We start from the raw sequence: 115,343 nt of genomic DNA, 5'->3' as shown, positions 1-115,343 counted from the left end.
GAATGATATTGTAACTGCTTCGAAAGCCAAATTGGTGCTGTTTTGCAATCCCAATAAGAGCAGGCAATACATGGAACTACTTGCAAAAAAAAGAACAATCTCGCCCAGAGGAATGAATTTAAAACCTGATAATAATAACGATTTCAATCCTTTTGATTCCATCAGCTCTGCCACATCCTTTACCAAATATAAAAACAGAATGCACACCTATCAGGGGGCAATCTCGAATCCGGTTGCCTGCGAACTTCTTCAAATCAAACCCAAAAGATTAAAACAGATTTTAGAGACAAAAAAGATGAAAAAAACAGAACAGAGAATTTGTAAATTCACTTTTAACTTTGATCTAAAATACAAGGAATTAAGCACTGAAAATGTGTTCGCCTTTTTGCCTGGTACCAATAAAAAAGAAGAAGTTTTAGTTATTTCTGCTCATTACGATCATGTTGGAAAAAATGATGGTGAAATATTCAATGGAGCGAATGATAATGCATCAGGAACTGCCGCAATCATAGAAATTGCACGAAAATTTCAGGAAGCCAGCGATGAGGGGCATAAAACAAAACGCAGCATCCTTTTTGCTGCATTTACAGGAGAAGAAAAAGGTTTGTGCGGATCGAAATATTTTGTAGACAACCCGCCGTTTCCCTTATCAGATATTGTTGGAAATTTAAATTTGGATATGCTGGGCCGACACGATGAATTTAATGATACCACAGATTATGTTTACCTTTTGGGAACCAATCATCTCAAACCTAAATTGAAAGTCATATCCGATAGCATAAATCAGATCAGTACAAAATTACGCCTTGATTACAAATACGATATGCCTGATAATTTTCTGTATCAGGCTTCGGATCAGGCATCCTTTGTGAAGCATGGCATTCCTGCTGTTTTTTATTTTAATGGCTTACATGCCGACTACCACAAAGCAAGCGACACTGCTGAAAAAATTGATTTCCAAGCCATAAACAGAGTATCCCAATTGGTATTTTTAACCGCCTGGGAGATGGCAAATGAAGAATAGGCACAACTTTTAATTCTTGTATTTGGGATGGAAAAAATCTTAATATGATTATTTAATTTTAAACAAGACAAAACATAAAATCTTTTTTTACGTATGTTTGTACTGTTACTATTGATTTACCTAATTACACCACTATGAGACGTCATTATTTTTTCATTATATTTTTTATTATTGGAAGTTTTTCATGCGCAAAAGACAACAAATATTCCGGTTATATTGATGAAAACCAAGCACTACTGGAAAATTTAAATGAAGTTGATGGAAGACAACACACCTACAACTATGATTTTGAATTATTAGAATTCCGCGAAAAAGTGGACTATTATGCTCCGGTGAGTTTTTCGGAAGCTCTGTCGAGCATTCCTTCAGTCATGAGAGATAAAATTAACCTGATATCGCAAAGTGATTTGCCATTTGCTGTTGCTCAGCAAGATGCAAATATTGTGACTTCATGGAATGCCTTCAATAAATTGGTATTTCAGGTTCAATTTTCTTATTTGGAGAATGTTTCGGGCTACCAAACCAATTTTAAAGATTTCTTTATCATCTCTATTACTCAATATCCTGAAGATCCCTTTGCAGATGAACAAGCCACATTAGCAATGGAAGAAAATATTACAGGTTATGAAAAATTAGTTTTGGAAGGAACCCATCCTTTGTATTACAAAGCAGCATCAGGAAGATGGCCCAGAATGTTTGACTATTACAAATATATTGCCGACGATAAGCTTATGGACAAGGAATCAACGGGCTCGTCGCAGTATTACACCTGGTACAATGGCTTGATTTATAAAATAGGATTTAATATGGATGTAAGCACTACCGATCATGAAGCCTTAATTCGAAAAATAATATTAGGAAGTTAACATACAAAAGGACAGCCACCGCTGTCCTTTCTTATTTATTCAAATCCCTTTTACAGCTTGCGGCCAGTGCCGGATCAGATAATGCCTTTTCCAATTTTAACTGATCTTTGGAAGATTCGTACAACAAATTGTACACTTCTCTTATCGATAAGCTTTCCTCTCGCCTTTCCAGCAAAATTAACTCATCCCCTTTCCTTACTTCTCCTTCCTCAATCACACGAATATATATGCCTGGAAAACCAGCATCAATAAACTGGCGAACCATACTGTTGCAATCAAACCGATAATTTAGTTTGTAGCATGGTTGCCGGGGCTGGGTAACCTGAACTCTGGCATTTCCTATTTGAAAAACATCACCAATTTTAATGTCTCCTTCATCCAAATCAGAAATGGTTAAATTTTCGCCAAACATTCCATAATTCCAATCCAAATTTGGGAATTTATCTTTCCAAAAAGCGTAATGTTTTTCAGAATACCAGTAACAGGCTTTATCTGCACCTCCATGATACCTTCTGTCAATTACCGCATCCTTAACAACATCTTCTTTACCAAGAAAAATTGCCTGATCAACTGCATATTTATAAATGCCGGTTTTTTCAATTTGTCCGTGATAATTGATTTCTACACTTTTACCAATATTTGTGGAAACGACTTTCATTGTTTGATTTTAAATATGATTGTGCAACAATTACTTCTTATGCGATTTCAATACAGCATGCACTCCAATCTGCCTCATCCGACAAGCTATTGTCGTAAAAAGTAAACCTTTTATTTATAGCTATTCAAATTAAAGAACTGCTGTATTTAAACCCGCATTTATTATTATTCATATTGTTCCGGTTTCACCGAGATGGTAAATAAATAAACACCCGACTTGTCCTTATAGTAATAATTCACTTTCACTTTATTATCTCTCATACCCTTCATGTCGGGATTCGTTTTTATGGAATTAATTATGGTCGGCTCCAGATAAGATTTTAGTTCTTCAATATTTACTGAATCCTTATTCATACCAATAAGAGTGTAATTGTATTGAAAAACATTGTCGGGCAATGCAACTGCATTGTCAAGCCTGGTGGCATTATCGACCATAATCGGGCACGATTTATTAAGTTCACCTGCCATTTCCATTAATACTTTATCGAATGTTGTTTTCCGAAATAATCCGGCTAAACTTTCACCTCCAATTTGTCCAATGGCATAAAAAATTGCAAATGCTACAGCAAATGCGATCCAATATTTAAGCCCTTTCCGCTGTTTCGCCTTTGGTATTTCCTTCAACGATTCAATGGCTTCGGTAGTGCATACGGCTTGTTTGTATTCATCAAATGATTGATCTGAATTACGAATTTTCCAATCGGAATAATTGTTTTCGAGCTTTTTGCTGCACTTTGTACAAAAAGTCATGTATTCCGATTTAAGCTCGTTTAAGTGTCCGCAATTGTTACATTTCAAATAATGCATGGCATTTTAATTTAATTATACTTCCTGAATATTTTTTTAGTCATCACCATATCAAAACAATCTACCGGTACAAATAGGCCTAATTGAAGCCATTATAATTTCTTAATCTGCACCTTACGAAAATCAATCGGATAACCTTCATATTGCAATAAAATACGACCTTTCGAAACCGAAGATTCGACTCCCTCGTTTACCAGTTTACCATTCAGCTCCTGTTTAATTTTACCATTTACTACTGTAATAACTGCAGTATTCCATTCTCCAATTGCATTGCTTGCATCTGTAAAACGTTTGGCAACCACACTTCGTCCAGGTTCTGTTTGCACTCCATTAATTCGTAGTGTAACATTCTGAATAAAAATAAAATCTCCTGTCGCACCTTCTTTTACCTGAAACTGCACTCCCTTAGGCCACAAGGTATCGTGGCTTTCTTTTGGAACCAAATAAGTAATTCCGCTGTTTTTTTTGTTGCTTTTTCTTACAAATGTTGAATCGGTATTCCACCGGAATTCTACGCATAATTGAAAATTATCAAATGATTGCTCAGACATTAGGTAGCCTGCCTTGTTACCATACAAACGAATCATCTGCTGATCGACAGCAAAGAGCTCTAAAGCATTCTCATGTTTTCCCGATTCAGGTTCATAGGCATACCATCCCGATAAATCCTTTTGGTTAAAAAGTTCGATATTTGATTGTGCTTTGGTAAGATTTGGAATCAGTACTAAACTGAAAATTAATAGTCGATAAATACAGGTCATTAAAATAAATTTATAGTCTGTTAAAAATATTTGTTTTTTGGGATATTCTTTGATATTTCCGGAATTAATTGCTGCATGGTCTTTTTACTGTTTTTTAATCAATCCCCCCATTTTCTATCCGATAAATTTTGCCCCGGCAATTCCAATTCCCGCACCCAATAGCAACGAAAACAATATCATTGGAACAATTGCTTTTTTGTCTTTGGGATAAACAACAATCATAACCGGTATGGCGGTCAGTAAAGCGATAATCATTCCTGTCATCCACGGAGCCAATCCCCAATTCACAAATGGAATAATTAATCCGAGTGCGAAATAGTGTACAAAAGCTGAGATAGTATCCCGCTTATCAAGTTTCTGAATTGTCATTGGAATAATGTCGATCAAACCGGCTGTAAGACCAATACCTATTGCTATCAAAAAATCATTCATTTCGTTATTTGTTTGGTTTTACTGTTTTTAATTCCCTAAATAAATTACTGTCCAATTTTGCTTTTTAATTTCAAGTTTAATTTTTAAAAATTGTTCTGCAAACTTTTTTGACTCCAAACGCCTGTCAATTATTGATATAGTTTCATCATTATATTGGGCTTTATTAGTCCAATTGTACGAACCATAAATCACTTTTTCAAAATCAATTATGCAAAACTTATTCTGCATTAATTTACTGAACTTATATCAATAGGTTCCAACTAGCGCTATCTGCCAAATGCACTATATCCTTTGTTAACAAAGGAAATTTTATACTTTAATCAAATTGTTTATAAACAATAAATTGTTATAATAATTCTCAATCTCTTCAGTTTCATACTTTTTCAGTACCATATTTTTAAGTTTAATCTTAATTTCTCTTCCGTTAGAATTTACATTAAAAACTAAGAACTTATTATTCAAAAATAAATCTTGAACATTCGAGTTTGTAAATATTGAATTTACAATGTTCGGATTATTGCTCCTGACTGAAAACGTTTTATTAAAAATTGGGTTTCCTGAATTAATTCTGTCTTTTGAAAATATCCGATCCATTAATTCACGTTGCCAAAAGTGAAGATAAAAATCTGACCGAACAGTTTTCTTAATAGTTAAGATTAATCCAGTTTGAGCTACTAATTCCTCTGGCTGGCTAAACAGATATGAAAATGTTTGATTAATAACAATTTTACTATTATCAAGTTCTTTCTCAATATTTATTGTAAGATACTGTAATGCTCCACCAGAGTCAATATCCAATTTAGTTGGAATTTTTAGGCTAGCACCAACCCCACTTGAAAAATCCTTGAAATTATTTAGTGTTTCTGTTTTTATAACCTCTCTCATATTTTGTATTGATTCTTCATCCTTCTAATGTTTGCTAAACATATGTTGGCATGAAACGTTGCGCATTTTCAAACACAAATTCACCATCCAGATACTCTATTGATTAAATGTTATTTCGTTCAAGCACACCACTATCTTCGCAATGTTTTATGTCAGCTTGTTAGCAACTGGTTTTTTAGTCCAATTTATCAAATAATCTAGTTTTCATACTTCCTGCTAATACTGAATATGGATAATTTGATGAATTTAAATTGTATCCAATAATCAAGTATCCTTTTACATTTTCCTCTTCTTCAATTTGACCTACAATGTCATTTATAATTCCATCTCTTGTTTCTTTATCTGTATCTTTATATGGGTAGCCAACAAGTATATATTTTCTTCTTTCAGGTCCAAAATGCATAAATAAATAATTGTGTTTTTTTTCACACTCATCATTTATGACCATGCCCATTAATTGCTTTAGTTTCTTTTCATATTCAATTTGGTCTTCTTTTGGCTGATTCAATAAAATAAATGAGGAAACTAACCAGTTTTTAGAACTCGACTCAATTTTCGTTAAAAGGTCAGACCAATATTCTGTTTTTTGTAAAGTTGGTTTCTCAACTTTAACATTTCTATGTTTTCCAATAAAATATGGGTCTAGTTCTTTTGATTTTAAAGTCAAATCTATGTGAAAATTCTCATCAAACTCAGTTTCCCCAATATTGAAACCATTATCCAAGTAGAAACCAAATAAATCCATTTCATCACCTTGAAAATTAACATGAACTTCAAATTCTCTTCTGCGTAATAGATAATGTATTTTTTCAGCTTGTGTGGTCAAAATCTCAAAAATAATTTCTAGGTCTGTATAGCTTATTGATGGTGCAAGTTCGCTTAGTTTATGAGATATGATGTTAGCAGATATCAGTTTCTTTAAATTACAACCAATAGAACCTAGATTTGAAAGAGTTACCCCTAATGGAACATAAAATCTAATTTTTGAGCTATCAATATTATTTACGGTTCCTGATTTAGTTTTTAATTTATGAAGTTTTGGATTCTCCTTTAAAAAATTCTGAAAACGAATTGCTTGCTCTGAAGGCTCAACAACTAATTCCTTCATAGTTTTAAAAAGACGTTCTGGAGCACCTCTCTTAGCTGGAGGAGATATCGTACCAGACTTACACTCAATAATTATAGCAAACTCTTCAATTAGTACTATTAAATCATTCTCATATAATTTATTATCATCATTCCGTTGCCATAAACTTCCCTTGAATATTTGTGCTTTTGGGAATGATTTTCTCATTAAACTTTCGACCTTTTCTTCCAAATATTTACCTTTAGCTGAAAGATACTGCTTTTTTATTTTTGAATTTTCTGCTACAAAAGATTCAAGGATATCTAACGCTATATGACTAAACATATGCGGTATTACAGAAAAATATTTTTCTTCGTCTGTCTTAATAAACGGTTTTGAATGAACAGGATTATCTAAAAATATAAAATCTCTGTTTTTCCCAGACAACTCACCAAACTGATAACTTAGTTTATCTAAAATGTTTGAAATCTCGATTTCCGATATTTTATCTGATAAATAATTTGACACCTCTGTAATACTATGAGAATAGACATCAGATAAAAAATAATCTGAATGTGCTAAAAACATAGCTTTAAGATTTTTAATATTCTTGCCTACGCGAGTCCAAATTTCTTCTCTTTGAGTAGCATTTGTTTTAGCGACATGTGGAAATGCTTCCTCATATTTAGCAAAAACATCATCATATTTTTTAGGTATTATAAAACTACGAGTTTTTTTAAAGTGATTATTTAATTTATTTTCATTCAATTCAACAATTCCTGATAATAAATCTAAGAGATGACTTGGCATAAAGCCAATACTATCTTTAAATACTGACTCTACAAGATTTGATAATTCTAAGGTTATTTCATCCATTTGATGAACATACGCCCAGTTTCTAACTGCTAATGTATGTACCATCATTTCAGTTCTAAGCATTATTGCGCTTATATCCTCTTGATTTGAAGCATTCTCAGCTAATTTAAAATAACTTGCAGACTGAGATTTATTAAGATTCTTTATAGTTGATTCAAAATCAGTTATCTTTTCGTTCAGTGGTTTTGCAGAGATAACTTGCTCCGTCATCAATGCAACACATTGTAATATTTCTAGATAGAAAGGTGGGAAATCAAGAAAACCGTCTATTGCTTCTCTATCAATTCCTTCTTGATGTTTTCCAAAATAATATGCACAAAATGAGCAAAGGTAAATCGAATCGTATTCCTTAAAATATCCAATTAGGTTTTCATATTCCTTTTCATATTCTTCCTTTGATTTATTCCCAATTTCAATAATTATTTTTAACCTCTGTTCAAAGGGAATGTCTTCAGGAAATGGATTTTCAAACCGCACGAATTCTTGTTTTACAACTTCATATGGTTTGTAATTCTTCTTCTTAATCTTGTTGTTTTTCTTCTTTTTTTTCCTTTTCCTACTAACAGGCATTTCATTTTTTTTATGATTAGGAGATTTCCTTACTTGTTTCTTCTAAATAAAGCCATGGGCTTTATTTCATCTACATCTAGATGAATAAGGTGTAATTACCACCCCTTATAGAGCAATAATGACCACTTATTATATTTACTCCCCGAATCTACGAAACTCAAACTAGCGAACAAAACATTTATACCGCAAAACTTACAACTACTTTTCAAGCAACATAAAAAACATGTATTCGCATAAATAAAAAACCCGGCTCTTTAAAAGAGTCGGGTAAACTTTACATCTAGTTTTGTTACATCTGCTTTATGCAGATATTTAATTCTTAAGCTACTTTCTTACCTTTAAAATATTCAGAAATAATATAATCTGATATTTCATTCCCCCGATAATCCCAGCCATAAATTCGGTTGTCGGTCATATGATGAGACAATATACATATCAGATAACCTTTTTCTACATCAAAAAAATATTCAAATCCCCAGGGAGAGAATTTATAATACTCATTGTTATACGGCTTGCTTGTTTTAAAACGCCCTTTTGTTTCTGATGATTGATGAGTTTCACCACACAAATTATAAAAATATTGTTTTTGTATTTCAGATAAGTTTGTATACATCTCATTGTTATTTAAAATGTTAGCGGTGAATGGTTCTACGAAATACTTTAAGTAAAGTTTCCAATTTTACAGAAACACTACTAATTATTTCGTTTCCTTCTCTTGTATTATTTTTTCGTTTTCTCGATCAGCCCATGGAATTAAAGGCGATTGGTAATAGTTGATGTTCATGTACTTAAAACGTTCTTTCTGTTTTCCCAAACGAATTCTATACCCGTCCCAGCTTTTGTTGGTGTTCTTCGACCATCCTAATTCGGCGTAACCCGGCAATCGTGGGAAAACAAGGTATTCAATGTCATCCATTGTTTCAATCGTTTCTCCCCATAATGGTGCTTCAATTCCCACAATATTTTCTTTACTGATGCCTTCCGTAAAGTTTTCAATGCTCCACTGGTAAGCCTTTTTCACATCCACATAACCCGCCCAATGCAAGCCCAAGGGACAAATGGAATCGTATTGCATGTCGAGGTAGGCACGGTTGGCCGGCGACATAATGATTTTTACATTTTGATTTACGGCCTTTATTGCATTGTCAGGCTTGGTTTGCCAAAATTGAGCCAGAGAGTTTTCTTCCAATTCGGCTGCAGCCACATCGGCCCATCCAATCATTTTTTTCTTGTGACTGCTTACAATTTTCTGCACCCTATTCACAAAACTGATGTAATCTTTCTTTTTGGTTGCATTCGACTCGTCGCCGCCAATGTGGATGTATTCACCCGGTGTAAGGGCTGCTAATTCGCCAATCACATCATCAATAAATTTATAGGTAATCTCCTTATCGGTGTCCAACGTACTAAAACCAACATTGGTGCCGGTGTACAATTCGGTAACTTTGTTATTGGCATTTAAACAGGCATAGGAAGCCAAAGCGGCATTGGTGTGCCCTGGCATATCAATCTCGGGGATAACAGTTATGAATCTTTCCTGCGCATAGTTTACAATTTCGCTGTACTGATTCTGAGTATAAAACCCACCTTTTTCGCCGCCTACCTGTGTACTTCCGCCATGAGTTGTTAAATTGGGCCACGACTTGATTTCGATTCTCCAACCCTGATCATCTGTAAGGTGCAGGTGAAGCACATTCATTTTGTATGCTGCAATCAAATCAATAAACCGCTTTACATCTTCCACTCCAAAAAAGTGACGTGCCACATCCAGCATTGCTCCACGATACTGGTAATTTGGTGCATCCTTAATAATACCGCTGGCCAGTTCCCAAGGACCCTTTTGTACGCTATCCAATTCTATTTTTGCCGGCAGCAGTTGTCTGATGGTTTGCACTCCCCGAAACAATCCGGCTGGCTGATTCGCTTCCAGAACAACTCTTTTTTCAGTAATCTTTAATGTGTACGCTTCATCACCGGAAATAGTATCATCCGACAGAATCAGAGCAATTCCTTTTTTATCGGCCGGATTTGTTACTCGTTTCACTTCAGGAGTAAATCCCGTTGACGGAGCAATCAGCTTTGCCAAATAATTTGCCACTTGTTGACTGCCCTCCTGCTTTTCCTGCACATAAATTTTTGTTTTTGCAGTCCAGTCGAAAGAGCTGCCCGTTGCAACAAGACTGTCAGGCTGAGGAATTAAATTTTCTTTTGCTAAATCTTTAGGTGTTGGCTTTTTGCATGAAAAAAGCAAGAGTGAAACAAGCAATGCTTGTATCAGGAGAATTCGTTTGTTCATAAAATATGATGCTTAAAGGTTTGTTTCGCTTGTGAAAATAAGCAAATATCAAATTAACATCAAAACTTATCATTTAAAATATATTTGAAATTTAATTGATTTTAAATTGGCAATGCATTCTATTCCTCGGTATTATTTTTTGCAAAATCTTCGCGGGCATCTTCTACATTATCCATTTCGGGTCCTTGTTCAATCTTTCTCCAGTCGATGGTTTTATGGTATTTCTTCATCGACAGTTCGGCATCATAAATCCGGTTATCATGAAGTTCCAATGTATAGGGCGTAAAATCGGGTTTATCCGTAAAAAAATCCTGTAATAACGAACCCGTTAGGTCGAAATGATTCACATAAGGTACATTTAAAATATTGTATATGGTTTTCAATATGGCTCCGAAATTGGCATGAGTATGCGAAACATATCCATGCTTTACATACGGACCTGCCATCATCAAAACAGAACGGTGAGCATCAATATGATCGACTCCTCCCTGAGGATCATCTTCGGTGATAATTACGAGCATATCTTTCCAGTATTTTGTCCGCGATAAAAAGTGCAGTACACGTCCAACAGCCAAATCATTGTCGGCCATATACGACTGGCGGTACGGATATCCTTGTTCGGCATTGGGACTTGCACCATGATCATTGGGAATCATCATAGTGATGAAAGGAGGCATTTCGTCGTTGCTGTTTATCCATTTCTTCGTGAATTCCAATTCGAACTGATCCATTCGGTATTGATCGGGAATGGACGTGTTGTAACCGGCATAATTATGACTGGTTCTTGTGAACAAGGCATTTTGCATGGGAATCATTACGCCATGAGCAGCACCCGTATTGGTGTCGTACCATGCCTCGCGTTCGTGCCCGCTTTCGTTGGCCTGTCCGAAATTGTAGAATTCTATCTGCTGTCGTTCCAAGGCCTCCCAAAGTCCGCCTGTTTCTGCATAATCTTCCGGATCCACACTTCCGATTGTTTTGGGAAAGCGCCGTCCTTCGGCTTTCGAAAAAGGCATAGCTGTTTTGTCTGTACTGGCATTGGATTCAACCCATTCATTGGGAATTACCCCCACCAACCAATGATGACCATGTACGGATGCATCGCTGTCGCAATAGTAATTGTCTGAAAAAGAAAATTGTTTGGCCGCTTTTATGTGATTGGGTGAAATACGCAGATTGGGAAACTGATTTTGAAGAGAGTCGGGCAATGTGTAGGTGTTGTTAGTACCATACCGTGCCAATGTACTGTCGCCGGCAGCATCCTTCAACTGCCCGAAAATTTCATCGTAAGTTCTGTTTTCCTTGGTGATATACACCACATGTTTAATCGGGCTTTGGCGCAATCCGGGCAATTCTGGCAGAGGATTTTTTTCATCCTCTTCAATCGTTGTTTCAATAAATGTATTATCGATCGATTGTTTGGTATAGCGGGCCAGCTCATCAGCGCCGGGCACCTGCACTTTTTGAAAACTCCCCAACTGAATTTCACTCACCGAACTGCCCTGAACAGGCGGTACAAAACCAACCCCGCCATTGGGACCTGCTCCCCAACCCCGGCAGGTAATGATGTAAATATTTTTTTCGTCATTCGATAATTCCACTCTGGTTGGTCCCCAGCCTGAAGGAATCAAACCTTTGGTTGTTCTGTCTTGCACATCGATTACTGCAACGGCATTAAATCCCAAAAGGGCAACATACAGGGTTTTTTCATCTTTGGTCATTGTAATTCCAAAGGGCAGCAAACCTCTAAGTTTATCAATACGTTCATCCACCTGAATAGGAATATGTCCGACTATCTTTTGGCTTGTATGATCTATTATTGTAATGTTATCGTTGGTGGCATTGGTTACATAGGCAAATTGTTTTCCCACAGCAATTGAGTTCGGACTTGCACCACCAACAACTTCGGCATCTTCTACTGTTTCCCCAATTAAATATCCGGTTTTGAATTTACTGATTACCTTATTGTTATCAAGGTCAATCGTAAACACACTCATGGCATCGGGATGATTCGGACTGCCCAAACCTGGAATCTGTTTGCCTTCTACCAATGTTCCATGAACCGATTCGGGTGTATTATTTCCGTAAGGATGATGCGAAATCAAAAGGTTTTGAATGTTTTCGGGTGTTGCTCCTGTAATAAGAGGGTAAGAATACATCCCCACATTGGCAACCAAAGCTTGTTTTTTGTCGGGACTTAAAGCAATGCCGAAAGGTTGTCGTCCAACCTTAACCGAAGCAGTTACCTTTTTAGTGGCCAAATCGACACGAACCATTCTGAAATTAGCTCTGTCCAATACCAGCAATTCGTTTTTATCGGGATTCATCATCAAATCGGATGTAAAACTATCCTGATAATCTGTGCCATTCACTTTCCCATTCAATGAAATATCATCTGTCTTTTTCAGTTTATCAACATCATAAATAACGACATCGCCTTTGTCTCCTCCGCTTAAATAAACATATTTTGAATCGAGGGAAAAAGCAACTCCTAAAAATGAACCTTTGGATAAAGGAGAAGGTATTTTTCCTTCGTAATCAGGTATTCGCTGTGCTGTTACCTGCGTTAAATCGATAATAGTAATTACACCATTGTGCAGTGTTACTGCTTTTTTTCCATCAGGCGAGATTGCCATTCCATACGGATCGTTGGTGATGGGGATAACTTCACCTGCAGGAGTCACATAACGACCACTTGGAAGCACCGACACTCCTTTTTTGTCGATCTTACAAAATTGATCTTTCCCCGGTACTTGTAATATTTTTACTGTTTTTACAGAATTTTTGCACCCAATAAACAGTACGATAAGAATTGCAGCCGTAAAAAATTTAAAATTCATGGAATTGTATTGAATGATGAAAAATGTTAGAAGTAGATTCAGCTATAAACCTATAGAATATATGCCTCACAATTCAAAAAACAAGATTAAATTCTGATCAATTTTACATTAACTTTTTCCCATGACATTACTTTTTGTGTAAGGCTATTTTAGGACGAGACATTACAGCAAAAAAAAGAGCGCTGAAAAAAAATCAACGCTCCTTATTGTGATTATACCAATTTAATTTCAAAACAGACTTTAATTAAAATGAATTAATTTTAGCTGTATCAAGTCAAAAAAGTAAAGCACATCCATGTCACGATGCATCTTTTTAAACGAGGATATAGCTGAAAAGAAACATTTTACAAGGCCTGTTTTGATGTTAATTTGGCATTAGTACCCCTATCGATACTAAACTTATCTCCGTTTTTTATTTGTACTCCTCTTTTTTCTTTTTGTAATAGTTCTGCATAATATAGAAAGCTTTTTTCTTGGCTCCCGATTCCGAAACCAATCCTTTTCGGTTCCAGCCATCCTGCACATCGGGCAATTGACGAAGCGGTGTCATAAAATCGACCAAAATCCATGGTGTTAATCCAACTACGCCGTCAATTTTATCGAACATGGCCAAATTCTCCTGATACATATACTCCTGATATTCTTCACTCCAGCGTGTTTCCTTATCGGCATGAAATCCTTCTATTGCACCACCGCCAAACTCACTAATAATTACCGGTTTATTGTATTCTATTGTGAAGCGCTTGTTCCGGCAGGTTTCAGGCGATCCGCCGTACCATCCCTGATATTCATTAAAACTTACAATATCAAAAACTTCGGCAATCGGATCACTCACTTTGTAATTATCACCGGCCAATCCATCTTCCCAACCATCTTTTTTGCAGGCCGCACTCAACAAGCGGGTGCTGTCCAACGAACGCACCTGTGAAGCTACTTCTCTTAAAAAGTGATTTCGCGCTTCGCCGGGTACCGTTTCATTTGCAATGGACCAAATTATGGTGGCGGCTCTGTTTTTGTCTCTTCTAACTAATTCGGAATATTGCGCTTTCGCCTTTTTCAAAACGTCTTCATTCTTCCAGTCAATTCCCCAATACAATGGCAATTCTTCCCAAAGTAAAATTCCCATTTCATCGGCCAAACGAACAATATTTTCCTGATGCGGGTAATGTGCCAGGCGGGCAAAATTACAACCCATTTCCTTTGCCCAACCCAACAACAGCTTTGCATCATCCATTGAATGCGCTCTGTCTCTTCGAACCGGATTTTCATCATGAATGGAAACGCCGCGAAGAAAAACCGGCTTCCCATTTAACAGGATTTCTTTTCCCTCTGTCTCTACAGTTCTAAAACCAATTCTATCAGTAAGCTCATCTTCTCCCGCAATCAGTTTTACATCGTAAAGCTTAGGATTTTCGGGCGACCACAAGCTCATCTTTTTTGAGCTAAATGCAAACTCACCTCTTCCCTCTTTGTTTATGGAAACTTCGGCAGCAACTCCCAATTCCTTAATTTCAACCTTTGCCTTGTCAGGATAATCGCTGCCGGCAAGCTGAACAGAACCTTTTACCACACGCGTTTTTTTATTCAACGACTCCTTTTGTAAAACCAGTGTGTAATCATCAATATAGGTTTGAGGAACCTCTACAATTTTCACATCGCGGGTAATTCCTCCATGATTGTACCAATCGGTTACCATGGCAGGAATATAATCCTTCTCACGTCGGTTACTAACTCCTAAAATCAAAAAATTATCCTGCTTTTTTAGTAAATCGGTTACCTCAAAACTAAATGGAGTAAATCCACCTTCGTGCACACCCAATTTTTTCCCATTAAATGAAAAAGTAGTTTTATAGTTTGCAGCCCCCACATATATAAATATTCTGGAGTTTTTATGCTTGGGCTGGTAATCGAAGGTTTTTCGGAACCAAATGCTTCCTTCGTAATAATACAACTCTTCTTTTTGCGAATTCCAGGAACCGGGAACCCATAAGGTTTGAGCATTATCGAAACTATACTCTACCCTATCGCTCTTCGATTTTGCTTTGCTGTTTTTATACAAAGGACTAAAACCGATCTGCCCGGTTTCATACTGATCCAAAATATACTTCCACTTGCCGTTCAGGCTTTGATGGGTGCGACCATTAACATTCGTAATAAAATTGCCTTGTGCAAATAAATTACCTGCACCAAACAACAGGCAAATAACTAATACCGATATAAATTTTGTGATTCTCATTATTGTATCGTTTAATGATTTCTAATCTAGAAAATATTTAATTCTGCTTTTAAAATTTGTGTAATGAATGTACTTCTCGTTTTCCATCCACAACACAACTGTTTTATCGCCTTTTTTCATGTTTTTAGGAACAATAGGACGAACATTGTCATATTTTGAATGCTGCGTAATTGGAGTTACTTCCCATGTTTTACCAAAATCTGAAGTCACTCTTTTCTCAATTTCAAAAACTCCGTTCACATTTCTCGATAAATAAATTGTATTAGGCTTTAATGGATGAAAAGTTAAACCCGCAGAATAATGCGGTTCCCGTTCCGTTTTTCCCTCAGGTGTTTGAGGAAACCATTTCCCCGAATTACAAATCTCATTATCGATCCATTCCCCTTTTATATATTGAGCGTAGTGATATAAATGTTCCGTTTCTTTCGGATAACGAGCATATAAGATAACCGGATTCCCTTTTTTATCAGCTGTAACATCGTAAACCCAAGCTCTTCCAGTTTCTTTTGTTGCCTTATAAACTACTGTTGCTTCTTTAGGCTCAAAAGGAATCTGATTTAAATCACAAATTTTTGTTCCATCAGCTCTCCAGAATGCACCCTTTTCGTAACAGGCGTAATAAACAGAATTGGTTGGTTCTTTTCGCGGATGTCCATCGGTAAAAATGATGTGTATTTTAGATTTTCCATCGGAATAGTACCGAACATAGGGGCGATTGTCATCGTTAAATGGTTGATTCGTTATAAAAACCTGAGCCGGATTAAAAGTTTCGCCATTGTCATCCGACCACATCATGTTGGGTTTAAAACCTGTCCACCGGCCAAAACAAAACAACCTGTTTTTTTCCTTTTTTAAAGCGATCGGATTTGCATAAGTAACACACTTTCGCGGATACAATTTAAATTGCTCCTCGCTAAACACCTCTTTAAAGGAAGTTGCACCAAAATCCTTGGAATCTCCTGCTGCGGACAATTTATTCATACGCACAGCCTGATCAAAATGCTTGGTATAAAACATCAGCACATCTTTGTTGTTCAACTCAATAAAAGAAGGATTCGCATGATCGTCTTTATCCAACTTCGGACTTACCGTTTGAATGTAACTCGTTTTAGCTTCCAGATTCAAAGTCGCAGCTTCAATCGATCCGTCGGAAGTGACCCAACCAGTTACAACTTCAGCCTTTCCATTGTGTTTGTAAATTGCTCCAGGTGCAGAAAACCAACACCATGCTCCATCATTTGTCAATGTGTTTTGTTGTCCTAAAACTACTGTTGACATAAATAAGAAGCAGATGACCGCGAAAACTTTATTTTTCATCATTCTATTAACTATTTTAATTTGAAAATCATTTATTCTTCCACTTTGAAAAACTCAAATTATTTGTGCTTTCAATAATCCTTTTACAAATGAAACGATTCCAAGCATTTTGTCTATCTTTAACATTGCTTTAACGGTACTTATAACGGTTAACACTAAACCCAAAGCATTGTAAAACCAACCATTACAAACCAAACCCGAAAACTGAAAATTCTTCTTTAATGAATATCTCTTTAGATAACAAGCGGCTTATTATTGCGAAAATCAGGAATAGCAAAACATTTTCCAAGGCTCCGACAAGCAGTTCTTTACTTTCCTATCTATTCGAAGAAACAATTAAAGGAACCGATCTTAAAGAAAAATTAATTGAAATAGAATTTTTTGGAGAATCAAAAAACGCAGAAAAAAGCAGTCCCAGAGTGCGGGTTAATGTTTATAATCTGAGGAAAAAAATTGCCCGGTATTACGAAACCGAAGGCAAAGAAGATGCCTGCAGACTGCACATTGAAAAAGGTCAGTATCAATTGATGTTTTCGATGAAAAAAAACAAAGAAAGCGCAGTTAAAAAAATAAAATTATCCTTATACATACCTTACGTAGTACTATTTGTTGTTTTATTGCTGTTTGCCCTTAGTAAAATACCTCAAAAAGCACCTGCCATCTGGAACTCCTTTGTTGCGGATGAAACCAAACCGAAGCTAATTATTGGTGACGCTTTTGGTGTTATGGGCAATACGGCAACCGGTGCCTTTGGATGGAACCGCGATTATACAATCAACAGCATTGAGGAATTTTATCAGTTCTGCGATAACAACCCAAAGCTTAAAAACGAGCTTTCTCCTGCCAATTACACGTACATGACCGGTATGGGGGCCATTACCAGCCAAAAAATTACTTCCCTGTTCGACAAATACAATACTGATTTTAACATTCATTTTTCAAGCCAAACCTCCATTGCTGATTTAAAAGATGGAAATACAATTTATGCCGGCCCAATTAAAAATAACAATTCGTTCATCCATTTTTTTAATGAAGCAAATCAATACTACAAAATTAAAGATTCCAAACTGTATTTCTCGAAACACCCAAGTATAAAGGACACCACATTTAATTTATTCACCGAAGGACTTGTCTCTGAATATTCAATTGTATCTAAATACAAAGGTCCGAATAATCACGATCAATTCGTTTTCTTTTCGGATCACGACATAGGCGTCTGTTCAACAGTAGAATATTTCACAAATACCGACTCCCTGCAAAAATTCACTGCTTCTTATTTGGGCAATTCGACCTATTTTACTGCCGTTTTTATGGCGAAAGGCAAAAGCAGAACCAATACCGATTTAAAACTGCTGCTGGTTACCACAGAATAAAATCACCTGCCCGTTTAAACATCGTATTACATCTGCAATTCATCGAATAATCGTAAATTTATTTTCCAAAATCAATAAAATATAAATCATGAAAAAAACAGGTCTTCTCTTGTTACTAATTAGTGTGTATTCGTTCAATATATTTGGTCAGAATAACATTATTCCTCTATGGCCGAATGAGATGCCAAACCACCAAGTTTCAAATGAAACAGAAGTTATAAATGCAACAGATGTTGTTCGGATTTCGAAAGTACAAACGCCGACAATAGAGGTATTCACTCCTGCCAAAAAAAATTCAAACGGTCAGGCTGTTCTTATTTGCCCTGGCGGCGGGTATCGAATTTTAGCATACGATTCGGAAGGTACCGATATAGCCAAATGGTTAAATTCAAAAGGAATTACAGCCTTTGTTCTAAAATACCGCTTACCGGATTCTCAGTCGGTTATTGAAAGTTACAAAGCCCCCTTACAAGATGCAATGAGAGCTTTAAGAACCATCCGGTTTAATGCTGAAAAATACAACATCAATAAAAATGAAATAGGCGTAATGGGCTTTTCGGCCGGCGGACATCTGGCTTCAACCCTTGGCACACATTACAATGAATTGATGTATCCTGCAGCTGACGATATTGATTTAGAAAGTGCCCGTCCCGATTTTATGGCACTCATCTATCCTGTAATCAGCATGAAAGAGGGCATTACACATCAAGGATCGAAGCGAAGTTTATTGGGAGAAAATCCAACTGAAAAATTAGTTGATAAATTCTCCAACGACCTACAGGTTACCAGCGATACACCGCCTGCTTTTCTTATTCACGCATCCGATGACAATGGGGTGCCGGTAAAAAACAGCTTGTTGATGTACGAAAGCTTAATCAGCAATGGAGTTTCTGCTGAAATGCATATTTTCTCGACCGGAGGCCACGGCTTTTCTTTTGGTTTTAACAAAGGGCACGTCAGCTCCTGGACCGATTTATTTTACACCTGGAGCAAATCAATCAAAAAGTAAGTGGACTAATTTTCACAGCAAAGCTCTGTCTGAAATTTCCACTTCAGACAGAGCTTTGTTCTTTATTGGCAATTGCATAAAAAAAGCAATGCCATATTCTTACGAATACAACATTGCTCACACTAGCCGATATAAAAATATACTAATTCACAATTTTCACAAAATTGGTTTCAGTAAAAAATACTTATTTAATGCTTACAACAACAGGCGAACTCAATTCATCAGCCTGACTTTTCATCAGATTTTCAAAATTTTCCTGTTCTGCCCACTTTTTATTTTCCAACTCCCAGACGGCAAAAAAGTAGTGCGTTACACTGTTGTTATTATTAATTTTTTGAGTTACAAAGTGTGTTAAACCAACAGCTTGGTTCCAACGGCTTCCATTGCTTACCGCTTCGCTCAAAACAGGAGCATCACCAATTCTTACTTTACTATCCGATGGAAATAAAACTCCCATTGCCAGGCAGTCATTATTCATCGATTGAATATCGTGGGTTGCAATTGCCTCGAATTGATTGTTTGCCACAAACGAAAATGGTTTCTTTTCTTTTAAGTAGCTGGTTACAATCCCAACAGCCAATTCCGACTCTTCATCCAATCCGCCTACGGTAACATCACTCTGAAACCAATATTTGCCGGCCCAAACAGTAATTTTCTCTTGCGCACTCAGGCTTTTGCCATCCACATTCCATCCGCCGTAATTCAATTCAAAAACAGAACGAACCGGTCCTTTTGTTACCAGTTGAAATTCGAACTTATCGGTTGATCCCAAACGGTATAAAGAATCTTGATGAAACAAGGCCAAACCACCGGCACCTAAGGATGGACCAACATGTAAAACATCCATTCCCCAACTGCTTAGTTCATGGTAACTAGTACTTTCTTTGGTTCCAATTTTATCCATAATCATTTCAGGCTGAAGCTTTCCAAATAAATCCTTAGCATTTCTGCAGTCGAAATAATCACGAAAGCCCATCAAATCGTTTTCCCAACTCACACTTTCGGCCTGATAAATAACCGGAATCCCGGTGTATCCTTTCGGGGAAACTGCATGATTAACACCTTCAAATCCTTTTTCGATGGAACCAACTCCCAAACGCACATTGGTACGTACGGTATATTCAGGAATCTTGTCATACGACACAAAATTAACATTCAATTTTTTCACCTCGTTTGCTTCAAAATCGCAAACCAAAGCCAATTCATCCCATTTTCCATCTCTGTCTAAATCATCAACCTGCGAAGGGATTGTAGTTCCTTTTTCATCAGTAACAACCGGGAATTTCTCATTAGGAATATCTCCTGTTAATTTCTGAATTTCCATCCTGCTAATTACAACAGGTGCATCTTTTCGGGCCTTAGCCGTATTGTTCTTTAACTGAAGAACAGGAGACGAAGTACATGCACTTAAAAAAATTGCTAAAACGGCAATAGCAAAACAATATCTCTTCATTTTACAAAAATTTAGATCTTAAAAACCAATGGACTGGATGAAAAAAAAGAATAAGAGGAGTTTTGATTCACTTCTCAGCGACATTCAAATTCCCCCTCTTACTCTTTCACACAACTAACTAATAATCTAACTTATCTCACTATTATTTTTCGTTTGATGGTTTACCGATGGTTGCCAAAATACCTCCATCAACATAAACAACATGTCCGTTTACAAAATCGGATGCTTTTGATGCAAGGAATACAGCTGTTCCGCCCAAATCTTCAGGATCTCCCCAACGTGCTGCAGGCGTTCTGTTAATAATGAAATCATTAAAAGGATGACCGTCTTCGCGGATAGGGGCAGTTTGTGATGTTGCAAAATATCCCGGTCCGATTCCATTGGTTTGAATATTATACTTACCCCACTCTGTAGCCATGTTTTTTGTTAACATTTTCAAGCCTCCTTTGGCAGCAGCATAAGCACTAACACTATTACGCCCCAACTCACTCATCATCGAACAGATATTGATGATTTTTCCTTCGCGGCGCTCAATCATTTTACGTCCAACATATTTTCCCATAATAAACGGACCAACCAAATCGACATCAATCACCTGACGATAATCACTTACCTCCATGTCCTGCATAGCAACTCGTTTGATGATTCCGGCATTGTTTACCAAAATATTAATAGGACCAACTTCTGCTTCTATTTTTGCAACATTAGCAATTACACCAGCTTCGTCAGTTACATCAAAAACATATCCTTTCGCATCAATTCCCCGACTTGCATACTCGGCAATTGCTTTATCCATATTGCCACGTGAACTACCATTTATCACCAAATTCGCTCCTGCTTCGGCCAAAGCTACAGCCATAGCCATTCCTAAGCCATGCGTTGCTCCAGTTACCAAAGCAACTTTACCATCTAACTTAAATAAATCTAAAATCATATCTTAGTTGTACTAATTGAACATTACTATTTCATTAACGCAATTCATCCGGCTGACAAATATCCATATCGCCGTAATTCAGGTTTTCGCCGCCCATTCCCCAAATAAATGTGTAGTTACTTGTTCCTGCTGCCGAGTGAATCGACCATGTAGGCGAGAAAACAGCTTCTTCATTTGCCATCCAAATGTGGCGGGTTTCTTTCGGATCACCCATAAAATGACAAATAGCCTGTCCTTTTGGTACTTCAAAATAGAAGTAAGCTTCCATTCTTCTGCTGTGAGTATGTGCCGGCATTGTGTTCCAAACACTTCCGGGATGCAACTCAGTCATTCCCATTTGCAGCTGATTTGTTTTAATTGTATCCGAAACAATTAATTTGCGCAATGTTCTGCGGTTTGAATTTTCAGACTCGCCCAACTCAACAACAATAGCATCTTCGTGTCCGATTTTCACATTTGGAAAAATCTCGTGTGCCGGAGCAGAGTTTAAATAAAAATGAGCAGGAGAAGCCGCATCTACACTCGCAAAAACGATTTCCTTATTTCCTTTTCCCACATAAAGAGCCTCTTTGTAGTCCAGCTCATAAACTGCACCGTCAACACTTACGCTTCCCTTTCCGCCAACATTCACAATACCCAACTCTCTTCTTTCCAAAAAATAGTCAGCTTTTAAAGGATCGATTGCTTCCAGTGTCAATGCTTCTTTTACCGGAACTGCACCACCTACAATAATTCTATCGTACTGAGAGTAAGTCAAATTAATACTTCCTTCTTCCATTAAATTCTGAACCAAATACTCATCTCTTAATCGAGTAGTATCGTAACTCTTCGCATCAGCAGGATGAGTTGCATATCTTTCTTCGTATTTCAAACCCATGGTCTTTATTTTATAAATTAGTACAATCTTTTTGATATTTATTCCCGGCAGGATATTACCTGTCTGCCTCATGCAAAGTAATAAAATGTAATTGATTGGTGCAATCGATTGTCTGTTTTTATTTTTTTTTAACTAAAAACACAATCAGCACCAAAGCATCAAACCACCAATAAACACTGATTACCAACACTATTTTAATCAATAAAAAAAATAACGAATCAAATTAAATTGTGCAATCGATTACCCTTTGTTGCGCTTTTATTACACGAATGTAAAAATAATATGCATCTTTGTATTGGATTACAAGCTACATAACCGGAACATGAAAAAAGAGAGTCACACAACAATACACGATATCGCAAGAGCTTTAAATATATCTGGTTCTACCGTATCCAGAGCTCTCAACGACAATTCCAGAATTAGCGAAAAAACAAAAAAAGCCGTTCGCGACATGGCCAGGCAACTGGGCTACCAACCCAATGCTCTGGCATCTAATTTGCGCACCAGTTGCACAAACACAATTGGTGTTATTATTCCCCGAATCAGCAGGTACTTCTTTTCTTCGGCCATTACCGGTATCGAGGAATTGGCCCGAACCAGAGGCTACAATGTTATTATTTGTCAATCGAACGATCAGGAAGCCAGAGAAGCCGATTGTGTGCAAACTCTTTTTGCCAGCAGGGTTGATGGTGTAATTTCATCGATAGCCATCAACACCGAAAACTTTGAGCATTACAAAACCTTCACCAACAGAAACATCCCCTTGGTGTTTTTCGACCGGGTTTGCGACGAGCTGGAAACCAGCCAGGTGGTGGTTGATGACTTTAAGGGCGGCTTTATTGCTGCCGAACACCTAATTTCGAAAGGATGCAAACGAATTGCCCACATTGGCGGGCCACAGCATTTAAACATTTACATTAACCGTTTGCAGGGATACTTAAAAGCACTGCGCAAGCACAATTTCGAAGTTGAAGAAGAACTGATTATTGAAAGCCTGTTAACCCGCGAAGACGGCGAAGCGTGCGCAAAAAAATTACTGGACTCGCCCAGACGTCCGGATGCCATATTTGCTGCCAACGATATTTCGGCACTCAGCATTATTCTTTACGCCAAAGAAATAGGACTTCGAATTCCTGAAGATCTGGCTGTTGTGGGATTCAGCAACGAACCCTTCTCCGAATATGTCAGCCCTTCGCTAACCACCATTGAGCAATCGGGTTTTGATGTTGGCACCAAAGCAACCGAATTGCTGCTCGACATTATCACCAACAAAACCGGAAATCATCAGGAAACCATTGTATTGCCGGTAAAACTGATTGAGAGAGAATCGAGCAACCGGTAAAGATTTTCAAACTTAAAAAAAAGCATTGATACAACTGATTTAAAACCAATATTGTCCTAATTGATTTTAACAATTGGGCTTTCCGCCCAAACCCGACATCATTTCTTGTCTTGAAACAAGAAACGAAGCAAAGAAATTCAAGGCTGCTTTTTAAAAAACTTCCTTATTTAATTCAAACCTAAGTGCGTACGGGCGATCTTCGAACAAGTTCTCAGCTTCCCGGTCTTACTAAAGGTTTGAACTAAAACGAAAGCTCTTTAAAAAAGATGCCAATCAAATACCTAACTTAAATTGTACCCCTTAAGATTATCACGAACTGTAAGTTTTTATAAAAGAAGTAATTAATACTTATTCTCAAAAAACGTTTAGGACGCAATTGATTTAAGGCATAAAAAATACCGGAAACAAATGAATGCCTCCGGTACTAACCCCAGATACCAAAATGGTATCTAACCCATAAAACAAAAAAAAACTATTCGCCTGCGCTGATTTCTTCAACAACATCCTTAGCCGACCGCCCTGCACGCTGCAGTAAAAGTGCATTGGTTTCTTCCGATACAATGTTTATTTCTTTCACCAATTTCCCATAAGCAGCATCCGTATTTAAATCACACATCACATCTAAATATTTAAAGAAAGTCTCAAACTCTTTTCTGATTTCTTTACACATTTCACCGCCAATTTCCTCGTTCCGATCCAATTTCGCATTCCCTCTTGCCTCAACCGCTTCGGTAAATTCCTGTTCCGATTTTTCAAGCTCTTCCAACCATGGCTCTCCAAGCATGTTTTGCAAACAGCCGCTTAAAAACGGACTGTTCTTTATTTTTGCAAACAAAGCAGTAAGAATAGCCGATTCCTCTAACATCGGACGACGGGTAATGCCACTGCCATAACTTTCTATTTCATTCAGAATTGCTTTGCCCGCCTCGCTAACAACAGGATTTAAACGCTTCGAACATGCTTCGGCAAAAGTTGCAAAGGCAATCATTGCCTGATCTCTCCTGCTGTCGCATTCGGTCACATTTACAGTTAACAACTGCGTGTTCACTTTTTTGCCCGATTCCTCAAGTCTGCCTTTCGATTTCTCGATTCTGCTTTTAAATGGCTCCAAAGTAACACTGTCTGTAGCAGCATTTGTTATTAAACTGTAAACACGAGCCGTAAAAGTTAGGTATTCCGCTATGCGCATGCGGTAAAACAAAGGATACTTAATCATGAAGTATATATATTACGTTAATATTACAGCTATCTAAATTATCATTTTATCACTCAATAAAAAAGCCTGTAAGTAAATTTATTTTGTTTCACACACAAAATAACTTAACAATCAGGTCAAGCCCACCACCCAAGCCTTTCGAAACATCAGTAAAACATAAGCATACACAACTACCAATTTCTTATTTATACTAAAAATAAACAGTAAAAACTCCCATTTCCCTTTGCGGATATCCAAATTAAGCCCAAAACGAAACAGCCCTGCATTGCCTGGAGCCCTACCGGCACTTTTGCTTTCAGGCCCTGCATTAGTACAGGCCCTCAACAAAACAGATAAATTGCATCTCACGGCATTGCCAGCCTACTTACCAAGTTTGCTTTGCCCCCCGGCAAACCTGCAAGCCTCCCCCATACTTTTACGAAGTGCTCCTGCACCACTGCCAGCCTCAATACCAACATTGCGATGCAGGCTCACACTTGTGCGGGCACCGCTCCAAAAATTGCCGGCAGGGCAAACAGCAGGTTAAGATGCCCACCAAAACAGTACGAATTGGGTTTTTAATCCGTTAACTACGCCACCCCAATTTTACGGGCAGGGCTTTGGGGTGGTGAAGATAGTGTTCGTGAGTGTTTGGTGGGGACTTTGAATGTCTGGTGGACAATATCCTATTCCTATTGATTACGCTTTTCAGGATTAAATTGAACGTTCTTGTTTTGATGGGAAGTCTTGGGTGTTTCAAAACCGTAAAATATTTAACAGTGGACTATTTCAATGCAAAAGCTAAAATGATTTACTTTAATTTTGGTACTGTGAGGTAGAGATGTTAGTTTTGTTCCTTCTAAACAATATTAATCTTAACTCAAATGAAAAAACTGATATTTATTCTACTTGTAGCAATTACCTACAGTACTACAGCTAAACCAATTAAACAAGAAAAGAGTAAAATCGACAGCCTAATTAATGTTTTAAACACAAAAATTGAAACGATTAGTAAAACTCAAAGCAAACTTGAAGCAACTAATAAGGAGTTACAAAAATACAATCAGAATTTACTTGAACACAACAAGAAACTGGACGGTCAACTAGTGATCCATAAAATCGAGGAAAAATTTTTTAATAGTTATCTGGGATCACAAACTGGTCTATTTTCATTAATTGTTGTTGGATTATTATCACTTGCTGGACTTATTTCTTTAAATATAATTAAAAACTTACAGCGTAAATTCGAGTCAAAAATAGAAGAATCAAGAAATGAATTCAACTCAAAAATAGAAGAATTTAGAAATGAATTTGATGTTATAAAAATAGAAAATAGGAAAATGAATAAAGTATTATACATAACTGCAGCTAACTTATTCAGTAGTCTTAGTCATGGTTTTCGAGAAAAAATTATAAATAACGTCTCTCTCCTATTCTCCATTCGAAGTGCTTACTTCCACTTCAAAGGCACACAATACGCAAAAGAACCAAAATTCACCGCTATTATTGCCAGTCTGAAGTATTCGTTAGAAGATTGTGAGATCATCAAAAATAAACCAGAACAAATTAAGATTTTAGAAACAAAACGAAAAAATGCATTAAACGACCTTAATAAAATTAGCGAATGTACTGATGAAGAGGTGAAAAATAAATGTGCACATTTAAGAACATCACTTATCGCTTTACTTGACAAGAAAAAATAAAACAATATGCTTTACATCTAAATTAAAATAAAATCCAATATTTAGTAGAATACACTTTAAATAAGATCACTACGCATTTGTCTACAACGGGGAAAACAAACTCAATGCAGATAGAGGCATTGACACAGCTAGAGGTCTAACTTTTTAATACAACAAAAGCCTAACAATCCAAATTGTTAGGCTTTTGTAAACTCCGTAGATCCTTGTCTGTTTAAGGATTGTACAAATCGGGATTGAAAAAATTCATAATGGATTGGATCATCTCTATTTTTACGTTTGCTTTTTTATGATCTGGCAGCAGATCGGTAACCCGAATATAGGCGCTTAGGGCTTTTGGCAACTCGCCCAACTGGTGGTGCATTTCGCCTACCTTAAAATGAGCTTCTGCATTGTCTTTATCCAATTCCGTAATCTCTTTGTATTTCTCCAGGGCAGAACGAAAATCCCCTTCACTTTCGAACTTTTGCGCGTCTACCAGTATATTTTCAATATCCTTGTTCATGGTTTTTGTTGTTTCGGCAAAGCAATCGGCCTGCCTGTGTTTGTGAGCAACAAATGTAAGGAAATTTGAATTTGTTTGGATTAATTGTGTGCATCTTATCGGTAAAGAAACAGTTATTTGTAATTTTGCGTCACTAAAACGCTACAAGTATGACAAAACAACACTGGAAACCCGGAACCATGGTTTACCCATTGCCTGCTGTAATGGTAAGCTGTGGCAGTACGCCCGAAAATTACAACATCATCACCATTGCCTGGACAGGAACTATTTGCTCCGATCCGGCCATGTGTTACATATCTGTTCGCAAGAACCGTCACTCCTACAACATCATTAAAGAAAGCGGCGAATTTGTGATCAACCTTACCACAAAAGATTTGGCTTATGCCACCGATTGGTGCGGTGTAAAATCGGGCAAGGATTTCGACAAATTCAAGGAAATGAAACTAACACCCGGTAAATCGAAAGAAATTTCTGCTCCCATTATCGAGGAATCGCCGTTGAGCATTGAGTGCAAGGTGACTAAAATAGTAGAATTGGGTTCGCACGACATGTTTATGGCCGAGGTGGTAAACGTTCAAGCCGACGAGCGGTACATCAACGAAAAAGGGGAATTCTCGCTGGCCAAATCAGGACCATTGGTTTACTCGCACGGCCACTACTTCGAATTGGGAGAGCTAATCGGTCGTTTTGGCTACTCGGTAATGAAAAAGAAAACCAAGGAGAAAATTAAAAAGTCGAAAGGTTAGGAAAAGTCTTGAAAGGGTCTGGAAAGGTCTTGAAGGGTCTTGAAGGGTCTAAAAGTCGAAGGTCAAAAAGTCAAAGGTCAAAAAGTCAAAGGTCGAAAAGTCAAAGGTCGAAAAGTATGACTGGTAGAAATCCATCAATCAGCGCACCAACTGGTATTCAGTTCGACGAGACAAAAACACCCCTCTCCCTGTCGGGATCTCCCCTGAAAAAAAGTCTGGAAAGGTCTTGAAGGGTCTAAAAGTCCAAAGGTCAAAAAGTATGACTGGTAGAAATCCATCAATCAGCGCACCAACTGGCATTCAGTTCGACGAATTGAGATAGGGACAGAAACACCCCTCTCCCTGTCGGGATCTCCCCTGAAAGGGAGAAATTCACCAAATTAAGATTTACTGATAACTGTTCACTGAATAAACAAACAAAACCGGCTCAAAAGCCGGTTTTGTTTGTTTATTTTTGGGTCGCTTACCGTATCCGATCCATCGAGCGGATTAAAGCTTCATCTTTACCAATTTCGCGTATTGCCAAATAACTTAGCACCAATGCAATCAATGGGAATGCATTAATAAGACTATAACTTGTAATGGCATTTAGTTCTTTTGCCTGACTGCTTATGCTGTAATAGATCAATCCCATTGCACCAATCATGCAAATCATATTGAACACAGTTAAACGAATCTGCAGCATTCTTTTCTTGAATAAGAAAATAGTAACGAAACTAATTAAGGCAATAATGCTTAGCAAGATAGCAACCGGCATGGCATTAAAAACTGCAGGCTCTCCTTCCTGCAAAGCAGGAATTCCACGGTATAAAAATTGGTATACTGCACCCGATGCATCTACCAATTCCGCTAAGGGGAAAAAGAACATCACTGCAATTAAAATAAAACTCCCAAACAGGTATAAAGACTGAATTCTTTGTATCATCGTATTTCTATTTTTTTTGTACAAATTTAAACTTAAATACAAAAGCAGCAAACTTTCGTTTACTGCTTTTTACCATCATTACTTACAACTAACTAATCACACTAGTAAAAAATACTCTTGCCCTGCAGAAATCCCCTTAATCACAAAGCAAATTTTCTATCAGCTTTTGCAGCAAGTTACATCTGCAAAATTTAAGCAGGCTATTAACCTTTTCGTTTTAACGACATGTAGTCGATATAATAAATCACTTTAACAGACAGACTGTTAAACTGTGTTTCATCAAATGTATCCTTCAGATTATTCACAAAACGATGGGCAATTTTATCATCTTCGCTAAATATTGTGTTCTTCCAGACTACTGCTAATTCACTTCCCGGAGCAAATCTCCACGAGTACACCATGTCAATAGTAAAGCTGTTAAAATTGATGTCGTTGTTCTCATTGTAATCTGTGGAATTTAAGCCCCCATCAGATCGCAAAGTATGAAAGCTGTTGTATTCAGCTTTTGCCCAGTAATGCCTTACCTTCATACTTAACGAGCTTTTATTGTTGAAAATAAAACTTCCGGTGAGCTTATTCTCCAAATAAGAATTAGTTCTGTCTCCGATGTAAACTGTTGTTTTGCCATTAATTTCTTCATCATCAACATAACCTAAATCATTCAAATTCCTTCCCCACTCCAACTGATAACTCATCACAAAACGATCACTAAAACGATAACGTGGTTCAATCTCAAATTCAAACACCTGTAAATTATCGTTTGACAATCTTTTTCCGTATTCACCCCGAATATCAATGGCGAATGCCTTTCTGTAATCCGTTGAAATCCAAGCTCCTGCAAATGCCGACGATCCTTTTCGCAGCTTTAATCCATCAACTCTTGGTTCATCCCAGTCGTACTGATGCAATGGCCGGAAATTACCATAAATACCCACATCGGTATAACTTTTAAATTTCACATGTGCATCATAAAAAATTGTAAAGCGCGAAAACCTTGCAGGTGCATATCTTGCCTCATGATTAAATCGTAAATTCCAATTTCGTGCCAGAATACTGCCTTTCGGTTCTGAATTATTATAATAAAACCCCAGGTTATTATTGATTAGATTGTTTCGGCTTAAATACCCCATATCGTTAGGATTGTATTTATCCGAAATCATTCTGTGGTAAAAATCCCAGGTAAATTTCCCCTTAATTCTACCAAACTCCAGCTCATGATAATGACCGATTTCATCCGATTCCCCTTTGCCGAACCGTGCAGAAACAATCCCCGTGCCCTTTAAACAATACGAGCGTTCTTTATTCCTAAATTCAAACTCTGTACCACTTACATTCGCCACATAATCCAACTCAGGCATGTACACATTCGTATTAAACAAACTGATATACGACTCATTTTTTAAACTCTGATCGAACACCAACATATTGTAATTCGAAAATGGCTGCGTTTTAACCTTTCTGCTATCTCCCGTAAGGGTATCGGTAACTTCGGCATAGGTATTTTTAGTCATCGCATTAAAAACACCAATTCCCAATCCCTTTGTATTGCGGCCCGAAATTTTTGTTGCATTAATAATTTTTGCCTCAATAGGATTTTCTGTGATGTCCTCATTCTCATTTAGCTGATCTTCTACATCATCCATATAAACAGGACGACCACCAATTCTTCGCGAATAGAAAATCTCTCCCCGGTCAAATAACTCCGTGGCCTCGGTAAAGAACTGTCTGTTCTCATCAAATTTAACCTCAAAGGGCGATAAATTCAGAATTTCGTCATCCGACTGCACCTGCCCAAAATCGGGAATCAGCATCATATCCAAGGTGTAACTTTCGTTGATTCCATACTTTAAATCCATTCCTCCCCGGTAATTCACATCAACTGCCGATTTATCGGAAGATTTGTCGAAATAAGTGGAAAAATAAGGTGTAAATGACAGGCGAACCGGAGGATGCACATTCTCAATTCCTTTCAGAACACCACTCTGACTTACCCAGCCATCTTCTTCTTTATCAATAAAATTCCATGTAACTTTTTCACGTACACTCTGAATGTTTCGAACAATATTAATTCCCCACTCCTGAATTTCTTTGGCAGGAAAGCGCAATGCGGAGTAAGGTATCTCCATTTCGGTACTCCAGCCTTTTTCATTAATAATGACAGCACTATTCCAAACAGCATTCCAGCTTGAATCTTCGTTCCCCTTAACAACTTTAGCGTCCCACTGCACTCCTGCCGGAGTTACAATAAATTCAAAAGCATCCAGTCCAGTATTAAAAGGGTCAATTACCAAAGATAAAAAGTCAGTATTATTCAGATCATCCCGCTTACTTAATTCTTTAAGAATTCCATCAGGATTGTTATCGTACATCATCACACCAACAATAATGGAATGATCGGTATAGATAAATTTCGCTTCAGTTTTAAAATTGGAAGGTTTACCATTCGATGGCTCAAACTGAATAAAATTAGTGGCAATCGGAATGCCTTTCCAAACTTCATCAGTAAGATTTCCATCAATCACAGGTTTAGTTGTAACTCGAACAGCAGTAAGTTCTTTTTTGGGTGCTAAGCCGTGTGCGGGCAAAGCGAATACGATTGTAATCAGGCAAAACAGTAACAGCACTCTCTTCATGGTGGTAGTAAACATATAGGGGTTTAGCAAAAAAATGTGGTTAATTCCCCACCCTACCATCACATTTTATGCCAACAGAACAATATTAACTAACTTACAGACACTTAATGTTTTTCGAACGAAAATAAACTGAACGTTTACGGAACAATGCTGTTCGCATACGAACAACAAAAAAACCGCTTGACGAATCAAGCGGTTATGAATATCTTAATTAAATACCTTAGTTATTTCCTAGAATTAATGGCATTCCATTTTTTCCACTTCCAATAACTACCACTTTAGCATTTGGAGATTCAGAAAGTTTAATGGTAGCTTCTATACCACGCATTTTCAAAAGGGCATCAGTTAAACTACTGTTGATAATCTTATTGGCAACAGCTTCACCATCTGCGGCGATACGTTTTCTTTCCGCCTCACTTTTTTCTTTATCCAATCTAAACTGATAGGCTAAAGCCTCTTGCTCCTGCTGCAATTTACTTTCAATAGCCGTTTTTATTTTTGCCGGAAGATTTATGGAACGAATCAACAAGGCTTTCATTTGAATGTTATTCTTATGCAGAATTAATGAAGTTTCCTGAATAATTGCATCTTCCACCTCTTTTCTTCTTGTAGAATAAATTTCTTCTGCATTGTACCTTCCTGCAACCTGTCTAACCGAAGAACGAACCTCTGGAATTACAAGTTGATTAATATAGTCCTTTCCAAAAACCTCATGCAAATATCCAATTTTCTCGTACTCAGGATTAAATCGAACAGACACATCAATATTCAGCGACAAACCACTTTTATCCAAAACATCCATGGTTTCTTCACTTTTCTGTTCACGAACTACATAAACATTCATTTTATTCCAAGGAGCAATAATATGGAAACCAGGCTGAGCAACATGCTCTTTATCTAATCCCCCGGAAAATTTACGGAAAATAACTCCACGCTCACCCGGTTGCAATGTAACAAACATACTTGATCCTGATAGGATCAAAATAACGGCCAATATACCTAGAACAATTAAAAAATAAGGTTGCTTCTTCATGATTTTGTATTTCAATTATATTTCTAATTCCCGTTAAATGTACTACAATTATGTCAGATTTAGAAGAATATTGCAATCGTAATTTTGAAAATCACATCTCTTATCAAAAGAAACTATTTAGTTAGTTTGCAGATTGAATTTTTTTACATATTTTCGGCTCTTTACTCTTGTAAATTTTAAAAATCATGGAAAAAATAAAATCATCAGAATTAATAATAAATCCTGACGGAAGTGTTTTTCACTTACACCTTAAACCGGAACATCTTGCTGACACAGTAATTCTCGTTGGAGATCCCGGACGTGTTGAGTTAGTTGCAAGTTATTTTGACAGTGTGGAATGTACGATATCAAACCGCGAGTTTGTAACAAAAACCGGAAGCTATAAAGGAAAAAGGTTTTCTGTTCTTTCAACAGGAATTGGTACCGACAACATAGATATCGTAGTGAACGAATTAGATGCTTTGGTAAATATCGATTTGGAAACACGAACACCTAAAAAAGAACATTCCACTTTAAATTTGGTTAGAATTGGAACTTCCGGAGCTTTACAGGGAAATATTCCTGTTGATTCCTTTCTGCTGTCAAACAAATCGATAGGTTTTGACGGGATGCTGAATTTTTATGCCGACAGAGATTCTGTATCCGAATTGGATTTCGAAGATGCATTTAAGAAGTATGTGAATTGGGATCAAAAACTAGCTTCTCCCTATGTTGTTCCTGCCTCAAAAAGTCTGTTGGACATTATAGATGGTGACGACATGACAAGAGGTGTTACTATTTCAGCAAACGGATTTTACGGACCTCAAGGCAGAGTTCTTCGCCTTCAGACTTTGGATCCTGATTTGAATGATAAAATCGAAAAATTCGAATACAAAGGAGAGAAGATCACCAATTACGAAATGGAAAGTTCTGCAATATTCGGGCTTTCTGCAATGTTAGGGCATGAGTCGGTTGCCGTTTGTGCAATAATTGCGAATAGAATTACTAAGGATGCCAGTAAAGATTATCATCCAACGATAAAAAAACTAATTCAGACCGTTTTAGATCGACTAAGTAAATAGCTTTTTCCCTTACTATCAAAGATTTAACCCGCAGGATTGCTTTTCCTTGCGGGTTTTACTATATTTAGTGAGGACAAAACCTGTTATCATGAATAAGAATAAGTTAGAAGCTCTATTATCCTTACTAGACGATCCAGATAAAGAAATTCATAAAAGTGTCGAAAAAGAACTGATAGAGTTACCGGTTAGTACGATCCCACAACTGGAAGATTTCTGGCTGGAATCTAAGAATCCTATCTTTCAGGAAAGACTGGAAATGGTAATCAACAAAATTCAGTTTAAGACCGTTAAGAGAGAGCTTATTGAATGGAGTTCAAATGAAAACCCGAATTTAATAGATGGTGCTATTCTTGTAAATAAGAGTTACAATCCAAACCTGTTAATAGATCCTATCCGAAAAAGTATCCAGAAAATAAAAGACGATGTAAGCTTAGAAATAAACGATAATCTTACCGCACTGGAAAAAATTAAGATTCTAAATCATTTTTTCTACAACATATATAACTATCAGGCTCTCTCTCCAAATCAACCCACAAACTGGGATGGTGATATCAGTACTGTATTATCACAAAAGCATGGTAATTATATAATAATTGCAATTATTTATGCCGGTATTGCTCAGGAACTAAACATTCCCGTATATGGAATAAATCTTCCGGGCAGTGTTTTTCTGTGTTATAAAGACGAATCATCTGCCAAATCAAATACAGAAAATACCAATTCAATTCTTTTTTACATCAATCCTATTGATAAAGGAACCGTTTTTGGACGGAAGGATCTACAATATATTATCAAAGCTAAAAACATTGTAAACAAAGCCCAGTTCTATAAATTAGCATCCAACACAAGTATGATTAAAAGATTGGTTCAACATGAAATTAATGTGTACAAAAAACTGAACCTAAATAGTTTCATACCCAATTTCAAAGAATTATTTCGCTCCATATAAAAAAAGCCCGTTTCATTAAGAAACAGGCTTTTTCACTATTTTATACTTTATTACTTCGCGTAATTAATCGCTCTTGTTTCTCTAATTACAGTAATCTTCACCTGACCCGGATAGGTCATTTCATCCTGAATTTTCTGGGCAATATCCAAAGACAATGTTTCAGCTTCTTTGTCAGAAACTTTATCGCTGCCAACAATTACTCTCAATTCTCTACCTGCCTGAATAGCATATGTTTTAAGCACACCAGGATGCGACAATGCCAAATTCTCAAGATCCTTCAATCTCTTGATATATGACTCTACAATTTCCCGTCTTGCTCCAGGACGTGCACCTGAAATAGCATCACAAGCTTGAATAATCGGAGAGATCATCGATGTCATTTCAATTTCGTCGTGGTGAGCACCGATAGCATTACAGATATCCGGCTTCTCTTTGTATTTTTCGGCCAATTTCATACCCAAAATTGCATGTGGCAATTCAGGCTCTTCATCCGGCACCTTTCCAATATCATGCAACAGACCGGCACGTTTTGCTCTTTTTGCATTCAATCCAAGCTCAGTTGCCATGATTGCACAAAGATTAGCTGTTTCTCTGGAGTGCTGCAGTAAATTTTGTCCGTAAGATGAACGATACTTCATTTTACCAACCAAACGAATCAATTCAGGATGCAATCCATGAACACCCAAATCAATTGCAGTACGTTTTCCAGTTTCGATAATTTCTTCTTCAATCTGCTTACGAACCTTATTAACAACTTCTTCAATTCTTGCCGGGTGAATACGGCCATCGGTTACCAATTGGTGTAAAGCCAGTCTGGCAATCTCACGTCGTACAGGATCAAAACCAGAAAGAACAATGGCTTCAGGAGTATCATCAACAATTATTTCAATACCGGTAGCCGCTTCCAAGGCACGAATGTTCCGACCTTCCCGACCAATAATTCTACCTTTTATTTCATCCGATTCGATATGGAAAATTGTAACTGAATTTTCAATCGCAGTTTCAGTAGCTACCCGCTGAATCGTTTTCACAACCACTTTTTTAGCCTCCATATTAGCTGTCATCTTAGCCTCTTCCATGATTTCGTTCACGTAAGACATGGCCTCGGTTTTCGCTACATCACGCATAGAATCGATCAACTGAGTTTTAGCTTCTTCGCCGGACAAGCCTGAAATCTTTTCCAACTGCTCGATTTGCTGCTTTTTTGCCTTCTCCAACTCATCAGATTTTCGTTCTACCAAATCAATTTGAACGGTCAAATTCTCACGAACGATATCAACCTCTTTCTTTTTGCGCTGAAATTCATCTATTCGTTGATTTAAAGCATTTTCCCTTTGTTTGTATTTCGTCTCAGCTGCAAGTAATTTATTATTTCTTGAGTTGATTTGTTTCTCATGCTCTGTTTTTAATTGGAAAAATTTCTCTTTTGCCTGAAGAATCTTATCTTTTTTGATCACTTCTGCTTCCGATTGTGCATCCCTAATTATTGAGCTGCTCCTGGCTTTAAGTGTCTTTTGCAAAACAAAGTAAGAAACGATGCCACCACCAACAAAAGCAATGGACCCTATTATTATTTCAATCATATCATAGAATATTAAGTCAGTATTATTATATATATAAAATGCAACCCGCACTATCACTCAGGCTTACAATAATAACATTCAATAGTCCTCCCCCGTCTCACCATAAGATACAGGAAAAATGACTACAAAACATTAAAATTGCGATCAGCTTAAGAAATAATGCGGGTTACAACTTTCCTACTAAGAATGTAAACTACTCTTTATCTAAAAATTCTCTTAACTCCTGCTCCATTGCCTTGACCTCTTCAAGAACCGGGGAAACATCAGTTTTATTTTCAGCTTCAATAACCTTAATCACATACTGTAACGAAGCCATTGCTAAAAAATCCTGAGTATCTTTATCTTTATATCGTTGTTTGTATTGCAATACTTTTTCATTAATCATTTTTGCAGCTTTTCGGATAACCTCTTCCTGATTACGATCTATCTTCAAAGGATAAAACCGATCCGCTACATTAACTCTTATTGAAAGTTTTTCGTCCATAAACAAATTCTACCTGTTTAAAAGAGCAATACATTTATCAATCTCCCGCACAATTCGGTTAATTTTAACCTTAGCTTCCTGCGAATCGCCGCTATTCGCAGCAAATGTTTTGGCTAACTTTAATGTATTGTATTGATGGTCGAGTTCTTCCCTTTCCCTTTTCAGGATTTCAACCTTTTCCATAAGCTCCAGTTTCTCATGAATTAAAGATTCTTTCTCCTGTTTAGATTTCCGGTACAACAAAATAAGTTCCGAAATTTGTCCTTTTAAACTATTCAGTACTTCGTTTGGCTCTTGATCCATCATTAAAATTTTTCTTTTACAAAATTAACATTGCTGAGAAGATTATCAAATATATTAGTTTGTATTTTGTAAATCATTTCAGAAAAAATAGGTTTTTTTGTAGTTTTGATAATCCTTTCACAAAACCAGCATTTATAATATGAAGATAACCAGAACATACACCATTCTCACACTATTATCACTACTATTTTTATTTTCTAAACAAATATACTCTCAGAGTATAATATTCCCTCAAAATTATTTTCGCTCACCCGTTGATTTTGACATAACATTATCAGGTAACTTTGCAGAACTCCGTAACAATCACTTTCATTCCGGTATCGATATCAGAACATTTACAACTGGTAAAAAAGTATATGCGGTTGCTGATGGTTTCGTGAGCAGAATCAAAATATCCTCAGGAGGTTATGGAAAAGCAATTTATATCGATCATCCAAATGGTTACACCTCTGTTTTCGCACATCTCGATCACTTCAACAAGGATATTGAAGAATTTGTCAAGTCATACCAATATCAAAACAACACTTTCGAATTTGATTTAAATCTCAAGAATAATGAAATACAGATTAAAAAAGGTACTGTAATTGCATTTTCAGGAAATACAGGTTCATCTGCCGGTCCGCATTTGCATTTCGAAATAAGAGATACGAAATCTGAACATCCGCTTAATCCGTTACTTTTTGGTTTCAAAATAAAGGATACTACTCCTCCAAAAATATTCAATTTTTATGCCTACCCTCTCGATTCTGCAAGCAATGTAAATGGTTTAAACAGCAGACAAAGTTTTCCGGTTACTTTTTACAACAAAGCATTTCATTTAAAAGGCGATCCTAAACTTAAATTATTAGGAAATATTGGTTTTGCTCTTGAAACAAATGACTATATGGATAATACATGGGGAAAGTGCGGCATTTTCGACATGAAAATGAAAATAAATGACACATTAATCTCAAGTTATTCTTTTGAAGAGTTCTCTTTTGACGAATCAACTTATATCAACAGTCACCTTGATTACGAACTAAATGTATCTTATAACAAACGCATTCATAAAACTTTTAAAGAGCCGAATAATCAACTTAGCATTTATTCGAAAATGAAAGACAATGGGATCTTTCAATTTAAAAAGGGTACTGGTTACAAAATTGACTTTTTTGTTTCCGATGCAAATCTAAATAAAAGCAGTCTTCGGGTTTATGCAACGGGAAACGAAATTGAAAAGATTTTTCCGAAAGGTGATTTTGATGAGCTAATGAACTATGAAAAAGAGAACACTTTCAAAAAAGAAAATATAGAAGTGAAATTTCCAAAGAATAGTTTCTATTCAAACATTCCTTTTACCTATTCATACGAACAGAATTCAAACTATCTTTCGGATATTCATTACATCTGCAATGAAAACATTCCCGTACACAATTATTATACGATATCAATAAAGCCAAAATCAATTCCTAAAGGAAAATCCGATAAGCTTCTTATAGTCCGAATAGATAAAAAAGGAGAAATAATCAACGAAGGGGGAATTTATTTCGATTCTTCAGTAAAAACGAAATCGAGATATTTTGGAGAATTTGCGGTGAGCGCAGACACCATTTCTCCTACGATTAAACCAATTACCAATTTTAACCTTAAATCCCTTAAGGGACAGAAATCAATCAGATTTACTATCAAAGATGAGCTTTCAGGGATAAAATCATACGAAGGATCAATTGATGGTAAATGGGTGCTATTTGAATATGACGCTAAAAATGATCTTTTATTTTATGTTTTTGATCACAAAAGATTAGCTCCGAATAAAAACCATCAATTACAAATAAAGGTGACAGATCAAGTTCAAAACCAGAAAATATTCACAAGTAATTTCATCTGGTAATTCAATTTATATATTTCATAAAACTTCAGCATATAACATATCCATTTCAAACACGATCAAAAGACCGATAAATCAGGACTTTTATCATTTTTATCTACTGATTTTTTTCTATTTTTGTACGACCGAAAACGGTTTAATTCAGTATTGAATACATTTAAAATAGTTAAACATGAAAAAGATTTTTGTAGTTGCTGCTCTTCTAATGTTGGTGTCTGCTTTTTCAACTCCAAGTGCCAGAGCATGTACTAATTACCTAATAACCCGTGGAGCTTCCACTGATGGTTCTAATATGATTTCATATGCAGCGGATTCGCATGTATTATACGGAGAACTATATTTTCGTCCGGCTGCAGATTGGCCGGAAGGAACAATGATTGACGTTTACGAATGGGATACAGGAAAATTACTTGGTAAAATTCCACAAATCCCTCATACATATTCTGTAGTTGGTAACATGAATGAATTTCAGGTGGCCATTGGAGAAACTACTTACGGAGGTCGCTCAGAATTAGGATCTCAAGAGGGAGCTGTAATTGATTACGGAAGTCTTATCTACCTGTCTCTTCAGAGATCAAAAAGCGCGCGTGAAGCGATTAAAGTAATGACCGAGTTGGTTGAAACCTACGGATATTACAGTTCAGGAGAGTCTTTCTCAATTTCTGATGCTAACGAAGTTTGGATTTTAGAGTTGATTGGCAAAGGTAATGGCGAAAAAGGTGCAGTTTGGGTAGCTCGTATGATTCCTGACGGATATGTTAGTGGTCACGCTAATCAAGCAAGAATCACTACTTTCCCATTAGAAGGTAAAACGTCTATCTCTTCTGATAAAATGGATAAGATTTTCAATCCTGAAGTTCAAAATGTTTATGCAAAAGATGTTATTTCATTTGCAAAAGAAAAAGGATACTATCCTAAAGAAGGAAAAAATAAAGATTTCAGTTTTTCTGACACTTATGCTCCTGTTGATTTTGGTGGTGCCAGATTTTGTGAAATTAGAGTATGGTCTTTCTTTAACGATGTAAAAGAAGGAATGGATCAATATTTTGACTACTGCAAAGGCAAAATTGAACACGACGATAAAGGTTATGCTACCAATAGAATGCCTTTATGGATTAAACCGGATCACAAAATCAATGTACTTGAAGTAATGGATTTCATGAGAAATCATTTAGAAGGTACAGATTTAGATATGTCAAAAGATATGGGTGCTGGTCCTTACGGAAATCCATACAGATGGAGACCTTTAACCTGGAAAGTAGATGGTGTTACATATTGTAATGAACGTGCTACCGCTACTCAACAAACAGGTTTCTCATTTGTTGCTCAAAGCAGAAACTGGTTACCTGATGCTGTTGGTGGAATTAACTGGTTTGGTGTTGATGATGCATCTTCATCAGTTTATTTCCCGGTATATTGTGGAATTACAAGAGTTCCAGAAACATTTGCCGTTGGAAATGGAAAAATAATGGATTTCACAAGTAAATCTGCATTTTGGATATTCAATCAGGTTAGTAATTTTGCCTATACCCGATACAATGTAATACATCCCGAAATTGCAGCTAAACAAAAGGCTTTAGAAACTAAATACCTTGCTTTCACCAATATCATTGATCTTGCTGCTGAAGGAATGTTTAAGAAGAACAAAGCAACAGCAATTGAATTTTTAACAGATTTCTCTTGTAACCAAGGAAATAATCTTGTTGCAGAATGGAAAGATTTTTATGGCTGCCTTTTTGCTAAATTTATGGATGGAAACATCAAAGAAAAAGATGGGGACAATCAAAATCCAAAAGTTAATCAACCAGGTTACAGTGAAGAGTTTTACAAGACAATTGTAAAAACAACTGGTGACAAGCTTAAAGTTGTTGGTAATGCTCATTAGTATCAACAAATAAACACCACAAAAAAAGGAACCTAAAAGGTTCCTTTTTTTGTGCATGAACAACTATTTAAAATCCATTATAACTTACAGATTCAATCAGTATTTGATTTCTTTTATGAATCAGGAATCAGGAAGAAAAAATAACTTTATTAGGATGTTTTTATAGATTTTTTTATTAATTTCGCGTCGAATTCGTGCGTAATCTCTGACATGGTAATAGATGAATATGTTTACATTGCGTTCGTGAACTTTAACAAATTAAGACAATGGATTTAATTAAAATTGCAGAAGAAGCTTTCGCTACAGGTGTTCAAAATCCTGAATTCAAAGCAGGGGATACTATTAGTGTTTCTTACAAAATTAAAGAGGGAAACAAAGAAAGAATCCAGGTTTTTAGAGGTGTTGTTATTCAGATTAAAGGTACTGGCACAACTAAAACTTTCACAATCAGAAAAATGTCTGGTAACGTAGGTGTTGAAAGAATTATTCCACTTTGTTCTCCATTCATCGATAAAATTGAAGTGAACAAAAGAGGTCGTGTTAGAAGAGCAAGAATTTTCTATCTACGTGCACTTACAGGTAAAAAAGCAAGAATCAAAGAAAGAAGATTCTAATTTACCTCTTTCCAAAAAATATAAAAGCTTTCCAAAATTGGAAAGCTTTTTTTATGTCGGTATGCTTTAAAAATCAAACTCTATTTAAATTTTAATACTCTAAGGATTGTACAAATCAGGCATCTCTCCATTAGAGATGATCTTTTCCCGGTTGCTTCCATCCGGATCCATAATCCAAATACTCTTTGTTCCTTTATCAGTATTTAAAACATTCATAAATACAATCTTCCCTCCAGTATCAGTATATCTAGCCTGAAGATCATTTGTCCCCGCAGGTTTGTCATCACCTGATAAATCCACAAAATTAGTTCCATCAATATTTACAGAATAAATTTTGGCATTTAATTGCCTGCCATTATCATATTCATTCAATGAATCCAAAGAAAAAATTACTTTTGTGCCATCCGGCGAAAAGTGCGGACTCGAAATTGTTCCTTCCAAATTGTCTACCAATAAAAACAAATTAGATCCATTCGGATCCATTAGATAAATTTCATTATCATACGGCATCTCTCCTTGCGTAAGAACTGCAATTTTCTCCTTTGTATGATGATCAAATTGATCTGTCCAGTCACAATCTGTAAAATGGCGATTTACCGGAGCATTATCAATTTTAGTACTTTCTCCCGTACCATTAAAATTAACAGTATACAAACCTCCTTTATTTCCATAAAGGATTTTCTCTCCATCAGGAGACCAGACAAAACCATTTCCTTTATTGTTATTTCCTTCAACAGGAAAATTATTGGTTACCTGAAAAACATTCTTGCCTTTAGTATCCATGGTGTAAATATGATACTTTCCATCTTCCGAATTCGACGAATATGCAATCATCTTTAAATTGGGTGAAATCCTAGGATTAATCTCATCACCACCATCCTTAGTTAACCGAACCAGATGATTTTCTGCTAAATCCCACGAGTAAATATCCCTACTTCCAAGAGTATCTTTAACAAACAAATACCCATTATTAGGATAATCTTCTATTGTAAATCGCCATTTCTTCCCTTCAACTTCATCCAATTGTTTATTTCTGGCCACAACTTTCCAAAGGTAAGTTGTTTCAAACTTTAAGTTTTTTACCATGTAAGTTGTATCTAAAATATTCGACACAACTTTTGTTCCTTCCGCATCATCTGCACCTTCATATAAAATCACATCAAAACGTAAAGTATCACCCTTTTCCGTTTCCCCATTCCTCCAAACTAGATTTACTTTGTTTGGAAGTTTAGTTTCATCATCCTGTATATCCAATGGTGAAACATATGTTATATCATCAGGAATTTTTGAATCAAGGGGAGCAATTCCCATAATCACCTGCATAACCAATTCTTTTCCTTCCTGAACCTTAACGGGTATACTTACGGCAGTATAGCCTTCTTTTTTAGCATTGACAGTTACATCACCTACATTAACCTCACTCAGATTGAAAGATCCATCTGAGTTAGTTGTCACGGATGTAGTTCCAGGATTAGTTGTAATAGTAACTCCTTCCATTGGCAAACTCCCAGCTTCTTCAGAAGTTTTAACAGTACCACTTATCGAACCAAACAATTCCGGATCAACAGTACTTTCATTACAAGAAAAAATAATTAAAGGCAGACACAGTAAAATAAAATGCCTGAAGAGTAGGTAGAATTGTCGCATATATATTGTCAATTTTATTTTTTTTAAATTAATAATTATCTCCTTGTAAAACAACCGAATCTTGAGCAACAATCAGATTATCCTGATAAATTAACAATTTAGCTATTAACTTATCAGCTTTGCTAAGATTTATTCTTGATTCAGAAAGAGTAGAAATGCTCTTATCTAAAATGGTAAAGATTCCTTTCTGGATGGTTTTGGTGTCTCCTGCATGACCTTTTTTTGTCACCTCAAAAATATATCTTAATGTTAAAGAACTATGCCCAACATTTTGAACATTTGCCTTTAACAAGTAACTCTGAACCTCACTTTCCATTACAATCAAGGCTTTAACAGGCAATTGTCCCATAACCCCTACAGTATTTAAAACAAAGCACATAACAACCGAAACAGTGAGTCTTGCATACATTCCTAATTAGCTTTGATATTGTAAATCTAAATTTATTTAATATTTAGCAACGAACCAATACGGAGTCCGTTAAATTACTATAATAACTTCAAAAAAAAGTACCTATTCCCTAAATTATCTTAAAAAAAAGGGATGCCCGTAGAAGGACATCCCATCAAATTAAACCTGCTCTGTATTCACAAACCACTTTTTATTATTACATTCATACCAGTTCCAACCTGATTTACGATCATTCCGTTATTTGCCAATCCTGAATCAATCTCTAATTGGTTGTCATTACCAGCCTGAGTAATTTCAAAGCTCTTATTATTCCCAATAACTTCTTGTTGCAATGAATTGTTATCACCATATTGATGAACGCTAGTGGAAATGTTTTCCCCTTGAAGTAAGGATTCAACAAGGTTTCTATCACCTGATTGTAATATTTTCAAGAGATTAGATTCTCCTTTTTGTATTGCCTTAATCAAGTTCTCCATTCCTACTTGCTGAATAATGACCAACTGTTTCTGACTAAATTGATGAAGTATCAATTCGTTCTCATTTCCTGATTGGATTGCCAAAACTTTGGTTTCAGCATTTATAGCATCAACAGCACCGTAATTTAATTGGTTTAGAATCTGATCTTCAACATTATAATTTTGTCCTACTAGATTACCGAAGCAAAATACGAACAGAGCAAACCATAAATATTTTCGAATAATTACAGACATAGAAAGGTTTGTGAAAACTATTGGAGGAAAAAAATCCCGCCGAAGCGGGAATTTTTTTCTATTAAATATTTTGTAATTATGGAGTTACAAAGATAGTTCCTGCATTTCCTTGCTGAGTTACAGCGAAGTTATCATTACCATCCTGAATAACTAAACCAAAATGACTATTACCAACCTGCTCAAGGAATGAAGTATTATCGTCACCAAACTGATAGGTTAAACCTGTGTTATCATCACCAGTTTGAATAATTGTTGCACTATTTCTAGCTCCATCAATCTGACCGATTACTGCAACGTTACGATCACCTTCCTGAAGGATATCTGCTAAACTTTCTTCCTGATCAACCTGGAAAACCCATCCACGGTTATTATCACCTCTTTGCTCAACAGCTGCGTCAGAACCAGATCCGCCAAATTGTCCAACAAATGCAAAGTTATGCTCACCTTTTTGAAATACATCAGCACTATTCATTGTTCCACCAATTTGGTCAACGATCGCAGTATTACCATGATCTTTCTGAACAACTTTTGCTTTATTCTTAGTACCCCACAATTGAGAAACATAAGCTGTTTGATGATCACCAAATTGCTTCACTGTAGCTTTGTCTTTACTACCAAACTTCTGAGTTACATCAGCAAAGTTTCTGTAACCATCCTGCAGTACATTTACTTTACCTTTAGACTCACCAATCTGCTCAACAAATGCCCAGTTACGTGCTCCCATTTGAGTTGTTTTAGCATCATTATGATCGCCGCCAACTTGAACAGTTCTTGCGCCATTAGCCCAACCGTTTTGATCTATAGAAGCATCATTATCCACTCCACCTCTTTGGAAAGTTGAAGCTCTGTTAAAATAACCATTCTGATGAATCATAGCATTATTGGAATAACCACCTATTTGTGTAGCAGTAGCTCTATTAAATGCTCTCAACTGAGTAATAGCCGCATTATTGAAACGACCGCCTAATTGTAGAGTAGAAGCTAAATTACGATATCCCCACTGATTAATGTAAGCAGAATTGAAAGCTCCACCTCTTTGCATTGTACTTGCTCTATTTGCTCTACCTACTTGTAGAATTTCTGCAGTTGACATATAAGTGTACATTTGAGAAATAGAAGCAGAATTATACATGCCAAATTGACTTACCATTGCACTACTGTGAGCACCCATTTGATATACATCACTGTTATTAAATGCACCCCACTGAAGCACACTTGCAGTATTTGCATGATTCCCTTGCAAAACAGAAGAATAGTTTGCTAATCCCAATTGAGTTACACCTGCCGAATTTAAAAATCCATACTGCAAAACATTAGACATATTGAAAAGACCATACTGACTTACAGCAGCAGAATTAAACATTCCCATCTGCATAATTCCTGACATGTTACCAAGTCCCATTTGATCAACAACAGCAGAATTAAAAAAGCCTACCTGATCAACGTAAGAACCATTAAAAGCACCATCCTGAGTTACATCAGCACTGTTTCCAACAAGAAACTGATCGATGCTTGAGTAATTAGCAAGCCCTGTTTGATCAACAGTTGCACCATTCCATAGTCCAAGTTGATCCACATCACTGCTATTAAACCAGCCAACCTGAGTTACGCCAGCAGTGTTCAGCCAACCTGTCTGGTTGACATTCGAATTGTTTACCTGTGCAAATGCAGAAGATACTGCAAAAACAACAGCTACAAATAAAAATAAAAATTTTTTCATGGTTGAATTTTTTAAAGGTTTAAAGTGAATTAATTTTAAAAATCAATTTTAAAGGTTTAAGAGCTCTGACTGATCTAATTATGCACTTATAGCATCCTTCGATCTTTTTATCTAAATTAAGCAAAAGCCTTTCCAACCACTTATGTTTTTACACAAACGTCATTGATTTAGTGATTAAACCAAGCCTCTTTTATGCTAATCTTTATTCATTCTAAAAAAGAATAAGAAAACTTAAACAAAAGTTTAAGGAGTCTTAAATGCAGGAAATTAAAAAACCGTCAAAATCGAATAAAAATCCAATTTTGACGGTCTTAAATACTATAAATCAATCAAATATTCTGACTACTAATTAGAAACCATTATATTGACTAACAGTGGCTGAATTTCCATTCCCATATTGAGAAACAAATGAAGAGTGACCATTACCATTTTGGTAAACATTTACGAAGTTGTTACTTCCCACTTGTTCTGTATAAGATACATTTTCAGCACCAACCTGGGTTGTGAATGCAACATTATTTTCACCATATGCCTGAATAGAAACAGCTTCGTTGTCATCACCATACTGCTGAATTAAAGCATAACTGTTATCCACTTCATATTGACCAATTCCTGCTGCGTTACCATTCCCAACCTGAATAATACCTGCAAAAGTATTACTTGTTGCAAATTGTTCAATATATGCATAGTTTTCGTTACCTATTTGGGCAACACCTGCATAACTTCCTGAGTTTTCTACCTGAAGAATTTCAGCTTCATTGAATTTACCATCTTGTCCAATATATGCATTATTAAATGAACCGTCAATCTGAGTAATTACAGCATCATTTCCTTTTCCATACTGCTCAACTTCAGCGACATTTAACCAACCACCCAATTGATATACGGAAGCTTCATTCATCCTACCTCTTTGTGTTACTACAGCGGTATTAAACAAACCTCCATCTTGAAATATTTCAGCATTATTTCTTCTTCCTTTCTGAGAAATCAAACCTTTATTAAAAGCCCCATCAAGCTGTGTAACAACAGCTTCATTTCCACGTCCTCTTTGATTAATGGTTGCAGAGTTTAAAAAACCACCATCTTGCTCAGTTACTGCAACATTCTTTTTCCCATGTTGCTTAACAGCAGACTTATTAAAAACTCCTCCATTCTGAAAAGCATATGCCTCATTGGACTTGCCGTCCTGATTCACATCAATTTTATTTAAAATCCCACCTACTTGTTTTGTCCATGCAAGGTTATTTTTACCTTTTTGCATAACAACAGAACTATTTCCTGCTCCAAAAAACTGATCAACATATGCGTAATTTTTAGATCCAACCTGAGAAATTTCAGCATTATTGCTACGTCCCATGAATTGATTAACAAGACCATAATTAGCAAATCCCCGTTGAGCCACAAGTGCTGAATTTCTAGTTGTAAATGTTTGATAAATATTCGCATTATTCAAAACACCCCATTGACTTATGGTTGCCTTATCATATTGGCCACCTGTTTGCATTACATTAGCCGAATTTAAAAATCCAAACTGGAACACATCAGCAGTTTCATGATAACTTAAAAATTGACTGATAACAGACATGTTGAAAAATCCGAATTGATCTACATCTGCCTTATTGTAACTTCCCCAAAGTTGAGAAATATAAGATGCATTAAATCCTAATTGGTTAACCTCTGCAAGGTTGTAATTTCCAACTTGTAAAGCTTTTGAGAAATTAGTCATGGACTGAGCAGCATAATACTCATTTCCTTCACCATACTGATCTAAAAATGACATATTTAGAAACCCATACTGATTAACTTCAGCAATGTTACCTTCCCCATTTTGGTAAATGTCATTAATATTTAGAACACCCACTTGCTCTACTGTGGATAAATTGTCATTCCCAACTTGGTTCACGTTGGAATGGTTAACTTGGGCAAATGAAACTACCCCAGTACATAGTACTACTAAAAAGATGAATAAAATCTTTTTCATGGTTTATAAATTTTTAAGGTTTAAAGTGAATAGATCAGGTCTCCCTGATTTAAAAGTTTTACAAATTTGGTTGTTGGTTGATTTTTACTTGATAATTTATGTTTTATCGTTTTAAATTCAATTTAAATGTAAAGAGATCTATTGAGTTTATATTATTAGATTACATCAAACAGCAAATTAATATGATGAATATGATCAAGAATTTGATAAAGGCAACTCAAAGTTTTAAATTCAATACAAATAATTAATTTAAATTAAACAACAACACATAAACTGCTGTTTTGCAAACCATTAAAGACAATAATCTGAAAAATACACAAATAAAAAAAAGGGCCGAATGTATATTCGACCCTGTTAATAACTTGTTAATATTTTATTCAGCAGAAATAAACTGACTCACTGCTTTTTTTGTACTTTTTCCTTTCTGTTTTTCTTCTTCTTATTTCTATCCCAGATCTTATCAAAATAGAAGTTTAAGCCGATTTTCCCTTCCCAAAAATAATCATTAAAATTTCCTTGTTTTAATCCATCTATATTATCATTAAATATGTAATGATTCAACACAGAGAAATTCAAACCAATACGATCATTAAATAAAAATTCTACACCTGCTCCATATAATGCCTGAGTATATATTGAGTTTGAAAGATCAATAGTATATATAGACTTTTCATGTTCTGAAAAAACACCTAAGCCACCTTCAATATAAGGAGTCCAATCTTTATAAGGCAATAAACGATATTTAGCCGTTAAATCAAGAGAATTATAAGTTTTTTGAAAATAATTTGTAGTTGCAAGATCTCCCCGGCTAAAATTAAGTCCAAACTGCAATGCTGTTTGAGTATCGTATAATAAAGATACTCCAGCCATAGCTTTCATCTCCGTATGCTTATAATCTCCCATATACAACCATGATCCGCCATTAAAGCCTAAACCAAATTTACGGCGGCGTGGAGTAATTAACTGATCAAAGAAATCTGCCCCCTGATTATCTTCTTTTCCTTCAACATATTTTGTTATTACATCTGAATTAACATCTTCCGGATTCTTCAAATCCCAGAGTCCTTCAATAACACCTTCTATAATCAATGACTCAACAGCTTTCTCTATCGCTTCTTTCACAGCCATTTCAGACGGTTCATTATAGGTGAAACCAACCTCTGCCTCAAGCAGACGTTTAAACTTAACATATCGGAAGATACTAGCGTCCAATTTTTGAGAAAGAATCATTTTAGAAGTGTACACTGTTTTTAGAATTCGACCATTACTTGTAGAAATAGCACGAAGATAAACAGTTACCCTGTCTTGCCGGTACTGACCTGAAGCTCCAGCACCAAAATACTTTAATCCAGCACCACCAGTCAAAACATTGGCATCGTAACTAATAACACCACCTTCCAATACCAAACCGGCAAACAAAAGAGGAGGCAATAATTGAGAACTTTCATTTTGACCTGCGTAATTTGCACGACTTGATCGTATAATTTTTCGCTCATTCAGTAAATTAGATAAGCCTTCTCTTTCAATAGGAATAAACCAACCTGATTCTTCAATTGCTTTTAAGAGTATTGATGTGGTTCCCTGCGTAACCGCTGTCGACCAATTGGCTCCATTATCCGAAGGCTTATATTGTCCGGTCTGATCACGAAATTTATACACTGCCGCAACTATCTTTTCTTTTGGCTCAGGCAAACTAACCAAACTTTTCCTTGCAGGTGTTTCAGCTCCAATTTCGGCTCTTTGCTCACTTAAAGGCTGATTAAAATATGGAACACATCCATTTAAGAGAGGTAGTAAAATTAAAACACTATAGTAGTGGCGTATACATTTAAACATATATAGGGAATTAGCGAATAACTATTTATTAATAACTGGGAATAACAATATTTGTAAAATTTCCATTTGTAATATCACTGACATTCACAGTAACACCACTTGCATCTTCAGAAATATCAACCTTATAATTCCCTAGATTATACGAACCGGTTTCAAGCTGATTATTATCTCCAAAAATAGAATTAACCAATTTACTTGATAGTTGATTCAATATTTGTCGGTTCAGGTTATCCTGAAAATCATCCAACGGATCTTTATTTAATGCACTATCAGCATTTGGATCTTCAATTCTATTTTGCTGGGTCGCAGAATTCAATAACCAATTGTAATTGTACTGATCACCGCCAAAAGATGAATTTATTGGTTTATACACAAAATCCTGAGCCATAGATTCGGTTGGCAATAATAAACTCAGAAAAGACAAGACAAATACTATTTTTATAATATTCATGATTTACGGTTTAAAGTTCAAAACATTCCCGTTCCCTGTTGATCTTCATCTTCAAGTTGGGCATTCATTTTTTCATAATTATTTAAAAATTGCATCGCCATTTGGTTTGCATATTGGGACATTTGTTCCAATACTTCATAGCGTGGCTGCACTCTTTGTTTAAATACTTCATTATCATTTACCAAAACAACAATTTGAGTTGCTAAGCCCGGCAAAACCATTTCTTTAATAGTAATGGTGAAATTCTTTGCTTTTTGAGGTGCAACCCAGATGGAAAAAAACATATCGTAGAAATCACGTCCTACTTTGGTCATTGTTTCATCCATAACCAAACCATCAACTTCCATCTCGGAACCTACATTTTCATAGGCTGTATTTTTTTCAACAATATCATCAAGTGTTTGTTGAAGAATCTTTAATGTTTTTATTGAGTCACTTACATCTTCGGTTTCCTGTCCCTTCATTTCCGGAAGTGAAACAAAAAACATAAAAAAAAAGATTAATAATAAAACTCTATAAAAATTTCTCATTTGAATTTCAATAAAATCAATGATTATCACAACATAAATATATCATTTCTAAATTTAATATCATAGCAATACCAAATTCAATAGACTTCTCTTAAGGAATCTTAACTTTTGTTAACCGGTTAATAATAATTAAACTTCAACACTCTATAATTCAATAACATTCAATCTATTTATTTTAAAATTTCGGACATCGAATTGCACGTATCCTTCTTTTCTTTCTTAAAAAATAAGTTCCGGAACAAGAAGATTTTGCCTTTCCCAATAAATAGCTAAGCGATATCTCGTGAGCTCCTGAATTTGTTTTCACCAAATTAGACACCACATAATCATAGGAATAGCCAATTCTAACTTTATCAGTCTGGTAACCAATCAAAATAATGAATGCATCAAAATCGAAGGAAAGATTATGACGAAACCAAGCACCAACAACCCAGTTATTTCTGGATAAATACATTCCATAATTTATTTGCTCAAAATCCAATTGTCGTTGATACAATATATTTGGGGAAATGGTAAAATTGCTTTTCATTAATCCACGAGAATATCCCATTGGAATATTTGCACCTGCATGCACTGTATATTTACGAGGTAAAACCGCTATATTCTGCTCTGAATTGAATGCCTCATTGGGTTCTGAGAGATGATCAATTACACCTCCAAAATAAAGACTTTTATAATTTACGATGATCCCCATGGAAAAGTCCCAGTACGATTTACTTAAATTATTTGGCTGAACTTCTCTGGAAGGATAAATCACTCCATACAATGGATCTATCATATCTGAAAACACAAATGAACTCCAATCCAATTTTCTTTGAATATAACCAGCCTTAAATCCAACATTCATTGATAAATTTCGATTAATATCCAAGGAGTACGAATACATTCCCGAGGCAGTTGTTGTTTTAATTGCTCCTTGTCCCTGATTATCCTGAAGAATTAATATTCCCAGTCCACCATTCATCAAATCAACGAATTGATCGTAAGAAGCACTATAAGTGACAAAAGGACGATTATTCTGAGGCCACTGATTTCGATAAGACATTCCTAAAGTCGGAACGTACTCTGATCCGGCAAACGCAGGATTAAGATAAAGCCGGTTTGCGTAAAACTGAGAGAACTCAACGTCCTGAGCCTTGACCAATGAAGTCCAAAGCAAACAACAGACAATACAAATAAATCTCCATTTTACCATTTTATCGAATTAAAGAAACATTGCCATCCTGGCGGGCTTTCCCATTAACAATCAGGATCCAAACATATACTCCCACATTTGCTTTCTTCCCTTTATAGGTACCATCCCAGCCCTGCCCCAAATCAGTAAATGTATAGATTAGTTCACCCCAACGGTTATATATATACATCTCAATATCTTCACCTGCAATATCACCTGTGATTGATGGTCCAAAAGTATCATTAACACCATTTCCGTCAGGGGTAAAAGCATTTGGAACAAATATCCGATACCTATCGACATAAACCAGAATGGAATCCATCCCAACACAACCGTTCATATCTGTATATTCCAAAAAGTACTTTCCTTCTTCAGTAACCGTATAGGTTGAAGCCGTTGTACCGTCCTGCCACAGATAATTGCCTGGTAAAAACCGAATATCTATTGAAGGAGATAATATTTTTGATTCGGTGTAAAATATTGTTGTATCCATTCCTAAATCAAAAAATGGCCTATCATGAACGGTAAAATCAATCACCGAGGAATTAACACATCCATTTTCTATTTTAGCGAAATAACTTTCACCGGAACGAAGTGAAATTTTAAGCGGATTCAATACAGGAATGAGTAAATCAACATCTTCATACCAACCCACTGTAACAGAGGCATCAGGTGTTACCTGATTATTAAGCGCAGTCAGGTCATAATTCACAACCTCTCCTGTTCCCAAAACATCCTCACACAATTCTATACTTAGATCATTTGCTTCCGGCAGTGGGTCGACTAAGAAATTTAATCGTCCGGTATTTTCACAAGAACTCGCATTAGTGGCAAGGGCATAATATGAGCTTTGATTAAAGACAGTTACACCCGCAGGATTCGCTACAGGAATATTCAATTGGTCATCTTCGAACCATTGCACATTTGCAGCAGGATCGTTACTCACCTGCAAATTATAATCGGTAAGGTTTATTCCTGACAATGAGGACGATCCAAAGCTCTCTTCACAAACTACCTCGTTTACTGTTGAGGTTTGAGGTAATGATAAAATATCAAATGACAGCTCTGCAAAATTCTCGCAGACACCATCCCAAACTCTGGCGTAATATACATCTCCGTCTGAAACAAGAACATTTCGTGTATTTAAAACAGGATTGGAATAAGTTGCTTCATAATACCAAATAATAGTACTGGATACTGATGTTGTAATATCAGAATAGTAATTATTCAAATTTTCACCTCTTACCTGCCCGGAATTGAAACCATCCTCGCATAACAAGACCTGATGGTTTTGAGCATCAGGCAAGGAGTTGATTGTAAAATCAATTCTTCCAACATTACTCTCCGCGCCAAAACTTACGCGAACAAAAAAACTATCTCCGTTAGAAATGGCTGCATTCATAGGATTTGGAACCGGCAAACTCAAGGCCATATCAAAAAACCATTCTTTAACTGTTCCCGGATCATTGTTTACTGCCGGCTCTAATTTTGAAAGATCGTAGGATGTCAATGAACCACTTCCCGATAGATCTTCACATAACTCAACCAGCAAATCATTTGCTTCGGGCAGATTTCGAACAGTAAATGTTAAAACTGCAGAGTTTTGACAACTGCCATCATCTACCAAGGCATAATAATTGTCTCCTGTTGTTACACTTACATTATCAGGAGTTAATACAGAAATTGTATGCAAAGCATCTTCATACCACGATATTGAATTGCTTGAAATAATTGAAGTATAAGCCAATAAATTTATCCCTGTTGCCAGACCTGTTCCAAAAGTATCTTCCCAAACCTCAACAGTTTGATTGACAGCTCCGGGTAATGAATTAACGGTATAAGTAACGGCGGCAACATTCGTATTAAAGGCATCGCTTACTGATGCAAAAAAACGATCGCCATTTGCAGCAATTACATTTGCCGGGTCAGGAATTGCATTCGTGGGTAATCCGTTAGGTTCTGTTGGCCAATCACTATACCATGCAAAAGCATCTCCATTCCCTTCATTAATCTGATTTTCAAGCAAACTTAAATCAACCAAGGCATTGCCTGTTCCCGCAACATCTTCACAAACAACAGGAAATACATCCCTTGCAATTGGTGTGTTAACCACTGAAAAATCAACAGTTGCAACATTCGAACAAACTCCGTTTGATACAAGGACATAAAAAACATCACCATCCGCAACATCTTGATTTGTTGGATCAGGAACCAAATTTGTAAGACCAGCATCCAAGTACCAATCAATTGAGTTTGATTGCCCGCCAAGTATCATATTATTGTAAAAACTTAAATCTACACCAAGAGAAGTCATAGATCCGGACACATCTTCAAATTCAACAACACTTTGGTTATTTGCAATTGGTGAGGAAAGAACCTTATAGATAACTGTGGCCGTATTCGACTCGCCGGCACTTTGAACCAAAACATAAAACACCTGTCCGTTGGTTACACTTACATTTGAAGGGGTTGCCACAGGAGTTAAAAATGCTGCATCAGTAAACCAACTGACACTACTGGTTGTTCCCCCATTAATGGCACCATTAAGCAACAATAAATCAATATCAGATGCTATTCCACCTCCAAACACATCCTCGCACACGTCTATATTTAAATCATTTGCAATTGGCGATGATCGTAATGTGAACTTGATACTTCCACGATTTAAACATGATCCATTGTCAATATATGCGTAAAAAACATCCTGATCATTCACAACAAGGTTAGTTGTATTTACAATTGGATTTGTTAATGCTGCATCAAAATACCATACGATATTATTTGATCCCGCAACCTGTATATTATAGGATGTTAAATCAACACCCGAAGCTGTTCCTGAACCAAAACTATCCTCCCAGATTTGAACTGAAATATCATTCCCCACAGGAAGTGTTTCGATGGTGTAAGTAACAGTAGCAACACTTGTCTCGGTACCTGTTGATACCTGAGCATAAAACACTTCTCCATTGGAAACTATCCTATTGTTAGGATTTATTACCGGTTGTGTTAAAGCAAGATCGTGGAACCATGTTACTGTGAAACCATTATTATTTGTGATTGCTGCTTCGAGCAATGTTAAGTCGATATTGGAAACAATACCCGTATTATAATTGTCCTCACATAGAGTAATATTTTGATCCAAAGCTTTCGGCAAAGTGTTCACCGTATAAGTTACCACAGCAACATTACTGCAAAAACCATCATTCACCTCAACCCAGAATTGTTGTCCGTTGGTAACTGTTACATTGGTGGCATCAGTCACTACCGATGTTAGAGTGGCATCAGAATACCATGTAAAAGTTGATCCTGCCGTACTATTTACAGCAGCTTCCAAAATAGTCAAATCTACACCTGTTGCTATTCCCGTGCCTTGAACATCTTCCCAAACAGATTGCGATTGATCATTAACTATTGGCAAAGAACGTATTGTTACAGCTTGAGTAACATTATCTGTTCCTCCTGAAATCAAACTAACTTCTAAATTAACATTGTAGATGTTTGCTGTTCCGTAAATATGATTTACTGTGAAAGGACTGGTATTAGAAGTTAATACAGTTCCATCACCAAAATTCCAGGTTGCACTTGAAATATTTGCCAGATCGGAACTGATTGTAAACTCAGTATTGTCTCCCGTGCAGTCAAACTGATAGGCAAACTCAAGAGTGAAAATACTAGTCACAAAATTTGGTAAACCTAACCGACATCTTCTTCCAGATAAATTTTTCGAATCAGCAACGAAATTAGCTCCAGCCCCAGCTACATCCGGATTATTAATCACATCAAGATTAAGACTTCCGGTTGTTCCGTCCGTATTGGTTTTGGCCATGTAAATTCTATTATCCGGAGCTAATTGCAATGCCCCGTACAACCACGATCCGTTTCCGATAATTTGAGCAGATCCATTTATAGTAGTCTGATTATTAGATGAAATATTAAACTGATACAAATTGCCACCTAAAAATGAACTTAGATATAAAAATTCCCCCGAAGGAGAAAATTCAATACCATAGGGAGTGCTGTAATTATTCAGCTGAATTGGATTTGAAACAACTCCTGAGGCAGTATTAAAATCGAATAACTCAGCCCGATCCTGAGTATAAATAGCAACAGCCAATTTCGATCCGCCCGGAGAAGTTTTCATATATCCAATAGCAGATTTCCGATCACTATTATGCCGTACTCCAACCGTGCTGATTACAGGAGTTGAAATACCTGTAGCTGTAAATTGATAAGCATAAAAATCCCGACTGTCCCATGGATGCATAAGAACCCAAAAATCAGTACCATTAGCATGTTTCACCGCGGTTACTTTTTCACAAACTTCACTTCCATACAATACCGTATTTTTAACTGTTACAGCTCCAAGTCCTCCATTTTGTGACAAATCAACAATCGAGTAATTTAAACCATTTCGAAGAGCATTTTGATGAGCATCAACAGTAAAAATATAATAGAGTATCGCACTTCCCGGCTGCTGTACAATTATTGAAGATTGGGTTGCTGAAGAATTGCCATCCAAACCTGTTCCATTAGCCATTACTGCATGGTTTTTATTATACACAGTAACTCCATCTGTATAAAATAACAGGTCTCCTTGCACTGTACAAACAGTTGAACAACCTTCCTCTGTATTTAAACTACCATCAGTTAACGCAACGGAAGGGGTTACATTAAAATCCAAACCTGCATTCTCACCAAAATACCATATCCCAGCCTGCCCCTGACCAAATGCTAAATTTGAAGACAAAAAGAGATAAAAAAGTACTATTCGAAATACAGATTTCATACTTGACACATATTAAAAAATGGAAAGCAAATAAGCTGTTTAAGATTGATTAAACCTTGACCTTCTACCACTTACATGTAATTTACAAAATATATCCAATCAATTAATCAGATGCTGATTGTAATTAAATAAAAATCAGGTAATCCTTCCATGAGTCATGAATAATTACCTGATTATTAATATTAGTTAAACGGCATTGGTCAAAAAAATTAACTAAGGCCTAAGTAATCAAAGAGTTTTGACTTAACTGTTGTAGTCAATGGTCGTTTTCCATTAAGAATATAAGACAAATACACATCTGTTACACCAATAATCTTGGCAACTTTCTTCTTCTTGTCATCAAGGATTCTGAGTCTGTCTTTAATTCTAACTAAATCATCCTGAACTTCCTGCTTCATAACTTCAGTTTTATAATTTAACAATTGAGATTAAGGTTTCTTTTTTTAATTTGAACCGGAAACAAATGATTGTTTCATTTGCTTCCGAGATTCAAATTCAATTTTTGTAAATTTTTAATCAATCTACATGGTTGGTTGAAAAGTGAATAGAGCAAAACATCAGTTCGGACTATAATCAAGACCGGAACCAATAGCTTTTTTTAAGTCGAATAAACGAAGTTGCTTCTGCAGCAGTTCGTAATTCATATAGAGTGCTTTTCGGTTTTCCAATTTGGAATTCTGTTCCTCACGGTCAACCGTAATCACAACTTTGGTTTCCTTAAAATTATCATTAATGTATTTTAGCATATCTAAATTGGATAAAGCCTTCAATGGCAAAATCACCAAATCAATTGTCGTCTGATTTAAAATAATTTCCATCTCGACCGGATCATCAGCAAAATATGCTCTGGCGTCTAAGCTCTGAATGTATTCTTTCAGCTCATCAATAAGTGATCTATTTTCTTTAACAAACAGGATATTCATAGGTTCATCTGATGAAGGAATAATTTTCAATAAGTTGCCTTCCAATATTAACAAATCCATACACTAATAATTGATAATAACATACTTCCTATATCAATCGACATACCACAAAACATATATGTCTGTAATGCAGTCAGTTAAAGCAATTACAACTATTGATCTGTATTGAAAAAATTATCCGTTTACGGATATGTATGTTTAAGGAAACTAAAACCATAACCTTAACTGCCTGATCTACTTACAAACAAGTCATTTTTCAATGTTTTATCCATTATCGGATACAATAAAAAACGGATACAATGGGAAACTTGGAAAATCTTGATTCTATATGCTTTTACTAAAAATAGAGCTAATCGTAAATGCAATTCACCAATTTTGGAGAAAAAAATATCTGATCGGAACCAGATATTAAACTTCAATTTTATATTTTTTTATTCGCCTATCGAGAGATTGCCAGGTAATATTTAGGAGGTCGGCAGCTTTAGATTTATTATTATTGGACCTTTCCAGTGCTTTACGAATACAATCCATTTCAACCAATTCCAGATCCAGATTTTCATCAGTAGAAAAATCAATTCTTCGTTTTTCTTCTTTCGGGTGGGTAAGTTGGAAATGCGATAAGCTTAATCGATTCACATCACAAATAATAACAGCTCGTTCCACCATGTTTTTTAACTCCCGCACGTTGCCGGGAAATTCATAAGTCAGTAATCGCCTAATAACGGCACCATCAATCTCACTAATGTTTTTCCCCATTACACGATTAAAGTATTTCACAAAATAATCCAGAAGTAAGGGAATATCTTCTTTTCTGTTTCGCAAAGGCTCCAAATGGATAATAAAAGAACTGATTCGGTGATATAGATCCAAACGAAATCCTTTTTCGGAATGAAGTCCTTCAATGTTTTGATTCGTGGCAGCAATAATTCTTGTATCAAATGGAATTTCGATATTAGAACCAACTTTCATGATTTTCCGATCTTCTAAAACCCTTAAAAATTTGGTTTGAAGATTAAGTTGCAAATCACCAATTTCATCCAAAAAAAGAGTTCCTTTATTAGCCGCTTCAAACCATCCTACTTTAGATGCGGAAGCTCCGGTAAATGCTCCTTTGGTGTGCCCGAAAAATTCACTTTCAAAAAGTGACTCTGGAATAGCACTGCAGTTTACGGCATAAAAATAATTTTCCTTTCTACTGCTCAGATAATGAATAGCTCTGGCAACCAACTCCTTACCCGTTCCACTTTCACCTGTTATGAGCACCGAAGTATTCTCAGTTTTAGCAACTTTTCCAATAAGATTAATCAAATTCTTCATTTGAGGACTATCCCCGATGATTTCATACCCCATTGCTTTTTGAAACTCTTCTGAAATTATAGAGTAGTTTCGTTTAACTTCTATTAAACTTTTCTTTAGGTGAACAAACTTTTTGGTTCGTTCGATTGCACTTTCGACATCACGAAGGCGAAAAGGTTTTGTGAAAAAATCTGAGGCTCCCAAACGCATCGAATGAATAACAGAATCCATCTCACTGTATCCGCTAATCATAATCACTTCAATTTCAGGAAAATCGTGCTTCACTTTCTCCAGAACATCCAAGCCATTCATCTCAGGCAAATTAACATCAATAATGGCTATATGGATCTCGTTCTTATCCATAATATCGAAAGCTTCAGAAGGGCTTCCTGCTTTAAATATTCTAAAATTGGGATCAATTAAAAATTCTTCCAATTCATCACGAACCAGCTTCTCATCATCTAAAATCAATATTCTTAAATTACTTATAGACACCATATTAAGCAGACTTTACTGATGATTAATTATTTTCAAATTTGATTGCTTTTTTTGAATTATCGAATTCAAAAGGCAATATCAATTTCATTTCCGTGAATTCGTTCTTTTCACTACTAACTGTAATTTGCCCATTCATCTTCTGCACAATTCCTTTACTAATATACAACCCTAGTCCTGAGCCAATACCTGATTGTTTGGTCGTAAAAAATGGTTCAAAAATATACTTGAGGTTATCCGGATCAATTCCACTGCCATTATCTTTAATTGCTATTACTACATTTTCATCCACTAATTCAGCAGTAATTTTTATCCATTCAACTTTTTTCTTTGCATCTGAAGATTGTTGTCTGTACTCAATAGATTCGTAAGCATTGTTTAATATATCCACAATAACCTTCTGAAACTTATACTTGTTACCTGTTACGTATAAATCATCAGAACATGCATCAAACGAAACCTCAACAGTTCGTGTCTTATACTGTTTATTAATCAGGTTTAAAGAATCATGAACAAGACTTTTCACATCAATTAGCTCCTGCATATTTTCCTTTTGAGAAGAGTTATAAATGCCAATTTGAGACAAGTACTTCTTGATGCGGTCGATGTCGGCAAATACCTGCAAACATTTTTCCCGGATGTAGTCCTCGTCAATATTATTCGTCGATAAACGCAAAAGAATGTTATCCATAATCATCGAAATTCCAGTTAAGGGCTGATTGATCTCATTCACCATTGAGCCTGCCATTTTCCCAAGGGATTCAAGCTCCGATTTCTTCAATAATAACTGACGATGAAAATCATTGATTCTAAGTTCTTGTTCAACTTTCTCTTTTAGCTTGTTGGTTTTATCTTCAAATTCCTGCTCCTGCCGCTTCAAACCGGTTATAATATCCTTATACTCAACAGAATTATTTTCAACTTCACCATTCGTAACTATTTCCATCATTATGCCACGCACACCTTTTTCATTATTTACCAAGGTTGAATGGGCTGCTAAAACAATTCGTTTCAGTGCATGTTTTTTGGTAACAATCGACAATAATTCAAACACAAAGCCTTTTTTAGAACTGGACAGATTCAATATCTTCTTAATTTTCTTAGTGTCCTCGCCCTTAAAAAACTGTATAAATTCCATTCCCTTAGAGTCTTTTAGCGATTTACACTCCAGAAATTTACATGCGTAATCATTCAAATAGCTGATTTGATTTTTTGCATTCAACTCAAAAATGGCCTTGTCACTGTACGCATCATTTTCAAGACTTAAACTCTCTTTAAATGTCAACTCCAAAGCTTTCTTCTGAGAAATATCCGAAACAAGACCATACAGATGAAATATGTCCTCTGCTTCACGGTACTCACTGTACATCTCAATTTTGAAATGTTTAACCTCTCCGCTGTTATAAATATATCGATGTTCAAATTCAATTTTTTGATTTTTTTCAGGAAGATTTAAAAGCATGCGTTCAATTGCCTCCTTATCATCAATATGGGTTTTCAACTTAATTTCCTCAAAAATATTTTCTTTATCAATTGAAGAAATATCATAGAGTCGTAAAAATTCATCTGAACCACGAATAATCTTAGAATAGGAATCCCATTCAAAACTTCCTATTTTGGCTTTCTTTTGAAGCTTTCTTAAAACACTTTCTTTTTTAACTAATGTATCTTTTAATTGTTTCCGTTCCGAAACATCACGGCCAATTGCCAAATAGTGGGTATCATCGAATTCTATCTCCTTAAAAACAGTCCATTCCAAACAAACATTATTTCTAGCAGAATTGATGATATGACCTTCAAAAGTTGTGAATTTATTCTTGCCATTCAGCTTCTCAATTCCCTGAATCAATTGTTCCTGCAAAACTAAATTAACAGAAGCCAAAGAATCTCTGGAAATACCATCTAAAATATAATTGAAAAAATCTGTAAATGCCTTGTTCGCAAATTCCACCCTATGGAGACTGTCCATTTTCAAAATGAGTTCCGATTGTCCCTCCAAAATAGATCGGTAATTGGATGCAAGATTTCGTAAACGTCCCTCCAATAAATCCTTCTCGTTAAGAGCGGTAGTTAACTTCTTGTTCTGAGATTCAATCAATCTCCGGTTTTTATATAGTTCCAAAAAGATATTGATCTTATTAATTAAGATCGTATTATCAAATGGTTTCATAATAAAATCAACACCACCGCATTCATATGCCTTTGATTCACTTTGTTTATCCAAAAATATTGCTGTTAAAAAAATAATCGGAGTTGATTTATTCACGTAACCACTTCTAATTTTTTGAGCAAGTAAAAACCCATCCATCTGTGGCATTTGAACGTCGAGAATGATAAGAGCATACTCCTTATTCTCGATATCCTGTAAAGCTTTTATTGGTGATTGAATTAACTCTAAACCAACATGTAACTTCCCTAACAAGGCTTTTAGTAATTCCAAGTTTTCAGCGCGGTCATCAACAATCAATAATTGGGGAGTAAAATCCAATTTCATAGGTTTTGAGTTAGTGGTTTACACACTTTAAAAGAAAAAAAATACCCTTACAGGGCACTAATTATTTCATACTAAGGTTGTTTAATCAAAATTAAAACTAATGCATCACAAAATCAACCCCTTTATGATTAAAGGTAACTTAATTTCCTTAGGAATACATATAACAGCGACTAACTATCCGAAAACGGCTATTAAGAATTTGATAATTTATGACTTGAAAATGAATTAAGAGTCGCACGTAAAGTTGGAAAGCCGAACAGAAACCCAGAATTTAAAAGACGTTCAGGCACAACTCGCTGGCCCGAAAGAAGAACATTTGCACCTTCCCCAAAAAGGACTCTGAGAATTAATGCAGGAACATGGAAAAATGCAGGTCTATTTAAAAAAGAACTAAGTGCTTTGGTATAGTCCCGATTCGTAATTAATTCAGGTGCAATTAGATTGTAAGTCCCTTCCATTTCCTTATTTAAAATAACATAAGAATAGGCATTAATAAGATCTTTTATATGAATAAACGGAAATGCCTGACTTCCATTTCCCAATTTACCGCCTAAGGCATAGCGAAAAACGGGCAGAGCTTTTGCCAAAGCTCCTCCTTTGTCACTCAAAACAACACCTAATCTAAAAATAACAGTTCGAACACCTTGCCTTTTTATCTCATTAGCAGCATTTTCCCAATCAATACAAAGTTCACCCAAGAAATCATCCGAAAAATTTTTACTATACTCGTTGTGTGTATGTTTGTTGTCGTAAATACCAACTGCTGAAGTTGAAATGAATAGCTTTGGTTTAATCTCCATCAAAGCAATAGCACTATTAAGATTTTTAGTTGTAGTAATCCGGCTATTGCGCAGAACCTGTTTATTTTTGGAATTCCACCTGCAAATTACAGAGGCGCCCGAAAGGTGAATTATGACTTCACAATACTTAATAAATTCTGAAAGATCCTGAACATTACCATAAAGAAGTTTTCTTGGAATCAAAAGAATATCAGCATTTAGATCTCCTGCCAATTTTTCTGTTAGATGAGAACCAATCAAACCAGATCCTCCGGTAATTCCAATTTTCATTTCTTTGGATTTAAATGATAAAACTTGAAAAATCTCCTTCCAAAAATGTTCGTAATTCGTTTGCGGTAATCCTCACCTTAATATTTCCTCCCATAACATAGGAAATATTTCCAGTTTCCTCAGAAACAGTAATTACATGAGAATCGGTCGCCTGAGTCATTCCAATCGCCGCCCTATGTCTTAATCCGAGGCTGCCCGGAATATTCGTATCATCTGTAACAGGCAATATACAGCGAGCTGCTAGTATTCTACTATTTGACCAAATCACAGCACCATCGTGAAGAGGTGAATTCTTAAAAAATATGGTTTCCAAGAGGTTTTTAGATACTCTTGCTTTTATAATTTGTCCTGTATCCGCATAATTTTGTAAATCCATGTTTTTTGCGATTACAATGAGAGCTCCCGTTTTCGTTTTTGACATGTGTTCGCATGCGCTAACGACCGATCTGATTTCGATATCCGGAATTCCTCTTTCATCAAGAGCAAACCAATTATTCAATGTGAATTTTTGACTTAAGTTGTATTTAGTTCCAAGCAAAAGAAAAAATCTCCTGATTTCGGGTTGAAATACAACAATTAATGCAATTACACCAACCCCCATAAACTGACCAAGAATACCACTTAGCAATTCCATATTAAGTGCCCGAACCAACAACCACATTAGGTAAAAAAGAGACAACCCAACAAATATGTTGATGGCAACAGTCCCCTTAATTAACATGTAAATCTGGTAAAGCAGAAAGGCTACAAGTAATATATCAAGAATATCAAAAAGTCCAAGTGTAATAAATGCTGTGATCATTCTTTTCTATTAAATTCAGTATGTTAACAAAATTACAATTTTATTGGACATATTACTGCAATGAGGATTTGATCTTTGAATACAGCTTTACGCATTCAACAGCTTCTTTTACATCGTGTACTCTCAGAATATCCGCTCCCTGATCCAATGCCATCATATTCAACGCGGTAGTGCCATTCAAACTCGTAGACGGATCCCCACCTAAAAATTTATAAATCATCGACTTACGCGACACTCCAATCAATATCGGCAAGTTCAGCTGATTAAATTCCTGTAAATTAGCTATAATTTCATAATTGTGATCCAATGTTTTCCCAAATCCAAATCCGGGATCAATAATAATGTCTTTGGCTCCAAATTCATTCAGGCTTTTAATCTGCGATCGAAAAAAAGCAAGCATGTCATTCACTAAATGATGATAAACCGGATTTTGCTGCATTGTTTGGGGCGTTCCCTTGATATGCATCATGATATATGGAACTTTTAGTTCTCCAATAACAGAGAACATTTTATCATCCATGGTTCCTCCTGAGATATCATTAATAATGCAGGCTCCAAAATCGGTGACAGTTCTTTTAGCTACTTCTGCTCTAAATGTATCGATAGATAATATCACATTGGGGAATTCCTTTCGAATACATTCTACTGCCGGAATCATTCTGAGAATTTCCTCCTCAGCTGAAACCTCTGCAGCACCAGGACGAGTAGAGTAAGCCCCAAGATCAATAATTTCAGCTCCTTCGGACAGAATTTGCTCGCTTCGTTTCAAAATGGCTGTTTTGTTAAGATAAGAACCTCCATCATAAAATGAGTCGGGAGTGAGATTCAGAATCCCCATAACCAAAGGCTTTTCAAAATTTATTGACCGATCCCCGCACTTAATAGAAAGATTATCGCTGTTAAAACAATTTGTTTTGTAATTTTGCATCACCGTTTTTTTTGAACAAATTTCGAAGCAAAAGTAAAATAAAATACCATGTCTTAAGCTATTTTCTTACTTTTACAAAGGAAATTTCTAACACTAATTATGAATAAAACAGACCAACAGTACAATTCGATTATTAAAATCTGTACGGATATCTTCACAAAAAAAATGCACGATTACGGAACCGCTTGGAGAATTCTTCGTCCAAGTTCCATAACCGATCAAATATACATTAAAGCACAGCGAATAAGAAGTCTTGAGACCAAAGGAGTGAGCAAAATCGAGGATAACATTCGGGATGAGTTTATCGGAATTGTAAACTATGCCGTTATGGGTATTATACAGCTGGAACTTGGCCCCTCTGAAAATGAGCTCCCTAATGAAAAAGCTCTTGAGTTGTATTCAAAATATTTTGCTGAGGCTAAAGAATTAATGGAAGCCAAAAATCACGATTATGATGAAGCATGGCGAAGTATGAGGGTGAGCTCTTATACCGACTTAATTCTGATGAAAATTAACAGAACCAAACAAATTGAAGATCTGCAGGGAAAAACATTAATATCGGAAGGTATTGATGCCAACTATTTTGATATGATTAACTACGCAGTTTTTGGTTTAATTAAAATTGAGTTCGAAAACGCCTGATAAGATTCGCTGAATTATGAGAATATTACAATTTGTAAGTCGCCTTTTTGTTGGTCTTATTTTTATCTTTTCCGGATTTGTAAAAGCTGTTGACCCAATGGGATCAACCTTCAAATTCACAGATTATTTTCTGGCCTTTGGTATGGATGCTTTAAAGGAGACTGCCTTTCCTCTTGCAATTCTATTATCTACTCTCGAATTTACCGTTGGAATGGCATTGATTTTCAACAGCAGAAAAAATATTACTGCTTGGTTGGCTCTCCTGTTTATGCTTTTTTTCACACCTCTTACATTCGTTTTAGCAATTAGTAATCCGGTAACCGACTGCGGATGTTTTGGAGATGCATTGGTTCTTAGCAATTGGGAAACTTTCTGGAAAAACATTGTAATTCTTGCTTTCACTTTAGTGATCTTTTCGAGGAGAAAAAAAGATAAAAATCAGCATCCGGTTTGGGAACAAAATTTACTGGTTGGATTCGCCCTTGTTGTTTCTATATGGATCTCAACCTACTCATATCGTCATTTGCCTCTTATCGATTTTAGACCGTACCATATCGGCGCCAATATTTCTGATGGAATGAAAATTCCGGATGGAGCACCTGCTGATGAATACCGAAGTCTTTTTAAGTATCAAAAAGATGGCGTGGTAAAAGAATTTGACGAAACCAATTATCCCTGGCAGGATACAACCTGGAAATATGTAGATTCGGAACAAATAAAAATAAAAGAAGGATACACTCCTCCGATTCATGATTTTTCAATCTCGAATGAGACAGAAGGAGACATTACCAATATGGTTTTATCCGACAATGGATATACTTTCCTTTTGGTTTCGAAAAATCTTAGTGAAATCAACGAAAGTGCTTTACTAAAAATTAAAGAACTTGCATTTTACTCTCTTGAAAACAACATACAGTTTATTGGACTGACTGCTTCGGGTGAAGATGCTATGCAAAGTTTTAAAACTACTAATGAATTGCCTTTTGAATTTTACAATACCGATGAAATTCAATTAAAAACAATCATTCGTTCGAATCCAGGTTTGCTTTTACTAAAAAAAGGAACTATTCTTGACAAATGGCATTTTAGAGATTTTCCCGAAGCAAATCAACTTCAAGGCGATCTTGTGGCCTACTCTATTACAAAACATCAAACACTAAATATCAATCTATTAATTATTAGTATTACATCAACTTTGCTATTGCTTCTTGTTCTTTTCAGTTTGATAAGAATTCAATTTGCAGAAGCAAAAAACAGATTACGATTATGAGAAAGAAAATTGTTGCAGGAAACTGGAAAATGAACAATACACTTGAAGAAGGTATTGTATTGGCGGGACAAATCAATGATTTAGTTGAAAAGACTGAGCTTAATGGTGTAGATGTTGTTATTGGTACTCCTTTTATTCACCTGACTGAAGTAAATAAACTTGTTGGCGGTAAAATTGGTGTTGCTGCTCAAAACTGTGCAGATGAAGTTAGCGGAGCTTATACCGGAGAGATTTCGGCTTCGATGATTAAATCAACCGGCAGCAAATACGTAATTCTAGGTCACTCGGAACGCAGAGAATACTATGGCGAAACCAGTGAGAAGTTAGTTAAAAAAGTAGCACTAAGTCTTGCTAACGGTTTAACTCCAATTTTCTGTTTTGGTGAGGTTTTGGAAGAACGTCAGTCAGAAAAGCATTTTGATGTTGTAAAAAGCCAGATTGCAGAAGGATTATTCCATTTATCGGCAGAAGAATTTGGAAAAATTGTTTTGGCTTACGAACCAGTTTGGGCTATTGGAACTGGTGTAACTGCTTCTTCAGCTCAGGCACAGGAAATGCATGCATTTATCCGTAAGACTTTGGTTACTCAATACGGACAAGAAGTTGCAGACAATACATCTATCCTTTACGGAGGAAGTTGTAAACCTTCCAATGCTAAAGAATTATTCGAAAACCCTGATGTAGACGGAGGTTTAATTGGCGGAGCTTCTCTTAATGCAGAAGATTTCATGGGAATTATTACCGCTTTTTAATAGCGTAAACACATATAATTAAAGCCGATACACTTGTGTCGGCTTTTGTTTTTTGATCAGGATTAAATTAACTTGTTGCCTTATATTATTAGACAAATAAAATGGATTATATCGAACTGAAATGTCAGATCCAACCTTTCTCGGAAGAAATCGCAGAAATATTAATTGCAGAACTTGGCGAGTTGGATTACGAGAGTTTTACACAAAGTGAAGATGCTGTTGAAGCATACATACAGGCGCCTCTGTTTGATATGAAAGAGGTAGAGCAACTTAGCATTAATCAGTTGCCGAATGCTCCTTTTAAATTGAGCTACTCGAACAAAACAATTGCATCTCAGGATTGGAACGCGCTTTGGGAATCCAATTTCAGTCCGGTTATCATCTCAGATCAGGTAGTGATCAGAGCCTCTTTCCATACCGACACTCCAAAAGTTCCTTACGATATCGTAATTGATCCAAAAATGTCGTTTGGAACAGGACACCACTCTACCACTTCGTTAATGGTTCAGAGCATTCTTGAATTGGATCTGGAAGGGAAATCAGTCTTGGATATGGGCTGTGGCACCAGTCTGCTTGCAATTTTGGCATCGAAACGAAACGCTGAAAAAGTAGATGCGATTGATATTGACGAATGGCCTTATACCAACTCACTGGAAAATATCAAAAACAATAAGGCTGATAATGTATCCGTTTTTTTGGGTGATGCTGCTTTATTGGAAGGAAAACAATATGATGTTGTTTTGGCCAACATCAACAGAAACATATTGCTTAATGACATGAAACATTACGTTACCTGTCTTCCGCAAAACGGAGAATTGGTGATGAGTGGATTTTATACTGAAGATTTAAAGCACATTAAAGAGGAAGCTGAAAAAAACAATTTAGAATACATCAGCCACAAAGTTGATTTAAATTGGGTTGCTGTTCGTTTCTCAAAAAAGTAAAATGCAATATTTTGCCGGTATCTGTTATTCTATAAAGAAGACAGAGAACCGGCGTTTTACTTTTCAGATCCCATCAAATTTGTTAAATTGCCTTTGCAAATATATCCATACCCGAAACTTCATTTACAATGAATAAGCTTCTCTTCTCCGCTATTCTTTTTTTGGGAATAATAATTTCAACCCAATCCGTTTTAGCACAAAGTATCAATTCATTTTCCCATGACTCAATCATCTTTCAAGATGAATTTTTGAAATTCATGGATCATCCAACCAAAAAAAAAGAAAGCAAAGAGTTTAAAGAGCAATTCCCCACCTTCTGGTTTTCGCCGGAAATGACAAAAGACAGACGACAGAACATCTACCAGATATGTGATATTTTCCTGTCGAGAAAAGCAAGATCGTTTCCTGATTTTTACAACTATTTCGAAACACTGATGTTGTTTCAGCAACAAAATCGTGACAAAAAGGATTATTCCAATTGGGAGAAGGGTTTAATCCATCAGATCAGTGATAAAAAGAATAAGTTAAGTGCAACACAAGACTTTCTAATTCAAACACAAAACCTTTTAAAGGATACAATAATAAATGAATCGTACGCTGCCAAATGGAAATGTGAGAATGCAAAATTCAAGTTTCTCTTCGATAAAGTACTAAGTATCCAGTTCGATCAGGCCGACCTATATTGCATCGCACAACGCGACAGTTCCTGCATATACAATACAAGCGGAATATATCATCCGTTTGAAAAAATCTGGAATGGAAACAAAGGAAAAGTAACATGGGCCAGAGCCGGGAAAAGCGATACAGAAGAATACGCTGTATTTGATTCTTACACTGTTGACACCCAAAAAACATCTTTCCAGGTTGATACTGTCAGCTATTACAACAAAGAACTTTTTAATGATAAAATTGAGGGCAGTCTCTCTGAGAAGATGAACTCAGTGAAAGATCCATCTTTGGCAATCTACCCTCGTTTTGAATCCTTCGAAAAAGAAATCGAAATTAAAAATCTATTCGAAAATCTTAATTACAAGGGAGGTGTTGCCATTCACGGGGCAAAATTTTTGGGAAAAGGAAGTCCCGAAATCCCATCTGTAATAGAGTTATCCAGACATGATACCTTATTTTTACGGGCACGATCGGAACACTTCTCATTTAACAACAATCGTGTTGTTGGAAAAGATACCGAAATTGAAATCCTGATCGACACCTGTCAAATTTATCACCCCGGACTGTTGTTTCAATACTACCCAGACAAAAAAGAAGTTAATTTAATCCGAGAAGGAGAAGGAATTGCCTTGAGTCCCTACTTCAACACCTATCACAATCTGATTATGGATTTTGGAATGTTGGTATGGAATATGGATGAAAATTTAATGCACTTTGGAAGTATGAAAGGCGCTACCAGTCGTCAGGCTCATTTCGAGTCGATGAATTATTTTAGTCTCAACCGATTCATGAAAATTCAGGGCATGGATCAGGAGAATCCGCTGGTTTTACTGCGTAAATATGCCAATTATTCTTACGTAGAAACATTTACTGCAATGGAATACGCCAACTTCATTAAAAAACCGGTTAACCATGTGCGCCAGCAAATTATTGGCTTATCGTTTCAAGGCTTCGTAATCTACAATAGAAACACCGATGAAATTACATTACAACAACGACTTACCGATTACATTAAATCGGGAATGGGACGACAGGATTATGACGTAATTCGTTTCACTACGCAAACAGAAAATAATGAAGATGATGCTACTCTTCGAATGGGAAGTTACAATTTGGATATTAACGGTGTTAAACACATTGCTGTAAGTGATTCTCAAAATGTGGTGATCTTTCCGAAGCATCAGAAAATAACCCTTAAAAAGAATCGTGATTTCCAGTTCGATGGAAAAATAATGGCCGGATTACTGGATATGTACGGGAAGGATTTTAATTTCTCTTACGAAAAGTTCAAAATTGACCTCGACCTGATTGACTCTCTGCAAATAAACATTGTAACTGATTCACTTTCTAACTATGGCAGAAGATACACAACACAATTGGGAAGTGTATTGGAAAAAATAACAGGAAATTTATTAATTGATGATCCCAATAACAAGTCGGGATTAAAAAACTACGCGGAATATCCGATTTTTAATAGTTCTGATTCTTGTTTTGTTTACTACGACAGCAAAAAAATACAGGATGGAGCTTATAAAAAGGAAGAATTCTATTTCAAGGTTGATCCCTACACAATCAACAATATAAACGACTTTAAAAAGGAAGACATTTCGTTAAAAGGAACTTTTGTTTCCGACAGCATATTCCCAACATTTAGAGAAACTCTAAGTATTAATGATGATAATTCGCTGGGATTCTACCACGTAACGCCTAAAGAAGGATTGCCTGTTTACGGGAAAGGAACTTTTACTGATAGCATACACCTTTCTAACGAAGGATTAATTGGTGATGGAACACTAAACTACCTTACCTCTATTACAAAATCTGAAAAATTAGTATTCAGACCGGAAATTATGACCACTCAGGCCGAAAGTTTCGAATTAAAGGAACTGGCTTCGCATATGAACAATCCTGAGGTAAACGGCGAGAAAATTTTTGCAACATGGTATCCGTACAAAGAAGAACTTTACGTGAAGAGTACGGCCTTACCTATCGACATGTATAAAAAGCTGGCAACCCTTGCCGGAACGCTGAAAATTACTCCAACAGAAATTACAGGAGTTGGTGACATGGAATTGGTTAATGCCGAACTTCAATCGGATTATTTTACCTACACACATAAAACCATTGTTGCAGATACAGCTGTTTTTAAGCTGAAAAATACAGATTCGGAAGGATATGCCTTCGAAAGTAAAGATGTTAGAGCACATATCGACTTTATCAACAGAACAGGTCAATTTACAAGCACAACAGGAGGAAGCAACAGTGAGTTTCCATCGAACAAATACATGGCCTACATCAATAGTTTTGGTTGGGAAATGGATCAACAGGAGCTTTTATTCGGAAACGAGGATGAAAATACACTGGCCTCTTTGTGGGATCAGGATAAAATGGAAAGCTTACCTAAAACAGCCTATAACGAATTTATTTCGACAAGTTTAAAACAGGATTCCCTGAGCTTTCTCACCCCATTGGCCAAATACAGTTCTATAGACCATACAATTAAAGCAAAATTTGTAAGAGATCTGGCTGTTGCTGATGCAAAAATATATCCCGACATGGGAGATGTAAACATTGAAAAAGAAGGACTAATGCAAACACTTCGAAACTCGAAAATACTTGCCGACACCCTGAATTCATATCACAATATTTTTAATGCTACCATAAATGTTCACAGCAAAACTTCCTATTCCGGATCGGGTAGTTACACTTATTTAGATGCCGAAGAAAATGAGCAGGAACTGTTTTTTGATGTGATAGATGTGGACAGTCTCGGACAAACCATTGCCATGGGGAATTTGCCGGAAGAAAAATCGTTTAGCTTAAGTCCCGATTTTGATTACAAAGGAAAAGTTAGGTTAGAAGCACGCGAGAAATCACTTTTCTTTCATGGTCAGACCAAAATTCATAACAAATGCGAAAGTATTGGCGACAAATGGCTTGATTTCAATTCACAGATTGATCCGAAAGAAATTTACATCCCTGTTGATTTGCACGTAACCGATGATGAAAGCCTGATGCTTTACAATAGTTTTTTCTTAACGAATGATTCCATTCATATCTATTCTTCGTTTTTATCACGCAGAATATTTTACACGGATAACGTGCTATTGGAAGCCAGAGGATTTCTTACCTATAAGCCGAATTTGCAGGCCTATCAAATTGCACCGAAAGACAAATTACAAGATATGGACGCAACCGGAAATATCCTTTCTTTCTATCCAGGCAATTGTAATATGAGAGGAGAAGGTTTAATTAATTTAGGTGCCGAATTAGGACAAATAAAACAGATTTCAGCCGGAGCTATCGAACACGATTTATCGAGTGATCTTGTGACTCTGGACTTGATATTTGGTGTTGATTTCTTTATGAATGATCAGGCCATGAAGATTATGGAAACAGCATTTACGCAGGCAAATTTAAAACGCACAAACATCAACAAACAGAACTACACCAGAAAACTGGCTGAAATAATGGGGCGCAAAAGAGCCGAATTAGCCGTGCGGGAAATGGATCTCAACGGCACTTTTAAAACCTTGCCCAATGAACTTTTGCATACCCTGTATTTCAATAATCTCGATTTTATCTGGGACAAAGAAGCCAAGGCATATCAATCAATTGGAGAGATTGGAATTGGAAATATTAACGGCAAACAAATCAATAAAAGCATAAAAGGTAAAATTGAACTGGACAAAAAACGAAGTGGTAACCGTCTTACTATGTATCTTGAAATTGATAAATCTACATGGTTCTTTTTCGAATATCACCATGGAGTGATGTTTGTAAGATCATCGGACGAGGAATTTAATACCATATTGCACGAAACCAAAGAAGATAAACGTGAATTTAAAGATCCGTTAAAGAAAAATCCTTATTCATATATTATCTGTCCGCGATCTCAGAAAACCAAGTTCCTGAAACGATTTAATTTGTAGAACTTAAATTCATTAGAGGTACAGCATGCTGCACCTCTAATATTATAATATTGCTATTCTATTATTTCCTTTACACGACCAACCTGTCCATCTTCAAGCATTACCTTTATGCCATGCGGATGTAAATGCGAATTGGTTAATAACTTTTTTACAACCCCCTCTGTCAACTTTCCTGATCGCTGATCTGCTTTCAGCACAATTCGAACCTCAAGTCCTGGATGAATATCTGCCCTCTTTGTTCCGTCTTTCATTTCTTTTTTTTTTGATTTATCCTTACTACAAATATACAGGCTTTTGGGGATTTTGTATTCTTAATTAAGTAAATCATTGGTTAGACAAACAAGACCTGTTTTATTTAAGTATCATTCCAATCAAAATTCAACACCATTATTACAATCAACCTAAAGAGGATCCCTCACTCTTCTCCACAAAATTTAGTTTTAGAAAGCCTACAAAAAAAATGTATTTTCTAACAATCAGACATTTCGCGTGTAATATTAAAAAAACCAAACAATCAGAAATAAATACAAAACTAAATATAACTAATTCCATATTGTAAAATTTTCATATATTTACATGAACATAACACAAAAATCAAATACGTTTCATAATTAGGCAAAAGAATGAACACCACTAATTATCAGTCCGTAAAAGCAAAGTTTTCATTTAACGGTCATATTTTTTTCTCTTACACCAAACTAAGTTTCCAAAAGAATCTTTTTAGTTTTGCTGTACCTGTTATTCTTATTCCAATATTAATTGTATCAAATTCGCTAAATCTTTACAGTGCATACAGAGATGAAGCAAATTACGAAATGATTTTTTTCTTATCGATCCTAATAATCAGCCTAGGTCTTACGATTGTCACAATTTTCAAATATAAAGAGCTTAAAACAATGGATGGTAAGGAGTTCACATTCCGAGAGATAAAAATGATCCGCATTAGAGAATCGAGAACGAATGCCAAATTAGCCTTTGAATTTACAAATGGTGTAAAGCATAAAATGTCGATTAAAAAGGACGATGCCTATTCCGATTTCTTCAAGAACCTAAGCTATGCCAACGTAAAAATTTCAACAACTAAAAGTTAGTAACCCTGAACTACCTTTAGCTTACAAAAAGCACCTAATTCTCCAAAATCTCCTTGTATTAGCTGAGATTGATTGCTGTGGAAACAAAAAATTGATTAATTTTATCTTACTAGTTAAACAGTCCATAGTCAATCATCATATGCAAAAATATCAGTTCTTAAATAGAGATTTAAGTTGGTTATCCTTCAATAAAAGAGTACTGCAAGAGGCTTCGAATACAAGATTGCCACTATACGAGAGAATTAAATTTTTAGCTATATATTCTTCAAACCTCGATGAATTTTATAGGGTACGCTTGGGCACCTACAAACGGTTTACCGAATTGCCTGCCGAAGATAAAGGTATTTTGAGAGAGAATCCTGATGCAATATTAAAAAATATCAATGCTGAAGTTGATCGTCAGCAGAATGAATTTGGGAACATTTTTACGCAGGAAATTATTCCGGCATTGGAAGAGGAGGATATTATTCTGATTCGGGACCAATCTCTATGCGAAGAACATCATCAGTTCGTGAAAGATTTTTTTCTTGATAATTTGTTGCCTCACGTTCAACCCATACTATTATTAAAAAAGCAGATTCAGCCTTTTCTTCAAAATAACGTGATTTATATTGCGGTTAAATTGTTTAAAAAAAGAAAAAAAGAAGAGGAAGAAGGTGCTCCCAAATCTCGTCGCTCCAGATATGCGATTATAAAAGTTCCGAGTCATCGTTTCCCTCGCTTTATTGAATTGCCTGATAGGGATGACAAGCACTTCATCATGTTTTTAGACGACATCATTAAATTGCGGATGAAACTGTTGTTTCCCGGTTACAAGATCGATTCCAGCTACAGTTTTAAGCTTAGCCGCGATGCGGATTTACTGATTGAAGATGAGTATTCGGGCGATTTAATTAAAATGATCGAGAACAGTTTAAAAAAACGGGAAACAGGTTCTCCTTCGCGTTTTTTATATGATGCATCGATTCCTAAGGATTTTCTGAAATTTTTAAAAGACTCTTTTAACCTGCAAAACAATGACATGGTGAAAGGAGCCCGATATCATAATTTTCAGGATTTTTTCTGTTTTCCAAATCCAAAATATCCTGAACTGGAACCGGAATCGTTTCACCCCTTAAAGGTGGATGATTTGCAGGGTAATAAATCTGTTTTTAAAACCATTCGGCTAAAAGATCAGATTCTTCATTTTCCTTATCAGTCGTACGAATATGTAATTCGCTTTTTAAACGAAGCAGCAGTTGACCCGAAAGTTGTAGAAATTAAAGCGACTCAATATCGGGTTGCTGATAATTCGGCCGTTGTAAATGCATTAATTAACGCAGCATTAAACGGTAAAAAAGTGACTGTATTTGTTGAAGTAAAAGCGCGCTTTGATGAAGAAGCCAATCTTAGATCGGCAAATGAAATGCGAAAAGCCGGCGTAAAGATTATTGACAGTATTCCCGGTCTAAAAGTTCATGCAAAACTAGCTTTGGTATTGCGTAAAGGAGATAAAAAAGATTATGCCTTTTTAAGTACTGGAAATTTCAATGAGAAAACAGCCAAAATTTATTCCGACCATGGTTTACTAACTTCAAATGAAGTAATTATTACTGAGTTGAAACAACTCTTCGATTATCTTGAAAACCAAACTGAAGGATATGAGTTCAGAAAACTTTTGGTTGGACGATTTAATTTGAGAAGAAGCTTAATTGAATTAATTGATCAGGAAATTCAGAATGTAAAGAATGGACACAAAGGCTATATTATTCTGAAAATGAATGGCCTCCAGGAACGTGACATGATCACTAAATTATATGAAGCCAGTGAAAAAGGGGTGAAAATTGACCTTATTATTCGCGGAATTTGTTGTCTGAAACCAAACAAAACATACGCAAAAAACATTCGGATTATTCGTATTGTCGATCAATTTCTGGAGCACGGAAGAATCTTTTATTTTCACAATTTAGGAGAAGAACTTCTGTACCTGTCTTCGGCCGATTGGATGAATCGGAATTTGCACCGACGAATTGAATGTGCTTTCCCGATTCAGGATAAGAAAATAAAAAAAGAATTGATTGATATCTTAAACATACAGCTTAATGATAATGTTAGTGCCCGAATATTAGACGGAAAGTTGAATAACCTGCCCATTCCAATCAATGGAAAAGTAAAGAAAATTCAATCGCAAAAGGAAATTTTCGCTTATTTAAACAAAAAAGAAACAGCGAGTAAATTAAGAAAAAACCGAACAGCAAAAGATTCCGTGTAAATTTGTATTGTTTTAACCCAAACTAAAGCCCAATGAAACGACTTATTCTTGTAAGACATGCTAAAACAGAAGTTATTCGATACGACATTTCAGACTATCAGCGCAGCTTGGTTAACAGAGGAATAAATGATTCCAAATTGATTGCCAACAAGCTGTTTTTAAAGAATATCATTCCTGATTTGATGATTTCGAGTCCGGCTAACAGGGCTATTGAGACTACTTTGCTGTTTGCAGATGTGCTGCAATACCCAATTGATAAAATTGAACAGAATGACGATTTATACGATGGTTTCACCACTCACGAATTTCTAGGCTTACTCGATAAATTGGGAAAAGAAAATGAAACAGTTATGGTGGTTGGACACAACCCCAGCATTGAATATTTAGCCTTTAACCTAACCGAAGAGTTTTATAAGGCTGTTCCAACATGCACAGTTATCGGTATCGATTTTCAGGTTGATGAGTGGGCTGACATTGAAGTAAGAACAGGAAAACTGGCTTTTTACGAGTATCCAAAGAAATATAAGGAGGTAAAGTAGGAATAAATCTTAAGCTCAAATAGTATATGAACAATTTTGCTCTAACCTTATGGTTTCAAAACTTAACTATTTAGAATTTAAAAATAGATTAAAAGCCAATACACAGAATGGAAATCCGAAAAGCTTTGGAACACCATTTAGCATTCTATCAATATTCTCAAAATCCAGAAAAAAATATATTGGAGAGATTAATTCGGTAAGTTTTAATTTAACAGAAAATACAACACTATTGCCAATACCATACATAATTGATGGAACTTATAAATCCAAAAGCAAATCAACAACAGAAATTTCTTTCAAAATCAAGATCATTTGGTTTGGATATTTGTGGATAAGGATTTTACCAGTCTTAGCTTTAGGATTAATTAACAGCCTTTTACTAATGCAAGGAAATAATATCAAAACAGAGATTTTTGTTATTGTGAATTTATTTCTCCTACTAATGTTTCTACCTGTTTTGATTGTATCCCGTAAGAAGAAAAAAATGATTGGTGACTTCTGTAAGCTATTTGAAATATAATTTTTAAATGATTCTAATTAACTAATCATTATTTATTAATTCTCCAATTAGCAAAAACAACCACCTATAACTCATTTAATATTACTGCTTCCCAAAAATAATCTGTCCCTGATTATCCAAGATTAATTTGCCATCAACAGTTTCCTGCGATTGTGGATCTTTAAAACCTTTAATTAATGATGTTTTTCCTTTAGTAGCCAACGATTTTATTTGGGCTTCGCTCAATTTTTTCTCCATAAAAACAAAAGGAACAATAAACTTGCAGCCATTTCGGTAATTGGAGCAACCATAGGCAGCATTCCCCTTTAAGAGTGTGCCCGTTTTGCAAAGCGGGCAAGTCCATGCTTCTGCTTCCTCGGCTATAAATTCAATACTAAAATCGGGTGTTAAGCCTAATTGTCCATTTTGCTTTTTCCCATCAATTTCGAATCCTTTAATTTTGGGCGTTATTTTTTTCAGCACCAATGCCTCAACCTGCTTATCGGTTAATTTCTTTCCTTCAAATTCAAAAGGAATAAGAATTTTACATCCATTTCCCCAATTGGAGCATCCCCAGGCATTATTGCCTTTTAAAATCTTCCCTTCTCCGCATTTAGGGCAAGTTAATTCCTTCTTGGTTGCTGGTTTTGCCTTTGCTTTTTTCTTTTCTTTTTCCTTCTCCTCATCAATCACTTCAATTTGACTGATATTTTTCCGCGATTTTACGTCCCAAACAATTCCTACAACCATATTCTTCAATTCGGCCATAAACTGATTTACTTCGTAGTTGCCCAGCTCAATTTCCCGAAGCTTTTTTTCCCATTGTCCGGTAAGTTCTGCCGATTTTAACAGTTCATTTTGTATGGTATCAATTAGCTGAGTGCCCGTAACTGTTGCCTCAAGTCGTTTCTTGTCTCTTTTAATGTACTTTCTTTTAAATAGAGTCTCAATAATATTCGCCCGGGTGGAAGGACGGCCAATTCCGTTCTCTTTCATTAAATCCCTTAACTCATCATCATCGACCTGTTTGCCGGCGGTTTCCATGGCACGAAGCAAAGTTGCTTCCGAATAATATTTAGGAGCCTGCGTCTGTTTCTCGGCCAAATCGGGCGTATGTTCTCCACTCTCCCCTTTCACAAAATCAGGAAGAATAACTCCATCGCCAATATTACCGTCTTTAGCATATAAAACACGCCATCCTGGTTCCAAAATCTGTTTCCCTGTTGCTTTAAAATCTATGGTGGTCACCTTTCCCAAAACGGTGGTATTACTCACTTTACAATCCGGATAGAATACCGAAATAAACCGTCGGGTTACAATATCGTAAACCTGTTTCTCATCATACGACAAAGTCCCAGGCACAACACCTGTTGGAATAATGGCATGGTGATCGGTCACCTTTTTATCATCAAAAACCTTCTTCGATTTTTTAATTTTTGCTTTTAAAAGCGGCTCGGTAAATTCACTAAATGATGTTAGCTTTTGAAGAATCCCCGGGATCTTTTTATACAAATCATCGGTAAGGTAAGTCGTATCAACTCTTGGGTAAGTGGTTAATTTCTTCTCGTATAAACTTTGAATCATTCGCAGTGTATCTTCTGCCGAAAAACCCAGTTTCCGGTTACAATCTACCTGCAGCGAAGTTAAATCATATAATCTGGGAGGTAATTCTGTTCCACTCTTTTTCTCAACAGAAACAATTTCGAATGGCTCCGAATTAATTTTATCAAGAAACTCAATTCCTTGCTCTTTTTGTTCAAACCGCCCATGAGTTGCAGCAAAACTCACATCACGATAAGTGGTTTTTAATTCCCAATAAGTTTGAGGAATAAAATTATCAATCTCTTTTTGACGATTTACAATTAAAGCCAAAGTAGGCGTTTGCACCCGACCTATGGAAAGTACCGACTTACCGTTTGCGTATTTTAGTGTGTAAAGTCGTGTTGCATTAATTCCCAACAGCCAGTCTCCAATCGATCTTGATGATCCTGCAGCATATAATTTATCAAACTCCTTACTATCACGTAAATTATTAAAGCCGTCACGAATAGCCTCTTCCGTTAGAGATGAAATCCAAAGTCGTTTAACGGGAACCTTACACTTAGCTTTGTGCAAAACCCATCGTTGAATCACTTCCCCTTCTATTCCGGCATCACCGCAGTTTATCACTTCGGTGGCATTGGCAATTAGCTTTTCAAGAATATCAAATTGTTTCTGAACTCCTTTATCGGGAATTACCCGAATTCCAAAACGCGGAGGAATAATTGGCAAATCATTTAAATGCCAGTATTTCCAATTAAGATCGTATTCATGAGGTTCTTTCAAGCCGCACAGATGACCAAAAGTCCACGATATTTGATATCCGTTTCCTTCGTAATATCCATCTTTTTTACTTTTGGCACCTAGTATCAGGGCAATTTCACGTGCTACACTTGGTTTCTCAGCTATACAAACTATCATGCTTTACTCCTCTTGTTTTTAAGGCAATATATTTTTGAATATTTCACAAAAAATCAGATTCCTGATGCTAAGGAACCAAACCTTTTATTCTGTAATATAATTTTTATTTCTTTCTTTCCCGCTTCATCCACTTTTCAACCATCATGAACAATTCCATTTTTGAAACTGGTTTCATAATAAAATCGTCCATACCTGCTTCAGCAGATTTCACATGGTCATCCGAAAAAGCATTTGCTGTCATAGCAATAATCGGTCTGTCAAATCCATTCTCCCGCAATGCTGCGGTTGCCTGATAACCATCTACAATAGGCATTTGCAAATCCATAAACACCATCAAAACAGATTCTTTATTTTTCTGATAAAAATCGAGAGCTTCCCTGCCATTTTTCACCCAATGGGTAGGAATATTATCCATTTCCAACAGACGGGATATAATTTTCCCATTCACAAAATCGTCCTCTGCCAACAGTATTCTCCCATTCCCAAACACAGGCTTTTCTTCGTCCATTATTTTGATTTTTTAATTTTCAATGTAAAATATGTATTGTTTTATCCAATTATCATATTCAATCGCTAAAACAAGTATTTAAATTCGATAGAAAGAATATCATCTTCTATTGAATGGCTAAAATTAGCAGTAATTACCATTAATTTATAAGGTGCGAGCCAAATTCCGCCTCCATATCCATGGTGCCATTTGCTAGAACTCTCATTATCAACCCAGACCTTGCCGAAATCATTAAAACCCAAAATACCCACTTCTCCCCCCAAAAAATAAGATTTAAAACGAGCAATCCTAAGTCTCAAATCAGTATTTTGAAATACAATATCATCTCCTGCGAATCGATCCTGACGATATCCTCTTAAATTTGATTTTAAACCTAATTTATTCGCTTGAAAAAATGAATATCCACTGCTGTTATGACTGGCACCCGCACGCAATGCCAATATTGTTCTTTGAGGTCTGCCAAAACTAAGATACATTCGCATATCAGTTTCCATTTTATGAAAATTATTATCATTCCTCTCCAATCCCTTATAGTACTTCCAACTAGATGACCAATAAATTCCTCTTGAAGGGAGTACCGTATTATCCCGTGAATCCCACAAGTAATTAATACTAAGTCCTAAATATCTTCTGGTATTAAAATCGGTTAAAGGATTTAAATCATTGTCAGGATTGGTAAAATCGGTTACAAAACGATCCGGTGTAGCTTTCAACTCCAGCTGCTGATAAAATGAACCAATTGAAATAAAATGTTTCTCCCCAACTTGTTGTCTTAATTGCGGATGAATAAAAAACTGAGCCATTCGAATCCTGTTGTAAGCATCATCATCGATTTTTGAATTTTCTGTTTCATTTCCCAATCCGTAAAAGTAGCCCTGAAAATTAGGTGTATTGTAATGAATATCTGTTAGAAAATCAGTTTTTCGAAACACCTGCTTGAACTCACCGGAATATTTTAACTCTACCGATGGATATGCAAATGCATAATTAACAATGAATTTATGAAATGATCCGTATGGTTCTTTCCTAAATCCTTGGGTTTTAACATTTACACCTGCACCTAAAATCAGACCATCATCACTAACAAAATTAAGGTTCGCACCAGGGCTTACAACATTATACTTAAATGCTTTTCTATCGTATGAATTTACTTCAGAACTTTTCCCAAATCTCTTTTTGTAAGCTCCATCGCCCTTAATTCTGGTTTTCGATTTATCGTAAATAAGCAGATTTTGTTTCCCTGTATCTGCCAGTTTAAACTTATCTTTTCCTTTTCCTCCAATAATTCGAAGCTTTATTCCATTTTTGCTATTTCCATTTACCTCAAACTTATCTTTTCCATCCAGTCCAAAAATTCTCACCTCATTGGTTTCATCCTTACTAAAAGTTCTGCGATACAATAGTTCTTTTTTATTCGCTTTACTGCTTAACCGATGGCTTTCAACAATTAATTTTCCATTTTCAATCCAGTTGATATCGAAACTCTCGTTATCATTCGTGCCTACAACATCAACTTCTTTCGCCAAAAATTCATAAAACTCCTCTGCCAATGCTGGTAGCTGATCTCTTCGAGCCTTTAGTTTTTGTGTAATTTCGTCACCCGAAATTGCATAGACTTCCCTTGGCAAAGCTTTCACTGATTCTTGAATAATACTATCGCTTAACTTGCTTTGAAGTTCCTTTGCCATTTCAATCCAATCATTTCTGTCCTTGGATTGTAAAAAGTTTCGATCAAAATAACGGGCATTAAAACCAAGTCCTACTACATTTTCGACAATTGAATCGAATGATTGAAATTTAGGCATAGCCCATTTTCTTCGAATCAACCAGGGAATTGCTCCATCGCTAAAGAAAAAAGCCTGATCGCGGTCTCTTGGAATCGGCCTCGCAATTGTTTTGCCATCTTTTTTGAAGGTTGCCCACCTCCACTGATCATCGTGCCGATCCCAGTCATTTAAGAAAATATCGAATAAACGGGCACGCAGCACAGCAGTTTCATCAATCTGAAGGTCTGAATTTTTGAATCTCTTTTTAAGCAACTTATCTGTTCCTAAAATATCATGGGAATTCCCAAAATTATCCATATCAGATACATCGCCGTTGGGACGCTCTTCGAAAAGAAACAATTCATTCTTAAAACCATCCTGATAAATTCCAAAGCGAGGATCATCGGGAACGTAAACAATTTTTGGATTGGTATGATAAATACCCACTGCTTTTGCCATTTTGGGAATGGCTAAAGCGGCATACGGGTGGGATTCTGAAATTCCATCCTGTACAATTTTGGCAGCAAAGCTTCCTTCCAACCCTGGAGGAATTGCTTTTTCAGTATACTTTTCTACCGACCGCAACACATATTGTTTTCCATCTTTGGCCTCTAGCCGCAATGATCTGGTTTGCTGTCCTCCTCCTCTTTTCAGAATTTTTAGTCCGCCTTTTTCCGTTGCGATATCAAAAACCGGAACTGTGATAGGAGTAGCCCAATCTTTTCGGTAGTTCTGCCCTAAAATTTTCGTTTTTAATTTTCCATCTGTTTCATAAAATGTGCTTGCAGCAACTGAAATGGTACTATCCGAATAATTGATCTCTTTGTATTTGCTAATTAAATCTTCCTTAGAAGGAACTTGCTTAGTATAAAGTTTTTCCCGAAATGCCAAATGAGGCTCATCCACTCCTTCAGCTCCCACCGACCAAAATTCGAGCCAAACCTCATCATTCGAGTAAAAATTGATTCTCGAGAAACCAACCTCACGCATAGCAACATCCATTTTATTTTTTGACACATAGTCGCTCTTGCTCCCCGATCCCGAAACAACAAAAAATGAATTATCCTTTTTAGTAAACTGTAAGCTATTATCGTGAGCCGCAACAACAATAATGTTATCGTATCCCACTCCTACTTTTCGGGACATATACCTCATTTGCTTGTAAAAAGGGTAAGCGAAATCCTGCGGTGTGCCAAAAAGTTTCCGATACAACTCTACAGGACCCGGAAAAGCAAAATTTCCGCCATGCTTTCCTGCACTATAAATAGGATGATGTGTGGCAAAAACAATTTTCTTATTCTTATTCCTCTTTATGGCATCATTTAATAGAATTAAAAAATCATCATTGCTTTCCAGATCACATTCCGTTTCCGGTTTATCTCCCAAATGAAGCCACCATTGTGAATCTGCAATCAGTAAAACCACTTCATCCGTTAAGTCTATCTCAACTGGGCCGGGACAACCTCCCGAAGGAAGAAAAACATCTCCCCGATCCAAATAATCCTCTATAAATGTCTCAGTATTCAGTAAAGTTTCCCATCCATGACGTCGCCCCTCGTTCCATTCTTTTTCGCCAGGAATAAAAATAAGTTCACCCTTAAAATCCTTTATCGAATGTAAAAGTTTCATTAAATCAGGATTCTCTGCGTCTATATCCTCTAATTCATCCTCTAAATATCCTTTCGGGAAAGTGTTGCCTAAAAATACGAGTGTCCCTTTCTGCCCAACTTCATTCATTTGACCTTTTAGCATGTCGATATTTGAATCAACAATTGCCGATTCACCAATATCACCAATAAAAAAAATGGAATGATCGAGCAATGTTGATGCAGGAGCTTCCGGCAACTTTGTATTTTGAGCAAATACAGTATTTATTGAAATAAAAACACCGATATATAGTAAAATCCCCTTCATCGTATTATCAAAATTAAAATACAATAACATTCGTCAATTTCAATTTATTTGTGGTAGCTGAACTTGTAAATATTAGCAGCTCTTCCTTTTCCTTCATTAGAAATATACATAGTCCCGTCAGGAGAAAAACAGATTCCCTCCGGCTGTCTGAACATCTTTCGTTTCAATTTCACAATAGCCAAAACATCGCCTTCCGGATTGAGCACCAGTAATAATTTACCAACGGATCCTAATACATATAAGTTATTAGTAATAGGATGCATTGCCACCGCCGATGGTTGAAATGTAAAATCTCCTTGTGATGGATTAATGCTTTCCACCAAGGTCACAGAAAAACTTGTATATCCGTCAAAATCAAGAATTCTCCTTATTTGTTCCTGATCGATTAAAAAAGCAGGAGAATCAGACAATTTATTCGTTTTGAGAGAATACTTATAAATTGCTCTTTTCCCTTTAAAATTATTATTAATGCCCGGATTTCCTTTGCATGCAACAAGAAGACTATTGCTTTGGAAATCATAACCTAAACCTTCCGTATTGTTTCCTGCATTCAATTGTGTTTTGGTTTTCACAGATAAAATATCCTCATTTTTCATATGATCAACTGCAAAAATATTTCCATCTGACCGGAGTACAAAAACCTGATCACCTACTACTTCAATGCCTTCATAATCTCCCGATTTATCAAACACATATTTTTTTGTAATCTCTTTCTTCTTTAAACTGAATTTGTAAATAATTCCTTTCTCATCGTTCACACAAAGCAAACTGTGATCATTATAATAAGATAATCCGGAAATCTCTCTTAACTCATCTTTCAAATTATATTTTTCATCAGCCTCCAATATGGAGTAAGGAAATTGGTAGGTAGAATCCAATTCATATACCAACTTGGTATCAGATGATTTCTGCTTACACGATTCAAAAAAGACAAGAAAACTTAGAAGAACAATATAGGAAATTAAAAATCTGTTCATTATATGAAGTATCTTTTGCGAATTTAATTAGGAATTTAAAATTACATAAATAAGGCTCAATTCCCAACAAAAAAGAGGGAGCCAAGGCATTATTATGGAATTTTCAAATCGTTTTCCACTATAATGACTATATTTATTCATTACAATTTCATTTAGTCAACATTAGAAAAAAAAAGAGAAATGAATATCATCCATGAAGCGGAAACATTTGTTACTAATTTAATCGAAAGTACCCACCAGCCAATCTTTACCTATCACAATTTGGAACACACTCAAAATGTGGTTAAACAAGCAAAAAAAATTGGTTTGGAAACAGGATTGTCTCCCGACGAAATGGAAAATCTCATTCTGGCAGCCTGGTTTCATGACACCGGTTACTATGAAAACTTTGCTAAACATGAAGAAATAAGTGCCGCACATGCCAGAAAATTTCTCGAAGAAAAAAATTACCCTGAGGAAAAAATACAACAAATAACTGAAGCCATTCTACACACAAAGATGCCACACCTTCCTTGTGATGAAAAAGTATGTAATGTGCTATGCGATGCAGATCTGCACCACTTATCAACAAAGGATTACATAAAAATATCCGAAAAGCTGAGAGAAGAAAGAAGTGGAATTCTTCATCATGACATTCACCCCAAATTGTATTGGGAAGAAACCTTGCGTTTTTTAAAAGATCATCATTACCATACCAATTACGGTAAAAAAACTTTGGCTAAAAAGAAAGAGGTGAATTATCAAAAAGTAGTTGATAAAGTGGCTGGTTTTCAGACTAAAGAAATAAAGAAACTTACCGAAATGGTAAGTAAACTGGAGCAACAAAACACAAAGCTAAAAACTCCGCAGCGTGGCATTGAAACCATGTTTAAAGTAACTTCAAGGAATCAGATTAATTTAAGTTCCATTGCCGATAAAAAAGCCAACTTAATGATCTCTGTCAATTCAATCATCATCTCGGCCATCTTCTTTATTTTCAAAAATATAATGGATGTTCCTCATTTCATTATCCCTTGTGTTATTCTTTTGATAGTCTGTTTGTTCACCATTACGTATTCCGTATTGGCAACCCGGCCTATTGTTACGTCAGGAACATTCTCGCAGGAAGACATCAAAAAGAAGAGAGTAAATTTAATGTTTTTCGGAAATTTCCATAAAATGGCTCTTGCCGATTATTCAGACGCATTAAAAGGAATGATGTCGGACTACGATGAATTGTATGACAGTTTAATTAGAGATCAGTATTTTCTTGGAAAAGTTCTGGGTAGAAAATATCGATTTTTACGAATTTCTTATACTATATTTATGTTTGGCCTCATCTTTTCAGTTCTAACATTTATTCTGGCTGCAATTTACCAGCCTATGGTTTGGTGAAATTTTTATTTCAAATTAATCCCTGAAAAGAAATACATAAGCTAACTTTGCAACATCATGTTTTTTTTACTTGTGAAAGCTTATGAACTTATTTTATACACCAGATATCCAGAATCAATTTTATCAATTAAATGAGATTGAATCAAAACATTGCATTAGAGTACTTCGCTTAAAAGAGGAAGATATTATTCATCTGATTGATGGTAAAGGCTCTCTTTACAAAGCAAAAATAATTGACGCTCATCCTAAAAGATGCACTGTTGAGTGTATCGAGACTCAAACGGAATTTGGGAAACTGAATTACAAGTTACACATTGCTCTGGCTCCTACAAAAAATATGGATAGAACAGAATGGTTCATGGAAAAATGTACTGAAATTGGTATTCATGAATTCACTCCTCTTCTATGTCAGCACTCCGAGAGGAAAGTAGTAAAACATGAGCGTTTGTTTAAAGTAATTACCTCTGCAGTTAAACAATCTCTTAAAGCTTACCATCCAATTTTAAATGAACAAACCAAATTTTCCGATTTGGTAACTTCCCCATTCGATGGAGAAAAATACATAGCTCATTGCAACGAAGGTGAAAAAACGCATCTGAAAAATCTTTATCAGGCAAAACAAAATGCATTAATATTGATTGGCCCTGAAGGAGATTTTAGTATTGAAGAAGTAAATCTGGCTAAAGAAAATGGCTTTAAAGAAATTAGTCTGGGAGAAAGCCGTTTGAGAACAGAAACAGCCGGAGTTGTTGCATGTAATATCATTAGTTTAGAAAACCAATAATCATTTGATGAGTAAAATAATTCATATCGCGCTTTTTTTGCTCATTAGTTTGTGCTCCTTTTCACAAAACACAACGGTTCGAATCGGTTTACTTAAATACAATGGCGGTGGTGACTGGTATGCAAATCCAGGATCATTACCCAATCTCATCGAATTTTGCAATCGCAACAACATTGCAAACATCTATAAAGATGCCAATATTGTTGAAGTGGGAAGTCCTGAGCTATTCTCCTATCCATTTGTTCACCTAACCGGGCACGGAAATATTGTTTTGAACAATCAGGAAGTTACAAATTTAAGGAAGTATCTTGAAGGTGGTGGCTTTCTTCATGTTGATGACAATTATGGTTTGAATGCCTATTTCAGACGCGAGATAAAAAAAGTGTTTCCGAACGAAGAACTGATTGAGTTACCCTTTTCTCATCCAATTTATCATCAAGTGTACGAATTCCCAAACGGACTTCCTAAAATACATGAACACGATGGGAAACCTCCTCAGGGCTTTGGTATTTTTCACAAAGGAAGATTGGTTTGTTTTTACACTTACGAAACGGATTTGGGCGATGGCTGGGAAGATACTTCTGTTCACAACGATACAGAAATTAATCATCAAAAAGCACTAAAGATGGGTGCAAATATTATTTCTTACTCGTTCAGTAATTAGAATTATTCTTAATTACCTTATTCTCTTCCCATAAATGAATCTTCATCTTATTTTGGCTTGAATTTCCCTTAACAAAATGATATCTTAAACTGATATTACATTGTTTTCAGTTACTTAAGATATTTACTATGGCAAAATCGACGAAAGGAATTATTGGAATTCTAACTGGTGGTGGTGATGTTCCCGGGTTAAATCCCGCTATTCGTGCTGTCACAATTAGAGCAATAAGGGAAGGTTATCAAGTAATCGGCATTCGCAAAGGCTGGAGAGGTTTAATTGATATTATCCGTGATAAAAAAGCAGATAACAGCGAGAACTATATTTCATTAAGTGAAGAACTGGTAAACAAAGTTGGTAGAACCGGCGGCACATTTCTTCACACTTCCAGAGTAAATCCTTCAAAAACCTCAAAAGATAGAATTCCAACTCATCTAAAAGAAAAATACAATGAAGAGGTTAATGATTTAACGGAAGAGGTTCTTGCCAATCTGGCTTTTCTGAACATTGACTATTTAATTCCGATTGGAGGTGACGACACTCTTAGCTATGGTGTGCGATTGTACAAAGAAGGATTTAAAGTTATTGCCATACCTAAAACCATGGATAACGATGTTCCCGGAACTGACTACTGTATCGGATTTAGTACATGTATCACACGTACCATTTCATTAACACACAGCCTAAGAACATCAGCTGGTTCGCATGAAAGATTACTGGTATTGGAAGTTTTTGGTCGTTATGCGGGATTTACAGCAATTTTACCAACGCTGGCCGGTGCAGCAAATAGATGTGTAATTCCAGAATACAATTTTGACATAGAACGCTTAACCGAGCTAATGATACAAGATCGATTCTCAAATCCCAGTCATTATTCCGTTGTGCTAATTTCTGAAGGTGCTAGTTTCTCGGGAGAGGATATGATTTTTCAGGATGATGTCAGAGATGATTACGGACATAGAAAATTAGGTGGCATTGGTGACCGCGTATCTGAACATCTGAAACAATTATCTCCAAAATACAACAATTCAAAACCTATTAATGTTATCAATCAAAAGTTAGGTTATATGGTTCGTTGCGGCGATCCGGATGCTATTGATTCCATAGTTCCTATGGCATTTGGAAATCTGGCATTGGATTTAATCATTAAAGGAGTTCATGGCAGATTAATAACACTCCGAAATGGAAGATATGATAATGCTCCGATAGATATTGTTACCAGCTCTAAAAAATTGGTGGATGTTGACCGATATTATAATACCGATCGGTTAAGACCAAAATACAACAGCTTCGAAATGCAGCCATTATTTTTAATGACCGGATTGTAAGAAAAAAATGTTTAGTATATTTGAGAAACCTTTCGGTAACGAAAGGTTTCTGCTTTTATCAGAATATCCAAACCATTTTTGAACCCTCTTCAGAATTTATTTTTTCACTATTAAATTTATTATGCTGGAATATAACATCTTAGGCATTCAATTACTTGAATGGATTGGCTATGCAGCCTCGGTATTGGTTTTGATTTCTTTAACAATGACTTCAATTGTAAAATTAAGATGGTACAATTTGACTGGAGCTGTTCTTTTTTCTGCTTACGGATTTCTAATTGGCTCCTTACCTGTTGGAATCATGAATTTTCTTATTGTTTGCGCAAACCTATACAATCTGCAGAAAATGTATAAGCGAAAAGAAGACTTTAAAATCATTGAGATAAAAGAAAATGACGAGCTGTTAACACATTTTCTTGACTTTTATAAAAAGGACATTAAGAGTTTCTTTCCGGATTATAAAATGGGAAAAGGCCAATTGGGAATGTTTGTACTAAGAGATATGGCAGTTGCAGGAATTTTTATCGGATCTAAAGATCAAACAGAACTAAGAATTGAATTGGATTATGCATTACCTCAGTACCGCGACTTTAAAGTTGGTGCTTATTTGTACAATCAATTAAGTGATATTTTACAGAAACACGATATCAATTCCGTTTATTTCGACACGGGAATGAATCTAAAATATATGGAGAAAATGGGATTTGAAGCATCCGATAAAGATGGCAATTCCATCATGCAAAAATCACTAAAAAAATCCTCTTAATAACTTAAGCCCAAATGTTACATTTTAACATTTGGGCTTTTTTTATTCTTCTAATTTGCCGGCATCTTCGGTGCCATTATCTTTTTTCCGTCCTGCTTCATTCAAGGCTTTATTCAAAATCCATTCAATTTGTCCATTCGTACTACGAAATTCATCAACAGCCCACCTTTCCAACTTTTTGTACATCTCAGGATCAAGACGCAGAACAAATGATTTCTTTTTTGCCATAGTTAATTAATTATTGATACAAAGTTCCGGTATTTACAACAGGAGTTACATCTTTATCGGAACAAAGCACTACCATCAAATTACTAACCATTGTTGCTTTTTTATCCTCATCAAGATCAACAATGTTTTTTTGTGCCAATTGCTCCAATGCCATATCAACCATACTAACAGCACCTTCAACAATTTTAAACCGTGCAGCAACCACCGCCGTTGCCTGCTGACGGCGCAACATTGCACCTGCAATTTCAGAGGCGTACGCAAGATAGTTAATTCTTGCTTCCATCACTTCAATTCCGGCAATTTCCAATCGTTCAGTCAACTCTCTTTCCAATAATTCACTTACATTATTTCCTCCCGAACGCAAGGTAATCTCAGCCTGTTCATCCTCAAAATTATCATACGGATACGAACCAGCCATATGTCGAATAGCAGCCTCAGACTGAATATTCACAAAATGTTCGAAGTTATCTACATCAAAAGCAGCTTTGTAGGTATCTCTTACCCTCCATACCAAAACAACCCCAATCATAATCGGATTTCCAATTTTGTCATTCACCTTTATAGGATCACTATCCAGATTCCGGGCTCTCAAACTCACTTTCTTTTTTACCATAAATGGATTTACCCAAAAGAATCCATTAGTCATTATGGTTCCTTTATATGCACCAAACAGCACTAAAACTGAAGTTTCGTTTGGATTAACGATTGTAAACCCCGGAATAAAAGCTATTACCAAAGGAATAAAAATAACGAAAAACGGGTTCCTTACCATTACCAATCCCACTATGCCAATTACCAGCATAGCCAGAACAATGAAAACCATTAAAAATCCTGACTTTCCAGAATAACTCTTTTCTTCTCTCATAATAATTTAGTTTGATATCATTTTGATATCAAATATACATCTTTATTTTAAAATTGAAAATATTAGAACAAAAAAAAACCGGAGTACAAATACTCCGGCTATTTCTTAGTTTAATGCTATTTCTGCAATATCTGGCAATTTCAGATTCACATTTTTCGTGGACTGACGAAATCCTAAAACACGATGAAGAAGATTTGATTGAGACTTCACTTTGAATCTGTCCAGATATTCAACGAGTTCAACAGATTCGAAAACATCAGAATTTGCAATCCGATCCATAAGTGAAATCATTTCTTGTCCTGTATTTTTACGGGCAAAATTTAAAAGAGTATAAACATCATTCATAGGCAAATAATTATTTCTATTTTCCTATTAACGATTAAAATTTCCTTTTAGTATCCGGAATCAAAAAAGACTGGAAAACGCACATCTTCCAGTCAATTTATTCTTAAATGATATATTCTTACTAAAGAGTTAGACTCATGTTTTTTTCTTCAATTGTTTTCCGCATATTAATTAAGGCATATCTCATACGCCCCAGAGCGGTGTTGATACTAACATCAGTATGTTCGGCAATCTCCTTAAAACTTAAACCTTTATAATGCCGCAAAATAACAACTTCCCTCTGATCCTCAGGTAGTTCATCAACCAATTTACGAACATCATCATGAATCTGATTTTGAATAAGTTCATCTTCATAGTTGCCTTCACAATATTTAGACGAATTGAAAATATCCAATTCATAATCATCTTTAGAAAAGGTATTGTTCTGTTTCTCTTTTCTAAAATGATCTATAATTAAATTATGAGCTATTCGCAGCACCCAGGCCAAAAATTTCCCATTGTCTTGATATTTCCCCATACGGAGCGATCGGATTACCTTAATAAAGGTATCCTGAAATAAGTCCTCGGAAAGCTGATGATTTTTTACAATTAGATAGATATACGTATATACTCTGTCCCTATGTCGGGTTACAAGAGTGTCAATACTATCATGATTACCATCAATGAATTGCTTAACGAGATCATAATCGGTAGGATTAGTCTTTCTCAATTTCACAGCTATTTAATAAAACAGTGTAAAAATTATTCTATAAGCAATGTCTCCTTTATTATTGATGGTTAATAAATATCTTTAACAAGATGCAATAAACTAATTTTTAATGAGATTTGAAAATGTTTAGAAGTTAAATATCTTTGTAGATTCGATTTTAGTAAACTTATAAGAAACCTAATTCAGGGTCGAATAATAAATATGGCGGACAAGAATTCAGAGAAATACATTTATATAAAAGGGGCAAAAGTTCATAATCTAAAGAACATCGACCTCAAGATTCCCAGAAATAAGTTTATTGTAATCACAGGGCTTTCAGGATCAGGGAAATCATCATTGGCATTTGACACCCTTTATGCTGAAGGACAACGAAGGTATGTGGAAAGTTTATCTTCCTATGCAAGACAATTTTTAGGACGAATTGACAAGCCTGAGGTTGATTTTATTAAGGGGATACCTCCTGCCATCGCAATTGAGCAGAAGGTAAATACCCGTAATCCACGCTCAACTGTTGGCACATCAACAGAGATTTACGATTATCTTAAACTTCTTTTCGCAAGAATAGGGAGAACCTACTCGCCCATTTCAAATACCCTCGTAAAGAGGCACTCCATTACTGATGTTGTAAAGTATATCCTTAGTCAGGAAGAAGGCGTTCCGGTAATGATTTTAGCGGAAATGCACAATGGCGACCGAAGTAAAAAAGAGCAGCTGGAAGTTTTATCTCAACAAGGATTTTCAAGAGTAGAAAATAAAGGAGAAATCCATAAGATTTTTGAAGCAATTGAGAATCCTGGTCTTCTTCAAGATGATGAGCCAATTCATATCGTAATTGATCGAATAAGAGTTTCTTCTGATGAAGATACTCAAAATAGAATAGCTGATTCCCTGCAAACTGCATTTTACGAAGGAAAAGGTGAATGCCTGCTTTCTATTAATGGAAGTACAGATTACCAAGCTTTCTCAAATCGTTTCGAGGCCGATGGAATTGTATTTGAAGATCCAAATGTTCACACATTCAGCTTTAACAATCCACTTGGTGCATGTCCAACCTGCGAAGGCTTTGGAAAGGTAATTGGTATTGATGAAGATCTGGTTATCCCAAACAAAACACTAAGCATCTACGACGATGCAGTTGTTTGCTGGAAGGGTGAGAAAATGCAGGAATGGAAAAATAAATTAATCTATTCTGCTGATAAGTTTGATTTTCCTATACATCGCTCCTATTTTGAATTGAGTGAAGAAGAAAAACTTTTACTGTGGACTGGAAATAAGCACTTTAAAGGCTTAAATGATTTTTTTAAATATCTGGAAGCAAAACAATATAAGATTCAATACCGGGTTATGTTATCCCGCTACAGAGGAAAAACAGTTTGCCCGGACTGTAGAGGAACCCGGTTAAAAAAAGAGGCCGGCTATGTAAAAGTGAATGATAAAAACATTCAGGATTTGGTGTTAATGCCATTGAATGAGCTCAACGATTTTTTTCAAAATTTACATTTGGATAAAACGGATGAAAAAATTGCCAGTCGTTTACTTGTTGATATTAAAAACCGCATCAATTTCCTATCTGATGTCGGATTGGGTTACCTAACCCTTAATCGGTTATCCAGCAGTTTGTCCGGTGGAGAATCGCAACGAATCAATTTAGCAACCTCATTAGGAAGCAGTCTTGTTGGTTCGCTTTACATTCTGGATGAACCAAGTATTGGACTTCATTCGCGGGACACAGAATTGCTCATAAAAGTTTTGAGGGAATTGCGCGATTTGGGAAATACGGTTATTGTTGTTGAGCACGATGAAGATATAATTTTAGCTGCTGATGAACTTATCGATATAGGGCCATATGCCGGCCGGCTTGGCGGTGAAGTCGTATTCCAAGGAAATATTGATCAGTTAAAAAAGTCATCGGAAAGTTTAACTTCTCAATACATTTCCGGAAAAATGATGATCCCTGTGCCCGTCACACGAAAAAAATGGAATAATTTCATTGAAATAATTGGTGCAAGGGAGAATAATCTAAAAGGCTTAAACATTAAATTCCCATTAAATATCATGTCAGTTATCACTGGTGTGAGTGGCTCCGGAAAATCTTCTCTTGTGAAAACGATCCTGTATCCGGCCTTAAAGAAACATTACGGCGGGTACTCCGATAAAAGTGGTCATTTCGATGCTCTTAAAGGAGATCTTCATCTTATTAAAGATATCGAATTTGTCGATCAGAATCCAATTGGGAAATCATCACGATCGAATCCTGTTACCTACTTAAAGGCATACGATGAAATCCGAAAACTATTCGCCAATCAAAAAGCATCACAGTATAGTGGTTTTAAACCTTCACATTTTTCCTTTAATATTGACGGAGGCAGATGTGATGAATGTCAGGGGGAAGGAATAATTAAGGTTGAAATGCAGTTTATGGCTGATATTTACCTGCAATGCGAAAGTTGTAAGGGAAAAAGATTTAAAGATGATATCCTGCAAATTAGATACAATCAAAAAAACATTCATGACGTATTGGAAATGACTGTAAACGAATCGGTTGAATTCTTTTCTCAGGGTAAAAGCACAACAGAAAAGAAAATTGTTCAACGATTACAACCACTGGTTGATGTAGGATTAGGTTACGTAAAATTAGGGCAATCATCAAGCACCTTAAGTGGTGGTGAAAGTCAAAGGGTAAAACTAGCTTCCTTTTTGGCGAAAGAAAAAGCAGAACCTTGCCTGTTTGTTTTTGATGAACCAACAACAGGATTGCATTTTCATGATATCAATAAATTAATGGATGCATTTAATGCCCTAATATCAAGAGGACATACGCTAATTATTATTGAACACAATATGGAAATAATTAAATGTGCAGATTGGCTAATTGATTTAGGTCCTGAAGGTGGAATTAATGGAGGACAGATTGTTTTTGAGGGAGTTCCCGAAGATGCTGTTCATTGTTCAGCTTCCTATACAGGACGATATTTAAATGAAAAAATAGATAAAAAAGGTTCCTAAAAGGAACCTTTTTTTACTTATAATTTCAAGCCAAACAAAATAGAGACACATCCGCTTTTCTGTTCAGATTCAGTATCTTCATTTTTGACAAAATCTAAAGATATGATTAGTGTTTTAGCCTCATCCAATTCAAAATCAAAAAAATCAGTGTAATTACTATCTTCGTTATCAAAAATCAGATTCAGATCTGAATCGATAATTTTAAAATGTATTGTTGGCATCTCATCTTCACAGCCAACTACTACACGATATTTTTGTCCGCTAAAAAAGGCTTTATGCAATTCGACTTCCTCGTCTTTATTTAGTACTACTCCGTTGTAATTACCATCATGAATATAATTTTCAAGTTTAGGTTTACAATGTTCTTTTGCAAAATCCAGACATTGAGAAAATACAAGATTAACAGAAAAAAAGAATGCAAGTAAGACTGACAATAGATAATATTTCATATTAAAAATGCTGTATGTGTATTCTTAAATTATTTTCACACTAATGAACTAAATAATCCCTCATATCACCTATTTTCGCAACTAATTGTACAAATATCAATTCATCAACAGAATCAATAAAATCAGCCCCCTCTTTCATATCTGAAGTTTTAATACTCATTTCAAATAATTTCTCAAGCTGCAATACGTTCTGGTAAATGGGTTTAATAATTGGATCAGCCTGATTGTCCCGCAACACCGTTTTTATACTTTCAAGAGACAATTTCTGATCTAAAATTTGTTTGATTAACTCCTCATGTGATTTCTTATTGAGGTTAACACTTTGAGTTGCTATATACATACACTCCACCCATCCTCCAATCAGCATCAAAGCAGACAGTGAATACCTGTCCTGCTCTTGTAATTGTTGATTCGATTCCATATAAATCTCCGATACTATATCAACAATCAACTCCTTATTTGTCACATTGCTTTCAAGCAAACGAACCTTGTCCTGTCCAACTGTTCTAAGAATCCCTAACGATTCTGCGAGACTTCTGGACACATTCATATACTCAATTGAGATCTGATATTGTTCATTCAAGCTTGCATAGCTTAAATCTGCACAATAAACCCCCAGCGCTATCGCTCTTGACGAGCTTGTCGAATATCCCGGTAAATTTTCCATGCTATTCAACAAATCTTCCCTAAAATGAACTCCTGATTTTTTAATTAATAATGAAATTTCAATTGGGCTGGGAAGTACAAAGAAAATTCTCTTCATCTTATCCGCATTTTCCTTCATCAACTGATACTCCAGCAATTCTCCCTCAGAAACCTGCTCTTTATTTTTTTTTGATGAAAACAAATTGCATGAATTGAACAGTAGTATAATTCCTAAACTCCAAATAATTTTTCTCATTGAACTCATTCTGAAGATTAACATCTATCTTTCAACGAACTTAAATTACAATTTTTCAAGAAAACAACATCTTTTTTTCAAGAATATTTCACAATACAAAATGAAATGGGAAAAGATCATTTTGCTGTTAAAATGAATGTTCTCCACACAAAACTATCCATCTCCAATCATTCAACATAAAATTATTCCTTAATTTCTTGCAATCAAAATCAGCATATGCAGATATACAACTTTTGAGTCTTTGTAAAAAAAAAGCAATTCAAAGCTATCCTTTCAATTAGTAAGTTCCAATCAATTGGTCTTAAATCAAACTCAAATTAACGAAAATGCAATTAGTAAACAGATGATATTGAGAGGGGGTAAAACAAATAAAAATTACTAGTTTTGCATCGAATAAAAAGAACAATTTAATGAGCAATATTAGTAAAAAGGATTTACACAACTCCATAATCTTAGGACTTAGTTCTTTGGATAATAAAGTGGTACTTGATTCAATCAATCAATTACGCGAAGAAGGAAAACCAGAAGATATTACTCCTCTGTTAGATCTGATGATTTCTAATTCCAATAAGGAAATACAATCAGCAATCCATAATTTTCTTGCTGATCTAAAAAATCAGGATTCGGATAAAATTATTATAGAAGCAATCGCTGATGAAAAGTATCTGACAATTAGAAAAATTTTAATTTCAATTTGCTGGGAAACCAGTATTGATTTTTCAAAATACATCTCAACTTTTGTTGATTTGTTAATTGTGTCGGATTTTGAAATTTCCTTTGAAGCATTTACAGTAATAGAAAATCTTACCGAAAAAATATCAGAAGAAAGTAAGCCTGTGGAGATGGCGAAACTTAAAGATGCCATTTCAGGAGCATCTCCCGAAAAAAAGGGAATTCTTCACGAAGCCATTCATATAATAGATCAACTATAATAAAAGAGAAAGCCGCTTAAAAGCGGCTTTTGTTTTTTATATTAAAACGTCCTTTTCATTATTTGAAAAATATTTCATAAACTGCGCTCTTTCATACAGACCAGGATCTTGAATACTGCCATAATTAAGACTGCCACGAAATTCATCAATAGTTTTAAATCCTTTTTTGGTCATCCAATTAATTAAATCTTCCAATATATTGGTAATTTGATCGAAACCATGCTCATATACAGTAGAACAAATCTGTACTGTTTTAGCTCCTGCCAACAATTGCTTTATTGCAGCCTCACCATTATGAATACCTGTTGAAGCCGAAATATCAATTCCTTTAATTTTATCGGACAACATACCAACCCAACGAAGAGATTTACGAATATCACTTGCTGAACTCAACACTTCGGCACTGGTAATTTTCATTTTCTCAATATCGATATCCGGCTCGTAAAAACGATTAAACAACACCAACGCATCGGCTCCATCGGCATTTAAACGATTAGCAACTGAAAATAAATTGGTAAAGTATATTCCAATTTTCATTGATATTGGAATATTTACTTCCTTTTTAACGGCGTTAAATATGTCGTAGTATAAATTTTCGTATTGCGCAGAACTCATGTTTCTGTCGTTTGGAACGATAAACACATTTAGCTCAATAGCATCGGCCCCGGCTTTTTCAATTTCTTTAGCAAAAGAAGTCCAATCCGATGAAGAAACACAATTAATACTTGCAATTACAGGAATAGAAACAGCCTTCTTAGCTTCCTTAATAAGTGTCAAATAATTCGAAACGGAATTTCCTTTGATGTAGGTCTGAATATAATCTTCAGCTTCAGGATAACTTGTATTTGAAGGATCTTTACCAATCAAATTTTTAGCTTCGTTGCGAATTTGTTCTTCGAATAAAGACTTTAAAACAACAGCTCCTGCCCCTTTTTCTTCAATGATTTTAATTTTTCTTACAGAATTTGTAAGCCCGGAACTGCTGACAATTAAAGGATTCTTTAACTGCAATCCCATATAGGTGGTTTCAAGATTAATCATGCTATTTGATTTTTTAATATTTTTCAATCGATAACGAACAAATATAGTAAATTCAAAAGAGATATTTACATCCTTAGTACTGACTTAGACTATAAAAAACCCGGAATTTAATATCTCGATCCGAATATTGTGCTTCCTACTCTAATTATTGTACTGCCCTCACTTATTGCCAGCATATAATCACCCGACATTCCCATTGAAATTTCTTTAAATTCAGGACTGTCAATAAAAAAATCTGATTTTAAACTTTCAAATATGGATTTAAGATGACCAAACTCATTTCTGATCTGGACTTCATTATTGGTGTATGTGGCCATTCCCATTACGCCGGCAATTTGAATCGCTTTTAATGATTTAAAATCTTCCGAAGTAAGCAATTCTTTTGCCTCATCGATAGTAAGACCAAATTTAGTTTCCTCCAAAGCGATATGAAATTGCAGCAAGCAACTGATAACTCTATTATTCTTCTCTGCCTGCTTGTTAATTTCTTTCAGTAATTTAATACTGTCAACAGCATGAATAAGCTGCACGAACGGCGCTATATACTTCACCTTATTGGTTTGAAGATGACCAATAAAATGCCATTCTATATCCTTGGGAAGATCGTTATATTTTTGTGCCAGCTCCTGTGGTTTATTTTCACCGAAAATCCGGTATCCTCCTTCGTAGGCTTCAATTATATCCTCTTTAGGTTTGGTTTTTGATACTGCTACCAATTTTACGTCAGCAGGAATTTTCGCTAGAATAGTGTTAATTATTTGAGGTATGCTCATGGCAAATTGCAGATTTTAAATTTCAGATTCAAAATTACAACTTTTATGGATTTTGATGTGTTGTTTGGGATTTTAATTATTTTCTGATAAAATAAAACCAACTCCATGCACATTTTCAATCTTTATGGTAGAATCCAATTTTAAGTGCTTCCTTAATTTAGTGATAAAGACATCCAGGCTTCGTCCCATAAAATAATCATTTTCGCCCCACACATTTACCAGTATATCTTCTCTTCGCAATACATTATTTTTATTCTGAAGCAAGAGATACAATACATCCCCCTCTTTTTGAGTAATCCGAAAAATTTCTCCATTTAAAGTCAAAGTAAGATTTGCATGATCGTATACAAATTTACCCACATTAAATATTTGTTCTTTTACTTCAGGAGTTGTATTTACTCGCTTTAACACAGCATTAATTCTTCGGACTAACTCGTCCTCATCAAAAGGTTTCGTGATATAATCATCTCCACCCAAATCAAAACCTTTTAACTTATCCTCCTTCAGCGATTTCGCAGTTAAAAAGATAATGGGAATCTCTTGATTTATTTCACGAATCTTTTTCCCCAAAGTAAAACCATCCATTTTTGGCATCATGCAATCCAATAAACAAAGGTCAAACTTAGAATTAGAGAAAGACTCGAATCCTTTCTCCCCATCTCGGGCTAAACTTACCGAAAAACCCTCCATTTTTAGAAATTCATTTAAAACAAGACCTAAATTGGGATCATCCTCAACTAGCAATATATTTTTAGAATTGGTCATAAAATAATTTTAGATTGATGGCAAAACAATAGTAAAGGTACTGCCAGAGTTTCTTTTGCTCAAAACATTTATTGAACCTTTATGAGAATCAATGATCATTTTTGAATAGGACAAGCCAATACCAAAACCTTTCACATCATGCAAGTCGCCGGTTGGAGCTCTGTAATATCTATCGAATACATGCTTCTGCTCCTCTTTAGTCATTCCAATTCCCTTATCGGTTACCGCAATATAAAGATGTCCATTCGTGTTTTTAGTCTCAACTTCTATTTCTGGTTTAAATTCGGAATACTTCACTGCATTATCCAGAAGATTTAACAATACATTCTGCAGTAAATCTTTATCACCACAAACCATATCATTTTCCGCATTCAGTTTGTACGTAATGGTTCCTTCCCGCTCTGCCAATTGCACGGAAATAAAATCGGAACACTCTTTTAATAAGGAGTGCAAATTTATTTGATCTGAATTTAACTGCAATTCTCCGCGTTCCATACAAGCCAGTTTCAACAACTGATCTACTTGACTTTTCAAGCGATTATTCTCTGAAAAAATCATGCTTGAATAATGAACTACTTGATTGGGATCGACATAAACCTTATTTCGTTTTAACATTCCACTGGCCAGCGAAATTGTTGCCATCGGTGTCTTAAACTCGTGTGCTATATTATTAATCAGATCAGTAGTTCTACCCAAAATCTTTTTATCATTTATCAATGAAAAAACGGTTATCCCAAAAAATGTACAAAGAATTAAAATAAGAATTAATGAGCAAATAAACATACTTCCCATACTATCCATTAAATTTTTCTCTCTTTTTTGGAAATAGACATTTAATATTGCCTTATCGTGACTTAATGCTTTACGCAAACTATAGTAAAAACATTTACTTTTAGGCTGCTCGTCAGCAGTACTTAATACTTCAATGGTATATGGCGATTGAATCTGATAATTTTTAAATTGCTGATGAATAATTGAATCCAGGCGGCTCACCTCCATCTTTAAAAGCTCACTATCCGATGCGTTGTATTTCGATTTAGACATGCACTCCCGCATCTTCTCACAACTCTCCTGATCTTTTGTAAACTCATCGACAGACTCATGCAAGGCCAAGCCAACACGATGATTGAATTGCTCTTCGTTTAAGCTTCTGGCTCTGCTTATCCATCTAATTTGAATTAAAAGAAGAAGAAGAAGAACAATTATTGAAATAACAATAAATGTCTGGATTCTATAAACTTTAAATTTTCGCATTGTATTTTTAAGCAACAAACTCATAGACTAATTACTTCCTTAACATCCAGATCTTATGATCTTTTTCACGACTCAAAATTAGTGTAAATTTTAAGAGTTTTTGATGCTTTAACAATTCATTAACAAGAGATAAAAAGATCTTTTACGTTCTTGTAGTATTCAATTCAAAATTAGACTAAAACGGATTAATTAACATTTAAATAAAAAAAAACATGAAAAAGTTATTATTTGGACTCCTATTTGTATTTGCGATAAATGTAGTAAGTTTTGCTGCTCAACCGGTAATTTCAATCTTTGACAATCAAATTTCTCTATCTCAGGATCAAGATCAAAAACAGGATCAGGAGAAGAAAAAAGTTGAAAAGAAAAAATGTTCCAAAGACTGTACAAAAGCCTGCTGTACCAAAGAAGCTAAGGCTGAAAAATGTGATAAAGCAAAAAAATGCACAAAGGAAGCTAAAGCAGAAAAATGTGAAAAAGACTGTAAAAAAGCTTGTTGTACTAAAGAAGCCAAGGCAGAAACTAAATGTCCTAAAGACTGCAAAAAAGAATGTTGTAAGAAATCATAAGGATATCTTCTATATCTGCAAACCCTTCAATAAAATTGAAGGGTTTTTTTATGTAGTTTGGTACAATTTATGTTCTTACTTTAAGAGTTAATTCAATAGAACGTAAACTGTTTTACAATGAAAAATCTGCTGTTTTTATTTATTGGTGTTTTTGGTTTTTCCGGAGTATTTTCACAGAATGTAGAAAGATACATGGAATATCATGACAATGGAAGAACTCTTATATTGCAGGGGGAATATGAAAAAGCCATCCTTTACTTAGACACTGCCATTACTATTATGCCTTACTATTCCACCATTTTTCAAGATCGTGGATACGCAAAAATGCAGTTAAAAAAATACGACGAAGCAATTCTTGATTTTGACCATGTGCTGAGTAAAAAACCTTACCTATCCGAAGTAAGACTGCAAAGAGGCATGGCACTTTACCATTTAAATCGTTTAAACGAATCTGAATCTGACTTACTAGAAGTCTTAAACAGTAATCCAAATAAAAGCCGGGAGGTAATTATTTATCTTGATAACATTCAAAGGGAACGGGAAATAACAGCACAACAAAATTATGATGCGATGTTGCAGTCAATGCGGTTTCAAGTCGAAAATGAACGAATTTACCGGGCTCGCCATCGCGAAGAAGTTATCTGGAATACTGTCGTTCCTTTGGCATTCTGGACTACCGTATTTTTAACCTGGTAAATCCAGATCTGTCTTGATTGACTTTCTTTTGAATGAAATTGATTTTCTCATAAAACGAGCTTTGTTATAACCAGGCAGGTCTGTATCTTCCATTTTTAAACGAACCTTTTCCAGACTTTCCACAGATCCAACAACGGTTAACACATCACCCAACCGAAGTCGTGTATAGCCGGTAGAAATTAAGGTGTTATTATTACGTTTGGTAGCCAAAATAATAACATCGGTAGGAATTTGTAAATCCCTTAAAGTGATGCCGTGCAATTCTTTATTTTGCATTTCAATGTCCACAGTATCCTGATCTTTTTCCATACCAAGCAATAATGAGGTGGCAATTGGTGATCGCACCAGATGATCCATTAAGCTTACCATTACTGTAGAAGGTTCAACGATCAGAGCTCCCAGCTCGTGGAATTTACTTATATAACTCCTCTCATTTACCCTAACAACAATATCCCGTGTGCCAAAATGTTCATAAGCTAATTCACAAAATTTAAGATTATCCTCATCCTGGTTCAGCAGCACTATCGCATCCGCTTTATCGGCTTCAAGCCTTTTTAATTCGGGCAAACTTAATTCTTTCACATGAGTTACATCCACTCCCTGGTATTCCAACCTGGCTCTCTCCTCATTACGGGTTACTAATTTAACCACCCAGTCATGTTCCTTTAATTGCCGTGCTAAAGCAAGCGATTGTCCTTCCAAACCGAAAATAATAGCTTTCTGAATTTTATTTTCGTGTAATAAGTCTCTTCTCTTATGACTTTCACCTACCAACAATATTGACCACTTAAAAAGTGGTGGACCCAAAATTTGATTCAATACAATTACTGCAATTAAGATCGTAGAAAACTCCGGTCCCCATTCTGGGTATTTAACTGAAACAACTTCAACCAAACCGATAGCAACACCAGCCTGAGTAACATATGGCATCCAGGAAATACGATTAAAACGCGGCGGATCCCCGCCCAATGAACCTCCGATAAAAGCTCCAATAGCCATGCTTATTAAACGAATAGTAAAAAATAAAAGCGCAATGGCCCATGTATCTTTTAAAATATCTATTGAAATGGAAGCACCTGTAAGTGTAAAGAAAACAACATAAACAAAAGGAACGACCATCTGAATTATATTTACGAATTCTCTGCGAAACTTACCAAAATTAACAACAACAAAACTTCCAATGATACATACTAACAGTGGTTCAATATATAAATCAAATCCAAAATATATCTGACTTTTTTCATGCACAAAATGTGCGAACAAATAAACGCTGTAACCAGACAGTAGAAGTAAAAATGACTTCATCCATCTAGCCAATCTTAACTCAAGAACAAAATTCATAAGTAACCCAAGCAAAAAGCCCAGTAAAAGTGAAAGACATAACTCTCCAAATAAAATAATCAACAACCAAATATCAAAAGGAATATCAGATATTAAGGCATCTGCAACTGCGAAACAAATGGTAAATAAAATAATTACTAAAACATCTTTTACTACCGTTACACCAATAGCTGTTTGCGTAAATGGCCCCTTGGCTCTCATTTCGTTTATTACTGCAATTGCAGAAACGGGAGATCTTGCAACAAAAATAACTCCTATAAGCATCACGATTGCCAATTTCATATTAAAACCGGCATCCTTTAAAAAATGAATATGATCAGACAAAAGCATAACAACAATACCACTCAGTACGAAGGTGAAAAACAATTGCCCAAAGGTCATCCATTTAATACTTTTCATTCTTCCCTTCAACTCCTTTAAGTAAAGTTCAGCTCCAGCTACAAAAGCGATAAAAGAAAGAGAAATTTCATTAATGAAATACAGTTTAGATATAGCCGGTTTAGGAATTAGATTTAATACAAAAGGCCCGGAAACAATTCCGATAAATAAAAGACCGGTTATTACCGGCAATTTTACTTTTGGGAAATATTTTGAAATCCGGTTCGCCGCTGTTGCAACAATCAGGAATCCTGCAATAAATACAATTATTTCAAGGTAATTATTCATTCAATCAGATTAAGGTTAAAGAGATACTTTCATTCATCTATTACACTTCCAACCAGTGCTTTAATTACAAAACTCAGAATAAGATTCATCCCAATTAGAACTCAGTAAATTTTCACAAATTTTCATTTTTAAGATACAGAATTATATCAATCAAAGCAACGCAGTAAATTGATTAGCCATTTATTTGGAAAAAAACCAGAATGCCAATTCATTCAAATAATTCTGATTAATGATAAAAACAGGTTCACTATTTTGGTTCTATTTCACAAACATTTAAATTGTTCATATCCGAACACCAACTGTACGATACCCAACACTACTAAGACTCAATAAAAATAGCTAAAACCCTCACTACACACTGACAAACATACAGTTAGAGTTGATGGCACAAATACTGATGTATAAAAAGTGCAAAGCCACTGTGATTCAATACGAATCATAACTCTGTTAATAATCAGACAATTAACTAATTAACCAACTCGAATGAAAAAATATAGTTTTATATGGATTTTCCTGTTTCCAGGCATAGTATTAATGTCTTGTTCATTGAGTATGGCAGAATCATATGATCTTAAAGATATTGAGACTATCCTAAAGGAAACCAAAGCGTTATGTCTTAAGGACAATGGCATGCTTTGGGGAAGAACTCTCGATGTTCCAATTCTTTTGGTTGATAAAGAAAATGGACGAATCTACTCAAATAACAATAGCAAAAAGTTAGGTTTAAACTCCTATAATGAAATTTACACCGGTATTCTCCCAAATTTTGTTGATGTAATAAAAGGACCAGCCAAAATCGGCAATCAAATTTGGGCCGTTATCCCACTGCCCTTACCTGAAGATAAAATTGAAAGACAGTGTATTATTCTTCATGAAGCTTTTCATTGTGTTCAACCTGAAATGGATTTAAAACCAGAACCTTATAACAACAAGCATATGGATGAAATGGAAGCCCGTTTTTGGTTGAAGCTTGAATGGAAAGCTCTTGAGCTGGCTCTGCAAAGTGAAGGAGAAAATAAAAAACAGGCGATTACTGATGCGCTCTGTTTTCGCCATTACCGCAGAGCTTTGTATGGCAAATGTGACGGCTGTGAAAATCGATTTGAGATTCACGAAGGCATGGCGGAATATACAGCTCAAAAATTATGCAGAAACGATAAAGATTTAAAGACATATTTGCAAAATAAGCTGCACTCAATGTGGGAATCTCCATCTTTTGTAAACTGCTTCGCTTATTTTTCCGGACCTGTTTATGCATACCTTCTTGACAAAACGGAAACTAACTGGAGAACACACTTAGGCGCCAAAGATGATATTGCAGCGATAGTTCAATCGGCCTATGAAATATCCTTACCGTTCGATATTTATATGGAGGCAGAAGAAAGATCAGTGCTTTACAGCGGCGCCCAGATAATGGGCGAAGAACTGGATCGCGAGCTCGCATTATAAGAACACTTTATCAAACTTTCAATTAAGAAATCAGATACGGGGCAACTTAATTAAGTTGTCCCGTTTTTTCTATTTACTTTGGTTTAGACTTTATGTATCTTTAAATACTAAATGAAAATATCATGAATATATTATTGGATCAGGGTTGGAGTGAAATAGACAGTAAATTGGTTAAAAATTATGAGTTGCCAAACTTCATTGAAGCAATCAATTTTATAAATTTAGTGGCTGCCGAAGCTGAAAACATGGATCATCATCCAGATATCAAACTGTACAATTATAAAAATGTACGCCTAATTTTAACCACCCACTCCAAGGGTAAAATCACAAAAAAAGACATTATTCTTGCCAAAAGCATCGACAAAGTTTTTGACTCGATGAAAATCTTTTAGGTGATCACAAGACCTTTGTTGTAAGTACCCAATACTTGCATTCCTTTCGTGTAAGCTGATATTTTATCCAGCGCATCCCTAAACTGCCGGGGTCCCTGAAATTCCAAATCGACATGAAAAAAGTATTGCCAGTTGATACCAGGAATGGGCAAAGATTGAATCTTCGAAAGATTAATATTTTCCTTGGCAAAACAATCCAAAATATAAGACAAGCTCCCCGGTTTATGACTGGTACTAAAATATAATGATGCCTTATTGTATCCTCCGTTTGGAACAACATCTTTCTGTCTCTTTAAAAGAAAAAAACGGGTTTGATTGTCTTTTATGCTTTCAATTTCCTCAGCTATAATTTCCAAGCCATACAATTCTGCCGGATAATCACCGGCAATAGCTCCCACACCCATCAATTGATTGTCTCTTACATTCTTCGCACTTAAGGCCGTATCCTCCATTTCCACCAATTTAATATCTGGATAATCGTGAAAGAAAGCACGACACTGATGAATTGCCATTGGATGCGAATGAACTTCTTTTAAATCTTCAATTTTTTGCCCGGGCAAAGCCATTAAATTTTGCTTAATTCTCAGAAATATCTCCCCTTCAATTACAAGACCGGAATCCTGAAGAAGCCCGTAATTCTGCAGAATACTTCCGGCAATAGAATTTTCAATCGCCATAATTCCTCCATCGCATACCGATTCATCCTGTATTAATTCCACAAGTGTGGCAAAATTACCGGCAGGAATAATTTCAACATCTTCTCCGTAATAGGCATTGGCAGCCAAATGGTGAAAACACCCCTCAACTCCTTGAATTACAATTTTTCTTTTCTCCATGGTTATAGTTAGATTTTATATCACAAAAAAGAGTCCTAAATAATCAGGACCCTTTGTGAATAATATTACATTTTATTTCATTGGAATCCTGTTCTTCTCTCCGCTAAAAAAGAAAAAAATAAAAAACCAACTATTAAAAAATACTGTTTTCATCTGTTTATAATTTTAAGTTTTTGTCATATGGTCCCGAAAGCTTTCGGGATTACCATGCTGGAATAGTCATCTCAATGTTTATCAAAACACCTATAACATGGACGTTTCATATAGTCAAAAAAAAAGAGCCCTTACAGAGGCTCATCATCAATTAAATAGTACGTGAATCCTCTTCTAACAACAGTTGCTAAAAAAGAAAAATCGCCCGATATGGATATTGTTATTCATACTTTCTGTACTAATTCTTTTCAAAGGTAAAAAAATATTTCATACAACCTGACAATTATCATTCTGATGCACAAAGTTGTGCTGTTAAACCACTCAATTTTACCATACAGCAGCTAAGTAATTCTTCTCAACACCCGCACAATCCTCTTGCAACCGTAAATTTTAACAGATCAATAACAACCGGGTCTGTTCTTTCTCAATCAATAATAGTATATTTAATACCTCAACATCTTTATATATAGAAAATGAAATTTAAATACCAATTATTACTACTTAGCTTGCTTATTATTTCTATAAAATCAGTGAGCGCTCAGGAAATAAAATCCTACAATTTTAATGAATTGGAACCTATTTTCCATTATCAGAATGATACCACTTACGTGATTAACTTTTGGGCGATGTGGTGCAAACCATGCGTTGAAGAACTCCCCGAATTTGAAGATATCCGTAAAGATTATACAGATAAAAAGGTGAAAGTAATACTGATTAGTCTCGATTTTGGAAAAAATACAGAAGATCGCTTACTCGGCTTTTTAAAGAAAAAGAATATAAATGCTGAAGTTGTTTTGCTTGATGATCCGGATGCAAACAGCTGGATTGGAAAAGTGGATAAAAACTGGGATGGTGCTCTTCCTGCAACTCTTATCTATAAAAAAGGGATTCGAAAAGTTTTTACCCGTCAGATTTCGTACGACGAATTGGCGGGCTCAATTGATAAATTAAATAATCAACCGAATTAAAATTTATAATTATGAAGAAAGTATTGATTTTGGGTCTGTTTATAGTGGCCGCAATAGGAATACAAGCTCAAGGCTACCAGATAGGCGACAAGGCGAAAGACTTTAAACTGAAAAATGTTGATGGAAAACAGATTTCGCTCGCCGATTACAAGGATGCCAAAGGATTCATTGTGATTTTCACATGCAATCATTGCCCTTATTCTGTAGCTTATGAAGATCGGATTCTCGAAATTGACAAAAAATACAAGGAAAAAGGATTCCCGGTAATTGCGATCAATCCAAACGATCCGGAATTGTACGAAAGCGATTCTTTCGACAATATGATTGTACGGGCAAAGGAAAAAGGATTTACATTCCCTTATCTGATGGATGAAACACAGGATGTATTTAAGAGATTTGGCGCAACCAAAACTCCTCACGTTTTTATCTTAAGCAATAAAAGCGGAGAATACACAGTAGAATATATTGGTGCGATCGATAACAATTACAAAGACGCATCTCAGGTTACAAGCACATATGTTGAGGATGCTGTGGATGCACTCTTACAAAATAAAAAACCGGAAACTACTTCTACAAAAGCAATTGGTTGTGGAATTAAAACCAAAGGATAAAGAAAGTATCAAGAAAAAGATCCGGGTATCAAATGATGCCCGGATCTTTACTAAAATTCAATTGCATTCCAACCTGCTGAATTGGTTCCTGTTTATTCGGCAATTTTTAAAGAGAGCTTTCCAACCACCCTGCCCGTTTCACTGTACTGATGAGCTTTGGCAACATCCATTAAATCGTAAGATTTATCGATGTAAGTTTTTAAAAGACCTGCATCAACAAAATCAGCCAATAATTCGAGATCTGCCTTACTTTCCTGCACAAAGATCTTCTTCATTTTTTTCGAACTAACCAGATTATGAATAGATCCGAGCAAGAGAATATTAAAAGATGGAAGTGTAGTCACAAAAACCCCACCCCGCTGCAAAATATGTTTTACTTTTGAATATTCCTGATTTCCTACCACATCGAAAAAAATGTCATACTCTTCCTGGAGCGAAACAATATCTTGTTCAGAATAGTCAACGACCTGATCGGCACCTAACTCTTTTGCAAATTGCACATTTCTGTTACTGCACACCCCTGTAACCTTGCAGCCGTAAGCTTTTGCAATTTGAACTGCAAAAGACCCAACACCTCCCGAGCAACCATTCACCAAAACATTCATTCCTTTGCGGATATTACCCATGTTCCGAAGTGCCTGCAGTGCTGTTAATCCTGCCAAAGGCAAAGTTGCCGCCTCTTCAAAATTCATTTTTTGCGGTTTTAATGCCAGATGGCTTGCAGAGGTAGCTACATATTCAGCATAGGCACCATTCTTTGTAATATCAATTTTCCCAAACACCTCATCGCCAACCCGAAAGAACTGTACTTTTTTGCCTATTTCGACCACTCGTCCGGCTATATCACCTCCTAAAATACAGGGTAATTTCTTTCTCATGAATAGCTTCAAACTGCCTTTACGGATTTTCCAATCGACCGGATTTACTGATGAAGCATAAACCTCAACCAAAACCTGTGTGTCATTTATCTGCGGGCGGGAAAGATTGGCAATCTCCAAAACATCCGGCGTCCCGTATTTTTTCATTACTACCGCTTTCATCTGTTTATAATTTTAAGGTTTTGTCAGATGCAACTCCCAAATTACACTCAATATCCTGTGTGTAATACTTTTTACATGGTTGTTTCATATCCTAAAAGATTACTGATCCAAGACTCTCATAATGAATTTCTTGTACGTAAATCAAGTTACAACAAGTTTCCTGTATTTTCAAAATAAAAAGGCTTACCCCTAAGGATAAGCCAAGTCTATATTCCAAATCAATTGCGTCCTAAACGTTTTTTGAGAATAAGTATTAATTACTTCTTTTATAAAAACTTACAGCTCGTGATAATCTTAAGGGGTACAATTTAAGTTAGGTATTTGATTGGCATCTTTTTTAAAGAGCTTTCGTTTTAGTTCAAACCTTTAGTAAGACCGGGAAGCTGAGAACTTGTTCGAAGATCGCCCGTACGCACTTAGGTTTGAATTAAATAAGGAAGTTTTTTAAAAAGATGCCTTGAATTTCTTTGCTTCGTTTCTTGTTTCAAGACAAGAAATGATGTCGGGTTTGGGCGGAAAGCCCAATTGTTAAAATCAATTAGGACAATATTGATTCCAAATACATTTTATTTCATATCGTCCCAATCGCCATCGAACAGAATTTTATCCAAAGAGCGCCGCTCCCTTTTACTCGATTCCATTTCCCTGATATTTTCGGGCAATTGCATTGGATCGCCTCTATAACCAACAGCGATCATTGTTACAATATCAAAATCGGAAGGAATTTCGAACATCTCACGAGCCTTTTCAACACTAAAACCAGCCATTTGATGCATATATAACCCCATATCTGTTGCTTGGGCAGACATATTTCCAATGGCCAGACCTAAATCATGACGTGCATGAAGATTTTCTTTTTGATTCTGAGCAAACTTTTTTGCAGCTAGTGTAAGAATAATCATAGGTGCTGTTTTTACCCACATCTGATTAAACTCTACCAAACAAGACATCAGTTGATTGTACCGTTCCGGGTAATCTTTTGTTGCGTAAACAAACCGCCATGGTTGTTCATTAAAACAAGACGCAGCAAATGATGCTGCCTCGAATAATTTTTCAATCTTGTCTGGTTCAATTTCCTGATCCGAAAAGGCTCTTGGACTCCAACGTTTGTCTATCAATTCATGAATTTTCGCACTCATTTCTCTATAGGTTTATAAGGGTTACACTCCTCTGAAGATAAGTATATTTTAACAAAAATTAAGGACTTGCTTGTATTTTATTGTCTATATTTGGGCCTATTTAATAATCAATGAACCACTTATAAAAATCTGGATGAAAGCAAGTGTATATTTATTGATTCCTCTGTTACTATTTATGCTGTTGGTAGATATTTACACCTACCGTGGCATAAAACCTCTGATTGCCAGAATAAAATATTCGCTGGCAAGACAATCATTAACCATCTTGTTTTGGGCTGTTTCAGTTTTAGTTTTTGCCGGTTTTACCCTGTTCATGTTCGGGATTAAGCATGTACAACAATCTGAAACCTACGTTTATGTTGGATACCTGGTAGCTGGTTTTTCATTGTTTTACATTCCAAAGTTTGTATTTATACTTTTCGTTCTATTAAAAGATATACTAGGGGCGATTGCAGGAATCATTAATTGGTTCGGGGAGAGAAAGAAAAAAAGTGTACCACAATTTAATTCGAAGAGAAAAATGGAGAGATCCGAGTTTTTGTATCAAATGGGATTGGTTTTAGCAGCCATCCCGTTTGCATCCATATTATATGGAGTAACCAAAGGGAAATTTAACTACAGGGTAATGCGCGAAAAGATCGGTTTCGATCACCTTCCCAAATCATTTAAAGGACTGAAAATCGTTCAAATATCAGACATGCATCTGGGCAGTTTCAATAAGAATTTTGAGAAAATTGCCAAGGCTGTTGAACTGATCAACGAACAGGAAGCGGACCTGATTCTATTCACAGGCGATTTGGTAAATAACTTTGCCGAAGAAACAGAAGGATGGGCTCCTATACTATCCAAAATGAATGCTAAAATTGGAAAATATTCCATCATGGGAAATCACGACTACGGTGATTATTCGTACTGGAAATCTCCTGCCGACAAAGCCGAAAATTTACAGGCAATTAAGGATTTCCATAAAGATATGGGCTTTAAACTGCTTTTAAACGAATCGGAAACCATATCATTAAACGGGGAAGAAATTGCACTGGTTGGTGTCGAAAATTGGGGCAAACCTCCTTTCCCTCAGCACGGCGATTTACAAAAAGCAATCAACGGATCAGCCAATATCCCCTTTAAAATTCTGATGAGTCACGATCCTTCGCATTGGGATGCGCAGGTTCTGGATACGGATATCGCCCTTACCTTCTCGGGTCATACGCATGGCATGCAGTTTGGACTTGAACGGGCTGGCATAAAATGGAGTCCGGTACAATATAAATATCCTCGCTGGGGCGGATTGTATCAGCAAAGGGATCAATACCTTTATGTGAATCGTGGCTTTGGTTACATCGGATTCCCCGGCCGGATTGGTATGCCTCCGGAAATTACTTTTGTGGAACTGACCTAATTGAACGCCGATTTTAAAATTTTGTATATTGAGGATGCGCACTTGCGTATCCTTTTTTTTATTCTATACTGGAATTCCTGCAAAACACCAGACAGTATCTTTGTTTTTGAAGGAAGGTTTTCCACTCTATATTTCTGTACCTCATCCCCGGCCCTTCTCCATCAGCAACTCTTTATACCCAAATATTCGCTTTCCCAGGCAAGTGTTTGACTGTAAACCAATTGCGTCCTAAACGTTTTTTGAGAATAAGTATTAATTACTTCTTTTATAAAAACTTACAGCTCGTGATAATCTTAAGGGGTACAATTTAAGTTAGGTATTTGATTGGCATCTTTTTTAAAGAGCTTTCGTTTTAGTTCAAACCTTTAGTAAGACCGGGAAGCTGAGAACTTGTTCGAAGATCGCCCGTACGCACTTAGGTTTGAATTAAATAAGGAAGTTTTTTAAAAAGATGCCTTGAATTTCTTTGCTTCGTTTCTTGTTTCAAGACAAGAAATGATGTCGGGTTTGGGCGGAAAGCCCAATTGTTAAAATCAATTAGGACAATATTGATTGTAAACCTAAGCACCCCTCCGCTCTTCGAACATTTCCCCTTAAAACGGGAGAATCGTTCACAAACAAAATCTTCCCATCTTAAAGGGAACACTACACCCCTGTACTATCTGGTTTTAGAATCAACACTGAAAGAACCCGAAAGAGTCTTTTTTTTGTACTGCATTTTTTGAATTCCCTGTTCGATTGCCGGACTACTACTAGTCCAGGTATCGGACAAGTACTTGTACAGGTATCGGACCACTACTTGTACAGGCATCGGACAAGTACTGGTCTTATTCTAAAAACAGGTATAAGTGGTAATATCCTGACAAAATAAAAGCCAATTCGTAAAAAATTGGCTTTTATAACAATCAATAAAACAATTAACTAACAGGTACAAGATCAATTAGCAAACGACCTGCTTTAATATTTTTACGATTCTTTTTTGCCGCTCTTACCTCTACCTGAAAACTTCCTGTTTTCAAGGCTTCAGGCACAAAAAACAACAATTCAGAGGGTTTGTTTTTCACCACATTCACTACTTTGGTTGCCGCACCATCACCCGCGATAAAAAAGATTCCCTGATCGTCATCTTCCCCATCAAATTTTAAAAGTGATCCTTTTAGGGAAGCAATCTGACCCGGACTAAAGGTCTCGTTTACGGCTTTGGTTTTTAAATCGGTAAATTGTTGAATTACTGGCTGCGCCACAGATATTTCCACCTTGCGCAATTCGATATTCCCGATCGCTTCGGACAAACGATGGCCGGCATTCAGCTTCAAACGAATAGAATGGCGTGTTTTATCGAAACTATCGCTCTGGTTAACAAACACCCCCGAAATACTCGGATACACCTTAAACAGCTCGGTGTTTACATTGTTGCCACTGGCCACGGCCTGCACCACAGCGTAATTAAATTCTTCGATTACCGATAAGGCCTCAGCCTTGGTTACGGAAGAGCCTTTGCCAATCATTTGCTCAACAATTTGCTCTGTGCCAATGGTTTCGTTATCGGTTACCATGCCCATGTAATCATCTGGATCATCAGTTAGATGATTCGGAATTAATCCGTATCTTAACGTCATAATTTGAAAAAATTATATAAAAGGGACAGGGTCCGTTGGCTGCATTTCCTACCCGCAAAAGTTGAAGATGCTCGGCCAATGGGTTGCCTGTTTTTTTTTGCATTGTTAAAAGGCGGCTATTTGTTGCCAAACCCCCTCCCCACGTAACAAAAACAGACTGAAACTATTTAATTATCCCCACATATCAAAACCATAATTGGTAAAACAGATCCATTTTTATGCTAATAAAATACTTCAACCCGCGGCACACTTTCTGTTTGCAGGGCTTTTGAGGAAAAATGTAAAAAATGTTAAATTTATCAGATTCACCAAAATACAACACAACAGCTCACAGCATACAAACAGACATTTATTCCTGACTAACAACAATAAATACTAAACAAATCAATTTTCCTTAATAAAGCCAAGCAGGCAACACAAGGCACAAACCCCTGACTGCGAATCCTTTCTTCACTATTTATATTGATAATTAATAAGCGAAGCTACTTTTCTGTTTATATTTTATGCTTACTTTTAGAGGCGACTGTGAAAAACTACAGAATGTGAATCCTCTTGATGAACTATGGAACAAGACTTAACCAAAAGGTGCACAATACATGCCATATGGGTATGTATTGTGCACCTTTTTTATTTGATACAGTAGAAATAAGTGCACCTATGGTGCACATATAATAAGTTGTGTTTAATACAAAAACAAGATGCTTAGAACAATAATATTACAGCCATACAAGAAAACTGAAAGAAGAAAAGTTGTGAATGCTTTGGATGAATTATGTAGTCCAAAGGATAATTACGGGTGGGCTTCTGCAGGAATTTATGTTTACTGGAATTATTATACAAATGAAGTTCTATATATCGGTTTAGCTGTTGATTTAACCGAACGTTTTAAACAACATAATGGGTTCTATCCAAGCATCGACAGAAATACTTGCAAATACGAGCAGATAGAAGAATATTTTAGGAATCATGAAAAATTAGGATTCTCAATTATTGTTCAATCACCACTTTCTCAACCAGTGACATCTAAATTAAATAAAGAATTTACCGAACAATTTTCTCCTATAGAAAGCTACATTGGAGACGAAGGCTTGGAAGCGATAAAGCATCAAGAAGGAGTTCTAATTGAAGCTTTTAGGAAGAAAAATGGAAATATACCTAAATGGAATAAAATGAATGGTTCTATTAGTGGACAGAACTCCGTTAAACCAATTAATTATGAGGCCATAAAGGTAATTTCAAATAGAAAAGATAATATATTACTATCCAAATCATCATTGTTTGAACTTGCTGAAAGTCCAACTTTAGAGCGTTATGAAAATTTTTTGCATGCTGTAAGAATACTTGCGCCTCTGTATGGGGAAAAAAGAGCAATTGAAGTTTTAAGAAGAGACTCAATAATTGATACATACGGACAAATGATTGAAAACGGATATTTAAATAAGAGGCTTGAAATATAAAGTACTAAACACAACAATGTATATACAAAATAGGCGAAATAGTAGTAAATTCAACGTTTGTAGCCCGCTTCAACTTCATCACGGTTTGATAGGTTTGAAGCCCGCAATCGCCTACTTTGCATATACTCAACGTCAGACTGTCTAAAAACCTTGATAAGTTGTTGATAAGTTATAATTGCTGTATTTGGCAGGTTTTCAACACTTTGTTATCTTATGGTATGAGATTTATGCAAGGACAAGACAGAACACAAACTCAT

At 35.8% G+C, this 115,343-nt stretch carries 97 protein-coding genes (1 of these 97 running past the window's edge); 36 read left to right on the top strand and 61 right to left on the bottom strand.

The genetic code is table 11. The annotated features are described in order from the left end of the window. Positions 1-1,024: the 3' portion of a M28 family metallopeptidase gene (locus tag GQR60_RS09615; RefSeq protein ID WP_124992714.1), read on the top strand. Its footprint begins 497 nt before the window's first position; 1,024 of the gene's 1,521 nt are visible here — the last part of the coding sequence; its start codon lies off the left edge, out of view; its stop codon occupies positions 1,022-1,024. A 134-nt stretch (positions 1,025-1,158) separates the two neighbouring features. Next, entirely contained in the window at positions 1,159-1,890 is a 732-nt protein-coding gene (locus tag GQR60_RS09610; RefSeq protein ID WP_124992713.1) for a hypothetical protein, read from the top strand. Between the two features lie 31 nt (positions 1,891-1,921). Here the strand turns inward: GQR60_RS09610 and GQR60_RS09605 are convergent, their stop codons facing one another. The 12 genes from GQR60_RS09605 to GQR60_RS09550 all read right to left on the bottom strand — a co-directional run bounded on the left by GQR60_RS09605 (position 1,922) and on the right by GQR60_RS09550 (position 16,636). Further along, a complete protein-coding gene (locus GQR60_RS09605; RefSeq protein WP_124992712.1) occupies positions 1,922-2,548 on the bottom strand; it encodes an MOSC domain-containing protein in 627 nt (208 codons plus the stop codon). A gap of 164 nt (positions 2,549-2,712) precedes the next feature. Beyond that, on the bottom strand, positions 2,713-3,354 hold the full coding sequence (locus tag GQR60_RS09600; protein ID WP_124992711.1) for a hypothetical protein: 642 nt from the start codon (positions 3,352-3,354) through the stop codon (positions 2,713-2,715). A 92-nt stretch (positions 3,355-3,446) separates the two neighbouring features. Further along, entirely contained in the window at positions 3,447-4,115 is a 669-nt protein-coding gene (locus GQR60_RS09595; protein ID WP_124992710.1) for a 3-keto-disaccharide hydrolase, read from the bottom strand. 114 nt (positions 4,116-4,229) lie between these two features. Next, a complete protein-coding gene (locus GQR60_RS09590; protein ID WP_124992709.1) occupies positions 4,230-4,547 on the bottom strand; it encodes a hypothetical protein in 318 nt (105 codons plus the stop codon). A gap of 27 nt (positions 4,548-4,574) precedes the next feature. After that, the gene (locus tag GQR60_RS20385; RefSeq protein ID WP_124992708.1) at positions 4,575-4,775 is read right to left on the bottom strand and encodes a phospholipase D-like domain-containing protein; all 201 of its coding nucleotides are present in this window, start codon (positions 4,773-4,775) and stop codon (positions 4,575-4,577) included. An 81-nt stretch (positions 4,776-4,856) separates the two neighbouring features. Beyond that, on the bottom strand, positions 4,857-5,432 hold the full coding sequence (locus tag GQR60_RS09580; RefSeq protein ID WP_124992707.1) for a hypothetical protein: 576 nt from the start codon (positions 5,430-5,432) through the stop codon (positions 4,857-4,859). Positions 5,433-5,607: 175 nt separating this feature from the next. Continuing rightward, on the bottom strand, positions 5,608-7,944 hold the full coding sequence (locus tag GQR60_RS09575; RefSeq protein WP_124992706.1) for a hypothetical protein: 2,337 nt from the start codon (positions 7,942-7,944) through the stop codon (positions 5,608-5,610). 319 nt (positions 7,945-8,263) lie between these two features. After that, positions 8,264-8,557 carry a hypothetical protein gene (locus GQR60_RS09570; RefSeq protein WP_124992705.1) on the bottom strand — a complete coding sequence of 98 codons (294 nt, stop codon included), beginning with the start codon at positions 8,555-8,557 and terminating at the stop codon, positions 8,264-8,266. A gap of 84 nt (positions 8,558-8,641) precedes the next feature. Continuing rightward, on the bottom strand, positions 8,642-10,240 hold the full coding sequence (locus GQR60_RS09565; protein WP_124992704.1) for a beta-N-acetylhexosaminidase: 1,599 nt from the start codon (positions 10,238-10,240) through the stop codon (positions 8,642-8,644). A 119-nt stretch (positions 10,241-10,359) separates the two neighbouring features. Continuing rightward, positions 10,360-13,080: a bifunctional YncE family protein/alkaline phosphatase family protein gene (locus tag GQR60_RS09560; protein ID WP_124992703.1), complete on the bottom strand. Its 2,721-nt coding sequence runs from the start codon at positions 13,078-13,080 to the stop codon at positions 10,360-10,362. 412 nt (positions 13,081-13,492) lie between these two features. After that, a complete protein-coding gene (locus GQR60_RS09555; protein ID WP_124992702.1) occupies positions 13,493-15,316 on the bottom strand; it encodes a glycoside hydrolase family 2 protein in 1,824 nt (607 codons plus the stop codon). 21 nt (positions 15,317-15,337) lie between these two features. Next, positions 15,338-16,636, bottom strand: a complete 1,299-nt coding sequence (locus GQR60_RS09550; RefSeq protein ID WP_124992701.1) for a BNR-4 repeat-containing protein — start codon at positions 16,634-16,636, stop codon at positions 15,338-15,340. A 218-nt stretch (positions 16,637-16,854) separates the two neighbouring features. Here GQR60_RS09550 and GQR60_RS09545 point away from each other — a divergent pair, with 218 nt between their 5' ends. After that, entirely contained in the window at positions 16,855-18,006 is a 1,152-nt protein-coding gene (locus tag GQR60_RS09545) for a helix-turn-helix domain-containing protein (protein WP_124992700.1), read from the top strand. Positions 18,007-18,094: 88 nt separating this feature from the next. Further along, complete coding sequence (locus GQR60_RS09540) at positions 18,095-19,015, top strand: alpha/beta hydrolase (protein ID WP_124992699.1); 921 nt, start codon at positions 18,095-18,097, stop codon at positions 19,013-19,015. A 184-nt stretch (positions 19,016-19,199) separates the two neighbouring features. Here GQR60_RS09540 and GQR60_RS09535 read toward each other — a convergent pair whose 3' ends face one another. The 3 genes from GQR60_RS09535 to kduI all read right to left on the bottom strand — a co-directional run bounded on the left by GQR60_RS09535 (position 19,200) and on the right by kduI (position 22,279). Further along, positions 19,200-20,468 carry a DUF4861 domain-containing protein gene (locus tag GQR60_RS09535; protein ID WP_124992698.1) on the bottom strand — a complete coding sequence of 423 codons (1,269 nt, stop codon included), beginning with the start codon at positions 20,466-20,468 and terminating at the stop codon, positions 19,200-19,202. 142 nt (positions 20,469-20,610) lie between these two features. After that, positions 20,611-21,402, bottom strand: a complete 792-nt coding sequence (locus tag GQR60_RS09530) for a gluconate 5-dehydrogenase (protein WP_191991610.1) — start codon at positions 21,400-21,402, stop codon at positions 20,611-20,613. Positions 21,403-21,436: 34 nt separating this feature from the next. After that, entirely contained in the window at positions 21,437-22,279 is an 843-nt protein-coding gene (gene kduI, locus GQR60_RS09525; protein ID WP_124992697.1) for a 5-dehydro-4-deoxy-D-glucuronate isomerase, read from the bottom strand. A 322-nt stretch (positions 22,280-22,601) separates the two neighbouring features. On the opposite strand from kduI, the gene GQR60_RS09520 reads away from it, so the two are divergent. Continuing rightward, on the top strand, positions 22,602-23,621 hold the full coding sequence (locus GQR60_RS09520) for a LacI family DNA-binding transcriptional regulator (RefSeq protein WP_124992696.1): 1,020 nt from the start codon (positions 22,602-22,604) through the stop codon (positions 23,619-23,621). A 472-nt stretch (positions 23,622-24,093) separates the two neighbouring features. On the opposite strand, the gene GQR60_RS09515 is transcribed toward GQR60_RS09520, so the two are convergent. Continuing rightward, positions 24,094-24,837: a DUF6261 family protein gene (locus GQR60_RS09515; RefSeq protein ID WP_124992695.1), complete on the bottom strand. Its 744-nt coding sequence runs from the start codon at positions 24,835-24,837 to the stop codon at positions 24,094-24,096. An 863-nt stretch (positions 24,838-25,700) separates the two neighbouring features. Here GQR60_RS09515 and GQR60_RS09510 point away from each other — a divergent pair. Then, complete coding sequence (locus GQR60_RS09510; RefSeq protein ID WP_124992694.1) at positions 25,701-26,519, top strand: hypothetical protein; 819 nt, start codon at positions 25,701-25,703, stop codon at positions 26,517-26,519. A 211-nt stretch (positions 26,520-26,730) separates the two neighbouring features. Here GQR60_RS09510 and GQR60_RS09505 read toward each other — a convergent pair whose 3' ends face one another. Then, a complete protein-coding gene (locus tag GQR60_RS09505; protein ID WP_124992693.1) occupies positions 26,731-27,021 on the bottom strand; it encodes a tetratricopeptide repeat protein in 291 nt (96 codons plus the stop codon). A 149-nt stretch (positions 27,022-27,170) separates the two neighbouring features. Between GQR60_RS09505 and GQR60_RS09500 the strand changes: the two genes are divergently transcribed. After that, on the top strand, positions 27,171-27,767 hold the full coding sequence (locus tag GQR60_RS09500) for a flavin reductase family protein (RefSeq protein ID WP_124992692.1): 597 nt from the start codon (positions 27,171-27,173) through the stop codon (positions 27,765-27,767). 463 nt (positions 27,768-28,230) lie between these two features. Here the strand turns inward: GQR60_RS09500 and GQR60_RS09495 are convergent, their stop codons facing one another. From GQR60_RS09495 to GQR60_RS09485, 3 genes are all read right to left on the bottom strand, one after another. Beyond that, positions 28,231-28,692 carry a DUF4293 domain-containing protein gene (locus tag GQR60_RS09495; RefSeq protein ID WP_124992691.1) on the bottom strand — a complete coding sequence of 154 codons (462 nt, stop codon included), beginning with the start codon at positions 28,690-28,692 and terminating at the stop codon, positions 28,231-28,233. 203 nt (positions 28,693-28,895) lie between these two features. After that, positions 28,896-31,340, bottom strand: coding sequence for a DUF5916 domain-containing protein (locus GQR60_RS09490; protein ID WP_160463451.1), 2,445 nt, complete (start codon positions 31,338-31,340; stop codon positions 28,896-28,898). A gap of 205 nt (positions 31,341-31,545) precedes the next feature. Next, entirely contained in the window at positions 31,546-32,358 is an 813-nt protein-coding gene (locus tag GQR60_RS09485) for a prohibitin family protein (protein ID WP_124992689.1), read from the bottom strand. 185 nt (positions 32,359-32,543) lie between these two features. On the opposite strand from GQR60_RS09485, the gene GQR60_RS09480 reads away from it, so the two are divergent. Together GQR60_RS09480 and GQR60_RS09475 are read left to right on the top strand one after the other, a co-directional pair. After that, positions 32,544-33,419 (top strand): nucleoside phosphorylase, encoded by an 876-nt coding sequence (locus tag GQR60_RS09480; RefSeq protein ID WP_101308010.1) that lies wholly within the window; start codon positions 32,544-32,546, stop codon positions 33,417-33,419. An 88-nt stretch (positions 33,420-33,507) separates the two neighbouring features. Continuing rightward, positions 33,508-34,368 carry a transglutaminase family protein gene (locus tag GQR60_RS09475; protein WP_124992688.1) on the top strand — a complete coding sequence of 287 codons (861 nt, stop codon included), beginning with the start codon at positions 33,508-33,510 and terminating at the stop codon, positions 34,366-34,368. Positions 34,369-34,418: 50 nt separating this feature from the next. On the opposite strand, the gene rny is transcribed toward GQR60_RS09475, so the two are convergent. From rny to GQR60_RS09460, 3 genes are all read right to left on the bottom strand, one after another. Then, complete coding sequence (rny, locus tag GQR60_RS09470; RefSeq protein WP_101308012.1) at positions 34,419-35,951, bottom strand: ribonuclease Y; 1,533 nt, start codon at positions 35,949-35,951, stop codon at positions 34,419-34,421. A 193-nt stretch (positions 35,952-36,144) separates the two neighbouring features. Then, on the bottom strand, positions 36,145-36,435 hold the full coding sequence (locus tag GQR60_RS09465) for a cell division protein ZapA (RefSeq protein WP_101308013.1): 291 nt from the start codon (positions 36,433-36,435) through the stop codon (positions 36,145-36,147). 9 nt (positions 36,436-36,444) lie between these two features. Next, entirely contained in the window at positions 36,445-36,741 is a 297-nt protein-coding gene (locus GQR60_RS09460; protein ID WP_124992687.1) for a hypothetical protein, read from the bottom strand. A gap of 136 nt (positions 36,742-36,877) precedes the next feature. On the opposite strand from GQR60_RS09460, the gene GQR60_RS09455 reads away from it, so the two are divergent. The 3 genes from GQR60_RS09455 to rplS all read left to right on the top strand — a co-directional run bounded on the left by GQR60_RS09455 (position 36,878) and on the right by rplS (position 41,104). Then, positions 36,878-38,608 (top strand): M23 family metallopeptidase, encoded by a 1,731-nt coding sequence (locus tag GQR60_RS09455; RefSeq protein WP_124992686.1) that lies wholly within the window; start codon positions 36,878-36,880, stop codon positions 38,606-38,608. A 169-nt stretch (positions 38,609-38,777) separates the two neighbouring features. After that, entirely contained in the window at positions 38,778-40,490 is a 1,713-nt protein-coding gene (locus tag GQR60_RS09450; protein ID WP_124992685.1) for a dipeptidase, read from the top strand. Between the two features lie 266 nt (positions 40,491-40,756). Beyond that, positions 40,757-41,104 (top strand): 50S ribosomal protein L19, encoded by a 348-nt coding sequence (gene rplS / locus GQR60_RS09445; RefSeq protein ID WP_124992684.1) that lies wholly within the window; start codon positions 40,757-40,759, stop codon positions 41,102-41,104. 99 nt (positions 41,105-41,203) lie between these two features. On the opposite strand, the gene GQR60_RS09440 is transcribed toward rplS, so the two are convergent. From GQR60_RS09440 to folP, 17 genes are all read right to left on the bottom strand, one after another. Then, the gene (locus GQR60_RS09440; protein WP_124992683.1) at positions 41,204-42,751 is read right to left on the bottom strand and encodes a carboxypeptidase regulatory-like domain-containing protein; all 1,548 of its coding nucleotides are present in this window, start codon (positions 42,749-42,751) and stop codon (positions 41,204-41,206) included. Between the two features lie 28 nt (positions 42,752-42,779). After that, positions 42,780-43,160, bottom strand: a complete 381-nt coding sequence (locus GQR60_RS09435; protein WP_124992682.1) for a hypothetical protein — start codon at positions 43,158-43,160, stop codon at positions 42,780-42,782. Between the two features lie 176 nt (positions 43,161-43,336). Beyond that, a complete protein-coding gene (locus GQR60_RS09430; RefSeq protein ID WP_124992681.1) occupies positions 43,337-43,870 on the bottom strand; it encodes a hypothetical protein in 534 nt (177 codons plus the stop codon). A gap of 76 nt (positions 43,871-43,946) precedes the next feature. After that, positions 43,947-45,590 (bottom strand): hypothetical protein, encoded by a 1,644-nt coding sequence (locus GQR60_RS09425; protein ID WP_124992680.1) that lies wholly within the window; start codon positions 45,588-45,590, stop codon positions 43,947-43,949. A 349-nt stretch (positions 45,591-45,939) separates the two neighbouring features. Next, complete coding sequence (locus GQR60_RS09420) at positions 45,940-47,571, bottom strand: hypothetical protein (protein WP_124992679.1); 1,632 nt, start codon at positions 47,569-47,571, stop codon at positions 45,940-45,942. Between the two features lie 396 nt (positions 47,572-47,967). Further along, complete coding sequence (locus tag GQR60_RS09415; RefSeq protein WP_124992678.1) at positions 47,968-49,407, bottom strand: CsgG/HfaB family protein; 1,440 nt, start codon at positions 49,405-49,407, stop codon at positions 47,968-47,970. A gap of 28 nt (positions 49,408-49,435) precedes the next feature. Beyond that, positions 49,436-49,858 carry a curli production assembly/transport component CsgF gene (locus GQR60_RS09410; protein ID WP_124992677.1) on the bottom strand — a complete coding sequence of 141 codons (423 nt, stop codon included), beginning with the start codon at positions 49,856-49,858 and terminating at the stop codon, positions 49,436-49,438. Between the two features lie 17 nt (positions 49,859-49,875). Next, the gene (locus tag GQR60_RS09405) at positions 49,876-50,346 is read right to left on the bottom strand and encodes a CsgE family curli-type amyloid fiber assembly protein (protein ID WP_160463450.1); all 471 of its coding nucleotides are present in this window, start codon (positions 50,344-50,346) and stop codon (positions 49,876-49,878) included. 217 nt (positions 50,347-50,563) lie between these two features. Then, positions 50,564-51,583, bottom strand: a complete 1,020-nt coding sequence (locus tag GQR60_RS09400; protein WP_124992675.1) for a PorP/SprF family type IX secretion system membrane protein — start codon at positions 51,581-51,583, stop codon at positions 50,564-50,566. 1 nt (position 51,584) lies between these two features. Continuing rightward, the gene (locus tag GQR60_RS09395) at positions 51,585-56,348 is read right to left on the bottom strand and encodes a T9SS type B sorting domain-containing protein (protein ID WP_124992674.1); all 4,764 of its coding nucleotides are present in this window, start codon (positions 56,346-56,348) and stop codon (positions 51,585-51,587) included. Positions 56,349-56,557: 209 nt separating this feature from the next. Beyond that, positions 56,558-56,746, bottom strand: a complete 189-nt coding sequence (locus GQR60_RS09390; RefSeq protein WP_101308296.1) for a helix-turn-helix domain-containing protein — start codon at positions 56,744-56,746, stop codon at positions 56,558-56,560. Positions 56,747-56,905: 159 nt separating this feature from the next. Next, entirely contained in the window at positions 56,906-57,331 is a 426-nt protein-coding gene (locus GQR60_RS09385; protein ID WP_124992673.1) for a hypothetical protein, read from the bottom strand. A 348-nt stretch (positions 57,332-57,679) separates the two neighbouring features. Further along, positions 57,680-59,065, bottom strand: coding sequence for a sigma-54-dependent transcriptional regulator (locus GQR60_RS09380; protein ID WP_124992672.1), 1,386 nt, complete (start codon positions 59,063-59,065; stop codon positions 57,680-57,682). Between the two features lie 22 nt (positions 59,066-59,087). Continuing rightward, positions 59,088-61,556, bottom strand: coding sequence for a response regulator (locus tag GQR60_RS09375; protein ID WP_124992671.1), 2,469 nt, complete (start codon positions 61,554-61,556; stop codon positions 59,088-59,090). Between the two features lie 191 nt (positions 61,557-61,747). Beyond that, positions 61,748-62,626 (bottom strand): TIGR01777 family oxidoreductase, encoded by an 879-nt coding sequence (locus tag GQR60_RS09370; RefSeq protein WP_124992670.1) that lies wholly within the window; start codon positions 62,624-62,626, stop codon positions 61,748-61,750. A 10-nt stretch (positions 62,627-62,636) separates the two neighbouring features. Beyond that, on the bottom strand, positions 62,637-63,428 hold the full coding sequence (cdaA, locus tag GQR60_RS09365) for a diadenylate cyclase CdaA (protein WP_124992669.1): 792 nt from the start codon (positions 63,426-63,428) through the stop codon (positions 62,637-62,639). A 52-nt stretch (positions 63,429-63,480) separates the two neighbouring features. Beyond that, entirely contained in the window at positions 63,481-64,356 is an 876-nt protein-coding gene (folP, locus tag GQR60_RS09360; protein WP_124992668.1) for a dihydropteroate synthase, read from the bottom strand. A 99-nt stretch (positions 64,357-64,455) separates the two neighbouring features. Here folP and GQR60_RS09355 point away from each other — a divergent pair, with 99 nt between their 5' ends. The 4 genes from GQR60_RS09355 (at position 64,456) to prmA (ending at position 67,964) form a co-directional block, all read left to right on the top strand. After that, positions 64,456-64,998, top strand: coding sequence for a DUF1599 domain-containing protein (locus GQR60_RS09355; RefSeq protein ID WP_124992667.1), 543 nt, complete (start codon positions 64,456-64,458; stop codon positions 64,996-64,998). 16 nt (positions 64,999-65,014) lie between these two features. Further along, a complete protein-coding gene (locus GQR60_RS09350; protein ID WP_124992666.1) occupies positions 65,015-66,268 on the top strand; it encodes a BT_3928 family protein in 1,254 nt (417 codons plus the stop codon). Further along, complete coding sequence (gene tpiA, locus GQR60_RS09345) at positions 66,265-67,020, top strand: triose-phosphate isomerase (protein WP_124992665.1); 756 nt, start codon at positions 66,265-66,267, stop codon at positions 67,018-67,020. The genes GQR60_RS09350 and tpiA overlap by 4 nt, the downstream gene beginning before the upstream one ends. Before the next feature lie 101 nt (positions 67,021-67,121). Then, positions 67,122-67,964 (top strand): 50S ribosomal protein L11 methyltransferase, encoded by an 843-nt coding sequence (gene prmA, locus GQR60_RS09340; RefSeq protein ID WP_124992664.1) that lies wholly within the window; start codon positions 67,122-67,124, stop codon positions 67,962-67,964. 82 nt (positions 67,965-68,046) lie between these two features. Here prmA and GQR60_RS09335 read toward each other — a convergent pair whose 3' ends face one another. Beyond that, entirely contained in the window at positions 68,047-68,196 is a 150-nt protein-coding gene (locus GQR60_RS09335; protein WP_154675805.1) for a hypothetical protein, read from the bottom strand. Positions 68,197-68,221: 25 nt separating this feature from the next. Between GQR60_RS09335 and GQR60_RS09330 the strand changes: the two genes are divergently transcribed. After that, positions 68,222-72,565, top strand: a complete 4,344-nt coding sequence (locus tag GQR60_RS09330) for a hypothetical protein (protein WP_124992663.1) — start codon at positions 68,222-68,224, stop codon at positions 72,563-72,565. 53 nt (positions 72,566-72,618) lie between these two features. Here GQR60_RS09330 and GQR60_RS09325 read toward each other — a convergent pair whose 3' ends face one another. Further along, positions 72,619-72,816: a YwbE family protein gene (locus tag GQR60_RS09325; protein WP_124992662.1), complete on the bottom strand. Its 198-nt coding sequence runs from the start codon at positions 72,814-72,816 to the stop codon at positions 72,619-72,621. A 372-nt stretch (positions 72,817-73,188) separates the two neighbouring features. Here GQR60_RS09325 and GQR60_RS09320 point away from each other — a divergent pair, with 372 nt between their 5' ends. The 4 genes from GQR60_RS09320 to GQR60_RS09305 all read left to right on the top strand — a co-directional run bounded on the left by GQR60_RS09320 (position 73,189) and on the right by GQR60_RS09305 (position 76,966). Further along, complete coding sequence (locus GQR60_RS09320; RefSeq protein ID WP_124992661.1) at positions 73,189-73,656, top strand: hypothetical protein; 468 nt, start codon at positions 73,189-73,191, stop codon at positions 73,654-73,656. 139 nt (positions 73,657-73,795) lie between these two features. Beyond that, positions 73,796-75,907, top strand: a complete 2,112-nt coding sequence (gene ppk1 / locus GQR60_RS09315; RefSeq protein WP_124992660.1) for a polyphosphate kinase 1 — start codon at positions 73,796-73,798, stop codon at positions 75,905-75,907. Positions 75,908-75,939: 32 nt separating this feature from the next. Next, entirely contained in the window at positions 75,940-76,446 is a 507-nt protein-coding gene (locus GQR60_RS09310) for a SixA phosphatase family protein (protein ID WP_124992659.1), read from the top strand. Positions 76,447-76,495: 49 nt separating this feature from the next. Beyond that, a complete protein-coding gene (locus GQR60_RS09305) occupies positions 76,496-76,966 on the top strand; it encodes a hypothetical protein (protein WP_124992658.1) in 471 nt (156 codons plus the stop codon). Positions 76,967-77,047: 81 nt separating this feature from the next. Here the strand turns inward: GQR60_RS09305 and GQR60_RS09300 are convergent, their stop codons facing one another. From GQR60_RS09300 to GQR60_RS09285, 4 genes are all read right to left on the bottom strand, one after another. Further along, complete coding sequence (locus tag GQR60_RS09300; protein ID WP_124992657.1) at positions 77,048-79,405, bottom strand: type IA DNA topoisomerase; 2,358 nt, start codon at positions 79,403-79,405, stop codon at positions 77,048-77,050. 103 nt (positions 79,406-79,508) lie between these two features. Next, complete coding sequence (locus GQR60_RS09295; RefSeq protein WP_124992656.1) at positions 79,509-79,913, bottom strand: response regulator; 405 nt, start codon at positions 79,911-79,913, stop codon at positions 79,509-79,511. Between the two features lie 65 nt (positions 79,914-79,978). Further along, complete coding sequence (locus GQR60_RS09290) at positions 79,979-83,623, bottom strand: BamA/TamA family outer membrane protein (RefSeq protein ID WP_124992655.1); 3,645 nt, start codon at positions 83,621-83,623, stop codon at positions 79,979-79,981. A gap of 14 nt (positions 83,624-83,637) precedes the next feature. Beyond that, positions 83,638-84,570 (bottom strand): SdiA-regulated domain-containing protein, encoded by a 933-nt coding sequence (locus GQR60_RS09285; protein ID WP_124992654.1) that lies wholly within the window; start codon positions 84,568-84,570, stop codon positions 83,638-83,640. A 180-nt stretch (positions 84,571-84,750) separates the two neighbouring features. On the opposite strand from GQR60_RS09285, the gene GQR60_RS09280 reads away from it, so the two are divergent. From GQR60_RS09280 to GQR60_RS09260, 5 genes are all read left to right on the top strand, one after another. Further along, complete coding sequence (locus GQR60_RS09280; RefSeq protein WP_124992653.1) at positions 84,751-85,944, top strand: Pycsar system effector family protein; 1,194 nt, start codon at positions 84,751-84,753, stop codon at positions 85,942-85,944. An 82-nt stretch (positions 85,945-86,026) separates the two neighbouring features. Next, the gene (locus GQR60_RS09275; RefSeq protein WP_124992652.1) at positions 86,027-86,728 is read left to right on the top strand and encodes a 16S rRNA (uracil(1498)-N(3))-methyltransferase; all 702 of its coding nucleotides are present in this window, start codon (positions 86,027-86,029) and stop codon (positions 86,726-86,728) included. A 7-nt stretch (positions 86,729-86,735) separates the two neighbouring features. Beyond that, positions 86,736-87,392: a DUF4159 domain-containing protein gene (locus tag GQR60_RS09270; RefSeq protein WP_124992651.1), complete on the top strand. Its 657-nt coding sequence runs from the start codon at positions 86,736-86,738 to the stop codon at positions 87,390-87,392. Positions 87,393-87,520: 128 nt separating this feature from the next. Further along, positions 87,521-88,717, top strand: a complete 1,197-nt coding sequence (locus tag GQR60_RS09265) for a 6-phosphofructokinase (RefSeq protein ID WP_124992650.1) — start codon at positions 87,521-87,523, stop codon at positions 88,715-88,717. Between the two features lie 121 nt (positions 88,718-88,838). Continuing rightward, positions 88,839-89,483 carry a YgjV family protein gene (locus GQR60_RS09260; RefSeq protein ID WP_124992649.1) on the top strand — a complete coding sequence of 215 codons (645 nt, stop codon included), beginning with the start codon at positions 88,839-88,841 and terminating at the stop codon, positions 89,481-89,483. 42 nt (positions 89,484-89,525) lie between these two features. Here the strand turns inward: GQR60_RS09260 and GQR60_RS09255 are convergent, their stop codons facing one another. The 4 genes from GQR60_RS09255 to GQR60_RS09240 form a co-directional block, all read right to left on the bottom strand. Then, positions 89,526-89,711 (bottom strand): Arc family DNA binding domain-containing protein, encoded by a 186-nt coding sequence (locus GQR60_RS09255; RefSeq protein ID WP_124992648.1) that lies wholly within the window; start codon positions 89,709-89,711, stop codon positions 89,526-89,528. Between the two features lie 10 nt (positions 89,712-89,721). Beyond that, positions 89,722-90,576 (bottom strand): SPFH domain-containing protein, encoded by an 855-nt coding sequence (locus tag GQR60_RS09250; RefSeq protein ID WP_101308323.1) that lies wholly within the window; start codon positions 90,574-90,576, stop codon positions 89,722-89,724. A gap of 105 nt (positions 90,577-90,681) precedes the next feature. Next, positions 90,682-90,921, bottom strand: a complete 240-nt coding sequence (locus GQR60_RS09245; protein WP_101308324.1) for a hypothetical protein — start codon at positions 90,919-90,921, stop codon at positions 90,682-90,684. Between the two features lie 121 nt (positions 90,922-91,042). Next, on the bottom strand, positions 91,043-91,630 hold the full coding sequence (locus GQR60_RS09240; protein WP_156195920.1) for an RNA polymerase sigma factor: 588 nt from the start codon (positions 91,628-91,630) through the stop codon (positions 91,043-91,045). Between the two features lie 201 nt (positions 91,631-91,831). Here GQR60_RS09240 and uvrA point away from each other — a divergent pair, with 201 nt between their 5' ends. Next, the gene (gene uvrA / locus GQR60_RS09235; protein ID WP_124992646.1) at positions 91,832-94,636 is read left to right on the top strand and encodes an excinuclease ABC subunit UvrA; all 2,805 of its coding nucleotides are present in this window, start codon (positions 91,832-91,834) and stop codon (positions 94,634-94,636) included. Between the two features lie 17 nt (positions 94,637-94,653). Here uvrA and GQR60_RS09230 read toward each other — a convergent pair whose 3' ends face one another. Together GQR60_RS09230 and GQR60_RS09225 are read right to left on the bottom strand one after the other, a co-directional pair. After that, a complete protein-coding gene (locus GQR60_RS09230; protein WP_124992645.1) occupies positions 94,654-95,085 on the bottom strand; it encodes a hypothetical protein in 432 nt (143 codons plus the stop codon). Positions 95,086-95,125: 40 nt separating this feature from the next. Further along, positions 95,126-95,986 carry a hypothetical protein gene (locus GQR60_RS09225; protein WP_124992644.1) on the bottom strand — a complete coding sequence of 287 codons (861 nt, stop codon included), beginning with the start codon at positions 95,984-95,986 and terminating at the stop codon, positions 95,126-95,128. A gap of 410 nt (positions 95,987-96,396) precedes the next feature. Between GQR60_RS09225 and GQR60_RS09220 the strand changes: the two genes are divergently transcribed. After that, the gene (locus GQR60_RS09220; protein WP_124992643.1) at positions 96,397-96,918 is read left to right on the top strand and encodes a hypothetical protein; all 522 of its coding nucleotides are present in this window, start codon (positions 96,397-96,399) and stop codon (positions 96,916-96,918) included. 36 nt (positions 96,919-96,954) lie between these two features. On the opposite strand, the gene GQR60_RS09215 is transcribed toward GQR60_RS09220, so the two are convergent. The 4 genes from GQR60_RS09215 to GQR60_RS09200 form a co-directional block, all read right to left on the bottom strand. Continuing rightward, positions 96,955-97,959 (bottom strand): dihydroorotate dehydrogenase-like protein, encoded by a 1,005-nt coding sequence (locus GQR60_RS09215; protein ID WP_124992642.1) that lies wholly within the window; start codon positions 97,957-97,959, stop codon positions 96,955-96,957. 107 nt (positions 97,960-98,066) lie between these two features. Next, positions 98,067-98,732, bottom strand: a complete 666-nt coding sequence (locus tag GQR60_RS09210; protein ID WP_124992641.1) for a YggS family pyridoxal phosphate-dependent enzyme — start codon at positions 98,730-98,732, stop codon at positions 98,067-98,069. A 72-nt stretch (positions 98,733-98,804) separates the two neighbouring features. Continuing rightward, entirely contained in the window at positions 98,805-99,497 is a 693-nt protein-coding gene (locus tag GQR60_RS09205) for a response regulator transcription factor (protein WP_124992640.1), read from the bottom strand. 9 nt (positions 99,498-99,506) lie between these two features. After that, positions 99,507-100,751 (bottom strand): sensor histidine kinase, encoded by a 1,245-nt coding sequence (locus GQR60_RS09200; protein WP_160463449.1) that lies wholly within the window; start codon positions 100,749-100,751, stop codon positions 99,507-99,509. A 212-nt stretch (positions 100,752-100,963) separates the two neighbouring features. Here GQR60_RS09200 and GQR60_RS09195 point away from each other — a divergent pair, with 212 nt between their 5' ends. Beyond that, a complete protein-coding gene (locus GQR60_RS09195) occupies positions 100,964-101,320 on the top strand; it encodes a hypothetical protein (RefSeq protein WP_124992638.1) in 357 nt (118 codons plus the stop codon). A gap of 117 nt (positions 101,321-101,437) precedes the next feature. Continuing rightward, entirely contained in the window at positions 101,438-102,016 is a 579-nt protein-coding gene (locus tag GQR60_RS09190; protein ID WP_124992637.1) for a tetratricopeptide repeat protein, read from the top strand. On the opposite strand, the gene GQR60_RS09185 is transcribed toward GQR60_RS09190, so the two are convergent. Beyond that, positions 102,005-104,023 (bottom strand): monovalent cation:proton antiporter family protein, encoded by a 2,019-nt coding sequence (locus tag GQR60_RS09185; RefSeq protein WP_124992636.1) that lies wholly within the window; start codon positions 104,021-104,023, stop codon positions 102,005-102,007. The genes GQR60_RS09190 and GQR60_RS09185 overlap by 12 nt on opposite strands. A 483-nt stretch (positions 104,024-104,506) precedes the next feature. Between GQR60_RS09185 and GQR60_RS09180 the strand changes: the two genes are divergently transcribed. Both GQR60_RS09180 and GQR60_RS09175 read left to right on the top strand, forming a co-directional pair. Continuing rightward, entirely contained in the window at positions 104,507-105,472 is a 966-nt protein-coding gene (locus GQR60_RS09180) for a hypothetical protein (protein WP_124992635.1), read from the top strand. A gap of 122 nt (positions 105,473-105,594) precedes the next feature. Beyond that, positions 105,595-105,864, top strand: coding sequence for a 4a-hydroxytetrahydrobiopterin dehydratase (locus tag GQR60_RS09175; protein ID WP_124992634.1), 270 nt, complete (start codon positions 105,595-105,597; stop codon positions 105,862-105,864). On the opposite strand, the gene GQR60_RS09170 is transcribed toward GQR60_RS09175, so the two are convergent. Beyond that, positions 105,861-106,700 carry a prephenate dehydratase gene (locus GQR60_RS09170; RefSeq protein ID WP_124992633.1) on the bottom strand — a complete coding sequence of 280 codons (840 nt, stop codon included), beginning with the start codon at positions 106,698-106,700 and terminating at the stop codon, positions 105,861-105,863. The two genes, GQR60_RS09175 and GQR60_RS09170, sit on opposite strands and share 4 nt — an antisense overlap. Positions 106,701-107,326: 626 nt before the next feature. On the opposite strand from GQR60_RS09170, the gene GQR60_RS09165 reads away from it, so the two are divergent. Together GQR60_RS09165 and GQR60_RS09160 are read left to right on the top strand one after the other, a co-directional pair. Beyond that, entirely contained in the window at positions 107,327-107,821 is a 495-nt protein-coding gene (locus tag GQR60_RS09165) for a TlpA disulfide reductase family protein (protein WP_124992632.1), read from the top strand. Positions 107,822-107,832: 11 nt separating this feature from the next. Further along, positions 107,833-108,432: a thioredoxin family protein gene (locus GQR60_RS09160; protein ID WP_124992631.1), complete on the top strand. Its 600-nt coding sequence runs from the start codon at positions 107,833-107,835 to the stop codon at positions 108,430-108,432. A gap of 92 nt (positions 108,433-108,524) precedes the next feature. On the opposite strand, the gene GQR60_RS09155 is transcribed toward GQR60_RS09160, so the two are convergent. Further along, entirely contained in the window at positions 108,525-109,472 is a 948-nt protein-coding gene (locus GQR60_RS09155) for an NAD(P)-dependent alcohol dehydrogenase (RefSeq protein WP_124992630.1), read from the bottom strand. A gap of 566 nt (positions 109,473-110,038) precedes the next feature. After that, positions 110,039-110,611 carry a nitroreductase family protein gene (locus GQR60_RS09150; RefSeq protein WP_124992629.1) on the bottom strand — a complete coding sequence of 191 codons (573 nt, stop codon included), beginning with the start codon at positions 110,609-110,611 and terminating at the stop codon, positions 110,039-110,041. Between the two features lie 133 nt (positions 110,612-110,744). On the opposite strand from GQR60_RS09150, the gene GQR60_RS09145 reads away from it, so the two are divergent. Then, positions 110,745-112,010, top strand: a complete 1,266-nt coding sequence (locus GQR60_RS09145; protein ID WP_124992628.1) for a metallophosphoesterase — start codon at positions 110,745-110,747, stop codon at positions 112,008-112,010. Between the two features lie 917 nt (positions 112,011-112,927). On the opposite strand, the gene GQR60_RS09140 is transcribed toward GQR60_RS09145, so the two are convergent. Continuing rightward, entirely contained in the window at positions 112,928-113,629 is a 702-nt protein-coding gene (locus GQR60_RS09140; protein WP_124992627.1) for a DNA-binding domain-containing protein, read from the bottom strand. 698 nt (positions 113,630-114,327) lie between these two features. On the opposite strand from GQR60_RS09140, the gene GQR60_RS09135 reads away from it, so the two are divergent. Then, positions 114,328-115,086, top strand: coding sequence for a hypothetical protein (locus GQR60_RS09135; protein WP_124992626.1), 759 nt, complete (start codon positions 114,328-114,330; stop codon positions 115,084-115,086). Positions 115,087-115,343 lie beyond the last annotated feature (257 nt).

The organism is Labilibaculum euxinicum (assembly GCF_009795715.1).
Classification (GTDB): domain Bacteria; phylum Bacteroidota; class Bacteroidia; order Bacteroidales; family Marinifilaceae; genus Labilibaculum; species Labilibaculum euxinus.
Note: the sequence above shows the minus strand (reverse complement) of the source record. Positions and strands in the feature narration are given on the sequence as shown.

Excerpts from the sequence above, each read along its gene's own strand:
- GQR60_RS09610 (WP_124992713.1), top strand. The coding sequence starts at position 1,159 with ATGAGACGTCATTATTTTTTCATTATATTTTTTATTATTGGAAGTTTT.
- GQR60_RS09605 (WP_124992712.1), bottom strand. The coding sequence starts at position 2,548 with ATGAAAGTCGTTTCCACAAATATTGGTAAAAGTGTAGAAATCAATTAT.
- GQR60_RS09600 (WP_124992711.1), bottom strand. The coding sequence starts at position 3,354 with ATGCATTATTTGAAATGTAACAATTGCGGACACTTAAACGAGCTTAAA.
- GQR60_RS09595 (WP_124992710.1), bottom strand. The coding sequence starts at position 4,115 with ATGACCTGTATTTATCGACTATTAATTTTCAGTTTAGTACTGATTCCA.
- GQR60_RS09590 (WP_124992709.1), bottom strand. The coding sequence starts at position 4,547 with ATGAATGATTTTTTGATAGCAATAGGTATTGGTCTTACAGCCGGTTTG.
- GQR60_RS20385 (WP_124992708.1), bottom strand. The coding sequence starts at position 4,775 with ATGCAGAATAAGTTTTGCATAATTGATTTTGAAAAAGTGATTTATGGT.
- GQR60_RS09580 (WP_124992707.1), bottom strand. The coding sequence starts at position 5,432 with ATGAGAGAGGTTATAAAAACAGAAACACTAAATAATTTCAAGGATTTT.
- GQR60_RS09575 (WP_124992706.1), bottom strand. The coding sequence starts at position 7,944 with ATGCCTGTTAGTAGGAAAAGGAAAAAAAAGAAGAAAAACAACAAGATT.
- GQR60_RS09570 (WP_124992705.1), bottom strand. The coding sequence starts at position 8,557 with ATGTATACAAACTTATCTGAAATACAAAAACAATATTTTTATAATTTG.
- GQR60_RS09565 (WP_124992704.1), bottom strand. The coding sequence starts at position 10,240 with ATGAACAAACGAATTCTCCTGATACAAGCATTGCTTGTTTCACTCTTG.
- GQR60_RS09560 (WP_124992703.1), bottom strand. The coding sequence starts at position 13,080 with ATGAATTTTAAATTTTTTACGGCTGCAATTCTTATCGTACTGTTTATT.
- GQR60_RS09555 (WP_124992702.1), bottom strand. The coding sequence starts at position 15,316 with ATGAGAATCACAAAATTTATATCGGTATTAGTTATTTGCCTGTTGTTT.
- GQR60_RS09550 (WP_124992701.1), bottom strand. The coding sequence starts at position 16,636 with ATGATGAAAAATAAAGTTTTCGCGGTCATCTGCTTCTTATTTATGTCA.
- GQR60_RS09545 (WP_124992700.1), top strand. The coding sequence starts at position 16,855 with ATGAATATCTCTTTAGATAACAAGCGGCTTATTATTGCGAAAATCAGG.
- GQR60_RS09540 (WP_124992699.1), top strand. The coding sequence starts at position 18,095 with ATGAAAAAAACAGGTCTTCTCTTGTTACTAATTAGTGTGTATTCGTTC.
- GQR60_RS09535 (WP_124992698.1), bottom strand. The coding sequence starts at position 20,468 with ATGAAGAGATATTGTTTTGCTATTGCCGTTTTAGCAATTTTTTTAAGT.
- GQR60_RS09530 (WP_191991610.1), bottom strand. The coding sequence starts at position 21,402 with ATGATTTTAGATTTATTTAAGTTAGATGGTAAAGTTGCTTTGGTAACT.
- kduI (WP_124992697.1), bottom strand. The coding sequence starts at position 22,279 with ATGGGTTTGAAATACGAAGAAAGATATGCAACTCATCCTGCTGATGCG.
- GQR60_RS09520 (WP_124992696.1), top strand. The coding sequence starts at position 22,602 with ATGAAAAAAGAGAGTCACACAACAATACACGATATCGCAAGAGCTTTA.
- GQR60_RS09515 (WP_124992695.1), bottom strand. The coding sequence starts at position 24,837 with ATGATTAAGTATCCTTTGTTTTACCGCATGCGCATAGCGGAATACCTA.
- GQR60_RS09510 (WP_124992694.1), top strand. The coding sequence starts at position 25,701 with ATGAAAAAACTGATATTTATTCTACTTGTAGCAATTACCTACAGTACT.
- GQR60_RS09505 (WP_124992693.1), bottom strand. The coding sequence starts at position 27,021 with ATGAACAAGGATATTGAAAATATACTGGTAGACGCGCAAAAGTTCGAA.
- GQR60_RS09500 (WP_124992692.1), top strand. The coding sequence starts at position 27,171 with ATGACAAAACAACACTGGAAACCCGGAACCATGGTTTACCCATTGCCT.
- GQR60_RS09495 (WP_124992691.1), bottom strand. The coding sequence starts at position 28,692 with ATGATACAAAGAATTCAGTCTTTATACCTGTTTGGGAGTTTTATTTTA.
- GQR60_RS09490 (WP_160463451.1), bottom strand. The coding sequence starts at position 31,340 with ATGTTTACTACCACCATGAAGAGAGTGCTGTTACTGTTTTGCCTGATT.
- GQR60_RS09485 (WP_124992689.1), bottom strand. The coding sequence starts at position 32,358 with ATGAAGAAGCAACCTTATTTTTTAATTGTTCTAGGTATATTGGCCGTT.
- GQR60_RS09480 (WP_101308010.1), top strand. The coding sequence starts at position 32,544 with ATGGAAAAAATAAAATCATCAGAATTAATAATAAATCCTGACGGAAGT.
- GQR60_RS09475 (WP_124992688.1), top strand. The coding sequence starts at position 33,508 with ATGAATAAGAATAAGTTAGAAGCTCTATTATCCTTACTAGACGATCCA.
- rny (WP_101308012.1), bottom strand. The coding sequence starts at position 35,951 with ATGATTGAAATAATAATAGGGTCCATTGCTTTTGTTGGTGGTGGCATC.
- GQR60_RS09465 (WP_101308013.1), bottom strand. The coding sequence starts at position 36,435 with ATGGACGAAAAACTTTCAATAAGAGTTAATGTAGCGGATCGGTTTTAT.
- GQR60_RS09460 (WP_124992687.1), bottom strand. The coding sequence starts at position 36,741 with ATGATGGATCAAGAGCCAAACGAAGTACTGAATAGTTTAAAAGGACAA.
- GQR60_RS09455 (WP_124992686.1), top strand. The coding sequence starts at position 36,878 with ATGAAGATAACCAGAACATACACCATTCTCACACTATTATCACTACTA.
- GQR60_RS09450 (WP_124992685.1), top strand. The coding sequence starts at position 38,778 with ATGAAAAAGATTTTTGTAGTTGCTGCTCTTCTAATGTTGGTGTCTGCT.
- rplS (WP_124992684.1), top strand. The coding sequence starts at position 40,757 with ATGGATTTAATTAAAATTGCAGAAGAAGCTTTCGCTACAGGTGTTCAA.
- GQR60_RS09440 (WP_124992683.1), bottom strand. The coding sequence starts at position 42,751 with ATGCGACAATTCTACCTACTCTTCAGGCATTTTATTTTACTGTGTCTG.
- GQR60_RS09435 (WP_124992682.1), bottom strand. The coding sequence starts at position 43,160 with ATGTATGCAAGACTCACTGTTTCGGTTGTTATGTGCTTTGTTTTAAAT.
- GQR60_RS09430 (WP_124992681.1), bottom strand. The coding sequence starts at position 43,870 with ATGTCTGTAATTATTCGAAAATATTTATGGTTTGCTCTGTTCGTATTT.
- GQR60_RS09425 (WP_124992680.1), bottom strand. The coding sequence starts at position 45,590 with ATGAAAAAATTTTTATTTTTATTTGTAGCTGTTGTTTTTGCAGTATCT.
- GQR60_RS09420 (WP_124992679.1), bottom strand. The coding sequence starts at position 47,571 with ATGAAAAAGATTTTATTCATCTTTTTAGTAGTACTATGTACTGGGGTA.
- GQR60_RS09415 (WP_124992678.1), bottom strand. The coding sequence starts at position 49,407 with ATGTTTAAATGTATACGCCACTACTATAGTGTTTTAATTTTACTACCT.
- GQR60_RS09410 (WP_124992677.1), bottom strand. The coding sequence starts at position 49,858 with ATGAATATTATAAAAATAGTATTTGTCTTGTCTTTTCTGAGTTTATTA.
- GQR60_RS09405 (WP_160463450.1), bottom strand. The coding sequence starts at position 50,346 with ATGTTTTTTGTTTCACTTCCGGAAATGAAGGGACAGGAAACCGAAGAT.
- GQR60_RS09400 (WP_124992675.1), bottom strand. The coding sequence starts at position 51,583 with ATGGTAAAATGGAGATTTATTTGTATTGTCTGTTGTTTGCTTTGGACT.
- GQR60_RS09395 (WP_124992674.1), bottom strand. The coding sequence starts at position 56,348 with ATGAAATCTGTATTTCGAATAGTACTTTTTTATCTCTTTTTGTCTTCA.
- GQR60_RS09390 (WP_101308296.1), bottom strand. The coding sequence starts at position 56,746 with ATGAAGCAGGAAGTTCAGGATGATTTAGTTAGAATTAAAGACAGACTC.
- GQR60_RS09385 (WP_124992673.1), bottom strand. The coding sequence starts at position 57,331 with ATGGATTTGTTAATATTGGAAGGCAACTTATTGAAAATTATTCCTTCA.
- GQR60_RS09380 (WP_124992672.1), bottom strand. The coding sequence starts at position 59,065 with ATGGTGTCTATAAGTAATTTAAGAATATTGATTTTAGATGATGAGAAG.
- GQR60_RS09375 (WP_124992671.1), bottom strand. The coding sequence starts at position 61,556 with ATGAAATTGGATTTTACTCCCCAATTATTGATTGTTGATGACCGCGCT.
- GQR60_RS09370 (WP_124992670.1), bottom strand. The coding sequence starts at position 62,626 with ATGAAAATTGGAATTACCGGAGGATCTGGTTTGATTGGTTCTCATCTA.
- cdaA (WP_124992669.1), bottom strand. The coding sequence starts at position 63,428 with ATGATCACAGCATTTATTACACTTGGACTTTTTGATATTCTTGATATA.
- folP (WP_124992668.1), bottom strand. The coding sequence starts at position 64,356 with ATGCAAAATTACAAAACAAATTGTTTTAACAGCGATAATCTTTCTATT.
- GQR60_RS09355 (WP_124992667.1), top strand. The coding sequence starts at position 64,456 with ATGAATAAAACAGACCAACAGTACAATTCGATTATTAAAATCTGTACG.
- GQR60_RS09350 (WP_124992666.1), top strand. The coding sequence starts at position 65,015 with ATGAGAATATTACAATTTGTAAGTCGCCTTTTTGTTGGTCTTATTTTT.
- tpiA (WP_124992665.1), top strand. The coding sequence starts at position 66,265 with ATGAGAAAGAAAATTGTTGCAGGAAACTGGAAAATGAACAATACACTT.
- prmA (WP_124992664.1), top strand. The coding sequence starts at position 67,122 with ATGGATTATATCGAACTGAAATGTCAGATCCAACCTTTCTCGGAAGAA.
- GQR60_RS09335 (WP_154675805.1), bottom strand. The coding sequence starts at position 68,196 with ATGATTGAGTCATGGGAAAATGAATTGATACTTTGTGCTAAAACGGAT.
- GQR60_RS09330 (WP_124992663.1), top strand. The coding sequence starts at position 68,222 with ATGGATCATCCAACCAAAAAAAAAGAAAGCAAAGAGTTTAAAGAGCAA.
- GQR60_RS09325 (WP_124992662.1), bottom strand. The coding sequence starts at position 72,816 with ATGAAAGACGGAACAAAGAGGGCAGATATTCATCCAGGACTTGAGGTT.
- GQR60_RS09320 (WP_124992661.1), top strand. The coding sequence starts at position 73,189 with ATGAACACCACTAATTATCAGTCCGTAAAAGCAAAGTTTTCATTTAAC.
- ppk1 (WP_124992660.1), top strand. The coding sequence starts at position 73,796 with ATGCAAAAATATCAGTTCTTAAATAGAGATTTAAGTTGGTTATCCTTC.
- GQR60_RS09310 (WP_124992659.1), top strand. The coding sequence starts at position 75,940 with ATGAAACGACTTATTCTTGTAAGACATGCTAAAACAGAAGTTATTCGA.
- GQR60_RS09305 (WP_124992658.1), top strand. The coding sequence starts at position 76,496 with ATGGTTTCAAAACTTAACTATTTAGAATTTAAAAATAGATTAAAAGCC.
- GQR60_RS09300 (WP_124992657.1), bottom strand. The coding sequence starts at position 79,405 with ATGATAGTTTGTATAGCTGAGAAACCAAGTGTAGCACGTGAAATTGCC.
- GQR60_RS09295 (WP_124992656.1), bottom strand. The coding sequence starts at position 79,913 with ATGGACGAAGAAAAGCCTGTGTTTGGGAATGGGAGAATACTGTTGGCA.
- GQR60_RS09290 (WP_124992655.1), bottom strand. The coding sequence starts at position 83,623 with ATGTTATTGTATTTTAATTTTGATAATACGATGAAGGGGATTTTACTA.
- GQR60_RS09285 (WP_124992654.1), bottom strand. The coding sequence starts at position 84,570 with ATGAACAGATTTTTAATTTCCTATATTGTTCTTCTAAGTTTTCTTGTC.
- GQR60_RS09280 (WP_124992653.1), top strand. The coding sequence starts at position 84,751 with ATGAATATCATCCATGAAGCGGAAACATTTGTTACTAATTTAATCGAA.
- GQR60_RS09275 (WP_124992652.1), top strand. The coding sequence starts at position 86,027 with ATGAACTTATTTTATACACCAGATATCCAGAATCAATTTTATCAATTA.
- GQR60_RS09270 (WP_124992651.1), top strand. The coding sequence starts at position 86,736 with ATGAGTAAAATAATTCATATCGCGCTTTTTTTGCTCATTAGTTTGTGC.
- GQR60_RS09265 (WP_124992650.1), top strand. The coding sequence starts at position 87,521 with ATGGCAAAATCGACGAAAGGAATTATTGGAATTCTAACTGGTGGTGGT.
- GQR60_RS09260 (WP_124992649.1), top strand. The coding sequence starts at position 88,839 with ATGCTGGAATATAACATCTTAGGCATTCAATTACTTGAATGGATTGGC.
- GQR60_RS09255 (WP_124992648.1), bottom strand. The coding sequence starts at position 89,711 with ATGGCAAAAAAGAAATCATTTGTTCTGCGTCTTGATCCTGAGATGTAC.
- GQR60_RS09250 (WP_101308323.1), bottom strand. The coding sequence starts at position 90,576 with ATGAGAGAAGAAAAGAGTTATTCTGGAAAGTCAGGATTTTTAATGGTT.
- GQR60_RS09245 (WP_101308324.1), bottom strand. The coding sequence starts at position 90,921 with ATGAATGATGTTTATACTCTTTTAAATTTTGCCCGTAAAAATACAGGA.
- uvrA (WP_124992646.1), top strand. The coding sequence starts at position 91,832 with ATGGCGGACAAGAATTCAGAGAAATACATTTATATAAAAGGGGCAAAA.
- GQR60_RS09230 (WP_124992645.1), bottom strand. The coding sequence starts at position 95,085 with ATGAAATATTATCTATTGTCAGTCTTACTTGCATTCTTTTTTTCTGTT.
- GQR60_RS09225 (WP_124992644.1), bottom strand. The coding sequence starts at position 95,986 with ATGAGAAAAATTATTTGGAGTTTAGGAATTATACTACTGTTCAATTCA.
- GQR60_RS09220 (WP_124992643.1), top strand. The coding sequence starts at position 96,397 with ATGAGCAATATTAGTAAAAAGGATTTACACAACTCCATAATCTTAGGA.
- GQR60_RS09215 (WP_124992642.1), bottom strand. The coding sequence starts at position 97,959 with ATGATTAATCTTGAAACCACCTATATGGGATTGCAGTTAAAGAATCCT.
- GQR60_RS09210 (WP_124992641.1), bottom strand. The coding sequence starts at position 98,732 with ATGAGCATACCTCAAATAATTAACACTATTCTAGCGAAAATTCCTGCT.
- GQR60_RS09205 (WP_124992640.1), bottom strand. The coding sequence starts at position 99,497 with ATGACCAATTCTAAAAATATATTGCTAGTTGAGGATGATCCCAATTTA.
- GQR60_RS09200 (WP_160463449.1), bottom strand. The coding sequence starts at position 100,751 with ATGCGAAAATTTAAAGTTTATAGAATCCAGACATTTATTGTTATTTCA.
- GQR60_RS09195 (WP_124992638.1), top strand. The coding sequence starts at position 100,964 with ATGAAAAAGTTATTATTTGGACTCCTATTTGTATTTGCGATAAATGTA.
- GQR60_RS09190 (WP_124992637.1), top strand. The coding sequence starts at position 101,438 with ATGAAAAATCTGCTGTTTTTATTTATTGGTGTTTTTGGTTTTTCCGGA.
- GQR60_RS09185 (WP_124992636.1), bottom strand. The coding sequence starts at position 104,023 with ATGAATAATTACCTTGAAATAATTGTATTTATTGCAGGATTCCTGATT.
- GQR60_RS09180 (WP_124992635.1), top strand. The coding sequence starts at position 104,507 with ATGAAAAAATATAGTTTTATATGGATTTTCCTGTTTCCAGGCATAGTA.
- GQR60_RS09175 (WP_124992634.1), top strand. The coding sequence starts at position 105,595 with ATGAATATATTATTGGATCAGGGTTGGAGTGAAATAGACAGTAAATTG.
- GQR60_RS09170 (WP_124992633.1), bottom strand. The coding sequence starts at position 106,700 with ATGGAGAAAAGAAAAATTGTAATTCAAGGAGTTGAGGGGTGTTTTCAC.
- GQR60_RS09165 (WP_124992632.1), top strand. The coding sequence starts at position 107,327 with ATGAAATTTAAATACCAATTATTACTACTTAGCTTGCTTATTATTTCT.
- GQR60_RS09160 (WP_124992631.1), top strand. The coding sequence starts at position 107,833 with ATGAAGAAAGTATTGATTTTGGGTCTGTTTATAGTGGCCGCAATAGGA.
- GQR60_RS09155 (WP_124992630.1), bottom strand. The coding sequence starts at position 109,472 with ATGAAAGCGGTAGTAATGAAAAAATACGGGACGCCGGATGTTTTGGAG.
- GQR60_RS09150 (WP_124992629.1), bottom strand. The coding sequence starts at position 110,611 with ATGAGTGCGAAAATTCATGAATTGATAGACAAACGTTGGAGTCCAAGA.
- GQR60_RS09145 (WP_124992628.1), top strand. The coding sequence starts at position 110,745 with ATGAAAGCAAGTGTATATTTATTGATTCCTCTGTTACTATTTATGCTG.
- GQR60_RS09140 (WP_124992627.1), bottom strand. The coding sequence starts at position 113,629 with ATGACGTTAAGATACGGATTAATTCCGAATCATCTAACTGATGATCCA.
- GQR60_RS09135 (WP_124992626.1), top strand. The coding sequence starts at position 114,328 with ATGCTTAGAACAATAATATTACAGCCATACAAGAAAACTGAAAGAAGA.